The organism is Rhizobium sp. 2MFCol3.1 (assembly GCF_000377565.1).
Classification (GTDB): Bacteria; Pseudomonadota; Alphaproteobacteria; order Rhizobiales; family Rhizobiaceae; genus Rhizobium.
The window spans coordinates 1-108,862 of record NZ_KB898363.1 but is presented as its reverse complement, the minus strand read 5'-3'; the positions used below and the strand labels follow the sequence as shown (position 1 = coordinate 108,862).

The window sequence follows — 108,862 nt, the reverse complement described above, 5'->3', positions numbered from 1 at the left end:
CTTTCGCCCATGCGAGGATATCAGCACGGTTGAGGACGTCACGGCGGACATAGAGCGTGCGTGGAGCGGCGTCGTTCGCTGCCTGCTGCATGCGGGTCACGTTGTTGTTGTTCGCGGCCTGGGTGGCAGCAGCTGCGGCCAGTTCCTCTTCCGAAGGCTCCTGCTCCTCGATCGGGCCGAACTCCTCGACGGCTTCGGCGAGGCCTGGCAGGTTGCCATCCTCAACGATCCTGTTGATGAGAGCCTTGGACACCGCCTCGCGGGTGATGATCTCCTGACCAGAGGCGGTGCCGACAAGCTGACGGGCGCCGTCCGCATAGGCCTTGAAGACCTCCGCGCGCTCCTTTTCGGTCATGGTGTAGAGCGGCGCCCACTCGTAGTAGATCGCGGCGTCTCGCTTGCCGGTGGCTGAGCGGATCACGATCTCATCGAACCGCCACAGGGATGGAGACAGCTTGTTGCGCTGGTCTGCCGATACCTTGTCGTAGTAGTTCTTGAGGGTGATCTCGCCATTCGAACCGAGCCCAGACGGGGCATCCTGAAGGAAGCGGACCAGCGGGATATCAGCAGCACCGGCGGCGACCTGCAGGTATTGGCGCAGTAGCTCGGGATACTGGCTGAGATTGATGGTCTTCTGTTCCCACCGCTCACCCTTGGCATTCTCCCCATCGCCGCCGTTACCTTCCAGGAGAAGCATGTTGAACATGCTCTTCATGGTGTTGGCGTAGGCAAAGCGCTCGGTCAGCTGCTGGGTGGTCTTTGGGTTCTTAAGGTACTCCGACAGGTTCGGAACATACAGAACGTCGGTCTTTGCCTCAGGCAGGAGCGCCGCTGCATGACCCTGCGAGGACGCAGCGTTCTGAACCGCGTCGTAGACGATCTGCAGGACGCTATCGCCCCAGATTTCATCCGGAGACGCGTTCTTGTCGAGAATGGGCGCACCGATGAACCGGACAACCCGCGACGGATGGATCTGAACCCGGCTGCCTGTATTGCTGGTGAACTCCCACATGACCGGCTCGCCGAAATACGGCGAGGTAATGTCTCGGTTGATTTCAGTGTAGCTGACCTGGTCACGCCCAAGGACGTGAACGTATTTCAGCGCGTCCTTGCCGACCCGCTCGAGGACAAGCTCCTCATCTGGTGCGCCGGAATCGACGCCGATGACAAGGAGAGCGCCACCTCGGAGCCGCGCGAGCTGCAAAGCCTCGTTGACCTTGGCCTGAATGTTGATCTGCGGAAGCCGCTCGACTTTCTCGATCGCCTCGACGACCGCCTCGTCGGCCTTCCACTCTCGCCACTCTCGGGTCATGTCGTCGGGGATGATGTCCACGACCTTGCGGCCCATCCAATCCGACCGATGCATGGCGATCAGCTGCTGCGGGTCGATCGGCGTAAAGACGAAGGCGTTGCCGACGGTCTTGTCCTTCGACGTCCCAAGGCCGCTGATCAGGTTCTGAAGTCGGTCAAAGAGAAACATCAAACGACCCCAAGCATTCCATAGTTGAACCCGCGCTTCACCATCGGCCCCAGGGCGTAACGGATCGCGTCCATGTAGTGGTTGTTCGCGTCGACGATGTCTGTGAGGACGTCACCGCTCAATCTGTCGACCTTGTAGGAGTAGAGCCGGCACTCTCTGGCTGTCTTCTCGCAACGAGGGTGAACAACGATCTTCTCGAAGTTGCGCATGAAGGCGATGCCGTCCTCGACACTGCCCTTCCATTTCTCAACCGCCTCAGACTTCGGAAGCCCGTGGCGGCGTATATGACTGATCCCCTCCGGCCTGGCGCTATCCCATCGCGTTGTGTAGCGATGGAAGTCCGGAATTCTCTCGCCAATATAGGTGCCGTAGTCGTCGAGCTCCAAGGCGGTCCTGCCTGCCTCGTACTCGATCCACAGACGGCCATCGCCAATCCAGCACCGAATCGCGGCGGTCGGGTCTTGGCTGAAGCCAAAGTCGCCGCCCTGGTATGGCCCGTCCCAATGCGGTTGCGGCTCGAATTCCTCGATCTCGAACTTGCCGGCGAGGATCTGCGCATCCGTGAGGGTGAGAAATGCCCCTTCCCATACGTGGTCATATGTCTCCGGCCGGAGACGCTTGTCTTGCAGTCGCTGCTCATTGAGGACGCCGGGAAACCAAGGGTTATCCGACCAGTTCACGTCCGTGATGAGGCAATCATCAGCCTTCTGGGTGATGAAGCGCTTGTTCGTGGCGCTGTCCGGACTTTCCGGATTGTAGCTCACCCAATTCTCGACGTACCAGCCTGGGCCTTCATCGCGAAGCGTCGGGATCAGCTTTCGCCAAGCGATCTCGGAAACGTTCTCCGCTTCATCAGTCCAGTTGCCGATGATGCGGGCCTTCGACTTGATGCTGTCGAGATTGTGCCTCAGGCCAGCGAACGCGTAGCTGATGCGCCGGTTCTGCGTCCTGATGTACTTCTCGCCAATGTCGAAATAATCGGCCAACCAAGGCTGCGATCGTATCGACGCCTTGATCTCCTCCATGGAGCTTTCGTCAAGGCTGTTAAGGTGCTCACGGCTGGCGAGGAAGACGCCCTCGACGCCCATCTCCGCCAGTTGGTAGACGCGCAGCGCAGACCTAAGCGCTAGGCCGCGTGTCTTGCCTGATCCTCGTCCGCCCTTGAAGACACGCGTTCTCGCCGGTCGGGCGAAGTTACGTGTGATCTTGGGGATTTCCTCAATCCGTACCTTCATCGACTTCTGGCGAGACGAACTCGATCGTGGTTGGCTTCGGCGTCATACTGCCGTCGCTGGATTGATGATCGACGTTCGAGAGCTTTGGATGGACATATGGCGCTGCGGCTTTGGCCGCCTCGAACCTGTCCTCTGTGGGCTTCGTCTCGTCTCGCAGGATGGAAAGCATGAAGTCTAGCGGAGTAAGCCCGCTCTGGATGATTTTCTTCTGACGCTCAGCCGAAGCCTTGTTCGGAGTACCCTTGATCCGGCCGCCTGTTTTTTTGCCTGCTGCCATCTTGGTCTACTCACTGTCTACTTTAGATGGATGCATCACGTTCTTGCCATTGAAGGCTGTGACGTGCTCCTATGGGAGGTCGAATTCCAGGAGAGATAAGGATGCCGAAGTTTATCGCGTGCTACGACTTGAACGAAAGGAACAATCCGCATTCAGAGTTTTTGAAAGCGGCTTACGATCTCGGATGGTCCGTATGGATTAAGGATTCCGGAGGGGAATGGAACAAGCTCCCGAATACAACCTTAAAAGGAACGTTTACGGACAGCGACGCAGCCGTAAAAGCATTTAAGGATATTAAGCCCGCTGCCGAAAAGAAACTTGGAAAATCCATCACTATCGAGAAATGGGTTGTGGCTAATTATAGCAGCGCAACACTTCACTCCGATGAGGAATCTAAGTCGGAGCCCAAATCTAACTGAGCGCCTATGTCGCGATCTCTGCCCTACAGATTGCTACTGACGGGTACAGATTGAGACACCGAAGGAGGGAGGCCGGTGCGGGCCTCGCCTCCATTGCAGGTCATGCGAAGATGCCGCCATAACTTCGGCTGTAGTGAATGCGCAGGCCGAAGATCGTAATCAGGAAAGCCTTGCCGTATTCTAGTTGTCGGTGGAACAGACGAGGTCGGAGGCCAATGGCGAGCTTTGCCGAGTATCCACCACCAGGCTCGCCGGGCCGTCCTCGTTCCCACATCAGTCGGAAAAGCCGCAAGTGGTTCTGGATTTCGTCAAACCGCAGCACGCTCTTGAAACGGAGCGACGGCGCCGACAGGATGAACAGCACGAGGGCCGCGCAGCCGATCGACAGCGCAATGGGCAACGGCGCGATGATGGGCGGCGCAACAGTTGCGGCGATGGCGAGAGCGGCACAGGCGAAGACCGCCAAGCCGCAGATGATCAGACTTCGAAGCATGCGCATGCTCTTTCCTTTCTGCTTGGTTGAACGAGAAAGCCCGCCTCAGCGAACCGGGCGGGCTGTGTGGTCGGGAGCCCAGTGGGCTGCTCGTTAGATGTCTGGTACCAGCGTCGAGCTGTGGCCACACCACAGCGCCAAAGACATCAGCTCCCGATATCGACGGGAAGGAACGGCCAGGCACGAACCCCGACCCTCGAGCTATTGCCCGCCTTCCCGATTAGAGACCCACCTGATGCGCATCGTGGAGAGGCGTGGTACGTTGGTTGCGGAGACAGGATTTGAACCTGCGACCTCTTGGTTATGAGCCAAGCGAGCTACCTTGCTGCTCTACTCCGACATGAAGGACACGGGCAGGACGGACGTTAACTCGTCAATCGCGGGTTCGGTGGAGCCGCGACATCCCCCAGCGCGACGGTTGCACCGAACACAGGGCCGTCAAAAGTGCTGGCGCATGATGCAAGGACGTTGGTTTCCTGCTTCTGCCCGATTTGAGAATCGAAAAGCCGCCCGGAGGCGGCCTGAATTTTGAATGCATTTTTCCTTTGGGCGGAAGTTGGAAGCTTCCCGCTGGGCCGTCGAGTATTCCCTATGCACTTTGGCATGGTCCGACTGCACACCCAAATCACGCCGCTGAATATAAAGCGGTTGAGCTTGCCCTGCAAGCCTCCATCTCGTTATCCATCGCTTTCAATTCATTGAGGATACGGAGGACATGGTGGCGGCTCGAGGGCGCGAGTTCGTCTATTGCCGCCTCTGCCATCATGCGCAGCGGAAGCTTCTTGCGCCGGCCCTTCGGGAAGATCAGGCCGAGGCGCTTGTTCAGGGCGTTGCGACGGTGAGCTTGGGACAGCGTCAGCCGCTCCTCGCGCTGGCGCTCCCATTCCTGCTGCTTTTGGAAGTCGGCGAACATGAGGCTGCCGATATCGGTATCGCGGAACTTGATCGGGCCGCGATCAAAGGACGGGCGAATGAAGGCCAGGACGCCGTCGATGTTGCGGACGCGCTCGAAGTCGCTCTCGCCGATGTTGACGAAGGCATACCCCACCAACAGCGGGAAGCGCCGCTCGCTCATCTTGTTGGTGCGCTGGTGCTGGGTGATCGTCCAGAAGGACGGCATGTAGACCTCGATGCCCTCGTTTCGGATATTGCGCTCGACGATGCTTTCGCCCTTGCGGCGCTCGCGCTTCAAGCGCTCTGCTTCCGTCTCGTCGTTCGCCGGCTCTAGCACCGTGGCCATGCGCTGGGCGCCAGGAACAGTTCGAACCGCATACCAATTTGTTTCCGCCATTGTGTTTCCCTCTCGTCGAACCGCCGCTCGGTTTATCGAAATTTCGGGTGAGTGATCGCCGCCAGGATCATGTCCATGGCGATTTCCCGGTTGATGCGCTGCGATCTGTCGGTCTCGACATACGCTGCTATCCCGCTTGGGATGTGAGTGACCCTGACGCCGGGATTTGTCCCGACATGCTGGCCGCCGCGATGGTGGATGCCGGGGATCGGCCACACCTCGATCTTGATATCGTCTGGCACGATGGTCATGGCTTGGCCGCCTTCCTTCGAGCCTTGGCAAACTCCTTGCCAACGACTGATACGCTGCCTGCGAAATCCTCTGGGAAAAGACCATGGCCGCAGCTCGGGCAGGCCGGGACAACCTTGCGTCGACGCCAGACCTCGTCGACGTTTTTGGCGGCGATCGATCGGCACTGGAACCGGGCCGCCTCTTCGACTTCCTCGATCTTCTTGTTGATGTGCTTGTATGCCCGGTCGTATTGCTCAACCAAAAGCGTAAAAGCGTCGAAGGCGTCCACGTCCTTTTCGCAGTCCCTACACCACACCCGACGCTCCCGAGGATCGTAGTTCATGCGGGCATGACGGCACGACGATGCGGGTCGCCTTGTCATTCCTCGGGCAACGCGGAGATCGCCGATGTCAACGACGGTGACGCCTCCGACGTACTGCTGCTCTTCAATCCGTTCGTCCGTCATCGTGCCGCTTCCTGAATTGCTTCGGCCGCCGCCGCGGCCTTCTTTGGATGGTGGATGCCGCGCTGTAGCTTTCTGGTCTTGTTGCACCAGTCGCACATCGGCTCGTCTTCGCCTGGATTGTTGCCGGCCGCGCATGCCTTGATGAATTTGGCCTTCCGGGTCTCATACGAACCGCAGACGCAGCGCACGACCCAATTGGTGCCATTGCCAGAGACGATTTCCGCGGCGATGCCGATGACTGTCAGGCGGGCCACCTTCACCCCAGTCAGGTCAACAAACGATGCCTGCTTCAACTCGCCCTCGCACGGACGCCTCACGGGGATCGGGTCGGCCGAGTGCGTGTGGTGTGGGGCCGGAGACCACTCGAAATGCTCTCCCCTCGCCGCTACCCGGCCAGCAACCTTGTCGCTCGGGTGAAGGGGAGCTACGGCGTCAAAATCGATATGAGCGAAGCCTTTCATGCCGCACCCCGCAGTTTCCCGACCTTCCGGATAGCGTGTAGAATCGTCGTATGGTCTTTGCGGAACCAACGGCCGATCATGGGCAGCGAGAGATCGGGTCGCTGAGAATAGACCTCGTACATCGCGACCTGACGTGGCTCGGTGATTGAGCGAGGCCGGCGCCCGCTGCGGACGTCCGCGATTGTCGTGCCGGGGTATCTTGCCAAGACCTCACTGACGATCGCCTCGATGGTGCGACGGCCGGCGGCGTCGAGATCCCCCGACAAACACACCTTGCCCGATGTCGAGAAGGTGCTGACAGCGTTCCACGTCCTGAAGGCGATGACGTGGGCATCGAAGGTCAGCATGCCGCTCTCCCACATCGGGAGCTGCTTGGCGAAGAAGCGGATGACTGGCGCCGGCTTCGGAGCTGCCTCGATCTTCGGCGCCACCTTCACCACCGGATTGAAGCATCGGCTGTGGGTGGCAACCGCCGCCGCCCTCATCTCTGCCGCACTGGTGAACTCTCTTGCTGTGACGATCATCTGAAACTCCTTTCGGATCTTGCCTTCTCGGCGGCTAGGTACTCTTCTCGGGATTGGGGCTTGGTCAGGTGAGACAAGCCGTTCGGGCTCTGAGGGCGCTTGTCAGGCGGCTTGAGCTTCGCCAGGCGAACCCACATGCGTTTACGGAGGTACTTGCCAGCGGATACGACGGCGGTGCGTCCTCCGCCCTTAGCTGCCTCGATGTAGGCCGAGGACTTCGCCATGGCTTCTGAGCGGTCTTCTGGGCTCAGCTCCAGCCAAGCGGCGAATGCAACGTCATCGTCGTCGCTGGCGGCCGAAGGCCAATCATTGAACCAATCCAAAAAATCTTCGCGCTCGCGCATCTCTTTTTCAGTTTGATCCGAACGAAGTGAGGATAGGTCAGAGGTTGTCGGTAACGCGCCCGTATCACTGCAATTGCTTTGCACATGCATCGCATTTGCATCTGAAGCCTGCTTTTTCCCCTTCGAGTACCGGGCCTCTGCCGCCGCTTTCCTCTTCTCGATGATATCGTCGGCCTTCGACAGCTCGGCATCGATGCGTTTGTGCGTCCAGCCAGGGCCAAAGAGCATAGCTAGCATGTCCCGGCTTTCTTCCCACTGCTCAGGCGTCAGCTTGGCGATACGAGCGATGACGCGCTCGTTCTCCGGCAGGTGGCCGTTCTGCCAGTAATGCATGATCAGCAGCATGTAGGCGCCATGCTCTGTCGCCGTCAGGTGACCGGTGTCAGCGAGATAGTCGGCGATGTGCAGAGGCATCCACGCGCGGTTACTCATCGCCGCGCTCCCGCCCTAGACGGTGCTCAAACTCCTGAAGCCATAAGTCTTTGTTTCGGTCGAAGAATTTTCCCCTGCACCAACGTCCGAACATCGGCAGCCACGCATCTGAAAGCCAGATCTCGCGTCCCGTCAGTCGCAGGGTCTTGATGCCAAAGACGTGCTCAATCTTGTCGTCACGGCGTTGATCTGCTGAAGCTTCATGGAAGTTTCTGCCATCGCACTCCACGATGAACGCCTTCCCATCCGGCGTGTCGACGACAAAATCAGCCCTATACGTCAGCAGTTTTACCTGGGGTGTTATCGTCACAAAAGGTTGCTTGCCGCGCGAGGTGGTGACGATTGGATAGGATGGCATTTTACCATCCTCAGCCACATTAAATGCCATCATCTTGGCGAGAGCGATAATCTCGATATGGCTTTCGCAGACCTTATGAACCTGATCGATCGTATCGCGGATCCGGTCGACAACTGTCGGGTGGACGTGCCCGGTCTCTTCCGCGAGGAATCTGTTCAGCCGGCGGAAGTCGTTGAGTTCGCCAACCATGTCGGCTGCGATGTCACTCACCGCGGAAATTGCGGCAGCACCAAGCGGCTTGGCATCATCGTCTTTGCTCATTTCCATATTTCCACTTCGATGTTGTATGCCGCCTTGATGATCTTCCGAACCCGCCGGAAGTCTCGGGTTATGACGCCCTTCACGTCGATGACGCGGAGCCGTCCGTCCTGGTCGTGGTCAATGAAGGCGAAGTCGGCGCGGTAGGTGCCGATGATCTCGCCGTTGACAATCAGCTCAAACTTGCGCTGGCGCTCGAATCCGCTGATGCGTCCAGCCAGCTCAAGGAGCTTCAGGTCTCCATAGACCTCAGCCTCGCGCTTGCTGTCGAAGGTGATGCCGTCGACGATCGTTCGCTTGGCGCCGAACTTGTTGCCGCGCTTCGGCTTGGCGACTGCAGCAAGGTATTCCTCGCGGGTCATGGTCTCGGTCATGCCCGCCCCTCCGCTCTCTGGCGGCGCATGTAGTCGCGACCATAGGCACGGCGGCGCTCAAGAGCGCTTTCCTCTTCACGGAGCTGGTGGATGTCTTTCTCTACCTGGGCTTCTGAGATGCCGAGGAGATTGGATATCTCGATGTAGTCGTGTCCGAGGCGGAACCATTCGAGGGCGTTCATGCTGCACCGCCTTGAGCCTTCTGGGCTTGGGCGCGCGCAAGATTGTCGAAACCCTCGATTGCTTGTTCAAGGCTTTCGATGTGACGGGCATACCGATCCCGCCACTCTTTAGGACGCTTGGCGCCATTCGCCTCGACCGTCAGAACCTTGTCCTGGCGGATCTCGCGCAGATCATCAGCAATGACGTGGGCGGGCTTTCTGGTCATGCAGCCTCTCCCTGGCGCTCGAAGATATCGAACATGGTCGGCGTCGATATCTCCCGCTCCATCGCCTGCAGGTATTTGATGCCATCGAGGAAATAGCCGGGGTTCAGTTCCGAGGCGCGCCCACGGCGACCAAGCTTGAGCGCGCGGTATGGCACCGTGAAGAGACCGCCGAACGGATCGAACACGAGATCACCCGTATTCGAGAACCGCTTGATCAGGCGATCGACGATATCGAACTGCAGCGGGCAGATATGGTTTTCCAAACCCTTTTTGGTCTGATCGCCGTTGAGCGTCCGCATGCGGTTCACGTCATGCCAGGTGAACGCATCGTGCGCGCCGGGGGCGAGGCTCATGAAAGTGGACGGAAGCGCCCCACGGACTTCCAGGGCCTCGCCAATGCGGATGTGGGTCTCGTAGTCGTAGACGTTCTTCATCGTCCACTCGGTGAAGGCCTTGGCGAGCATGTCAGGGCCTAGGGCCGCCAGCTCATCGGGGGTAAGCAGACGATCGCCGGAGGATCGCCAGAAGGCGTGGGCATCGACCTGCCAGCGCGCGCGGGTGTAGTCTTCCTTGTCCTTCGACACGCGCTCGTCGGCATAGGCCTTCGAGGTGTCGGACGGCAGCTTGCGAAACAGCAGGACGTATTCGGGCGAGCCGACGCCCATCTTCGTGCCGTCCTTGCAGTTCTCGGTCCAGCCCAGCCTGTAGGTCTGATTGTTCTCGCGAACGACATCGGTATTAATGGTGATCATGCCCATGTAGGCGAAGCCGTGGGACATGGTGTGGAACAGCGTGCGGGCGTGGAACGGGTTGACCGTCGGCATCCCCATGCCGGTGACATTGCCGAACAGGATGCGATCCTTGGTGTGGCACGCATAGACGCGACCAGGCTTCAGGATCCTGAGCAGCTCCGGCGTCAGGAAATCCATCTGCTTAAAGAAATGCTCATCGCTGTCGGTGTGGCCGAAGTCGTTGTAGCTCGGAGTGTACTCGTAATGGTTCGAGAACGGGATCGAGGTGACGATCAGGTCGACCGAGTTGTCCGCCATGCTGCGGGCTTCCTCGACGCAATCATTGTTGGCGACCTGCCATCCTTCACCGCGCGCCTCGATCCGCTCGATGCCGATCGTCCGTGTCAGAACGTCGGCTGCCGAAAGCTTATCAAGGCCATGCTGGCGAATGATCTCGCTCATGTTCTCAACCATGCGATTATGTGCCTCCCATTTGCCCTGCAGAGTCCGCAGCACTTCGCGCTCGCTCTCGGCGTAGATGATGTGGATTTCGACCTGATCCGTTTGCAGGAAGCGGTAGATGCGGTGCAGCGCCTGGATGAAGTCGTTGAACTTGAAGCCAATGCCGAGGAACACGGCCTTGTGGCAGTGGCGCTGGAAGTTGCAGCCGGAACCGGCAATCACCGGCTTGGCGGCCAGGTGCTGAAACTTGCCATCGCTGAAGTCGACGATCGCCTGCTCACGCTTCTCAAGGTCTTGAGTGCCGTAGATCGACACGACGCCCGGCACCGCCTTCTCGATCGCGCGGCGCTCATCCTCAAGATCGTGCCAGATGATGAAATGATCATCCGGAGCGGCGGCCAGGATTGAACTCATCTTCGCGATGCGAGCGTCCAGCGTGTCGCGCTTCTCCCGGGAGGCGGAAACGACGCCGACGGCCGTGTCTCTGAAAAGAGCCGATTGTCCGTCGCGATCAACGCCGCCGTCGGCAATGTTCGACTGCACCTCGTGATAGATGACATTGAACGGCGGCAGGTCGTACCCTTCAGCTGAGTAGCCGAGGTCAGCCGGCGATTGAAGAAAGATCGCCCAGGAATTCAGCCACAGCCAGAATTCGCGCTCCTTGTGGGGATAGAGCGTCAAGTTGTTCGCCTGGGTGCTATCGCGCTGGAAGAAACGCGTCAGTGCCTGCCCGGTGTCCATAATGCCAAGGAAGCCGGCATAGTGGATCAGTTCCTTGTAGCGGTTCGGGCTTGGCGTGGCAGTGGCGACAAAGCGGTACCGCACGCCGTCGAACAGCGAGAGAAAGGTCTGATACGTCTTCGATCCGTAGGAACGCAGGACCGACGCCTCGTCGAGCGACACGGCGTCGAAGGCGTTCGGGTCGATCTTCCCATCCCGCACCGTCTCATAGTTCGTCATGTAGACGCCGGTCTCGCCAGCCTCTTCGATGCGACGAATGAACTTGATGTCGACGCCAAGCATCTGCCCATCACGTCGAAACTCCTGGCGGACGCCGAGCGGCAAAACGATCAGGGCACGGCCGCCGGCCGCCTTCGTGATGAGCCTGACGATCTCGATCTGTATGACCGACTTACCGAGACCGAATGCGGCGAAGATCGCACGCTTTCCGCCGCGCACTGCCCACACAACCATGTCGCGCTGATGCGGCTTGAGGATCGGGTTTACGTCAGCCGGATCGACTTGCAGGCCAGACACCGGGGCCAGACGGATCTTATTCTTCAGGAAGTCAGCGTATGCGTTCACTTGCTATCCTCCTCTTTGAGCTCTGGGCAAACCCATTCAGCCCAGGTCGCGCCCTTGTCCCGCAGCCACATCGCGATTGAGTGCCGTCGATCGAAACTTAGCCATCTGACGAAGACGCTCGGTTTTGGCTTTGTATTCAGCATGTTCGTCCCTCGCCTTGCGCACTGCTTCCGCTGTCTCGAAAAGCTCAAGCATCTGGAAGTGCTTGACCGTGCGGCTCTCGTTGTTCCACCACCCGCGAAGGCGGCGCTCTGTCCATTGGTTTTCGGGATCGTCGCGATGCGGAAACCGCGAGCGCAATTCCCGGCAGGCGGCGCGGAACATGTCGCCGATGTGGCGCCTCGATCCGATCTCCGCGATCAAGAAATTTGCCGTTGCTACGTCGTCCATCTTGCTACTCAGACCCTGTTTTAGCTTTCCCGAATCTACGGGTGACTTTCCCGACATTTGCCTTTGCTCCTGCTCTAGGTTCGCTCTTGTTCAGGGAGCTACAGATGAGCAGGATCGATATTGAGAACGGTGAGGCCGATACCCTGGCAGGTAATCCTGCCTCACCGTTTGGTCCGCCTTCTGGGCCAACCGTAATTCCGTTTCGCAGAGCCCCGCCGCACCGGTCTGGCTCTGCTGCTGGTGGCGATCCGCCGTCGCCACCAGCCCCATCCATCGGGTCGCTAGCTCAAGCCATTGTGTTGCGCACGGCGAACAAGCGATTCCGGTTGAGAGTTCTCCGGGCCTTCGGGGAGGAGTTCGAAGACCCGGAGAATTGACGGTGCCAGGGGCAGCGCCGTCAGGAGGCGTATCGCGCCACTCGAGCCACGAGAAAGGCGAGCGGAAGCGAAATGAGAATGAGGGCGATGATGGCGATGACGACTGTCATGGCTTGACCTCGCGATAGTCCTTCTCCGCAGCGATCAGGCTGCAGGCAGCGTTGACGCCAAGGGCGCAATCGACGCGGTACCAGCCGCTCTGCTGCCAGAAGAGGAAGAACATGAAAAATATCGCCCAGACTAAAGCGTGGTCGATCTCAACCTTGATGCTCTTCTCTTCAGTCATTGCGTCCTCCCCGGCCTTGTCACCATCGCCCGGTCATGACCGGTGCGATGTTCAATGCTGTTCTGAGCGATGCGGTCTTCGCCTGTTGAAGGTCTGGTCATGCTGCCTCCTCAGATACTGGTGCCTTGGGGCTATGCTTCCTCTTGATGACGATCTCGTACTGCTCGTCTCCGCCACCGAAGCTCCATTCCATGCCCTCGCCAGGTTCTGGAACCTTGCCGTCGAAGCAGTAGGAAACGAGCGCTTTCAAAAACTCGTCCATGGCATCGCGCGTCTCGAGAGCCACTTCTGGATCTTTGCCAAAGCGAGCGAGGACGATGCGGTTGCTCAATGGAGCGTGCCGAATTCCGGTCTTTTCGATGCTCATGCCGCCACCTCGCCCGCCTTCGCGGCCTTCCCGCAGGAATAACAATGGTTGTAACCAAACCCGGCACAGTTCTCAGGTCTCAAGCAGTTCGGTCTGAGTTTGGCCGGCGGGTTACAGACGAGGCCGCCGGCCTGGTTGAGGATGTTGCCCTGCTGTTGCCCGGGCGCGCGCTCTACGCCGCTGTCTACATCACGACCTCCCGTGTTGGCGCCGACGTCTCCGCCGAGGCTTTGGACTTCGTTGCGATCCTCATTCGGATCGATCTCGGAAATGGTTGCCGGGATTCCACCGGCGCCAGCATGGGTCACGCTACCGTCTTCCGTTTCCGGGACTGCCTTACGGGCGTTTTCCGCTGCCAGGGAATGGACGGCTCGGCCGCCACGCATCTCCTCGCGGTCCATCTCGGGATTAGTTGCGGTCTCTCCCGCCGTCACGCTCTTATCGACGACGTTCTCGGCTGCAACTCTTGCGGCCTTGCTGCTGTAGCCGCCGGTTTCCTCCGCACTGGTCGGCGCTGCAGCAACCGGAAAGCCGCCCACCGTCTCGGAAGCCGTTTCCGGCTGAATGCGAAGCGGGGCGGCGGAGCCAACCCCACTGCCGACTGCCGTATTGGTCGCAGCCGGTGTTTCTTCAAACAGATCGTGCTGAGCCAGCATGCCAAGGGCGTGGAGATACGTGTCCAGCACGGCCTCCTCTTCCAGACGCTTCTGCTCATCCTTCTTCCGAAGCGAAATGACACGCTTCATGATGACGGTGTCGAAGCCCATGCCCTTGGCCTCGCCATAGACATCCTTGATGTCGTCGGCGATCGTCTTCTTTTCTTCTTCCAAACGCTCGATGCGCTCAATGAAGGCGCGGAGCTGGTCGCGGGCTACTCCGTGTGCGTCGGTCATGCTGCTGTCTCCGAAATACCGAAAACATCTGGCCGCAACTCATGCCGAGAGATGCCGGTGATGCGCTCAACGTCGAGAACTCGCTCGGCCGGAACCTTCTTCCACTGGGACACAGCCTGGGAGGTCACGCCACCCAATGCTTTTGCAAGGGCGGCTGGGCCACCGGCTTCCTGTTTGGCTTTTTCGCAGACGTTTTCCATACGCCCATTGAAAGCATATCTTTCACAAATTCGCAAGCACTTCTTTCGGCGAAAGGGCGCCTTTCTTCGGGCATATTGGCAGAATGAATCGGAAGCCTAAGATCGACGCCGCGCGAGGAGAGCGTGTTCGCCACGTTCGCGAAGATATATTGAAGCTCGACAGCCAAGAGCGGCTCTCGGAAATGCTTGAGCTCACGAGGGGAGCGGTAGGGAACTGGGAACTCGGCAAGGGAGCCAAGACGGAAAATCTCGCCAAACTTGCCGACTTCGCTGGGGTTCAGTTGAACTGGCTAGCCTTTGGGAAAGGGCCAAAGATTCTTTCAGATGCAACGCAGAACGAAGATAGCAGCCCAATCGAGATCCCTATCCATTCTTCGCCGCAACGCGTATTCTTGGCACCGAATGCAACCGTACAAGGCGAGATACCTCGCAGCCCGGTGAAGATTCCGTTGTACGGCTCTGCCGTTGGCGGGGAGGACGGGCAGTTCGTACTGAACGGCAATGCGCTCGACTACGTGTTTGCGCCCCCCAGCTTGAGTGGCATACAGAAGGCTTATGCCGTCCAGATATCTGGAGATAGCATGTCTCCTAGATACGATGATGGGGACAGCGTCAGCGTCAATCCGGATCGTCGAGTGAGGACGGGCGACTACGTCATCGCCCAAATACATCTTGAGGAACACAGCCCGCCGCTTGCCTATGTAAAAAAGCTGAAAAGGTGGACTGAAAAGGAGTTGATCCTAGAGCAGTTCAACCCGCCAAAGGAGCTCAAATTTGATGGCGCTCAAGTAGCGAGTGTCCACTACGTTCTCAGGCCTGGGGAATAGATCCCTTCGCACCCTCTCCACTCTCTAAAGGCGGTGGGGTTTTGGTCGGGGTAAGCCAAGGCCACTCGATGAAAAGGCCGCGCGCTTCATCTTCGCCATGCACCGTCCAACCACATTTACGGCATGACTTCGTAGGCGCTTTCACTGCGGAATTTGAGCAGTCGAACCAATCGTGATCGCACTGCGGATGCATGGGAGTTGGTATTGGCATCGGTTGCCAATAAACTGGATCCGAGATACCTGCCCGAAGCGCACCGCCACCTTGTTCACGCCATGTCATGCCGTCCCAATCGAGATATCCCTCGAACACATAGGGTGCGTGAGGCTGATGCTTCCACCTGCATTGCAGAATTACGCTCTGGTTTCTTGGGCAGGTGCCTATGTCCTGCCAACCCACAACTTTCACTAATGACATTCCATCAAGGATGCGTTTTGCATCCTCATATGAAATGTCTACGTCGTAGCGTGACGGGTCTACCGGCTCACCGTCAAGGGCATCAGCTGCCATGCTTTCCTCGACGGACTGAATAGCGTCTTTGAGTAAGTCGAAGCCCGTCGAAAGTTCTGCAGGCGATGCCAGCTTGGCGATGATATTTCGGAGGCTGGTGTCTGCCGCTTGCGCTGAGCCTTGTTTGTCGTCGTGTCCGCGCCGTTGCCAGCCCTGCTGGTAAGCAGCATTCCAGAATGCGTCGAGCGCTGTTTCAAGCTCGTCGCTGCCATTCTTCCAGTGGGAAAGGCGATAACCTGGGGTCACAATCGAAATCTCTGCGGTTGCTGACGATGCCTCGTAGGCATTCAGCGCCGCGACGATGTAGTCGCCGTCATCTTCATCGCCGGTCGATACGGCGATCGCCCTGACCACGCCATCCTTGGCGATGCCGACCGACACGGTGGATGAAGATTGCGAATTTTCGACGTACCAAGGATCTTGGCCTGATGTTTTCCAGGTCATGGCTGGCCCTCCGACGTTGCCGCACGCGCTGGATCAACCGCTCTACTGATGTGCGCGATTAGGTCGTTATCTTCGCCCTCAATATCGACCTCATAATTTTGGATGATGTCGAGGAGTTGCTGGCAATAGCCTTGCAGCGTGAGCGGATCGGCCTCCAGGGTTCCACCCACCGAAAACTCAGCTGGCAAAGTGTACACGGCAGATCGGGCTTCAAGAACGGCATCAATCACGCTTGCTATGGTGCCGTTCCAATCTATCAACCCAACTACCGTCCCCGCCGGTACCAAATTAGGAAGAGATGGTGGGGTCTTTTCACTTTTAATCATCAATGCGCTCCTGCTTTGAAAGAACTCCTTACAGCTTCTCACTTTCCGTAATTGAAAGCAATCCTTTCTTTATCGCTTGCACTAATGTGAAAGATATGCTTTCATAAGCTCATCAACGAAACGCCACCGGCGACGAGGATGAGGACGGAAATGACCTGCACCTACCATTTCGAAGAACTGAAAATCCCCGGCCTCGGCGAAGGCATGCTCCTTTACGGCAAGGCCGAACTGGTCGCCAATGACGAGCGCTATCCGGATGAGTTCCGCGTCGAGGATATCAAGGTCGGCGACAAGTGGCTTCCGCACTCGCCCCGTGGCGGCGGCGGAACGTTCGAGCAGATGCTCTACGCTGCGATCGAGAAGGTTCTCTACGACGAGAAGACGGTCCACGGTCGCCAAGCTGCCCTTGAGTGGGGTGACTTCGTCGAGGGCAGCACCCCTGTCGTTCCTATGTTCAAGCGCCGCGCCGGTCTGGCCGCTCTTGTGGGAGCGTACTGATGGGAAAGGTCAACACCCAGCTGCCGTTCCTCTGCGGGAAGTGCAAGAACTTCTTCGCATCGGAGAAGGCGGTTCGAGATCACGCCACTGCGGCTCACAAGGGCCAGCGCATCGTCTTCTACCGGCAGTTCAGCCATGTCGACCTGCGCGAGGATAGCGAGCCGTCTATGGCCGATCGCCAGATCAACGCGATGCTGGCCGTATCGATGGGCGAGCGAACCGATGATGAATGGTTGCTGCCATGAGCCGCGACCTCGAAGCCGCCCAGTCCTTCGTCGATCGCGCCAAGGCCATCAACGCCGAGATGGAGGCCGCCCGCCAGCAGATGATCGGCGGCCTAAGCAAGGCCATCGAGCTGATCCTCATCGCCGCCATCGCGGGCGTCCTCACCATCATCTCAATCGCGCCGACCGAGCAGAAGCTCAAGGCGGCCGCGCTCATCAACCAGGAGCAACTTACATGGCAGAAGTGAACGTTTGGGCTTGGTGGCAGAACGCCCTCGCCGGCAATATCGGCCCGATCCATGACGGCGATCCGCAGCAGGGCTATTATCGCACCCGCTTCAAGGACAAGCCGTGGGAGCCGGTCGCTATCTGGTTCGAGGACGGCAAGTGGCACGCCATGCGCGGCGACCGCCAGGTCGACGCATCCGACATCTGGACTTTCGCATGTCGCTATCCGGTGACGTATGAAGCGTATGTCAAGGCAATCGAAGGCGGCGGCTGGGACGATGACGCTCCGGTGATCAATCTCCCGCCGAAGACACATAATCAGTCTTCCGACCCCTTCGAGGCGTTGACCGAAGAGTTCGCCGGCGAAAAGGAACTGGCGGCCGCCTTCCTCAAAACCAAGATCACGACGCAGGAACAGGCAGACAAGGCCGCCGTGTGGTCGAAACGTATTGCGGCGATCGCCAAAAAGGCCACCGACCTCCACAAAGTTGAGAAGCAGCCGTCGCTCGATGATAGCCGTCGCATCGACGACAAGTGGCGCGATCTCAAAGAGGGGCCGGCAGACCTCAGCAAGAAGCTCAAGCGCCACATGGACGAGTTCCTGCAGGAGCAGCAGCGCATTGAGAACGAGCGCCGTCGCAAGGCCCAGGAAGAAGCGGACCGCAAGCGTCGGGAGGCTGAGGAAGCCGCTCGCGTTGCCTCGCAAGCCGAAGACGCCGACGTGAAGGCTGAGGCCGAGCGCCTCGCCAAGGTGGCGGAAGAGGCAGAGCGCGAGACGCAGGCCAAGAACGCCGCAGCCGGCCGCACTGGCGCCCGTGTCGCCCTTCGCACCTTCGTATCGGCGCGGGTCACCGACTACCAAGCCGCCGCGACCGCTCTCGTCCTCCTGAAGCATCCCGATCTGCTGGCCGTTATCGACCAGCTCGCCAACCGCGCGATCAAGGCCGGCCAGTCTCTGCCTGGCGTCGAGCGCATCGAAGAACAGAGGGCAGCATAATGACCGGCACCGATCTTCTCTACGTCGCCGCCATCAAGTTCAAATGGCAGAAGGACGAAAAGACCTATGACTATTTCATCCCGGCAGATCTGACGGTCAAGATCGGCGACAAGGTCGTTGTCGAGACCACACGCGGCGAAACCACCGTTGAGGTCATGAACATCAAGGCCGGCTCCGACAAGGCCCAGAAGAGCATCCTGCGCGTCGTCGAGCCGGAAGTCGCCAATGGAGAGCAGGCATGAACGCCCCTCTTCCTGCACTCACCGGCGGCGGCAATGTCCTCGCCATCGTGCCTCAGACCTTCGAGGAAACGCTGCGCATCGCAAGAGCGGTTTGCGCGTCCGGCCTCGCTCCGTCGGCGCTTATCGGCAAGCTTGAAGGCGACGATGCCGCCGCAGCGGTCGCCGTCGCCATCATGTCGGGCGCTGAGCTGGGCTTGAAGCCCATGGTCAGCCTTCGGAGCTTCACCGTCATCAACGGCAAACCGGCGCTTTACGGCGACGGCCTGATCAACGTCGTTCGCATGTCCGGCAAGGTCGCGTATCTCCGCACCGGTTGCGAAGACCGCAATGGCAAGATGGTCGGATTTTGCGAGGCCAAGCGTCTCGATACCGGTGAGGACAAGCGGGTCGAGTTCTCGCAAGCCGACGCCGAGCGCGCTGGCCTGTGGCAGACCAAGGCCGTGGTCACTAAGTGGAACAAGTGGGACAAGAAGAACGAAGAAAAGCCGAACGACAGCCCATGGTATCGGTTTCCCCAGCGCATGCTCGCCTGGCGCGCCGCCGGCTATTGCCTTCGTGAACTCTTCGGCGACGTGCTCGGCGGTATCCGCGACGAGTACGAAGCCCGCGAGATCGCCGACGCCGAGGAGATGCGCAACATCACTCCCGAGCCGTCCGGCGAAAGCAAGCCGACCCCGCCTAAGCCTCCGAAGCCACCCGCTCCCCCGTCGGCAGTCAAGACCATTGACGCCGAGCCGGTGAAGGACGTCGACGAGGAAGCGACTGCCGAGTTCGACCTCGGCGCCTATCTCGACGAGATCGAGACGGCACTCGCCAGCGCAAAGGATGAAGCCAGTGTCGAGGAGATCTGGAATGACTTCGACGCTCCGGCCACGCTTGAGAGTGAAGGCCACGCCGACATGATCGATGCGGCCCGCGCGATCCGGACACGCCGCCTCGCGATGCTGTCTTCTCTGAATGCCGGGTGACCTCATGATCAAGAAGGCACCCGAACATCCCCCGTTCTATCTCGTTCGTGATGGCGATCGCCTGATCGGCGAGATGGAAATGGATCGCGAGATGATCCGAGAATTTCCGGCCGGTCAGCGCATCCAAGTTGATCTCCGAACCGGTCGCGTCCCCAGCCGCCTCCGCTTCTACTTCAAGTTTTTGCGTGAGGTAGTGAAGGCTACCGAATGCGCGCCTCATCCGAAGGCGCTGCATCAGATAGTGAAGATCAAGACCGGTTACACCGACAAGGTCAAGATTGGTGACCTCATCGTAGAGGTCCCGTCGTCGATCGCCTTCGAAAGTATGGATGAGCCGACATTCGAGGGATTTCTCAACAACGCAATCCGCTTCATCGCATCTGAATTCGGCGTGACGCCGGAAGAGGTGATGCCGAAGCGCGAGGAACATCGGAGATCGGCATGACGGAAGCCACCGAAACATTCGAAGCCACAGAAAAGGCTCGCATCCGCATCCCGACCATGGCGAAGATCATCGACGACTTCGCTTTCGATCAGGCGGGAGAGTTCATTACTGCCGGCCAGTCCACTCGCGAGGCTACCTCGATCGTAGCCAACATGCTGATCCGCTCCGCCTGGACGATCGCATCGATAGCCGTGATTGAAGCAGGTGGCGTTCCTGACAAGGACAAGTTCCGCGCTGCTGTCGAATCTCAGCTCAATTCCATCAACTTCAAGATTGTAGAGAAAGAGGGAGGCGCGGCATGAGCCTTATATCAAAACAAACCGCCATGGACATAGCCCTCGCCTATCGCGAGGTCGAGAATGCCGAAAACCTGCTTGCGGAGATCACCGACGAGTTCAATCGGCGAGCCACCCCTGACATTCGCGATGCATTCGGTCGCCTGCAGGATGGCCTTCAGCTCGGCGTTCCGAGCGGAAGCAACAGCCACCGCCTGTTCAATGTGCCGTGGTCGATCTGCAAGCCAGTCATCGAGCTCCACATTCAGGAGCAGCGGAGCAAGATCGCCATCCTGACCGAGCGGGCGAAAGACGAGATGGCTAGCCGCCAGAATGAAGGCGGTGAAGCATGACCTGCTCCTGCATCGAAACGGTCAACGAACAATTGAGCAAGCACAACACGCGGCTCACACAGGCCATGATGTTCCACAAGGCGGCTCACCCCGGCCTTATGCTTGAAACCGAACAGGTGGAAACCGGTCGCGGCAAGCCGAAGGCCGTTTCCATGTTCCTCACCTATTGCCCGTTCTGCGGGGAGAAGTATGGGGAGCAGGCGGCATGAGTGAAACTCTCTATGTCTTGATTAAGCGCGACCTCTTCGAATGCCCTAAGCATCTTGGTTATACTGGCATCAAGGAGCTTGCCGGCGCTTGGCCATTGTCCCTCGTCGAATCCCAGACCGTTCCCGTCAAAGACAAATACGAGCCGAAATACAAGGACAGCTACGCCCTGCCATTCGATCTGGCTCCGGCGTTCACCAGAGCTTGCTTTCATGATTTGGCGATAGCTCACCTTCAGAAGAAGGTAGCTGCCTTCGAAGAGGCAGTCACCCCAAGTGGCAACACGAAGTACGCCTATCACGGCGAGTTCAAATTCAATCAGATAGGGGTCGATGAGGACGGCGAGGAGCGCAGCTACCCAGTCTATGTCCCGTGGACAACGGTCAAAGAAATCATGGCTGCGATATCTGTGCGCGCCAAGACCTCCATAGGTGCCGCATGAGAACCGCCTCCGAATATCTACAGAAGCGGCCCCATGCCCGCCCCTCGACGATAGCCCACCGGGAAAAGGTAGCGGCCACCGTTGAGCAGCTTCAACGCGAGATAGCCGCCAAGGGAATGGCCTCCCGCCCGAGGAGCGAGACCACCGTGCGGAAGATGATGCGGGGGATTGCGGCTTTGATGGGGAGGACGCGCGGATGAGCCGAACCGTTGATGAATGGATCGGCCAAACCGACGACACGCGAGCCCCACCGCGCGTAAGAGCCCGCATCTTCGACCGTGACAATAGCTGCCATCTTTGCGGTCAGCCTATCCAGATCGGCCAGAAATGGGATCTGGATCACGTCAAGGCGCTGATCAACGGCGGAGAGAACCGGGAAAGCAACCTTCGCCCGTCGCACCGCAAATGCCATGTGGAAAAGACGGCCAAGGACGTGGCTGAGAAGGCCAAGGTGGCGGCCGTTCGCAAGAAGCACCTCGGCATCACTGCCCCGAAGCAGGCCATCCGCAGCGCCGGCTTCCCCAAGCGGTCTAAGCCCGATCGCCCATCGAAGACAGCTTTGCCACCCGCCCAGCTTTACGCGCCGATACAGGAGACGAGACGATGAGCGAAGCCGTCACCTCTGCGCTGAGGGCCGCACAAAGACCTGTCACAAGCTACCTTTGGACCCCCAGCGACTCGATCACATTCACCCCTGCCGTTCTGAGCCAAATCTTCGGTGACGGACGATCCCTGTTCTCTATCACGACGATCAATGATCGGCCCGCGTATTGGATCATCCGTGGATGCAGTACATGGATGATATCGGGAGATTATCGCGCTCCAGCCGATGCGCCCGACTTTGCCGATTTCACCGATGATATCCTCACGGCGATCGAAGAAGAGTACGGAACCTCAGACTATTATGAACTGAACGCGCAGCATCGCTGGATAGACAGCGAGACGAAAAAGTTCGTCCCCGCCTCATGGGCAGAATTTCCCGTCATAAACACCCACGATGGATGCTCTTGGGGACGTCTCGATTGGCCCTCTCTCGATGGGATCGAGCTTGAGGCTCACCCGTTCGCAAATCGTGGCAATGTTCTCAAAGCCACCTCCCCACCAGAAAGGCAAGTGATATGAGCGAGTCCACCAATACTCTGCGCGAAGTTCTGTCTTCTGTCCGGAATTCCGTGAAAAACGCTCGAGGTGCTATCGAAAGCAACCAGGTCGTAGACAAGGACGTCCATGGAACACTGACGCGGGTCATTACCACTATTGATGCTGCGCTCACCTCTCCACCGCCCCATCATATTTCGGTGGGCGGATACGAACGCCAAGAGGCAGTCTGCACGGACGCAGCAATGTCGCAATGGGGCCGGTCAAAGAGCCGACCTGACCTCGACGAGGAGGCGCGCGTTCGTGGCGCTATCGAGGCCTACAAGCGTCAGGCCTTTGCCTTTGCTCATCTTCTGCCAGCACCCGCTGAGCATGTGGTGGGTATGGACGAAGAGGACCGAACGCCGGCTCCTGAAGGATACGATGCCGCCCAGTGGCGGAAAGCTGATGAAGTGCATCATGCGACGGCTTTGGTCGCCAATGATCCCGAATGCGTCAAAATCATCTACGCCGCGCTCGCGTCGGCGGTGCGGGACGGCGTTGGGGAAGCGCTGCAAATCGCCGGAGATCAGGCTCGACTGATGGCCGATCTGGCCATTGAAGGCTTGCCGGAGAACGCCCGACAGCGTGAGGCGATGGAAGCGGCTCTCACCCGGTTTTCCACGAGCCTTGCACATACGCTCGCCGCCCTCAGTGCTTCGGAGGTGGATGGATGAGCGAGATCGAAGAGTTGGCTGAAATCAACGCTGCTCTCAATGCCATCAACGCTACATGCCTCGAACTTCAATACGATGATCGCGGTCGCTTTGGCGCTGAGACAATTGAGCCACTGCGGAATGTGGCAAGACTGATCAACAAGCTTGTGTCCCAACGGCAGAACTTACTGACGGTTCTGGAAATTGCTCAGGCCTTCGCAAAAAGCGTGGTCCAACATGGAGCGGAAGATGGTGACGAAAGTGCGCTCCAGCTTCAAGCACTTGCCCGCAGTGCAATTTCGAGCGCCACGCAGGCCCCACCGCCCGCAGAGACCGGAGGCGTGGAATGAACAAGCCCGTCCTCGACGCCTGCTGTGGAAGTCGCATGTTCTGGTTCAATCCGGCCGACGAACGCGCCATCTTCGGCGACATCCGCCAAGAAGAGCACATGCTGACCGATGCCAGCAGTTCGGGCGGCTCCCGTCGCCTCATCATCGATCCCGATCAACAGATGGATTTCCGCGCGTTGCCATTCCCGGCCGGCACGTTCCACCTTGTCGTTTTCGATCCGCCGCACCTTGTGCAGAACGGCAAGACAGGATGGCTTGCGAAGAAATACGGCAAGCTTGGCGAGGACTGGCGCAACGATATCCGCGCTGGCTTTGCCGAATGCTTCCGCGTCCTCAAGCCCAACGGAACGCTGATCTTCAAGTGGAACGAGCACGAGGTGAAGGTGGCCGAATTACTGAAATTGACCGATCAGCAGCCACTTTTCGGCAATCGCTGCGGCAAGACAGCAAAGTCTCACTGGATCGTGTTCATGAAGCCAGACACCCCACCGCCCCTACAGAGGTCGGCGGGCGCCGAGCCTGTGGACGATGGCAGTGGAAAGCGGGGATAACATGGGAACAGAGTTTACCCCCATCTCCATCGATGACCTGATTTCGCACGATCAGGTGCTTGAGCAGTACCCTTTCCTCAGCGCCCAGATCTTGAATCGGTGGCTTCGCGAGAGGTCCATTCGGTGCTTTAAGGGAAAAGACGGCAAGACGGTCTATCCGAAGTCGGATCTATCTGGCGCTTTGAACAGGGAAATGGCATGCGAAGAGACAGAGGACCAAAAGGCCTTTGGCAGTACAAGGACCAGTGGATCGGTGTCGAAGCCGGTCGATCCGGGTTCTATCGCTACTGGTACGATGACGGAAGCGGACGCGTTAAGCGAAAAGCTCTGGCTGCAGTCGATCTCGAAGCAGCGAAGGAAGAACTCGTCGACATCCTCGGTGCCCCAGCCCCGTCTAGCCGAGACCCGCGAGAGGTCTATCTCTTCGCCGTCCTGAAGCATTACCAAGACCACTACGCAGAGCCCAAGGGCTACAAACAGATGGCGGCTGTACGACGGGCTTCCGAACTCGTCTACACCGCCTTCCAGTCGTTTATGGGAGCGCCAAGGGTCTCGGACCTCACCAGGCTCAATCAACGCCGCGTCTGGGCTCATATGGCCGCTGAGAATGGACTGTCGGCAAAATCCATCATGACATACATGATCGCCGTCCGCGCTGCCGTGCATTACGCCTCAGTGCCACAGCTCATTACGATTGCCGGCGAGCAGGTAGAGACCCAGCTTCTAGACGCCCCTGTCACCGTCTTCTGCAATCAGGCAGAGATTGCCGAGCACATCGGCGGCGAGATGTCGAAGCCGCGGGAGTACATTCCCTCCTTTGCCGAACTAGGCAAGTGGATTGATGCGATCGAGGAAGAGGCCGACTTCCGGTTCGTGATGATCATGCTGAACACCTGCGCCAGAAATGAAGCCATCTTTGACTTGAGGCTATCGAAGCAGCGAAACGCCGAGTTCGGGACACTCGACCTGAATCCTGTCGGCAGAAGGCAGACGAAGAAGCGCCGGCCGGTCATTCGCGTGACAACGAACCTGGCCGCTTGGTTCGACCACTGGAAGGACGACAAGCCAGTTGGCCAGTACCAGGACACCGTAGAGAAGCGCCTGAACAAGCTCGGCAAGCCGACGCTGGATGATAAGGGGGAAGTGACCGATATCGGTCTCGGCATGCCGGAGATGACATGCTACACGCTGCGGCACTTCATGGCGACCAACATGCGCCGTGCGTCTTTCCCTGTATCAAGGGAGCAGCGTTCGAAGTGGCTAGGCCACAAGGTCAGTGAGGGATCGACCACCACCGACTGGTATGAAAAGTTTGACCCGGATTATCTCGAGGAGCCAATGCGCGCTACCGAGGAAATCATCGCCAAACTGCAGAAGTTCACCAAGCGTAATCTCTTCGCCCCGACCACCCAGGCAGACGGCAAGGTCAGGGTTATTGACGGCGGGAAACTGTGAGAGCACTGTGGGAGAAGTTCTGGATTGTTCTCCGGGTGTTCTCAAATGTTCCACGGGAGAATTCCAGAGTTTCTGGGATGTTTTCCGCCAAGAGTGCGGTTTGGGACCAGAGGGTCGGGAGTTCGAATCTCTCCACTCCGACCATCATCATCACGCTGAAATAGCTGGTAAATTTCCCTGAAAATTTGACCGATCGATGTAGCAAGGCAAATGCCTTGCGAGAGCTGCGACGCGCGTCGCTACCGGCTTTGCGGCAACCCGCCGAAAGAACCGTCGGCCTTGCCCGCGAGATGGACGAACACGTAGTCCCGGTGATGCGGGAGCTCCAGCGCTTGCGCGACATTCATGATCCCCAGCGGAATCCACCGTCCATCCCTTTGAATTGATACTTCGACCAGCGGCTTGCATTCGTTCGTCATCTCTCTTCCCCCTTATCTCTCCCCGCCGAAATCCTCACCCAAGCCGCTGAGCGCCACGGATAGGAACGGCGGTAGCGTGAACTGCCAGTAGAGACGTTCCCAAAGCGACGCATCCGGATCTGCATCGAGCAGAGCCTCCAGCGGCATCGAGGGAAATGCCCGTGTCTGCCCGGATACCGGCTGGCCTGCCGCGCTGTCGCAAAATGCCTGGCTGCTCATCGCGCATCCCTTTCGTTCCATAAGAGGAGCCTAGGACGTCGCCGGCGATCTCGAAATCCTATTGGGGTTTAGCTGCAACCATACCAAGGTATGTGGCATTTCAGCTCCGATGAGCTCTGCCAGCACGAATCAGAAAACCATCCCCGACAGGCAAGGCCAGGGATGGTTGGCGTCGGGTAATCGCTTCAGCTTACGCGCCGCGGCGTGTGCTCTCGAACAAGAACCAGGCGCGGCGCTCGCCCTCGTCGATCCAGTTTTCCAAAAGGCTCGTCGTCGCGACGTCGTTATGCTCGGATGTCAGTTCGTGCAGCTGGCGCATCAGGCTCACGAGCTGCTTGTTGTCGTCGCGCAGCTCGGCAAGCATGTCCTCCGGCGTCACGTAATCCGCATCGTTGTCGAGCAGCCGTTGCAGGCGCCCGATATGGCCGATGGAGCGCAGCGTCGTGCCGCCGATCTTGCGGGCGCGCTCGGCGATGTCGTCTGTCATGGCGAAGATCTGCTCGCCCTGCTCGTCCAGCATCAGGTGATAATCGCGAAAGTGCGGGCCGGACATGTGCCAGTGAAAATTCTTCGTCTTCAGATAAAGCACGAACACGTCGGCAAGCAGCGCCGTCAGCGCCGCCGCGATATCGGTCGTGGCATTCGAGGAGAGATCCGTCGGGGTGGCGAGCGCTGCACGCTGGATCTTGGATGCGGGTTGATATGTCATGGTCGGATTCTCCTGATGATGGTGTGGTGAACGGAGTGGGATCAGCGGATGGTCTGCGCTACCAATAAGACCGGCAGGCGTGTCTCTCCGGGATCGGCGGTGATCGCGATCCGCTTCGGCCGCTCCGCGTCGGGCTGCGCCGACGGGGTGGGTCCGGGTAGTTTGGCTGATAGGGGCTTCTTGAACGACGACATGGGATCGGCTCCAGTCCGGTGAATGTGGCTGGAGCTTAGGCGGCCTTGTTTGGCCGGCCTATTCTATGGTCGTCTAATCTGACCACACCTAAGTATAGTTATGGAGCGGATGGGAAGGGAGTAGCTTCATCTCATGCCTCACGTCCCCTCCGTGAGGCGGTAGCGCCGCACGCTACCTGTCTTCGATGCCGCCCCCGCATCGAAGACGCGGATCGCTCCCCCGGATCCGCCAGAGACCGCCCCCTACCCCCGGGGCGGTCTTTCCTTTTTGGGACGAGTTTAGAAGATCACCCGGTGCGGATGCGTGAAGATCTCGAAATCCTCTCCGCGCGCAACGGCGATCATGGTAATCCCGGCCTCCTCGGCCGTCCGTATCGCATAGGCCGTCGGCGCCGAGATGGCGATGAGAATGGGACTGCCGAGGAACCCGGCTTTCTGGATCATCTCGATCGAAAGCCGGCTGGTCACGACAACCGCGCCGCTGCCGCCGGAAACGCCCGAGGCGACGACCGCGCCGCAGAGCTTGTCCAGCGCGTTGTGCCGGCCGACATCCTCGCGCACCGCCACAAGCCCGCTCCCCGGCACGAAAAACCCGGCGCCATGCACTGCGCGGGTCTTGTGGTTGAGCTGCTGGTGATCGCCAAGGCTCGCCACCGCGCGCGCGATATCATCAGGCGTGATCGTCAGATCGGACGACAACATCGGCCGAACCGTGCGCACGGCCTGCTCCAGCGATTCGATGCCGCAGAGCCCGCAACCGACCGGCCCCATCATGTGCCGCCGTCGCGCGCGCAGCTTCTCCTCGACATCGTCGACAAGCGCGATCTGCAAGTCGATGCCAACCTCGTCCTGAACGATCTCGATCGCCTCGATCTGCGAGACAGTATCGATCAGCCCCTCGGTGAGGCTGAAGCCAACGGCGAAATCGATGAGATCGGCAGGCGTCGCCATCATCACCGCATGCGAGCTGCCGCCATAGGAAAAGGCGATCGCCACTTCCTCGGGAACGCTGCGCGTCGCAGGCGCGGCAACCCCGCCCCGAAAGGCGATCGTGTGCACCGCTTCATGGCTCGCTCGGCTGTCGACGAAACTGATATTCACTCTGCTATTCCCTGAACAACGCGGCATAGCCGGAAAGTCGACCGTTGAAGACGCACTATAGGCCAGGACCGGGCGGCATGTCCTCGTCAAAGAACATGCGCCTCTGATCCACACCACTGCCAATCCAGCCGCACATACCGTCAATCACTTGAAACAGAAGGCAAAATCACCTTTTGCGTAAACGACACCTATGTATAGGTTAGAATGACGGTCGCGATCGCTATCATGCGCGCCAAGGTAGATGGGGATCTTATCATGAGCGCGGAACGAGCCGGTGTGCTGTTCAACCAACGTGGCGGCACGGGCCATCGCGTCACAGTCGCGCTGATATCAGCCTTCCTGATGGCGATCGTCTTTGTGATCGATACCTTCACCGAGATCGAAGGCGCGATTGCCGTTCTCTATGTCATGGCTCTTCTGCTCGGCTCGGAAATCCTCACCCGCACGGGATTGCTGCTGACGTCGATCGTCTGCATCTTCCTGACGGTCCTCTCCTACTTCCTGACCCACGGTCCCGATCCCGACCTGCAGACCTTCATCCGTCTCGCGGTCGCGCTGGCAGCGCTCGCCATCACCATGGCGCTCCTGTTGCGAAACGATGCCTTCCGCGCCGAGCTGATCGAAAGAAACGCCGAAATCCGCGAAAGCGAAGCCCGCTACCGCTCGATTTTCGACGGCGCCCGCGTCGCGCTCTGGGAGCGGGATTATTCGCGGCTGCACGCTTACCTGTTGGAGCTGAAGGCCGCCGGCGTTACCGATCTGGAAGACCACGCACGCCGGCACCCCGAGATCATCGACCACTGCATCGGCCTGCTGCGCACGGTCGCGGCCAACGAAGCGGCCCGAGAGCTCGTCGGCACATCCGCCGACAGCGGTTCGCGAGAATCGATGGCCGATTTCATCGCCTCCGGCGATAAGACCTTCCTGCATCTGATGAATGCGATGTTCACGGGCCAGGCCTATTTCGAAGGAAAAGGCAGGATCACCACCGACAGCGGCGAAATCAGGCAGGTACTTTTGAGCATCAGCTTCCCCGAGGACACCGCCGCCTTCAACCGCGTGGTCGTCGGCATGGTCGACATCACCCAGCGCGAAATGACGGAAGCAGCACTGATCGAGGCCCGCGCCGAATTCGCCAAGGCGTCGAAGGCGGCCACCATCGGCGCCCTCTCCGCCTCGCTCGCGCATGAACTGAACCAGCCGCTCGGCGCCATCGCCGTCAACGCGCAGACGCTGCTTCGATGGCTGGATCGCGACCCGCCAGATCTCTCGGCGATCCGCCGCTCCGCCGAACGCATCATCCGCGACGGCCAGCGCGCCAGCGACATCATCCACAACACCCGCAACCTCCTCACCCAGCAGGAGAGCAAAGCCGAGTGGATCGACCTTTCGACGCTGATCGATGAAACCCGCTCACTGGTCGAGCACGACCTGAAACGCGATGGCATCGCGGTGACCGTTCGCCCGGGCGAAGGCGTGCCGCAGGTGAAAAGCGTGCGGGTGGAGATCCAGCAGGTGATGATCAACCTCATGACCAACGCCATCCAGGCGATCAACGGCGCCAAGTGCCCTGTTCGCGAGATCATCGTCGAAATCGAGCCGGCCGATGGCATGGTCGGCGTGTCGGTCAGGGATAGCGGCCCGGGCATCAGCCCAGAGGGGATGGAGAAGCTCTTCACGCCCTTCTACACCACCAAGGCGCAGGGGCTCGGAATGGGCCTGTCGATCTGCCGCAGCACGCTGGAAAGCCGCGGCGGCAAGCTCGATGGCTTCAATCATCCCGATGGCGGCGCCGTGTTCAAGATGACCTTGCCGATCGAGGATCCTCATCTGTAAACGCCCGCAGCCGGTTGTGCGTCCCGCTCAACGCGCGGCGGACGTGAACAACCTAAACCCTTGTATGATACCGTTTCGCGGTATCGGCGCGCATATTAGAGGAACCAAGCAAGCATCCGAGTCCGAAATATCAACGTACCGGAATACCCATAGGTCCCTCTCTTGCCCCACATTTCAACCATCGCAATCGTCGACGACGACCAAGCCATCCGGGAGGCGCTCGACGATCTTGTCCTGTCCTGCGGCTACCAAAGCCTGCTGTTCGCCAATGCCGAGGAGTTCCTGGCCTACGAGGATCGCGCCTCGATCGACTGCATGCTTCTCGACGTCTCCATGCCCGGCCTGAGCGGCATCGAGCTGCAGGCTGAACTGAACAAGGCGCCACCGAGACCGCCGATCATCTTCATGACCTCCTATCGCGACGACCGGACCCGGTCGGCGGCGCTCGATGGCGGCGCCTTCGCGGTTCTCGGCAAGCCTGTCGATATCAAGCACCTCCTCGCCTGTCTCGAATCGGCGCTTCAACCCGAGACCTGACAGAGGCAGCCACCTTCGCGCGCGGCCTGAAACGCAAAACGCCAGGTCTCTCGACCTGGCGCTGTAAGGGCGTGGCTCTCGTTCAAGCCGCGGAAGACTGCCGCTTCGGCAGCTTCCAGCCTGGACGCACGAAGTGGCATGTATAGCCATTCGGGATTCGTTCCAGATAGTCCTGATGCTCCGGCTCCGCCTCCCAGAAATCGCTGACTGGCGCGAGTTCGGTCACCACCTTGCCCGGCCACAGGCCGGATGCGTCGACATCGGCGATCGTGTCTTCAGCAACGCGCTTCTGCTCATCATTGGCGTAGTAGATGGCCGAACGGTAGCTGGGGCCGAGATCGTTGCCCTGGCGATTGGGCGTTGAGGGATCGTGGATCTGGAAGAAGAATTCCAGAATGTCGCGATAGCTGGTTTTCGCGGGATCGAAGAGGATCTCGATCGCCTCGGCGTGGTTGCCGTGATTGCGATAGGTCGCATTGGCGACCTCGCCGCCGGTGTAACCCACGCGCGTCGTCTCGACACCTGGCATGCGCCTGATCAGATCCTGCATCCCCCAGAAACAACCGCCTGCAAGCACTGCGCGTTCGATAGTCATCGAATATCTCCATTCCCTGAGGTTCGTTACGGAATTCATCGGGCGGCAGTCCCGGATGTCTCCACCCATCCTGCCTGAGCCACCTGCAAAGGCAACTCGCCGCGTGCCCTACAGATAGGGATTCGACGTCATCTTTGCCAGTCCAACATGATCGGCGCGCTCATATCAGCAGCGAGACAATCAGCGACCGCTGATCAAAGACCGTGTCCAACCAATTGATTTTACTTTGACGGCTCCAGCCTCTAGGGAAGCATCATTGGCTGCGTGGCGCACGCTCGATAACCAAACGTGATGTGCATCACGTAACGGGAACCGCAGGCGCGCCACATCCCTCATATCCAACAAGCAATTTTGAAACACGAGATCAAAATGACCGACGAACCAATTGTAAGAGACAGCAACGGCGCCGAGCTTAACGACGGCGATTCCGTCACCCTCATCAAGGACCTGAAGGTCAAGGGCACATCGGAGACCATCAAGCGCGGAACGCTGGTGAAGAACATTCGGCTCAACGGAAACCCCGGTGAAGTGGAATGCAACACCAAGCAGGTCAAGGGCCTCGTACTGAAGACGGAGTTCCTCAAAAAGGCGTAGGCAGCAGAGATATGTGTGCCGGATTGCGACGTTTGATGCAGATCAATGTGGCGACGGCGCGCCGCGCTATTGTCTGTTCATGAGCTTCCTGCACGTCGCTCATAACCGTACAACTTGGCTCGTCCTGGCGATACCGCGGGACGAGCCTTTTTTATGTAAGCAAGAAGGAAACGGTAGCCGCTCTCGGCTACTTGTACTTCGTGATCGTCGGGCTGGTGACGCGGTCGCCCGCCTTGAGGCCGAGCTTGGCTGCAGCACCCGCGTTGAGCTCGATCACGTACTTCACCGGGCTCACCGAATCGATGATGTCGCGGGAATAGGGCACCGCATTCTGCTTGACGCCGCGAACGATGCCCGCCCGATCGACAAACAGCATGTCGAGCGGCAGAACGGTATTCTCCATCCACATCTGCACCCGCTTCGACGTACCGAAATCGAAAATCATGCCCGCGTCGGCGGCCATGTCCTGACGGTACATCAGCCCGCGCTGGCGCTGCTCGTTGGTATCGGCGATCTCGACGGTAAAGTTGTATTTCTGTCCTGCCGTCGTCTCGATGACCAGCGGCTCCTTGTCGAATTTGACGACGGACTGGGCGAATGCCGGCAGCGCCAGCATGAAAAAAAGCGCCAAGAAGGCGCTTCTGATCCGGTGCGAAACCATGTTCATCAGTGCGCCCGGCTCACGGGCGTCGGCGCATCCGGATGGATTTCGGCTGCCATCAGGCCCTTGTCGCCATCGCCGAAGCGAACGAGCACAACCTGGCCGGGACGAAGCTCGGTAAGTCCGAAGCGACGCAGCGTCTCCATATGCACGAAAATATCCTCGGTTCCCTCGCCGCGCGTCAGGAAGCCGAAGCCCTTGGTGCGGTTGAACCACTTGACCAGCGCGCGCTCCAGACCGCTCGTCGCCGTGACCTGCACATGGGTGCGCACCGGCGGCAGCTGCGACGGATGAACCGCCGTGGACTGGTCCATGGAGAGAATCTTGAAGGCCTGATATCCACGGTCACGACGCTGGATGAGAGCGACGATGCGCGTGCCTTCGAGGATGGTCTGGTAACCGTCGCGGCGCAGGCACGTCACGTGCAGAAGCACATCCTGCATGCCATTGTCGGGAACGATGAAACCGAAGCCTTTCGCGACGTCGAACCACTTCACGACACCGGTGATTTCGATGAGGTCAACCGCATCGCCCGCGAGTTGTTCGAGGTCAGTGAATTCCGTCGATGAAATCCTGTCAGCCATTTCGCCAGCCCCTCAATACGCGTCACACTGTTACGGTTAACTGATTCTTGAGATCAAGATTAACATGTTGGTAACGGATTAGCGCAAGCCCTACTTTTCGTTTATTCGCAGCCGCCAATCTTACCCCCTAGTCTTGCCTGAACCTGACGTTCCGCCACATAAGGGGCACGCCAGCATTTAGAGAGGAAACAGAATGCGTTATCTCCACACCATGGTCCGCGTGAAGGATCTGGATGCATCGCTCCATTTCTACGCGACCCTCTTCGGGCTCGAAGAAACCCGCCGCATCGACAACGAGAAGGGCCGCTTCACTCTCGTGTTCCTCGCAGCCCCCGGCGACAAGGCCGACGCCACCGCCAAGGGCGCCCCATGCCTGGAACTGACCTATAACTGGGACCCCGAGGATTACACCGGCGGACGCAACTTCGGCCACCTCGCCTATGAGGTCGACGACATCTACGCGACCTGCCAGAAGCTGATGGACAACGGCATCACCATCAACCGCCCGCCGCGCGACGGACACATGGCTTTCGTGCGCTCGCCTGACGGCATCTCGATCGAGATTCTGCAGAAGGGCGGCAGCCTCGAAGCGGCCGAACCATGGGCATCGATGGGCAACACCGGCGCCTGGTAAGCCGAGGCTTTTGCGAGGCTTGCGGCTTTTTCGATTTCCGGCCACTGCGTCCGGATCGTCCTTGCCGCACAACTTTGCTGCGGGCACTCTCCGGATGACTCGAGGGGAAACGTGCGTTTTGCACACCCCTCGCCTTCATTTTGGAGAATGCTCGCTTGCTCGCTGTTGAAAAGCGCACGCCTATCAAGGCGGCACTTCTGATCGCCGCCTCCGCTTTTGCGTTGCCGGGCTGCGTGTCCGACAAGCCCGCCGTCGATGCGCTCGCATCCGCTGCCGCCGAACCAGCGCCCGCTCAAGGTCAGCAGATGGCCGCAAACGCTGCCCCGACAGCCGCGACCGCCCAACAGGCCGGCTACCGCGATCCGAGAATGACGAATGTCTCCGGGATGACCAATACTCCCGGCGCGCAAGCCGGCAATCTGGCACAAGCGCCCGGCCAGCCGGCATCGGCAGCACCGGAAGCCATGGCTCCCGCCAATATCGGCGGCCTTGCCATGCAATCGACCGGCATCAACGCTCAGGCGATGAGCATCTTCTCGGTCAAGCCGAAGGTCCAGAACAACCCGACCTCGACCACATTGCAGCCCTCGACCGGCGTCGGCGCAACGCGCTCCAGCGTCTATTCGAGCCAGCTCCCGGTCGAGGAAGCGCCGCAGCAGCAGACACTGCAGCCGCAGCAATCGTCGCAGAACACCAGCACCAGGGTCGATCCGGTGCAGACCGCCTCGCTGGCGACAGCATATCTTCCCGGCCAGAGCATGAACGCGCTCTACGCCGCGCCGAAGCAGAACCTCCTCACCAGCCTCTCCGGCCTCATCAAGAAGGCGTCGCTCCCCGGCATGACCCGCGTCGCGCCGAACGGATTGCATCTGCAGAACGACAAGGTCGAGGTCGGCTGTTTTAAGCCGAACCTTCTGAAGGTGATCAAGACGGTCGAGACCCATTTCGGCAAGCCCGTGATCGTCACATCGGGCTACCGCGATCCCGAACATAACCGCATGGTCGGCGGCGCCGAGGAATCGATGCACATGAGCTGCGACGCGGCCGACATCCAGATCGACGGCGTCTCCAAATGGGATATCGCGAGCTATATCAGGTCGCTCCCCGACCGCGGTGGCGTCGGCACCTACTGCCACACCGATTCCATCCATCTCGACACCGGCCGCAACCGCGACTGGAACTGGGGCTGCGGCGGCAGACAGCCATCAGCCACCGTGGCCCGCGCGCTCTGATATCAAGCTCATCCCACTCACCGCCGTCCGCTGTCTCCCCGACAACGGACGGCGTTCGCGTTTAGGCGTTTGATTTCAAGGCAATACGCGCGTTTTTCCACACGCCGGCATTTCTTGTCATTTTTTTGCAAAAAATCACTTCTTGCCGCTTGCGAGAATCCAAGTGCCTGATTATAAGGGCGCCACCACGAAGGAAGCGCCCTTCGTCTATCGGTTAGGACACCAGATTTTCATTCTGGGAAGAGGGGTTCGACTCCCCTAGGGCGTGCCACTTCTCTTTGTTTTCCAAGCATTATCAATACGATATAGTCCGAGAGCGTTTCTTGCTCGTCCGTGTGTAGCTCGTCTCTGTAAGAGTTACGCAGTCGTGCAGGTGTTGGAACGCGAGACACTACGTTATCTCGCAAGCCACTTGGAATATGGTCCGACGCCAAACGTTTGATCGGCCACCTCGTCAAGAACCGCGATAAATTCGATGGAATGACCATCCGGGTCTGCAAAATATTGCGATAGCGCTGGCATCCAGCCAATTACTTCAGCTTCGGAAACAGGATCACCACGAAAGCCTAGCGGTTGCACGCCCCTGGAAGTCAGAAACGCGGCAGAAGCCAGAACCTCCTCTACCTCCATCCGAAAAGCGAGGTGGAGGCGCATTCGCATCGGTCCGGAACCCGTCTCCCACAAACCAATCATCCCCTTCATCTTGTCTCCGACCCAGAAAAACGCAATGCGCCGATCGTCAAATTTCCGGGCTAGCTCCAGCCCTAAGATGTCACGATAGAAGCTGATGGACCGATCCAGATCGGCAACGGTTAGATGGGTTTCGTAAATGCCATCGATTCTGGGAATGTTGTGATTCATGAGCTGCCTCCGTAAACTCACACGCTAGGAAGATGACAAGTCTCGCGGATGACCGCAATTTCGCGCCGATCAGATGGCGGCCACTGCTGCGATGCGGGTATCACGCATGCTTCCTAATCGCGGGAATGTGGTAGATAACGGAAACATACTTCGGATTCACCCGGCTGCCTTCCACCTTCCCGCCATATGCTTCCGCGATGCGCCTACTCGCGATATTTTTCTCCGCCACTGGATATTCGAAATATCTGATGGCGCGGCGACCAGATATGTGTTCCAGAACGGCACCAATCAGCTCCGTGCCAAGCCGTTGGCCATGAACGTCGTACCGCAGCCAAATCCCCAGTTCAGGGGTATCAGTTGCTAGGGCGTGTACGCCGACGATGCCTAAACATCTCCCATCACCACGGTCGCGGGCGACTAGATACAGCTCCGAAGAATCTTCCATTGAAGATATCCAGGAGGTCCAGACTTCAGCAAAGCGTTGGGCGGATGCTGGAGGTTCCCATGCCATATATCGAGTAATCTCGGGAGAGATGCATTCGAAAACATCCGCTGCGTCATTGGCCTCGAATGGCCGCAGAATTGTGCTAGCCGTAGTCAGCTTGATATCGGCCACCGTTTCTAGTCCCGTAGATTCAGCGAAGCTCGATCTTAGGCGGTTTTGGCTTGTTCGCAATCACCACTTGTAAAGAAAGACGCGCTAACGCAAGCGTGGTTCTAACTATCGGATAAAGCTCGCGCATCTGCTTTGGATGCAAACCAGCCCCCCACAATCAAACCCCGCTAATCAACTCAATCTTCGACCCATCGCTGAACCGCGACAGCCGGAATGCCTTGGGATCGACGATCGGCGCCCTGCCCGTCACGATATCGGCCATCAGCCGCCCGGCTGCCGGCGCTATGCCGAAGCCGTGGCCGGAAAAGCCGGTGGCGATATGGAAGCCGGGAATGGCCTCGACGTCGGAGATGACAGGCACCGCATCCGGCGTCACGTCGATATAGCCCGCCCAGCGCTGCGCGATCTCGGCCTTCTCGAACACGGAAAACGCGGCCTTCAGCTCCGCCAGCGCCTTGTCCTGCTTGCGCCTGGATGGGATGGGATCGAGCACCCTGTTATATTCGAAGGGGCTTGCCTCATCGAGCGACCACTGGCGCGGGATCCGGGCTTCGTCGAGGAAGCGCAGGCCGAGCCTGAAGGAGAGCGCCTTCCACTCCGAGCGCAGCGCCGGCAGAAAATCCATGGCATGGCGAAACGACGCCGGCACGATATCGACGATATTGTCGTAACCCGACGCCACCGTATACCCGCCGTCCTGGCGCTTGCGGATGGCGAAGTCGTTGGCCCAGATCGTCTGCTCCGGCCCGCCTTCGAGCGGCTTCGTCCGCAGAACGCTGTTCATCACCTTCAATTGCGGAAGATCAATCCCGAAGCGGCCCGAAAACAGGCTGGACCATGCCCCACCGGCGAGAACCACGGCCTGGCAGGCGATCGGCCCGCGTTCCGTTACCACGCCGCAGACCGCGCCCGCAGCCAGTTCGATCCCGCGCACAGCGCATGCGGTGAGGATGGTGGCGCCCTTGTCGCGCGCGGCCTCGGCAATCGCGGGTGCCGCCTTCTGCGGCTCGGCGCGGCCGTCGGCGGGTGTGTAGAGCGCGCCGGCCATGGGTAGCTTGGAGCCGGGAAAGAGATCGCCGAACTCGCGGGCGCTCAGCATCCTGGTGTCGATCTGATAATCCTGGAGATTGGCGCGCCAGCGGTCGTGATCCGACAGTTCCTTCTCGTTGGCGCAGGTAAAGATGATGCCGGCGCGCTTGAACCCGGTATCGCGGCCCGTGCGGGCGTCGAAATTGTCCCAGATGCGCAGTGCTTCGGCCATGAGCGGCACCTCGCGCGGATCGCGCATCGAGATGCGCACCCAGCCCCAGTTGCGGCTCGACTGCTCCTGCCCGATCCCGCCCTTCTCGCACAAGACGACCTTCAGCCCACGCTCGGCGAGCTCAAGCGCCGTCGAGCACCCGACGATCCCGCCACCGATCACCACGACATCGCAGGCATCGGGAAGCGTTTCATCGCCGTGAACGGGAACGACATAGGGACCGGGCATAGAGGATCTCGCGGATGGTGGTTCGTATCACGAGATGGTCTAGCGCCCGCGACACGCGCTAGAAACAGCAAATCCGCAACAAGTGCGAATTTGCCGCGGATAAGAACAACTTACGACGATCGCGGATCGAGCAGCACCCGCCAAAACTACCAGGTTATTTCAATGGAAACGCAAACACGTCGACCGGTTCGCCAAGCCCGCGGAGCGGAAACGCCCCCAAGCTGTCCATCTCGTCTTCCTGCCCCGCCATCTCCACGAACGCCCGAGACAGGAGCACCGGCCGCTTGATCTCCTTGGTCAGGCTCTCCAGCCGCGAAGCGACATTCACCGCAGGACCGATCACGGTGAAATCGAGCCGCCGGCGCGATCCGATATTGCCGTACATCACCTCTCCGACGTGCACGCCGATCCCATAGCGAAGAACCTCACGGCCCTTGCGCTTGTTCTCGGCGTTCAGCTCGACCATCGACGCCTCGGCGGTCTTGATCGCCTGCAACAGGTTTTCGCAGGCCTGAGGATTGCTGAGCGGGAAGATCGCCAGCATGCCGTCGCCCATGAATTTCAGGATTTCGCCGCCATGCTTCTCGATCGGCTCCGACATCGCGTCGAAATAGCCGTTGAGGAGCTCGATCACGTCGTCGCGCGGCCAGTGGTCGGAAATCGTGGTGAAATCGCGCAGATCGCAGATCAGGATCGCCGCTTCCACCGTGGCGCCGCTGCCGCGCGTCGTGGCGCCGGCCAGGATCTGCTCGCTGGCATGCGGGCCCACATAGGTCTGCAACAGCGTACGCGCCATGATGTTCTTCAGCCGGATCTCGGTCACCAGCGTCAGCGCCGGCAGCAGGTCTTTCAGATAATCGAGATGCTCTTCCAGGAAACCACCGGGACGATCGCTGGCGAAGGTCACGATGTGCCGCTTGCCGAGCGTATGCTCCATCGGCCAGGCGATGTACTCGGTCACACCCTCACGCTTGAGGTCGTCATAGAATTCGGCATGTCCGTCGCCGGGGCGAAGCGCCTCGATATCCTTGCGCACCTCGGCTGCACCGCTGAAGATCTCGTTGACGGGGCTTCGCAGAAACTGTGGTGTGTTTTCGATGCCGTAGTCGAAGGTGGTGATCTTCGCCTCGGTCATCCCGGTCTGCCAGAGAATGCGCGCACCCAGCCATTGCGGATGATGCGTTCTGAAATGCATCGTGGCGCGACTGACGGGAATGCCCTCGTCGCGCAGCCGGTCGCAGAGCTGGACCAGAAGATTGTCGATATAGCGCTCGTTGCGGGTCTCGTTGACCAGCCAGTCGAGGCTGGCCGTCCGCTGCCGCGGCCACTGGCCAACGCTCAGCTCGGAAGGCTGTGGAGCCGGGTTTGATTGGAATTGCATCGCCCTACACTCCGCGAGATCCCGCGGCCTTCTCAACATCAAAACAAAAAATCATTCCTACGCCAGCTAAATGGGGTGGCCGGTCGTGGAATGGAATGCCTTATCGGCAACAGCTAACGGAAAAAGTTTCGGCCGGCCCGGTCAATCAGCCAAGCAGACGCCGTGTCTGCTCGATCGTTTGCGCGCTGGGCTTTGTCGGCCGGTACTCCAGCCCCAGGTAGCCGCGATAGCCCTGAGCCACAAGCCAGTCGGCGCGCGCCTTCAGGTCGATCGAGCCGCTGCCCGGCTCGTTGCGGCCGGGATGATCGGCGATATGAACATGGAAGACCTTGTCGATATCGCCGCCGATCACACTGGCCGTATCCTCGCTCATGACGGCGGAGTGGTAGATATCGTAGATGATCCCGATCTCCGGCCTGCCCGTCTCCTTGACGATATCGAGCCCTTCCCGCGTCGATTCCAGAAAATAACCGACATGGTCGATCAGCGTGTTCAAAGGCTCGACGCCGAGCCGAACGCCGCTGTCAGCAAGCACCTCGCCGGCGCGGCTCAGCGTTTCGGTCAGCGCCGCCCGTTGCTCCTCGCGGGACTTGCCGGCGAGATCGTCGCCTGCCTGCGCGATCAGCGTCTTTGCCCCAAGCCGCCGCGCGACCTCGATCGTCCGCTTCAGCCCCTCGAGAAACGCCGCCTGGTTGGCGCGGTCCGTGAGCGGGATCATCGGCTCGGCGACAAAGCTTGCAAGCTCGATGCCGGTCTCGTTCAAGGCCCATTCGATGCTGCCGACATCCTTGTTGGTCCACCGCCAGAACTCGACGGCTTCCACACCGTGGCGGTGCGCCAGCCTGATACGATCGGCGAAGGTCTCGGCTTCATCGGCGAAAAGCCATTCGATACAGGCAGAAAGCTTCATGACATCTCACTTCGTTTCAGCAAGGCAGACGGTGCGATCCGAGCCATTTGCCCGGACTGTAGGCGCGCCAAACCATCCGCGCCAGCATTAGACTCGCTGCCGCAATATTACAAACCACAGCGATAGTTTTCATGCAAAATACACGCATCATGTTTATTTTTGATTGTGTCGGCGAAATCCCAAACTAGGATATTGCCAGCGCCGATCTGCGCATACCCACCTGGAGACACCAATGCAGCTCGCGCCGCAGCACCGAATCTATGTCTGTTTCTTCCTTTTCGCGGTATCGATGGGCGCCCTGCTCGCCCGTATGCCGGACCTGCAGCTGGCGCTCGGCGTCGATCGCTCGGAGCTGGGCCTGACGCTCATCGGTGCTGCCGTGGGTGCGCTGACTGCGCTCACCTTCGCCTCCCCCATCATCGAGCGCCTAGGCGCCCGCACGACGGCCTTCATCACCGTGCTCGGCACATCGGCGCTGATCGCAACCGTGCCGTGGATGGCAAGCGCGCCTTTGGTGTTCTGCATTCTCATTCTCGAGGGATTGCTGGCCGGCTCGCTGGAAATCAACCTCAATGTCGAGATCGACCGCATCGAGGCGCAACTCGGTCGTGGCGTGATGAACCGGGCGCACGGCTTCTGGAGCCTCGGCTTCTTCCTCACGGCACTTGCCGCGTCCGGCATTCGCCAGGCAGGCGTGCCGATGCATATCCATCTCGGCCTGACTTTCGCTTTCGTGCTCATCGTCGGCACCTGGGTCATCTCGGGCATGCGCAATGCGCCGGCGCGCGTCACGCACCATGAAGAAGCGAAAGCGCCGTTGATCGCGCTGCCGACGGCAGGCCTGCTGCCGCTCTGCGGCATCGGCATCGCCGCCTTCCTGATCGAGGGCGCCGGCATCGACTGGTCCGCGATCTACATGCGCGACGTCTTCAATTCCGAACCCTTCATCGGCGGATTGGGCCTCACCTCGTTCACCTTCTTCATGGCCGCCGCCCGCCTGCTGGTCGACCCGCAGGTCGATCGTTTTGGCGCACGCGCCGTGGCGACCGTTCTACTGGTGCTGGCCGCCGCCGGCGTCATCGCCGTGTGGGTGGCCCCGCATCCCTTCGTGGCATTGCTCGGCTTCGGCCTCATGGGGGCCGGCTGCAGCGCTGTCTATCCCCTCAGCGTCTCGGCGGCCGCGCAGCGCACCGATCGCCCGTCCCACGTCAACGTCGCGGCCGTGGCGCAGATGTCCTTCGTGGTGTTCTTCCTGGCGCCACCTCTGCTCGGCTTCATCGCCGACCACGCCGGCATGCGCATCGCCTATCTCATCTGCCTGCCGCTGATCATCTACGCGCTGCTGTCGATCAAGTCGCTGCCCAGCCGCAGACGCGCCGAGCAGCCGACCGATGCGAGCGCCGGAAGCGCGGCCTAAATAACGGCGGCAAACTCGGAAAATAAACTTTCGCGACCGCCGATGGCGTTCGCGAGGGCACAGCGAATCGTTGGGCCGGCAAATCATGCACTGCGAAAAAATCCCGATTCGAATCGTTCTGGAACATGCTTTTCAGCATGACTGGCACACGCGCGACCGTTGTGATTCGCACGGTTGAATGAAGATCAAAAACCGTCGGATAAAGTGCAGGCCCCGCCTTCCCGGCGGCACTCGCCGAAGCGAGTGTTGCATCTGCAATACTTTGATTTCTTTGAAGAAATGGTGGGTGATGTAGGGCTCGAACCTACGACCCGCTGATTAAGAGTCAGCTGCTCTACCAACTGAGCTAATCACCCGTCCGCGCTGTGTTGCGTGGTGTGAGAGGGCGTATAAACAGGATCGTTCGGCTTGTCTAGCGCCCTTCCGAAAATTCTTTCAACAAACGCGATTTTTTTGTGCGTTGCCGAAATCCAATGAAATCAAAGGTCCAGCGTGCCGGTCGCAAGCCGCACCGCCTGGCCGCCGATCCGGGCGTTCGAAATCGCCCCGCCCTCGATATCCATATGCAGGTGGATAAAGGACGGGCGCCCCATCTCCACGCCCTGCTCGATCATGACGTCGTGATGACCATCCGGAAGCCGGTCGAAATGATGGATCGCACCTGACAGTGCCGCCGCCGCCGATCCCGTCGCCGGGTCCTCTACAATCCCCATCCCACTCGCAAACATCCGCGTATGGAACTTCGCGATGTGGTTCACGCCACCGCGACAATAGATGTAAGCGGAAGCCAGCGCCCCATCGACGAAGGGCACGGTCGCCTCCCAAAGCTGCGGATCGAAATCCAGCCGTTCGGCTACGCCGATATCGCGCACCGGCACTAGGAGGAACGGCACGCCTGCCGTCCACAGCGAGGGGACGTGATTCTCGAAGCCGATCTCGCTCGTCTTCAGCGACAGCGCCTTGCCGATGCCGATCCGATCGAGCGGCATGGTGATCTGCTGCGATTTGCGCGGCAGGTCGAATTCCGCAAAGCTCGCCTCCCCCTCGTCCAGCCGCACCGCGCAGCGCACCGGGCCGACGTTTTCCTCCAGCACAGAGACAAGATCGATCGTCGCACCGCCATGGATGCGTTCCGCGAGCGCGATCGCGGTGCCAACGGTCGGATGCCCGGCAAAGGGCAGTTCCCGGCCCGGCGTGAAAATACGGATCTTGGCGACATGGGCGGGATTGCCGGATGCCTGCACGAAGACCGTTTCGGAAAGATTCAGTTCCTTGGCGATGGATTGCATCGCTTCGTCGCTCAGATCGTCGCCATCGAAGATGACCGCCAGCGGGTTGCCCGTCAGCTTGCGATTGGTGAATACGTCATAGACGCTGTAGCTGCGCGCCACATCGGCCTCCTTGTATCGATCCTCGTGTCGCCAACCTGCCCGACCGCTTGAGCGAGCGCAAGGCGTTAGGTGAGCGAAGACTTATGGAAGTACCAGTCGATGACGGGCAGCATCGCGAAGTTATAGGAATAGGCCTCCGGATCAGCCGAGCGGATGGCAACCGCGCCCGCGATTTCCTTGTCGTCGGCAACCAGCATATGCGCGTGGATCCGCTCGACGATCTCATCGGCCGTCAGGTCGAATCGGAATATCCTGAGCACGGTGACCGTGCGCCGATGATAGGTCGCGAAATATCCGTCCCCTGCCTGCGCATCACGCAGATCGAACCCGGTCTCTTCCAGCACCTCGCGGCGCATGTTGTGTTCCAGGTCGCAGCGCCCGTCGAACGTATCCTCAGGCTCCAGCGAGCCGGCCGCGAAATAGACCTGCCCGGGATTGGCCGTATGCGCCCCCATGCGGATCGCCACCAGCGCCCCATCGCTGCTTTCGATGACAGGATAGGCGAAGAGATGGATGCCGCCCTGCCGCTCCGGCTGCCGCCGCCAATACATGAAGGTCGAGAAGGGAATCATGTGCCCCTCGCCCGCAAGGCCCTCGCTCGTCAGCGCCAGCCGCTTCTGGAAAATCATCCGGCCATCGAAAAGATGCGAATTGGCCGCCGTCTCGCTGACCCAGTTCTCGGCGATCGCCTCGCGGTTGGCGCTGTAGAACGGATGGTCATCAGGTAGAACCCTGAGATCGATGCCCGCGATCGGAAACACCGTGCGCGGCTCCGGCCAGCCGACGAAATCCTCTGAAAAATCCATCTCAAATCCATTCATGTCAAATCGAGTTCCATGACGACGGGGCAATGATCCGACGCCTTCGGCCGGTCCCAGCCGGTGCGGGGATAACGCTCGACCTCCTGGCCCGGCGGAAACACCGTGCGGAAGGGCTGGCCGTTGCGAATGATCTCTGGCAGCCGCCCGGCATTTGTCTTGGCCAGCGCCGGCGACAGCCAGATGTAATCGAGCTGGCAAAGCCACTGCTCCTCCGGCCCGCGCGCGTGATAGAGCGTCCAGCGGTCGAGAGGATCGCGGCGGCGCACGACATTTTCCGCGAAGCCGCCGCGGCTGAGTTCGTTGAGCGCGCTCTCGCTCTCATCCTCATGTTTGAACGAATAACCCGTCCGCCGCCGCCCGATCACGTCGACGCGCTCCTGGTAGTCATTCATGTCGCCGCAGATGACGAAACGCTTTCCGTCGGTGTTACCGGCCCCGAATCGGCCCTCGATAATCCGCCGCACCGCCTTCGCCTCGGCCCGGCGAACCGGCATCGTGTAGCGACGACCGTCCACGCCCTCGCGCGGCCCGCCCATCGACTTGAAGTGCACGACGTAAAGCGTCACCGGCACGCCGCCGATCCTGAGATCGAGCTCCAAGCAGTCACGCTTGAAGATCTTGTCGTCGAGATGCGCGTGCTCCGCGAGCTCGTCGTTGAAGAGATCGAGATCGCGATAGGTCGTCATCGCGTGGCTCTTGATCTCGACAAGCTCGATCTTCTGTCCGTCGCGTGTCTCCTCGCGCATCAAGACGGCGACGTCGATGCCGCGGCTGTCATTGCCCTCGACCAGATATTTCTGCCGGTAGCCGTTGCCGACCATGCGGAAGAGATAACCGTATTCGAAGGCCTGTAGCGCCTCCATGTTGTCGATTTCCTGCAGGCAGAGGATATCGGCATCCGCGTCAGCAATCGCCAACGCCGTCATCTGCCGGGTATCGTCAGTGGACGCGATCACCCGCGCCTGCTCCAGCTGCTGGTAAACGCCCTCGCTGTGGACCTCGAAGAGCTTGATCACCCGGTCCTGGCGCAGCTGGTTTCGAAATCCGGTGAAGTCGAACCGCGTCATGAGGTTTTCGACGTTGAAGGTGGCAATGCGTAAAGACATCAGGCACTTCCGGTTGGCTTTGCGCCAACACTAGCCAGCAAATCCCGCTTCGGAAAGCCCGCTCCGCCAATCATAGACGCCAGGCGCCGCGCACGATGGCCCGGACCTCATCGCCGACGGCAAGCTTCGATCGGCTGAAAGCCCTGAGGATCTGCCCATCCGCAAGCCTCAGCCGCGCCGCGTAGCGCTCGCCCTCGTAGAGCACAGATTCGACCGTCGCCGCGATCCCCTCGCCGCCGAGGATGACATCCTCCTGCCGCACCAGAATATCCGACCGCGAGGCCGAACCACCCTCACGCGCAAACAGCGGCTCGACCGCCGCCCAATCCAGTTGCCTGACGTCACCATAAGGAGACTTCAGCGAAACGATCGCCCCACGGCCGATCAACCCGCCGACGACGCGCCCTTCCGGCCGCGCATAGATTTCATCCGGCGGCGCCACCTGCAGCAGCTGGCCTTCCGACATCACCGCGACATCGGTCGCCAGCGCCATCGCCTCGCTCTGGTCGTGTGTGACATAGACCATCGTCGCGCCGGAGCGCTGATGAAACTCGCGAAACGTCTCCTCCATCTCCTGCTTCAGGTGTCGGTCGAGATTGGCGAGCGGCTCGTCGAGCAGCACCACGTCGGGGGACGTGACGAGGCAGCGCGCCAGAGCCACGCGCTGCCGCTGCCCGCCCGAGAGATCGGCCGGCCGCCGCTCCGCATAGGCTTCGAGCCTCACGGTCGACAGCGCCTCGCCCACCTTCCTGCGATAGGCCTCGCCCGAGATACCGCGCACCTTCAGGGGATAGCCGACATTGTCGGCGACGCTCATATGAGGCCACAGCGCATAGGACTGGAACACCATCGCCATGTTGCGCTTTTCCGGCGGCAGCGATTGCGAGGCGTCGGCGAGCAGCCGTTCGCCGAGATGCAGCGACCCGTCGGTCGGCGTCTCGAAGCCGGCGATCATGCGAAGCACCGTCGTCTTGCCGCAGCCGGACGGCCCGAGCAGCGCCAGGAATCCGCCCTCGCGCACGTCGATCGAAAGGTTGGAGACGGCGGCCCGGCCTGTGCCGAAATCCTTGGCGACGCGATTGAGGATCAGTTTCGCCACGGCACAACTCCCTTCGGCAGCCGCTTTGCCATCAGTTCCAGAAGCAGCATCATGAAAACGACCATGAGAACGACGAGCACCGAGAGCGCCGAAGCGAGATCGGAGCTGCCGCTGTCATCGAGATTGTAGATGGCGACGCCGAGCGTCTGCGTGCCCGCCGACCAGAGCAGCGCCGAGATGGTGAGCTCGTTGCAGGCGATCAAAAAGACGAGGATCACCGAGGCGCCGGCCGCCGGCGCGATCAGCGGCACGATGATATCCTTCAGTCGCCGGAAAAACCCCGCCCCCGACAACCGCGCCGCCTCTTCCAGCGCCGGATCGAGCTGGTGGAAGGCGCTGACCACGGGCTTGAGGCTGACGGCGAAGAAGCTGGAGAGATAGGCGATCAGGATGATCCAGACCGTACCGTAGATCGTCACGTTGATCAGCGGTATCGGTGCCGCGAAGACCAGGATGAACGACACCGCGACGACGATCCCCGGCAGCGAATACGGGATCTCTATGACGCTGGCGACGATGCGCCCAAGCAAATCCCTGCGCCGCGTCAGCGCGTAGGCCGCAAGCACAGTCACCACAAGGAGACATATCGCAGTACCCGCCGCCAGCGACAGCGAATTGACGAAAGCCGTGCGCGTCACCGCCTGCTTGAACAGGATCTCGGAGAAGGCATGGAATGTCATCGTCTTGAAGGTCAAGGGCACGCCATAGGCCGGCACAAGGGCGCCTGCGAGCAGCGCGAAGAAGGGTGCGGCGAGCATGAAAAAGATGACGATCCAGAGAACAGGCGCAAACAGGAGCTTCCAGTATCCAAGCTCGAAGGTGGCGGTGGCGCCCGAAAGACCGAGCACGCGATAATCGCGCCCACGCAGCGCCCGGTCCTGGATGGCGAGACCTGCCACCGAGATGATCGCGATGATCGCCGAGAGCAGCGCCACGTCGCCGAAGGTGCGGCTGGTGAAGGCCGAAAACTTGGTGAAGATCAGCGTCGGCAGCGTGTAGATCGAGGCCGGGATGCCGAGAATGGCGGGAATGCCGAAATTGCCGGTGCAGGAAACGAAGGAGATCGCGGCGCCAGCGATAATCCCCGGCAGCGACAGCGGCAGAATGATGTCGCGAAACACCCGGAAGCTCGGGGCTCCCGACAGACGCGCCGCCTCGACCCCGTCGCGCGGCAGCGACATCAGGCTCGCCCGCAGCGCCAGATAAACCAGCGGCGCATGCTGCACGCCATAAAGCAGCGCAATGCCGCCGATCGAATAGAGCAGCTGCGGCGAGCCCAGCGGCGGCGCGATATGCAGCGCCTTCAGAAGCGGGCTCGACGGCCCCGACATCTGCACCCAGGCAAGTGCCGTCACCTGCGGCGGGATCATCATCGGCAGCACGAAGAGGAAGCTGATCAGCCCCTTGGCCTTGATGTCGGTGAGCGTCAGCAGGAAGGCGAAGGCGCAGCCGATCGCAAGCGAGATGACCGTGCCGAGGACGGCCGTCACCAGCGTGTAATAGGTCGCCGACCACAGCGCCGGATCGGACAGAACCGCAATCGCGCCGCCATTGGCGAGCGCGGCGATACCCGTCATCGCCAGCCGCGCAAGCGGCAGCACGCTGAGGATGAGGACGATCAGACCGATAAAAGGAAACAGCCAGACGGGCTGGCTGTTTCCGGGACGCACATATCCGTACATCGAGATGAGATCAGTTCGAGCCGTAGATGCCCGAGAAGGTCTTCAGGTCGGCATCGGTGTTCTTGAGCGCGGAGGCAGCGTTGATCGGCAGCACCTTGATCGTGTCACGTGCCGGGAAGCCTTCCGGAAGCTTCATGCCGTTGCGAGCAGGGATGTAGCCGAGCTTGACGAAGCCTTCCTGGCCCTTTTCGGAGAGCACGTAATCGACGAACTTCTTGGCGGCGTCGGCGTTCTTGGCGCTGGCGAGGATGCCGACCGGCTCGGTCACCGCGGAAACGCCTTCCGTCGGGAAGACGAACTCGACCGGCGCGCCCTTGGCCTTTTCGCGGATCGGCATGTAGTCGACGATCATGCCATAGGCCTTTTCGCCCGAGGCGACGGCCTTGAGGATGGCGCCGTTACCGCCGGCAGCGGTAGCGCCGTTTGCGGCCAGATCCTTGTAGAAGTCCCAGCCGAGGCCATCGACGCCGGCAAGCGTCTGCGCGTGGATGAGTGCCGCACCCGAGGTCAGCGGGCTCGGCATGGTGACGAGGCCCTTGGCTTCCGGCTTCGTCAGGTCCTTCCAGCTTGTCGGCTTCAGCGAGGCCGACGTGTTGTAGATGATGCCTGTGGTGATCAGCTTGGTCGAATAGTAGTAGCCGTCGGCGTCGAACAGCGAGGCGTCGTAGTTCGCGGCTTCAGGCGACTTGTAGGCCATCAGCTTGCCGGCTTCCTTGAGGCGTTCGAGCGTCACCGTGTCGGCAATCAGGAGAACGTCGGCAACCGGATTGCCGGCCTCGATCTCGGCCTGCAGCTTGGCCATGATCTTCGGCGTGCCGTCGCGTACCCAGTCGACCTTGATATCGGGATTGGCGGCCATGAAGCCATCGACGGTTGCCTGCGCATCCTCGTTCGGCTGGCTGGTGTAGAGCACCAGGTTTTCGGCGGATGCGGGAATGGCAAACAGGCTTGCAGCGAGAAGTGCCGCGGCGGAAACGATGGTCTTCATGGATAATGCCCTCGGTGATGGAAGGCCGTTCATTAGACATCTGGATTAACACGATTGTGACAGCTGCTATTCACCGATCACGGGGCCATCCACCCTTGACCCCATCACCTCCCCCCTATCTTCTAGCCCGCGTTTTGATTTTCGATTTCGGGACAGGAGGAAGTCTTATGGAATATCGTCAATTGGGCCGTTCGGGCCTCAGGGTTTCCACGCTCACCATGGGCACCATGACCTTCGGCGGCCAGGGCTGGGCGAAGACCGTGGGCGACCTCGGCGTCTCGGAAGCCCGCCGGCTGGTCGACATGTGCATCGACGCCGGCGTCAACCTGATCGACACGGCCGACGTCTATTCGGCGGGTGCATCCGAGGAGATCATCGGCGAGATCCTCGGTGGCGTCAGAAAGAACGGCACGCTGATCGCCACCAAGGCCCGCTTCCCGATGGGCGAAGGCCCGAACGACGCCGGCAATTCGCGCTACCACCTGATCAGCGCCTGCGAAGCCAGCCTGAAGCGGATGAAGACCGATGTCATCGACCTCTACCAGGTCCATGAATGGGACGGCCAGACGCCGCTCGAGGAAACACTGGAGGCGCTAGATACGCTCGTGAAGCAGGGCAAGGTCCGCTACGTCGGATGCTCCAACTTCTCCGGCTGGCACATCATGAAGGCGCTGGGGATCAGCGAACGCGAACACCGCGAGCGCTTCGTCAGCCAGCAGATCCACTACACGCTGGAGGCCCGCGACGCCGAATTCGAGCTGCTCCCGATCAGCCTCGACCAGGGGCTGGGCGTGCTGGTCTGGAGCCCGCTCGCCGGCGGTCTTCTGTCTGGCAAGCATCGCCGCAACCAGGCCGCCCCCGAAGGCACCCGCCAGTTCGCCGGCTGGACCGAGCCGCCGATCCGCGACGAGGACCGCCTGTGGAATATCGTGGAAACGCTGGTGTCGGTGGCAGAAAGCCGCAACGTCTCGGCAGCCCAGGTGGCGCTCGCCTGGCTGCTTGGTCGCCAGGCGGTGACGTCGGTCATCATCGGCGGGCGCACGGAAGCGCAGTTCAAGGACAATCTCGCGGCGGCCGACCTGAAACTGTCGGCGGAAGAGCGCAAGCGGCTCGACGATGTCAGCCTGCCGCAGCTGCTCTATCCCTACTGGCACCAGCGCAACACCGCCAGCGACAGGCTTGGCGAGGCCGATCTATCCCTGCTCGGCCCCCACCTCAATCAATAAGACCGAAACGGTCGGCGGCTCAGTGGCCGCCGATCTCGCCCGCGATCAGCTTTCCAAGCCGCGCGATACCTTCCTCGATCTTCTCCTCGTTGCTGGAAGAGAAGCTCATGCGCAAGGTGTTCTCTCCCGAACCATCGGCAAAGAAGGCGCGCCCTGGCACGAAGGCGACCTTGACGGTCTCGATCGATTTCGCGAGCAGCTTCGCCCCATCCATCCCCTTCGGCAGTGTCACCCAGACGAACATGCCGCCCTCCGGCTTCGTCCAGCTCACGCCGGCTGGCATATGCTTTGCGAGCGCAGCCAGCATCGCGTCGCGACGCTTGCTATAGGCTGCCTTGATCTTGGCGACCTGGGCGTCGAAGCCCTTGCGCGCGACCTCGGCAATGGCGATCTGGTTGATCGTCGAGGAATGCAGGTCGGCCGCCTGCTTCATCAGCACCAGCTTGCGGATAACAGGCGCGTTGGCGACGATGAAGCCGACGCGCAGGCCCGGCGCCAGCGTCTTCGAGAACGATCCGCAATAGATCGTCCTCGTCTTGTCGATATCGCCCTTCTCGGCGATCTCCAGCGACAGGATCGGCGCGATCGCCTCGCCGTCATAGCGCAGCGACTGATAGGCCGCGTCCTCGATGATGGCGATGTCCATCTCGTCGGCGAGCTTGATCAGCTTCTGGCGGCCCGCGAGATCGACGGTCTCGCCGGTCGGGTTGGAGAAATCGGCGGAGAGATAGGCGAACTTCACCTTGCCGCCGGCTTCCTTGGCCTGCGCCTGATAGGAGGCAGGCGTACGGTTGCCGTTGGGCGTCAGCTGGTCGTAGGCCGGCTCATAGGCGTTGAACGCCTGCAGCGCACCGAGATAGGTCGGCCACGTCACCAGCGCCGTGTCGTTGGGCGACAGGAACAGCTTGCCGAGATAATCCAGCCCCTGCTGCGAGCCGGAAACGATGAAGACGTTGTCGAGGCCGCAGGCGATCCCGAGCTTGCCCATCTCGCCCACCAGCCATTCGCGCAGCGGCTTGTAGCCTTCGCTGACCGAATATTGCAGCGCCGAGTTGACCGCCGTGCTGTCGAAAATATCCGAATAGGCCTGCTTGAACTCCTTGTCCGGAAACAGCGCCGGATCGGGAATTCCGCCCGCGAACGAAATGATATCAGGTTGGTCGAGAAGCTTCAGAAGCTCGCGGATTTCCGAAGCGCGCATGCGCGACGAGCGGGTTGCAAAGATGTTATCCCAGTTGAGCATGGGGCGCTTCCTCGTAATTTTTTGTCTTTACTGGACAAGATCACGCAATAAATGATAAGTCAACATTACTGACCTATTTGTTTGCTACCGTGACAATTTTCCGCAATTTTAATCCGAAAACAGGCCAAATCGGCCTTTGCAAAGCACACGCTGCGGCAGTAGTGTCGCCGCCGAAATCAAACAGGCTATGAAGGTGCCCGGACAATGACCGCGTCGTCGAATACTCCCGAAATCAAGATCGAATTCCATACCTCGCCGGTCTCCGACGCGGACCGCATCAAGGCCCTGGAAACGCCCGGCTTCGGCAAGGTCTTCACCGATCACATGGTGCTGGCGAAATGGACATCGGACAAGGGCTGGCACGATGCCAAGGTCACGCCGCGCCGCCCGCTGGAACTCGATCCGGCCAGCGCCGTCCTGCACTACGCCCAGGAAATCTTCGAGGGCATGAAGGCCTACAAGGCCGATGACGGCCGCATCCTCCTCTTCCGCCCGGAACAGAACGCCAGCCGCTTCAACCAGTCGGCCGAGCGCATGGCCATGCCGCCGGTGCCCGAGGACCTGTTCCTCAAGGCGGTCGAAGAGCTCGTCCGCATCGACAAGAACTGGATCCCATCGGGCGACGGCAGCCTCTATCTGCGTCCCTTCATGTTCGCCAACGAGGCCTTCCTCGGCGTTCGCCCGGCGCAGGAATATATCTTCTGCGTCATCGCTTCGCCTGTCGGTGCCTACTTCAAGGGCGGCGCCAAGGCGGTATCGCTCTGGGTCGAGACCGAATACACGCGCGCTGCCGCCGGCGGCACGGGTGCCGCCAAATGCGGCGGCAACTATGCGGCAAGCCTCGTCGCCCAGGCTCAGGCCGCCAAGAAGGAATGCGATCAGGTCGTGTTCCTCGATGCGGCCGAGCATCGCTGGGTCGAAGAACTCGGCGGCATGAACGTCTTCTTCGTGATGAACGACGGCACCGTCGTCACCCCGCCGCTCGGCGGCACGATCCTGCCGGGCATCACCCGCGCCTCGGTCATCGTTCTCGCGGAAGAAAAGGGCCTCAAGGTCGAGCAGCGCCCCTACTCGTTTGCGGAGTGGCAGGCTGATGCGGCCAGCGGCAAGCTGGTCGAAGCATTCGCCTGCGGCACCGCCGCCGTACTCGCCGGCATCGGCCTCGTCCGCCACGCTGGCGGCGAGTTCAAGGTCGGCAACGGTGAGACCGGCAAGCTGACGACGGAATTGCGCAACGAGTTGGTCGGCCTGCAGAAGGGCGTCACCAACGACCAGCGCGGCTGGACCCGCCGCATCATGGCGTAAGCCAGCGGATAGATCCGATCACGACGAAAGGCCGGCAAGGTTTCCACCTCCGCCGGCCTTTTCATTGCAGATGATCAGGAGCGCAGAAGTGCCGCGATCTGCGCCTGGCTCGGGATCTGCCCCTGCGGCGTCAGCTTGTCGACGACCCCAGGGAGAACTTTGGAAAGCTGGGCCAAAAGCTCCTGCTCGCTGATCCCGGCCTGGCGCGCCAGATCGCTGATCGTCTGCGAGCCGAGCGCGCTTTCCAGATTACCGGGCGCTATCGGCTGGTTCTGGCCAGGCTTTACCCAGGAATCGGCGACCGACCCCTGCCCGGCCTCAGCGAGCTTGCCCAGCAATCCGCCCAAACCGCCGAGACCACCCAGGCTGCCAGCAAGCCCGCCGAGATTGCCAAGCAGCCCGCCATCGTCGGCGCCGGCGTTGGCTTGCTGGTTCGGCTGCGCCTGTTCCGGCTCGCTCTTGCCACCGGCGCCAAGCAGCTTGCCGACGAGAAGCGCGCCGAGCGCGATCATGATCGGCTTCGAGATGTTCCCACCGGGAACGGCATCATCAAACAATCCCATGTCATTCTCCTTCGGTGTTGTTTTGAAACGAAGAGCAAAAACACAACATGAGGCCCGACCGAGCCTTGAATTCCGCCATGACAACTTTAGCTGATGCTGAAAGATGGTCGGATTGTCCGCCCATTCAAGGAGGGGAAGACAAGATGTCCGTCATCGGGTGGATTATTCTCGGACTGATCGCCGGCTTCATCGGCAGCAAGATCGTCAACAAGACCGGTTCAGGCATGCTGATGGACATCGTGCTGGGGATCGTCGGCGCCATCGTCGGCGGCGTCATCTTCACCTTCTTCGGCGCCTCCGGCGTCACCGGCTTCAACATCTACAGCCTCGTCGTATCAGTCATCGGCGCTGTCGTCGTGCTGTGGCTGTACCATGCGGTGAGTGGCCGCCGCTCGGTGTAACGCAGACGCTTCGAACTAGGACGGAGCGTTCCGCCGTGCGTGGAGCGCCGCAACGTTTTATATATACGTTTTGCAATATGCTTTGCCTCCCATCTGACGAGGCAAGGCATCATGTCCGACGAACCCACCTCATCCTTCTACAGAGACAACGCCGCGACCTACGCGGCGCGTGAAAGAACGCTGCCGATCCGCCGTCTCGATGCTTTTCTCTCGAAATTGGAGCCGGGTGCAGCCATTCTGGAACTTGGCTGTGGCGCCGGCCAGGACAGCGCCTACATGCTCTCCAAGGGCTTCGACGTCACCCCGACGGACGGCTCCGCGGAGCTTGCGAGCGAGGCCGAAACCCTGCTCTGTCGCCCGGTCGAAATCATGCGCTTCGAGGAACTGGACGAGGACGAAGCCTTTGACGGCGTCTGGGCCGAGGCGAGCCTGCTGCATGTGCCGCGCGCCCAACTGCCCGATGTCTTCGCCCGTATCCTGCGCGCACTGAAGCCCGGCGGCCACTTCCACGCCACCTTCAAGGCCGGCGAAGACGAGGGACACGACGGCTTCGGCCGCTATTACAACTACCTGTCCGCCGAACTTCTATCCGATCTGTTGAGCGCAGCCGGCTGGCACAGCGTCGTCATCAGCGAGGGAGACGGCAGCGGCTACGACGGCAAGCCGACACGCTGGCTGTCGATGCGCGCGCAAAAGTAAAAGGCCGGCGCTTTCGCACCGGCCTTTAATTCTCAGCAAACGTGGCTGGCCAAGACTTCGGCCAGCCTGTTGCCATCGATTAGTTGACAGCCTTGTCGGCCAGCTTGTTCTTGCCGATCCCCGCGTCGCCGCAGGCGCGCATCAAGAAAGATGCACTGGATCGGCAACCCAATTAGTTTACAGCCTTGTCGACGAGCTTGTTCTTGCCGATCCAAGGCATCATGCCGCGCAGCTTGGCGCCGACTTCTTCGATCGGATGCTCGTCGTTGACGCGGCGGATACCCTTGAAGCGGGCAGCGCCAGCACGGTATTCCTGCATCCAGTCCGAGGTGAACTTGCCGGTCTGGATGTCCTTGAGGACACGCTTCATCTCGGCCTTGGTTTCTTCGGTGATGATGCGCGGGCCGGTGACGTATTCGCCCCACTCAGCGGTGTTCGAGATCGAGTAGTTCATGTTGGCGATACCGCCTTCATAGATCAGGTCGACGATGAGCTTCACTTCGTGCAGGCACTCGAAGTAGGCCATTTCAGGCGCGTAGCCAGCTTCCGTCAGCGTTTCGAAGCCGGCGCGGATCAGTTCGACGAGACCGCCGCACAGAACGACCTGTTCGCCGAAGAGGTCGGTTTCGCACTCTTCGCGGAAGTTGGTTTCGATGATCCCCGAACGGCCGCCGCCGACGCCGCAAGCGTAGGAGAGAGCGAGTTCAAGAGCGTTGCCCGAAGCGTTCTGATGAACGGCAACGAGGCAAGGAACGCCGCCGCCCTTCTGGTATTCGCCGCGAACCGTGTGGCCCGGGCCCTTCGGTGCGATCATGACGACGTCGAGCGAAGCCTTCGGCTCGATCAGGCCGAAGTGAACGTTGAGGCCGTGTGCGAAAGCGATGGCAGCGCCGTCACGGATGTTGCCGGCGATGTCTGCCTTGTAGATGTCGGCCTGCAGTTCGTCAGGCGTCGCCATCATGATCAGGTCGCCCCACTTGGCGGCGTCGGCAACGGTCATGACCTTGAAGCCGTCGGCTTCGGCCTTCTTGATGGTCGGCGAACCGGCCTTCAGCGCGATGGCGACGTTGGCAGCACCGCTGTCCTTCAGGTTCAGCGCATGGGCGCGACCCTGGGAGCCGTAGCCGACGATGACGACGTTCTTGGACTTGATGAGGTTGAGGTCTGCATCACGATCGTAATAGACGCGCATTTGAATTGTCCTTCCCTTTGCTTGTCTTGTAGACTGTCAGTATTCGGTAAAGCTTGGTCGTCAGACGACGGCCGGCATGTCGGCCAGCGCCTTCTCCGTCCCGTAGAGCCGGAGGAAGGCGGTCACCGCCTTTTCCGCCTGGCGCGCGGTATCCGTAACGCCCGTTGTGTCTCCAAGCAGCATGCGCACATGCAGGTCGGAAACGATCAGGCCGTAGAATGTGTGATAGGCTTCGTCGGCATCGTTGAAGCGCAGCAGCCCTGCACGCTTGCCTGAATCGATCAGCCCCATGGCGCGGCGGTCGATCTGCCGGCGGCCGCGCTCGAGCAAGAGCTTGCCGAGCTTCGAGCCGTCGCGCGGCGACTGGCCGATCGCCAGCCGGTTCAGCGCCAGCGACACGTCACCGGCCAGAACCTCAAGCAGATCGCGCGAGAAAATCACGAGATGGTCGTGCAGGCTGGCCGACGTCAGCCGCTCGCCGTTGCGCTCGAAGGTACGCACCTTGCTCGCCTGATAGGCGATCATCGCCGACAGCAGGCCGTCGCGGTCACCAAACCACTTGTAGAGGCTTTCCTTGGAGCAGTTGGCCGCGCGCGCGACGCCCGATGTCGTCAGCGCCTTTTCGCCGCCATCGACGAGCAACCGCAGCGCCTGCTCCAGAACGGCGTTCTGGCGCGGCGAGAATTCGCTGGGCTCCAAGTTTTCGACAGACACGGCATTCGCTCCCGATAAGTACCGTACGGTACGGTTCGTGAGCGCTTATCGCCCAGAAGCACTCTCTCGTCAAGAGCCCGCAAAAGGCAGAAGCATAAATTTTCGGCGTGCCGCGCTTGTTTATTCGGCAGCGTTCAGCACGGCATCCACATCGCGCGCCGGCGACATCCCGTATAGACGGCTATATTCGCGGCTGAACTGTGACGGGCTCTGGTAACCGACGCGGTGCCCGGCGGTGCCGGCGTCCAGCCGCTCGATCAGCATCAGACGCCGCGCCTCGTGCAGCCGGATCTGCTTCTGATACTGTACCGGCGTCATCGCCGTGATCGACTTGAAGTGATGATGGAACGACGAGACGCTCATGTTGACGTGCTCGGCCAGTTCCTCGATGCGCAGCGTCCGCGCGAAATTCTCGCGCAGCCAGGCGATCGCGCGAGCGATCCGGTTGCCTTGGCTGTCGGCGATCGCGATATCGATCAGCTGGTCGCCGGCAGGTCCCGTAAGAATGCGATAGAGGATTTCCTGCTCGATCAGCGGTGCCATCGCCGCGATATCGGCCGGACTATCAAGCAAGCGCAGCAACCTGACCGCCGCATCGAGAAGCTCCGGCGTCGCCACGTTGACGACGATGCCGCGCTGGCCGGATGGAGGTGCTGCGCTGCGCTGTATCGTCGAGCGGCTGAGCAGATGCAGAAGCTTCTCGCTGTTGATCGCAAGCGTGATGCAAAGATGCGGAACTTCGGCGCTCGCCTCCACCACCCGCCACGTGACCGGCAGATCGACCGAGGTCAGAAGATAGTCGCCCGCTCCGTAGTTGATTGTATCCCCGCCAAGTTGCAGGCTTTTCGCCCCCTGGATGACCATCGCGAAACACGGCCGGTAGCTGCTGTGGCAAGGCGCGCTGGGTGTCGTGCGTCGGCTGATCCCGAGCCCGTCGATCCCCGTCTGCACCTCGCCTTCGGCAAGCGCGAAACGGCCCGCGATCGACGCGATCTCCTGGTAGCGGTTAAACAGCAAGCTCATCAGTCGCACTTTCCGGTGAGAACGGCGTTGTCGCCGTGGTGACGGCTTATGTAGAATGGAATTGCCGCTTCGCAAATAGATCGCCCATCGACTTTTGCGGACCGGACGACTTTTGCAGGCCAAGCGACTTTTGCAGGATCGTGCAAAAACCAGAGAGGATCGCTCTAACGCTTGTTGCTGCGTTGCGGCATAAATGCCCTCGTCCGAACCACCCCTCTAAATATATGGAGTTTTCCCATGGCTATCGCAAAAGGCTATGCTGCCACAGACGCCTCCAAGCCGCTGACGCCGTTCACCTTCGAGCGTCGGGAACCGAATGCGGACGACGTCGTCATCGACATCAAGTTTGCCGGCATCTGCCACTCCGACATTCACACCGTTCGCAACGAATGGAAGAATGCCGTCTACCCGATCGTACCGGGCCACGAGATCGCCGGCGTCGTTTCGGCCGTCGGCGCCAACGTCACCAAGTTCAAGGTCGGCGACCATGTCGGCGTCGGCTGCTTCGTCGACAGCTGCGTCGGCTGCGCCACCCGCGACGTCGACAACGAGCAGTACATGCCGGGCCTCGTCGGCACCTACAACAGCGTCGATCGCGACGGCAAGACCGCAACGCAGGGCGGCTACTCCGACTCGATCGTCGTCAGGGAAGACTATGTCCTGTCGATCCCCGGCAATCTGCCGCTCGACGCCTCCGCGCCGCTTCTGTGCGCCGGCATCACCCTCTACTCGCCGCTGAAGCACTGGAATGCCGGTCCCGGCAAGAAGGTCGCGATCGTTGGCATGGGCGGCCTCGGCCACATGGGCGTCAAGCTCGGCTCCGCGATGGGTGCCGATATCACCGTGCTGTCGCAGTCGCTGTCGAAGAAGGAAGATGGCCTGAAGCTCGGCGCCAAGGAATACTACGCAACGTCTGATGCTTCGACCTTCGAAAAGCTCGCAGGCACCTTCGACCTGATCCTGTGCACCGTTTCCGCCGAGATCGATTGGAACGCCTATTTGAACCTGCTGAAGGTCAACGGCGCGATGGTCCTGCTTGGCATTCCGGAAAACCCCATCCCGGTCCACGCCTTCTCGGTGATCCCCGCCCGCCGTACGCTAGCCGGCTCGATGATCGGCTCGATCAAGGAAACCCAGGAAATGCTGGATTTCTGCGGCAAGCACAACATCGTCTCGGAAATCGAGAAGATCAACATCCAGGACGTCAACGAAGCCTACGAGCGCGTGCTGAAGAGCGACGTTCGCTACCGCTTCGTCATCGACATCGCCTCGCTGGCGGCCTGATCCAACGGATAGCGGCCTCGCCCGCTCCATCAGTCGAAAACCGAAGCCCCCGTCATCCGACGGGGGCTTTTTCGTTACCGCTGCATGAAACAAAAAAAGCCCCCGGTTCGCACCGGAGGCTTTCGAATGGTCGTCGCGACAGGCCGACGAGGCTTACTTCTCGTCCGCGATGGTCTCGCGCTGCGTGATCAGGCGCGCGCTGTGCTGGCCGCTGAGGAAAATCCACAGCCAGCTCCAGGCGACCGAAAAGCGCGAGCGGGTGCCGATCAGGAAGTAGATGTGGGCGATACCCCAGATCCACCATGCAAGACCGCCCTTGAGCTTGATCCTGCCGAAATCGGCGATCGCGGCACTCCGGCCGATCGTCGCCAGGCTTCCCTGGTGCCTGTATTTGAAGGCCGGCGGCGTCTTGCCCTTCATCCGGGCGTGGATGACCTTGGCGACGAAGGCGCCCTGCTGCTTGGCCGCGGGCGCGACGCCCGGCACCGGCGCGCCGCTCTCCTGCATCACCGAAGCGGTATCGCCGATGACGAAGACATCAGGCAGGCCCGGTGCCGTCAGATCCTTCTCGACGATCGCGCGGCCGGCGCGGTCCGCCGGGATGCCCAGCCACTTCGCGGCCGGCGACGCCTGAACGCCGGCGGCCCAGCTGATCGTCCGGCTCGGGATGAACTCGTCGCCGATCTGCACACCCTCGGCCGTGCACTCGGTAACCGGCTTTCCAAGCCGCACCTCGACGCCAAGATCGTTGAGCGCCTTCAAGGCATATTCGGACAGCTCGGGCACGAAGGTCGGCAGAACGCGCGGTCCGGCTTCCACAAGAATGACCTTGGCCTTGCGCGTATCGATATTGCGGAACTCCCGCGGCAGCGTCTTGTGCGCCAGTTCGGCGATGATGCCGGCAAGCTCCACGCCGGTTGGGCCGGCACCGATGATGATGAAGGTCAGGCATGCATCGCGCTCGGCCGGATCGCGTGCGGTCTCCGCCTTTTCGAAGGCGAGAAGCACACGGCGGCGGATCGTCGTCGCATCCTCCAGCGTCTTCAGGCCCTGCGCCACCGGCGCCCAGTCGTCGCGACCGAAATATGCATGGGTCGCGCCCGTGGCGAGCACCAGCGTATCGTATTTCAGGACGTTGCCATCACGCAGCGTGACCGACTTCGTGCTGGTTTCGACGCCCGAGACATCGCCGAGCAGCGTCGTCACTTCGGGGCGGTCGCTATAGAGATGGCGGATCGGCCAGGCGATCTCGGAAGTCGACAAAATCGTTGTGGCGACTTGATATAGCAGGGGCTGGAACAGATGGTGATTGCGCCGGTCGACAAGCGTAATGCGGACACCAGCGCCTTTAAGGTCGTTTACGAGTTGCAGCCCCCCGAAGCCTCCTCCAACAACGACGACGTGATGATCAGCCATAAGTTACCCTTTTGGTAATTTGCATAAGAATTGATCAATGTCATCTAACATACCCCCGTTTCAACCACCGTTTCAGCATAGCTAACCTGCGTTGGCGAGCCTGCGACCAATCAGCGCGCGGCCTAAAGCGGCGACATCCGCGATCCCAAATGCGGCATTTGCCTAGGCAAAAGAATGGGATCGGCTGGCAATTCCGTCCGTTATTTGCATGATGCTCCGCGAAGCGGGAGACCGCCAGAAGAACGCGCGTCGCAAAGACGCGGCAGCAGCAGGAGGAGCATCGAATGCGGACAATCGGCCTGATCGGCGGCATGAGCTTTGAAAGCTCCGCCGTCTACTATCGCCTGATCAACGAGATGGTTCGCGACCGCCTCGGCGGCTTCGCTTCGGCCGAACTGCTGATGCATTCCGTGAATTTCGAAGAGATCGTCGCGATGCAGAAGGCAGGCGATTGGGATGCCGCCGGCAAGCGGCTAGGCGACGTCGCCGCACGCCTGCAATCGGCCGGCGCCGACTGCGTCCTCATCTGCACCAACACCATGCACCTCGTCGCCGGCCCGGTTGCCGAGCGCATCACCGTCCCGCTGATCCATATCATCGATGAAACAGCGGCAGCGCTGAAGGCCGCCGGATGCCGCCGCCCGCTGTTGCTCGCCACGCGTTACACGATGGAGCACGGCTTCTATACCGATCGCGTGAAAAGCCTCGGGCTCGACATCATGGTGCCCGATCAGGACGACCGCACGACGGTCCATGACATCATCTTCAACGAACTCTGCGCCGGCCAGATCCTCGACAGCTCACGCGAAAAGCTCTTTGAGATCATCGAGCGCGAACGCGCCAAGGGCGCCGACAGCATCATCCTCGGCTGCACCGAGATCTGCCTGATCCTCGACCCCGACAATCTGCCCCTGCCCGGCTTCGACACCACCAAGATTCACGCCAAAGCCGCCGTCGACTTCGCCCTTGGCGATCAAGCCACCCGGAAGTCGGTCGCTTAGTCGCAACAATTTAGTTGACTCAGTCAATCAATTGGAGGACACGGTCTCCCAACAGGAGACCTGATCCATGTCCGATTCCGCCCTCATCGATGCCGCCCGCGACTTCAACCGCTTCTACACCAACTTCCTGGGAGTCCTGAACAAGGCCTATCTCGACACCCAGTTCACGCTGACCGACGCGCGCGTCCTCTTCGAAGTGGGCTCGCAGGACCGCGTCAGCGCCGTGGCTTTGGTCCGCGACCTGCACCTCGACCCCGCCTATCTCAGCCGTATCCTGAAGCGCTTCAAGGCCGAAGGCTTAATGGAAACGACACCTGATCCCGACGACCGGCGTAGCCAGCTCATCTCCGTCACCGACCAGGGACATCAGCAATTCCAGGAACTCGTCAACCGCTCCAACGCCCAGATCGCCGGACGCTTCGAGAAGCTGGCATCAGGCGAACCGCAGAACGTTGTCGCGGCGATGAAGACGATCCGCTCCCTGCTCGATCCCGAAGCCACGCTGCCGCCCCTGGTCATCCGCCCTCATCGCGCCGGCGATATCGGCTGGATCGTCGAGAGCCAGGCGACGTTCTACAGCGAGGAATACGGCTGGGACATGCGCTTCGAGGGGCTCGTTGCCGAAGTCGCGGGACGCTTCCTCACCAATTTCGATCCGGCCATGGAATACGCCTGGATCGCAGAGCGCGGCGGCATCAACATCGGCTCTGTCCTGATCACCAACGGCGGCGACGGCGTCGCCAAGCTGCGGCTCCTCTACATCGACAAGTCGGCGCGCGGGCTTGGCCTTGGAAAGACATTGGTCGACGAATGCATCCGCTTCGCGCGGGCCAAGGGCTACCGGCAGATCTCGCTCTGGACCAACGATGTCCTGAGTGCCGCACGCAGCATCTACCTCAAGGCCGGCTTCCAGCTCGTATCAGAGGAAAAGCACCGCATGTTCGGCCCCGAGCTCAACGGGCAGACCTGGGTTCTCGATCTTTAGCTAAATTACCAAACCGCAAGTTTTTGGCTTGATTTGGAAACGATCATTTCCTAATCAGTCGATCCATGACCACACACACACTCATCGACACCGGCCGAGCGCGCGGACGCCCGCGTGAATTCGATATGGACGCAGCGCTTGGCAAGGCGCTCGACGTCTTTTCCGAACGCGGCTATCACGCCGCCTCGATCAGCGAGTTGACCGAGGCGATGCAGCTGACCTCGGGCAGCGTCTACAAGGCATTCAAGGACAAGCGCGGCATTTTCCTCGCCGCCTTCGATCGCTATCGACGTATCCGCCGCGCCCTACTCGACGCCCGCCTGCAAGAAGCCGCCACGGGCCGCGAAAAGGTCCGCGAACTCCTGAGCTCCTACGCATCGTCTTCACATGGCACATCAGGTACGCGGGGATGCCTCGTGGTCGGCAGCGCCAACGAGTTGGCAATCTTCGACGAGGAAGCCGCGCAGCGAGTTTCGGACGCCTTCGACGCCAATGAAGCGCACTTGGTCGAACTCATCCGCCTCGGCCAGAGCGATGGCTCCATTTCAGCCACGCTCGATGTCGCAGCCACCGCGCGCACTCTGCTTTGCATGACCGCAGGCATGCGCATCGTCGGCAAGACCGGCCGCACCGCGCCCGATATGGACGCCGTCGCCCGCGAGGCAATGAAGCTTCTGACCTGATTGTTTTCCCACGAGCGCGCAAAACCGCGCTCGATCACCTCTACTATCCGTTCGCCCCACCGGAGCCCAGCATGAGCCTTTCGTCCACCACACCTGAGACCGTTGCCGCGCCAACGATCTCGCCTTTGATGACATTTCTTTTCGCCGCCGCCTGCGGGCTCGTGGCCGCCAATCTCTATTACGGCCAGCCGCTCGCCGGCCCGATCAGCGCCGCGCTCGGCTTCAGCCCGGCCGCCACCGGCCTGATCGTCACGCTGACGCAGATCGGCTATGGCCTCGGCTTGCTTTTGATCGTGCCGCTCGGCGACCTCATGGAAAACCGCAAGCTGGTGCTGACCCTGGTCGTCGCCTCTGCCCTGTCGCTGATCGGCGCCGCCCTGTCGACGACGCCAACCATGTTCCTCACCGCCTCGCTCTGTATCGGCATGGGCTCGGTCGCCGTTCAGGTCCTCGTGCCCTTCGCCGCCAACATGGCGCCGGATGCCTCGCGCGGCCGCGTCGTCGGCAATGTCATGAGCGGCCTGCTCTGCGGCATCATGCTCGCCCGCCCGGTCGCAAGCTTCCTCGCCGAAGCCACCTCCTGGCATGTCGTCTACTATGCGTCCGCCGTCGTCATGATCCTGCTCGCCGCCATCTTGCGCGTCCAGCTGCCGGTCCGCACCCCGCACACCCGGCTGAGCTACGGCGCGCTGCTGGCCTCCATGGCCCACCTCGCCCTGCATTCCCGCGTTCTGCAGCGCCGCGCGCTCTATCAGGCCGGCATGTTCGGCGCCTTCAGCCTGTTCTGGACGACGACGCCGCTTCTGCTCGCCAGCCCCGCCTTCGGCCTGACGCAGAACGGCATCGCGCTCTTCGCGCTTGCCGGTGCCGCCGGCGCCATCGCCTCGCCGATCGCCGGCCGCCTCGCCGACCGCGGGCTGACCAAGATCGCCTCGACCATCGCCATGCTCTGCGGCATCACCGCCTTCCTGATCAGCCATTTCGCGACCGACGGTTCAGCACTCGCGCTGACCCTGCTCACGGCTGCCGCGATCATTCTCGATTTCGGGGTAACGACCAACCTCGTGGTCGGCCAGAGGGCGATCTACGCGATCAGCCCGGAGCACCGCAGCCGCCTCAACGGCCTGTTCATGGCAACCTTCTTCGCCGGCGGTGCGCTCGGCTCTGCCATCGGCGGCTGGGCATTTGCCACCGGCGGCTGGACGCTGGCCGCCTGGATCGGCCTCTGCTTCCCCAGCCTCGCCTTCCTGCTTTTCCTCACCGAAGGGCTGCGGAAGCGCTAATCAGTATCGGGAACGGCAGGACGCTTCACACCGCGCCACAAGGCACGACAGCGTCACGCACCCGATGCGTCGAACTTGACCCGGGCGGAGCGAACGGCTTCATGGTTGTTCTCCGCCCAGTTCAAAAGCAGTGCCAGCGTCTGGTAGAGCGAGTTCCCGAGATCCGTCATCCGGTACTCGACGCTCGGCGGCTTGGTCGGAAACACCTCTCGCTCGATATAGCCGTCGCGCTGCAGGTCGCGCAGCGTCTGCGTCAGCATGCGTTGCGAAATATCCGGAATCATCCGGCGCAGTTCGCCAAAGCGATAAGGCTGCTGCGACAGGGCTTCCAGCATCAGCGTCGACCACTTGCCGCCGATCTGCTGCATCATGTCCCGCACCGGGCAATTGTTGAAATCGAGCTTGGAGAGATCGACCTCGTTGCGCACGCGCGGTTCGGCCTTGCTCTTCAGGTTGACGACGGTGCCGGCCATTCTGCTGGTTCCCTTTTGGTAACTTACGGCGCAAAAACTGCCTCCTTTACAGCTGTCGGTCAATCCCTATTTTAGCCCTAGTCTCTTTTCGAGACCAGCAATCGAACCTAGAGGTTTACAGACATGAGCGAAACGATCCTCATCACCGGTGCCGCCGGACAGCTCGGCCAGCGCGTCATCCATCACCTGCTCGAGACCTACAAGGTTCCCGCGGCCAACCTGATCGCCGCCAGCCGCGATACCTCCAAGCTGGCTGACCTTGCCGCCAAGGGCGTCCAGACCCGCAAGGCCGATTTCGACGACGCCGCTTCGCTGGAAGCAGCCTTCAAGGGTGTCGACCGCGTGCTTATCATCAGCACCGACGCGCTCGCCGTTCCCGGCCAGCGCCTGAAGCAGCACACGACCGCTGTTGCCGCCGCCGTCAAGGCCGGCGTCAAGCACATCGCGTACACGTCGATGCCATCGCCCGACAAGTCGCTTGTCACCTTCGCGCCCGACCATCTCGGCACCGAAAACGCCGTCAAGGCAAGCGGCCTGCCCTACACGATCATCCGCAACGCCTGGTATCTCGACAACTACATGCACTCCATGCCGCACAACCTCCAGGGCGGCAGCTGGTACACGGCGTCCGGCGACGGCAAGGTGCCGAACATCTCGCGCGACGATTGCGCCCTTGCAGCCGCCGCGGCCCTCGCATCGGGCACCAAGGACAGCGCCACCTACACGCTGACCGGTGCGCAGTCGCTTTCCGCCGATGAGATCGCCGCCGCCATCTCGCAAGCCGCCGGCAAGCCGCTTGCGGCCGTGAAGGTGACCGACGACCAGCTGCGCCAAGGCCTGCTCGGCGCCGGTCTTCCTGATTTTGTCGCTGACATGCTGGTTTCGGCCGACGCCAATGTCCGCGCCGGCAATTTCGATCACGTGACCGAGGACTTCACCAAGCTGACCGGCAAGCAGCCGCAGTCGCTGAAGGACTACTTCGTGGCCAACAAGGCAGCGCTCGTCGCCTGACAGCGCTCTCCCTGACGCCACAACCCGCTCCGCACCACCGGAGCGGGTTTTTGTTTGTCTGGCTAGGCTTAGATTTTCTGGCCGCAGGCCCGGCAGAAGCGGCGCACGGTCTCGGCCATGCCGAACTCCAGCGCATCCGCCGTCAGCCCGTGGCCGATCGAGACTTCCGCAAGCTTGGGGATGCGCTTGACCAGCGGCGGCAGATTGGCGACGGTCAGATCATGTCCGGCATTGACGCCGAGCCCGATCGCCAACGCCGCATCGGCCGTCTTGCCCAGCGCCTCAAGGATCGGCCCCACCCGCTCCGGCGCATCATAACAGCCGCCGTAGGGGCCGGTATAAAGCTCGATCCGATCGGCACCGACCGCCTTGGCGATCGCGACCGCCTCCTCGTCCCCGTCCCCATCGGCAAACAGCGACACGCGCGTGCCCATCTTCTTCAGCCGCGCGATCACATCGGTCAGCAATGCGCGGTCTTTGCGGAAGTCCCAGCCGTGATCAGACGTCGCCTGCGAGGGATGATCCGGCACCAGCGTCACCTGCTCGGGCGCAGCCTTGACGCAGAGCTCAAGGAACTCGTCCGTCGGATAGCCCTCGATGTTGAACTCCGCTTCCGGAAACTCGTCGTCGATCAAGTTGCGGATGACAGGGAGATCGGAAAAGCGGATGTGGCGCTCATCGGGGCGCGGATGCACCGTCAGTCCGCTCGCGCCCGATTTGAGCGCGATGCGCCCCAGCGCCTCGACGCTTGGCCAGGGCAGATCGCGGCGATTGCGCAGCATGGCAATGGCATTGAGATTGACGGAAAGCGTGGTGGGCATGGCGAGTTTCCATTCAATGAAAGAAGCTGCCTCGCTTTTAAGCCAAGGACACCGTCGCGGCCAACGAGATTCGTGCATGATTGCATGTGAATTTCTGATTGATGGCTCGCCGCCGCCACATCGCCGCAAGCAAAGTAACGCCACCGGCAAGACGTATAAGAAAAACGATTAAGCATCCGGGACATAAACGACCCGCACGATTCGTTCAGAAGTTGCGGTGCGGTCGCATGTACATTCGACTATTATTTACAAGTGACTATTTTTAAGGATAACAAATCAGTCGTTTAACGCATAGTCTGATCGCAATGGATCACCAGATCGAGGATCCGTTGCTTTGCATGCCGACCGGGAATGCATCGTCAAAACCGCTCGACCGCGCCCGTATCCGTGTCATGCGCGCACTTGATCATGCGTAGAACAGGAGGGCTCATGTCCGAACGACATAAGCAGGCTGCCAGACCAAACGCTCCGCCCCAGGCGCCTCCGGATTTCAGGTTCCTGCCGCGCGTCGCGCGCCCGGCAAGCCTGCCCGGCGGCAAGGTCGCGATTGCCGACATGGCCAACGCCTTCGGCGTCACCCACCGAACCCTGCATTTCTACGAGGAGAAAGGGCTGATCGCCTCGAGCCGCATCGGGCTGATGCGCGTCTACGAGCACGCCGACATCAGGCGCATGGCCGTCATCAATGTCTGCCGCGAGGCGGGCATGCCGGTGGCCGTCATTCAGGAACTGATGGCCGATCTCTGCAGATCCACCTCGCAGCAGGATGCCGACGCCGTCTTCGCCGCAGCACTTGCCTCGCGAAAGCGCGAACTGACGGCGGAAATGTCGACGCTGCACCGCCAGCTTCAGCAGGTGGCGGAACTGCTGGAGAACACTGCCCCCGGCGACGAGCCGCCGCTCAACGACAACCAACATGAGCGCTCGCTGAGCGAACAGGAATATCGCTGCCTCGTGCTGATGACCGAGGGACTATCGACCCAACGCATCGCCCGCACGCTCGATCTCAAGGAGGACGACGCGAAATCGATCGAGGCCGCGATTATCCGCAAACTCGATACCAACAACCGCTTCCAGGCAATCGCCAAGGCGGTCCTGCTCGGCATCGTGCAGATCTGAAGCATGTCGCGCAAAACTGTGCAGCGGTTTTGCGGCACCGACATGCGACGCGCTTAAAAGCCTCAGCGGACGATCGTCAGCGTTTCCGCCGCGCGCGTGATCGCCGTGTAGAGCCAGCGCTCCCTCGTATCGCGAAACGCCCAGCTTTCATCGAACAGCACGACATTGTTCCACTGTGAACCCTGCGCCTTGTGCACGGTCAGCGCATAGCCGAAGTCGAACTCGTCGTAGCGCTTGCGGGTATTCCAGGGAATCTCGCCCTCGACATCTTCGAAGGCCTGCTTCAGGAGCTTGATCTTCGCCGCCCCGCGATCGATATCGTCATCCTCGGGCCGGATCAGCAGATTGATCCCCGGCTTCGTCGTCTCCTTCGAGGACGTCATCACCTGCCAGAGCGAGCCGTTGAGCAGCCCCTTGGCGGGATCGTTGCGCAGGCAGACCAGCTTGTCGCCCGTCTGCGGATAATCGGCGGTGAAACCCTTCAGCTCGCGCAGCCGCTGATTATAGCGCCGCCGCGTGCGGTTGGTGCCGACGAGCACCTGGTCGGCATCGAGCACGAGCGACTGGTTGACCTCGTTCTTCGAGATCACCTGCGCCGCGCCGTAATCGCCATACATGATCTCCTTGCCCTCGCGCACCTGCATGGCGAGCCCGATGATCGGGTTGTCGCGCGCCTGCCGGTGGATATCGGTCAAGAGATAGTCGGGTTCCTGGTTGGTGAAGAATCCACCGCCGGAAACGGGTGGGAGCTGGCCGGGATCGCCGAGCACTAGGATCGGCGTGCCGAAGCTCATCAGGTCCTTGCCCAGCGCCTCATCCACCATCGAGCATTCGTCGACGATGATCAGCGCCGCCTTGGCGACCGGGCTCTGGCGGTTGATGGTGAACATCGGCGCAATCGAGGTCTTGCCGGTCTCTTCGTCCTCGACAGCCTCTTCGCCGCGCGGCCGATAAATCAGCGAATGCAGCGTGCGCGCATTGCTGGCGCCGCGCGTCCGCAATACCTGCGCCGCCTTGCCGGTGAACGCCGCAAACAGCACCTCTCCATCGACATGCTCGGCGAAATGCCGCGCGAGCGTCGTCTTGCCCGTGCCGGCATAGCCGAACAGGCGAAAAATCGGGGCCTTGCCCTCCTTCAGCCATTTAGCAACGGCTTTCAGGGCTTCGTCTTGTTGCGGAGCAAATTGCATGATCCATCGACTTGGCAGGATTCGTCAGCGATAGGCAACCGCAAAATGCCGCGAGCCGGCCGACCTTCCCGCCCGATCGAAAAAATCTGACGACACAATGGAATAAAATCGCCCCTCGCTTTGTCTCATGTCAGGCAAACGCAAACCGCGTGCGCCCAACCCGAGGAGACACCCGATGAAATCCGCGAAATTCCTGATCGCTCTCACCGTCGCATCCGCAGCCGCCACCGCCGCCTTCGCCGCCCCGCCCGTGAAGACGGTCGATTCGGCCAAGGGCAAGGTTCTCGCCGGCGAAAACGGCATGTCGCTCTACACCTTCAAGAAGGACACGAAGGACGTTTCCAATTGCTACGACGATTGCGCCAAAAACTGGCCGCCGCTGATGGCCGATGGAAATGCCAAGCCGGAAGGGGCATACTCGATCGTGGACCGCAAGGACGGCATGAAGCAGTGGGCGAAGGACGGCATGCCTCTCTACTTCTGGGTCAAGGACAAGAAGATGGGCGATATCACCGGTGACGGCGTCAAGGATGTATGGGATGTCGCAAAGCCATAAACGCTGGACAGGCTTGATCGCATGAAGCCACCCGCACCCGAAACCTTCGAGGGCCAGATCCTGGCCCTCCTCCCGTCGCTCAGGCGCTATTCCCGCAGCCTGACGCGCTCTGACAGCGATGGCGAGGACCTGCTGCAGGACTGTGTCGAGAAGGTGCTTGCCCGCCGCACACAGTGGCGGGGCCTGAACCTGCGCGGCTGGGTGCTGACGATCATGACCAACCTCTACCGCAACCAGCGCCGCACCATCGTGCACGGCAACCTCGTCGATATAGACGGCGCCGTGGACGTGGCAGCCCCCGAGACATCCGCCGACCCGCTCGAACGCTCCCGCCTGCAAGACGCGCTGAACGGCCTGTCGGAAGATCACCGCGCCGTGCTGATGCTTGTCGTCATCGAGGGCTACACCTACCAGGAAGTGGCAACCATGCTCGACATACCCTTGGGCACCGTCATGTCGCGCCTGTCGCGCGCCCGCCAGCAACTGGCCGAACACATGAAATCAGACAACGTCATTACGCTTCGGAGACCCAAATGAACGCCGCCGACCAACCCGTGACCGAAGCGGACCTCCACGCCTACACCGACGGCCTGCTCGCCGATGCCGACCGTTCGCGCATCGAAGCCTGGCTGCGCGACAACCCCGACGATGCCGCACAAATAGCCGAATGGCAGGCGCAAAACGCCGGCATCAAGGCGATGTTCTCAGGCTACGAAAAGAGCAGGCCCGGCGACGCCGACATGATCGGCAAACCACCGGCACTCTCACCCTGGTCGAAGCGCCTCGCCGCTATCGCCGCAACCATCGCCGTCTTTGCCGCCGGCACGCTCGCCGGCCACTACGGCCCCGCTCTCTTTGAGCGTCCTCAACTGCAACTGACGGCGCAGGAGACCTTTCCGAAAGAAGCCCAGAACGCCTTCCTCATCTACGCCAGCGAAGTCCGCCACCCCGTCGAAGTCTTCGCCAACGAGGAAGCCCATCTCGCCACATGGCTCGGCAAACGCCTCGCTATATCGAACCTCAAGGTCCCCGATCTCACGAGCCTCAACTATCACCTTGTCGGCGGCCGTCTGCTGCCAGTCGACGGCAAGCCGGGCGCGATGTTCATGTACGAAAACCAGACCGGCGAACGCCTTACCGTCCTCGTCGGCCGCAACACGGCGAACAAGACGACCAGCTTCCGCTTCGCCTCATCAGACAATATCGAGACTTTCTATTGGATCGACGGCGAACTCGGCTACGCCGTCACCGGTGAGATATCACGCGAGGAACTGAGGAAGGTCGCCGAGGAATGCTACCGCCAGTTTCCGTCGTAATATCACCACGGGAAGACGAACACACCATCAGCGCTGAGGATCATTGGCAAGCTCAATAGGCTTCCCATGCGGCGTCGCCTCCGCGGCCCGCTGCCAACTCTGCTGCAGGCCCATGATCGTCTCGGCGTCAGCCACACCGCGATCGACGAGGATCGACGACAACGCCGCCACCCAGCAATCAAAATAATCGCTGCCATCCTCCGCCCGACCCGGCTTGTGCAACTCCCCGGACAACGCCTCTGCCCACTCGGTCCACGTAAACAGCCCGCGCTCATGCAGATGCACCGTCATCGCAAACGCCTCGGCCGCCCACGGCTCCGGAAACACCGGCTCGCCGTCTTGGGAGCGTGGCAGCTGCGGTGACTGGGCAAGCGGCGAGCGCGTGTCACACTGGCTCAAGATAGCTCTCCCAGGCATCCAGTGGGGAAAAACATGGCGGTGCAGACGGGCTCGTCACTCACTTTGCAAGATGCTCCAGAATGACAGCGTCTTCCTCCAATAGGTAATCCATAAATGCGTTAGGTTCGAGCGGGACGGGCTTAGTCGCAAGCGTGGACCTTACCGCATCATTTCCACGCGCGGATTGTGCCTGAGTACCCATTCTGATGCTTTTCCTGACCATGCTTGCAAATATAACGGCGGTCTAACGCTTGTCAAAAAACCGAAATAGCCGCGCGATGAATGACGTTCACTCGCCCAAGCCCTTGGGCGCCTTAGTAGTTTTTCTCTGTATCACTGCAACCGGTCCTTGCGACCTGATCTCTTGGCGTTGCATCCTGACATCCTCGCGTTTTGCGAATCTGCATGTTTGAGGGGCATTATGAAACTGAAGTTTATTGGGGCGACTCTACTATCGGTAGCGCTGGCAAGCTGTGCCACGACCTCCGAAATGCCGCTAGCACCAAATATGGTGAGACTAGATACACAGGCAAGCGGCTTAATCTTTACCAGCGCCGCCGGGGCAATCACAATGAAGAAGGCAGCTGAAGCAACTATCAAGCGGGGCTACACGCACTTCCGCCTTGAACAAGCGCAGACCGCCTCAGGATCGCGCTTTGTTGGCATGAACACCTACGGAAGTGGCACTGCGCAAGCGAGTGTGTATGGCAACACTGCTTATGGAAGCTATAGCGGCTCAACATTCAGCACTCCAGTTTACGCCCCGACTGCACAGATTGGCGTCACCGTTATTATGTTCCGTGCAAACGAAGCCGGTGCGCGTGGTGCTTTCGATGCTGCCGACGTACTCAAGAAGCAAGGCAAGGTTTAAAACGCAAAGGGGCTAGGGAACCATCCCTTGCCCCTATCCCTTTCGGCACGATGATTCCGCGCCCAACAAGGATAGATCGCGTTCGGGCGGGGTCTATTGCGTCAGTGACCAGCCGGCACCAGATAGCTCTCCCAGGCATCGATCGACACCGTCAGCGACGGGTCAGCCCCCTCGCCCCAGATCTCGCCGCCATCGAACACGACGGTGTAGACCCATTGCGGGTTCTCACCCTTGCCATGCGCGTTATCGTCAGGGAACACGAAGGAGCCTTGAACCGCCTCAACGACGCCGACCTTGGCGCGCGCATAGCGCGGCAACCGCGTATGCGTCGTCGGATTGAAATTCCTCGTCTTCACACGATCGCCGACGGCAAACCGCGCTGGCTGATCGAGCGCGCGATCACAGGGACCGCCCTTGGCGAGAACAGCGGCCACCATGTCGGCCTTCAGCACCCGCTTCGGGGCAGCGCCGTCGAACTGCCTGTGGCCGCTTGCGATCTCCTCGGCGCTGGTAAAGCCGTGGCGTTCCAGAAGAACCTCCAGCGCCCGCGTCCAGATCTCGTAATAGCTGGCCGAGAGATAGCTGGCCGGCGGAATGCTTTCGCGCGCGTGTCGGCTCTCGTCGATGTTCCAGGCACCGAAGGCACCGCAGGAGAGCGTCAGCCCTAGCGCCCGCTTCTCCCACTCCGCGTGGAAATAGGGCTCGTCCTTCTCCGGCGCGACGGCGCCGAAGCCCATCTGCCCGCCGAGATCGTGCGGCCCGTTCATGCCGCTGCTCCGGGTGCTGCGGCAAGGCCGGCGCCGATCATCGCATCGCGGCTGACGAGATCGGCCAGCTGCTCCTCGCTCAAGCCCTCTGTGCCATCGGGCCGCTGCGGAATGACGAGATAGCGCAACTCCGCCGTCGAATCCCAGACGCGGATCTTCTGCTCTTCAGGCAGGGTCACGCCGAATTCGCTGAGCACCCCGCGCGGATCGATCACCGCCCGCGAACGATAGGCCGGCGCCTTGTACCATGTGGGCGGCAGCCCCAACACCGACCATGGATAGCAGGAGCACAGGGTGCAGACGACGAGATTGTGCGTCTCCTCGGTATTGAACACCGCGCGCATGTGCTCGCCTTGCCGTCCTGTGTAGCCGAGGCTGGCGATCGCGGCCGTCGCGTCGCGCCTCAACCAGTCGGCGAAATCGGGATCGCTCCACGCCTTGGCGACCACGCGCGCGCCGTTCCTCGGCCCGACCTTGGTCTGGTAGGTGTCGACGATCGCATCGATCGCCGCGGGATCGATCAGCCCCTTCTCCGTCAGCACCGTCTCCAGCGCCTTCACGCGGGCCTGCATGTCGGAATAGTGGTTGTCGTGGTGGTGATCGTGTCCATGATCGTGATCATGGTGGTCGTCGTGTTCGTGGTCGTCGTGCAAGAGACTATCCTCCGCCAGTGTCCCGATATCCTTAGGCACTCGCGCACCGGACGCCAAGCCCCGACCGATGCGATCGGGCTATTTCAGCATCGGCCATAGGCTCAGCACCAAAAGCACCGCCATGGTGATGTTGAACCACTTCAGCCGCACAGGATCGGACAGCCAGTCGCGCAGCGCCGAACCGAAGCCCGCCCAGGTGGACACGCTCGGCACGTTGACGGCGGCAAAGGCCAGCCCGACGATCATGACGCTGACGAAGTAAATATCCTGGATCGTATAGGTCGCCATCGCCGTCACTGCCATCACCCAGGCCTTCGGATTGACCCACTGGAACGCCGCCGCCGACAGGAAGGACATCGGCTTCACCGCGCCCTTCCCTTCGCTGAGAGACCGCGACGTCGCGATCTTCCAGGCGATCCAAACCAGATAGGCGCCGCCCGCAAACTTCAGCGCCGTATAGACCGCCGGCACCGTATGCAGCACCGCGCCAAGCCCGAACCCGACGCCGATCAGCAGCGAGAAGAACCCGGCTCCGATGCCGATCATGTGCGGGATCGTCCGGCGAAAACCGAAATTCACGCCCGAGGTGAACAGCATCATGTTGTTCGGGCCCGGCGTGATCGATGTGGTGAAGGCAAAGAGAAGCAGTGCCAGAAACGTATCCAGCGGCATTGGGTAACCTCCGTGGCCCGCAATCTGCGCCACGGACCTTGTTAATTTAGGTCAGTATAATTGACCTAAATCGGAGTTTCCATCTGCCTATTGTCACGGTGACAGGATTGTCAGCCGGAAGCACCGGCCACGTCGAGGTCGAGCAGCCTGCCAACGTAGCTTCTGACCAGTGTGACGAAATTTGCGGGCGTCGGCTCGATGAAGCGCAAGAGCCGTGCAGCCTTGTCGATCGACCGAATCTGGTCTGCCAACACCATCCCCCGCGTCTTCAACCCATCTGGCAACGCGATCTTGGTCATCCATGGCTGCATGTTGCTCGTGATCGGACAGACGATCACCCGGCGAGACCGCAAGTTCATCATATCGACAGACAGGATGATGACAGGTCGAATTCCAGCTTGCTCGCTGCCGAGGATAGGATCGAGATTGGCCATGTAGAGAGCGCCGGCAAACGGCGATGCATCACTCATCGTCGTAGAAGCGCTCGGAACCGACATCACGACCCCAATCCACAGTTTCCGGCTCGTTCTCCCAGCCCAGCCTGTCCATCTCGGCCACCATCTCTGCAAGTGGAGGCGCCAACTGCTGCTTCGGCTTTTCCAGCGTCGCCTTGCCGTCGCGAACGTCGAGGTTGACGACATCGCCGGCGCGCAGGTGCAGTTCGTCCGTCACCGCCTTGGGCAGGCGGATCGCGATGCTGTTACCCCACTTGGAAATCGTTACCTTGGTCATATCTAGCCCTTGATATCCAATGTATATCACTTGCCGGAGACACCGACAACATGACGAGGCCGACCATGCAAGACGACCTGATCCCAACGCTGACCATGCGCGACGGCAAAGAGATACCGGTGCTTGGCCAAGGCACTTGGAACATGGGCGAAAAGGCGTCGGAGGCCACGCGCGAGATCGAGAGCCTGCGCGCCGGCCTCGACCTCGGCATGACGCTGATCGACACCGCCGAGATGTATGCCGAGGGCGGCGCCGAGAAGATCGTCGGCGAAGCGATCCGCGGTCGCCGCGACGAGGTCTATCTGGTGAGCAAGGTCTATCCCTGGAATGCCAGCCGCAAGGGCACGATCGAGGCCTGCGAAAACAGCCTGTCGCGCATGGGCACCGACCGCATCGATCTCTACCTCCTGCACTGGCGCGGCAACCACCCGCTGGCCGAAACCGTCGAGGTATTCGAGACCTTGAAGGCTCAAGGCAAGATCGGCCAATGGGGCGTCTCCAATTTCGATACCGAGGATATGGAGGAACTGCTCAGCATTCCCGCAGGCGCCAATGTCGCGGCCAACCAGGCGCTCTACAATCTCGGCCGTCGCGGCATCGAGTTCGATCTCCTGCCCTGGTGCCAGAAGCGCAATATTCCCGTCATGGCTTATTCGCCGATCGAGCAGGGCCGCATCATCCACCACCCCGAGATCATCCGCATCGCCAAGGTCAACCAGGCGACGCCCGCTCAGTTGGCACTGGCCTTCCTTCTGGAGCGCTACGGCGTCATCGCCATCCCCAAGACGTCAAATGCGGCCCGCGTCACTGAGAACCGCGACGCCCTCTCGCTCGACCTCAGCGACGAGGACCTCGCCGCCCTCGACGCCGCCTTCCCGCCACCATTAAGAAAAAAGCCGCTGGAGATGCTCTGACCTCCAACGGCTTCGCAGCCATTCAGATCACCGCTAGCCCTTCGGCCTGAAGCGCCTTCTGAACCGAAGGGCGGGATCGCACGCGTTCGTACCAGGCCTGCAGGTTACGCAATCCATCGAAGTGAATGTCGGCCCGGATGTAGCTGGTGAGCCATGGCGCTTGCCCCCAACCGGTAAGCGCAAACAGGTAGGCGTCGGCAACTGTGAACGTATCGCCCGCGAGATAGTCACGCCCTGCCAACTCTTTATCGATGAAGGCGTAGCGGTCTTCGAGCTTCGGCTTCGCTGTCTCGACATATTTGCCGGCCAGTCGCGCGTAGAGCAGCGGAATGAACCCTTTGTGGATTTCCGACGTCAGGAAGCTCAACCATTGCTGAAGTTTGTAGCGCGCAATAGTGCCGTTCGCGGGTGCCAACCCGAGCTCCGGCTTCAGATCGGCGAGATACTGAACAATGGCAGGCCCTTCCGTGAGGACCGTACCGTTGTCGAGTTCCAGCGCAGGCACATAGCCAAGCGGATTGATCTCCTCGAAATTCCCGCTGATCCCGAAGCTGTGCTTCTTGCTGTCGACCAGCACCAGCTCGGTATCGATGCCGAGTTCGTTGAGCACGATGTGCGGTGCAAGCGAGCAAGCGGCCGGGATGTAATAGAGCTTCATGATTATTCCTTTTAGATGCCTACCGATGCGCAGCGCGTCGGATCTGCGGCAATCTAAAAGGTTGGGCTATTTTTTGAAGAAGGCACTATAATGTAGTGTAGGTACATATTTTATACTGGGGAGCCTCACATGAAGGAAAGCGTCACCAATTGTACAGTGGAGGAAGCAATGCGGCTCCTGGGCGGCAGGTGGCGGCTCCTGATCGCATACTTTCTTCTCGATGGACCAAGGCGCTTTAACGCCCTGAGGCGCAGCCTGCCGGGTATCTCGCAGCGCATGCTGACACTCGATCTGCGAGCCTTGGAGGATGCAGGGCTGATCAGCCGCACGGTCTACCCAACGGTACCGGTCACGGTGGAATATCAGTTGACGGACGACGGAAACCGGCTGATCCCCGTGATCAAGGTAATGCAGGAATTTGGGAGATGGCTGCACGAGCGAGAGCCGTCGGCGCGGCCAGAGCCCGAAACAGGCTCGTAAAAACAGACTGAAGAATTTGACGATCCCGGCAAGTCCAACGTGACTTGCCGGGATCGTCGTGTGTAGCGTCTTACATACCCTGCGGACCACGGTTCATCGCCGCGATCCCGGTACGGCAGACCTCGATCAGGCCGAGCGGCTTCACGATCGCCACGAACTGGTCGATCTTCGAGGACTTGCCAGTCAACTCGAGGATGAAGTGCTCGACAGTCGCATCGACGACCTTGGCATGGAAGGCATCGGCCAGGCGCAGCGTCTCGGCGCGTGTCTCGCCATCGCCGGCCACCTTGATCAGCGCCACTTCACGTTCGATCGGCCGCTCCTGCCCAAGTTCGCGGGCACGCACCGTCAAGTCGACAACGCGATGCACCGGAATGATGCGCTCGAGCTGCGCCTTGATCTGCTCCAGAACCTGCGGCGTCCCACGCGTCACGATGGTGATACGCGACAGATGTGCCTGGTGCTCGGTCTCCGACACCGTCAGGCTTTCGATGTTGTAACCACGGCCGGAAAACAGGCCGATGACGCGGGCAAGAACGCCCGGCTCGTTATCGACGAGAACCGAAAGCGTGTGGTTCTCGATGGCTGCCGTTTCCGGCGAAATGAAGTAGGCGGAGCCCGTCGGCTGTAGGTGTGCGTTCATGTCTTAGGTTCCTCTACCTTATCTCAAACCAGCGCACGCCCCTTGGCGTCGATGGCGTTGGCAACGGCCTCGTCGGTGGCTTCGTCCGGCAAAAGCATCTCGTTATGTGCCTTGCCCGATGGGATCATCGGGAAGCAGTTGGCGAGATTGGCGACGCGGCAATCGAAGATGACAGGCTTCTTGACGTCGATCATCTCCTGGATGGTCGCGTCGAGATCGCCTGGCTTTTCGCAGCGCAGGCCAACGGCGCCATAGGCCTCCGCCAGCTTGACGAAATCGGGCATCGCTTCCGTGTAGGAGTTGGACAGGCGGTTGCCGTGCAGCAGCTGCTGCCACTGGCGAACCATGCCCATGTACTGGTTGTTCATGATGAAGATCTTGATCGGCGCTTCATACTGGATCGCCGCCGACATTTCTTGGATGCACATCTGGATCGATGCGTCGCCGGCAATGTCGATGACGAGGCTTTCCGGATGCGCGATCTGCACGCCGAGGGCTGCCGGCAGGCCGTAGCCCATCGTTCCCAGGCCACCCGAGGTCATCCAGCAGTTCGGCTTCTCGAAACCGTAGAACTGCGCCGCCCACATCTGGTGCTGACCGACTTCGGTCGTGATGAAGGTGTCGCGATCCTTGGTCAGCGCATAGAGACGCTCCAGCGCATATTGCGGCATGATCACGTCGTTGTTCTGCGTGTAGGCAAACGAGTTGCGCGCGCGCCAGCGGGTGATGTCCGACCACCAATCGGCGATCTGGCTCTTCTCCGGCTTCTTCGGCAGGGCACGCCACAGGCGAACCATGTCTTCCAGGATATTGCCGACGTCGCCGCGGATGGGAACATCGACGCGGACGTTCTTGTTGATCGACGACGGATCGATGTCGATGTGGATCTTCTTCGAGTTCGGCGAGAACGCGTTGAGACGGCCGGTGATGCGGTCGTCGAAGCGGGCGCCGATGCAGACCATGACGTCGCAATCATGCATCGCCATGTTCGCCTCGTAGGAGCCGTGCATGCCGAGCATCTTCAGCCAGTTCTTGCCGGATGCCGGATAGGCGCCGAGGCCCATCAGCGTCGAGGTGATCGGGAAATCGGTGAGCTCGACCAGCTCGCGCAGCAGCTTGGAAGCTTCAGGCCCGGAATTGATGACGCCGCCGCCGGAATAGATGATCGGACGACGCGCCTTCGACATCAGCTCGATCGCCGCCTGGATCTGGTTCAGATCGCCCTGAACCTTCGGCTGGTAGCTCTTCTGGATCGCGTGGGCGGCCGGCGGCGTGTAGGTGCCGGTGGCGAACTGGACGTCCTTCGGAATATCGACCAGAACGGGCCCCGGACGGCCCGACTGCGCGATGCGGAAGGCCTCATGAATGATCGCCGCCAGATCGTTGACGTCCTTGACCAGCCAGTTGTGCTTGGTGCAGGGGCGCGTGATGCCGACGGTATCGGCTTCCTGGAAGGCGTCGGAGCCGATCAGCGACGTCGGAACCTGGCCGGAGAGGCAGACGAGCGGGATCGAATCCATCAGCGCGTCCTGCAGCGGCGTCACCGCGTTCGTGGCGCCCGGACCTGACGTGACGAGCATGACGCCGACCTTGCCGGTGGAGCGGGCATAACCTTCGGCCGCGTGGCCGGCGCCCTGCTCGTGGCGAACGAGGATGTGCTTGATGTCGTCCTGCTGGAAGATCTCGTCATAGATCGGAAGCACGGCGCCGCCGGGATAGCCGAACAGGTGTTCGACACCATTGTCCTTGAGCGCTCGGATAACGATTTCCGCGCCTGTCATCCTGTTTTCGTCCGTCTGATTGTCCGTGCCCGTCATGTTTTTGTTCCATTTTGACTGCTGGGATTTGAAGGTCTTGGCGGCGAGCCTGAATTTCAGGCATAAAAAAAGGCCCCTTGGGGAGCCTGTTGTCTAGCGCATGGGTGGCTATCGCCGGATGGTTACACCATCCTGCCCATGCGCTGTCCCACCACAATAAGAATTGCTGCTATCTTCATGGCCGGAAGTGATAGACAGAAAATTTCGCAGCGTCAACGCTTAAAGCAATAAAAAGCCGAGCATGCGCTGTCGGTAATAAACATGGCCGCAGAAGCCCTTGCGGCAAAGGGTTTATTAAACGTTCCCTTTTATCCTGCCCTGCAATCTCAGGGAGTAGCCCTTTGCAGAACAACGACTTGCAGACGTCAGGCAGCGCGGGCGAGCATGACCGCCGCGATGTACTAGCGCCGGGAAACCGTTTCCTCGGCCGCGTTGTCGCGTGCAGCGGGTCCCGCGCCACCATCGCAGCCGTCGCCGAAGCAGGCGGCACCGATCTCACCGAACTCTGGTCCGTCGGCCGCCTGATCTCGATCACGGTCGGCCGCAACCGCGTCGTGGCGCTCGTCTATTCCATGAACACGGGCACGCATGCCTGGGGCGAAGGCGAGGACAACTATTTCAAGATCGAGACCGAGCTGCTCGGCGAAGTCCGTGTCGACGAGGACGGCACGGAGCAATTCTCGACCGGCATCTCGCGCTACCCCTATCTCGGCGCCGTCGCGCACCGCATCCGCTCCGCCGACCTGATGCGCATCTATGACGCCGGAACGGGAACCACCGCCGTCATCGGCAAGTTGACGCAGGACGACAGCATCGACGCGTCGATCCACGTCCCCTCCATGCTGTCGAAACACTTCGCCATCGTCGGCTCCACCGGTGTCGGCAAGTCGACGGCCGTGTCGCTGCTGCTTCACAAGGCGATTGAGGCCGACCCGAAGCTGCGCGTGCTGATCCTCGACCCGCACAACGAATTCGCCGCCGCCTTCCCCAAGCACTCCGTCGTCGTCGATACGGATACGCTCGACCTTCCGTTCTGGCTGATGCGCCTGGAAGAATTCGCTGAAGTGGTGTTCCGCGGCCGCACACCGGTGCCGGAAGAGCTCGACATGCTGCGTGACATCCTGCCGGAAGCCAAGCGCGCCTTCCGCGGCAGCGACAATTCGCTGGTTCGCCGCACCACCGAAAAAAGCTCGATCACCGCCGATACCCCGGTCCCCTACCGCATGGCGGACCTCCTGGCGCTGATCGACGAGCGCATCGGCCGGCTGGAAGGGCGCGGCGAAAAGCCGTTCCTGCGCTCGCTGAAGATGCGCATCATCGCCGCAATCAACGACCCGCGCTACCACTTCATGTTCTCCAACAACACGATCTCCGATACGATCATGGAGACGGTGGCCGAGATCTTCCGCGTGCCCGGCGACAACAAGCCGATCTGCACCTTCCAGCTCTCCGGCATCCCCTCCGAGGTCGTCAATTCCGTGGCCTCGGTGCTGTGCCGTATGGCATTCGAAATCGCGCTGTGGAGCGATGGCGCCATCCACATGCTGGTCGTCTGTGAAGAAGCGCACCGCTACATTCCGTCGGACCCCACGCTCGGCTTCTTCCCGACGCGTCAGGCGATCGCCCGCATCGCCAAGGAAGGACGCAAATACGGCGTCTCGCTCGGCATCATCACGCAGCGCCCGGGCGAACTCGACCAGACCATCCTGTCGCAGTGCTCGACGCTGTTTGCCATGCGCCTTGCCAACGATCGCGACCAGGAAATCATTCGCTCAGCCATCCCGAACTCGTCGATCTCGACGACAAGCTTCATCTCCTCGATCGGCAACGGCGAAGCCATCGCCTTCGGTGAGGCGATCAGCGTGCCGATGCGCATGCGCTTCTCCCGCGTCAGCGAGGACCTGCTGCCGAAGGCCAATGGCGCCACGCCGAAGTTCACCGAGGAAGATCCCGATAACGTCGACCTGCGCAAGATCGTCACCCGCATGCGCGCGGTGAGCGGCCCCGACATCTCCGCCTTCCAGCAAAGCGTCAAGAACGCCGGCCTCGACCTCGGGGAAGAGGAAGACGCGGACTACAACCAGGTCTTCGCGGCCGACGTCTATCCGCCGATCATCCCGGCGCCGATCCCGATCACCCCGCCGCTCGCCCCGATCGAACCCTACCGCCGCGACATGCTGCCATCAGCCCCGGTATCGCGCGAGCCGGCAACACCGCCGAGATCATCGCGCGAATCCTTCGGCGTCGCCGCCGACACCTCGATCGACAGCCGCCTCGAAGCGCTGCGACGCGAAATGCGCGGCGAACAAAACCCCGCCCCACGTCCCGCCGACCCTCAGGCTCAGCCGACAAGCATCCGTCGCGAACCCGGCGTGTCGCTGCGCGAAAGCATCCTGAAAAAGCCGTTGAGCAGCCTCTACGACAAGGATTGAGACCTTAAGCGTTGCTCGACTTGGCTGAAGCGGCAAGCACGCTGAGATGCCGCTCGACCAGCGTCAGAAAGGCAATCGTTCCGCAGACCAGCGATGCCGCCACGATACCGCCGATCGCACCGAACAGCGCGCCGATGACGAACATTCCCGGCCCGCCCTGAGCCGCCGCTGCGGCACCGGCGGAAATTGTCGAGCCGGCAAGAATAATGACCGCGAGAATCGCGTTGATCGACGCAAGCGCCTTGAAGAGAAAGTTGTTCATGAGGTCCCCCAGCTTGATCCTCATGACTGCTTAGATAGCAACCCTGGCGCGAAACTTGCGCCCATCATTCCATCAAGGTGCTAGCCGCTCCCAGCTCTCGTCCATCTGGTTGCGAAACCACGTCATCTGCCGTTTGGCATATTGCCGCGTCGCAGCCGCACCTTTTTCGAGCACATCCTCGCGCGACATGGCGCCATCAAGCATGGCCGCGATCTGCGAAACGCCGATGGCTTTCATCACGGGCATCTCGGGCGCCGGCGACAACGCCAGGAGCGCCCTCACCTCGTCAGCGGCACCCTCAGCCAGCATAAGCTCGAAACGCCGGTTGATGCGGTCGTGCAGCACCGCGCGCTCCGGCAGCACAACGATCTTCCGCGCCCTGTCCGGATCGACCACCATGGGACCGGACCGCCCCTGCAGCTCGGCGATCGACCGTCCCGTCACCTCCAACACCTCCAGCGCCCGAACAATCCGCTGACCATCCTGCGGATTGAGCGCCGCCGCCACATCAGCGTCGCGCGCCGCAAGCTCCGCATGCAGCACCGCGCCCCCTTCCTCGATCAGCCGCGCCCTGAGCCGCGTGCGGATCTCCTCGGGGATCGCGGGCATATTGGAGAGACCACCGGTCAGCGCCTTGAAATACAGCCCCGTTCCGCCGACGAAGACAGGCAGGCGTCCATCCGCCCGCAGTTGCGGCAGAAGTGCGGTGACATCGCGCAGCCAGGCGCCGGTCGAATAGGCGGTTGCGGCAGGCACGTGGCCGTAGAGATAATGCGGCACGCCCTCCATATCCTCGTCCGAGGGACGCGCCGTCAGCACCCGCAACGTGTCGTAGACCTGCATGCTGTCGGCATTGATGACGACGCCATCGTGACGTTTCGCGAGTTCGACGGCCAGCGCGGACTTGCCGCTGGCCGTCGGCCCGGTTATCAGGATCGCGTCCATTGCGTTCAGAAGGTTTTCCATCATGGCTCTCGTTGCCACGCTTGTTGCCAATCCGTCAAATCCTGTTCTGACAGCCGCCATCGCCGAGAAGGCCGCGGACGCTGCCAAGGCATCCGGTCTCTACTGGCTGGCCGACGGAGTAGCCTGCGATATCGCGCTGCGCGACGGCACCGACGCGAAGGCCGCGCACGCCGCGATAACATCCGTCATCGCCGGCGCCCCGATCGATCTCGTCATCCAGGACCAGGACACACGCCGCAAGAAGCTTCTGATCGCCGACATGGATTCGACCATGATCGGCCAGGAATGCATCGACGAACTGGCGGCCGAAGTCGGCCTCAAGGACAAGGTGGCCGCGATCACGGCCCGCGCCATGAACGGCGAGATCGCTTTTGAGCCCGCCCTGCGCGAACGCGTGGCGCTCCTGAGAGGCCTGCCGATCTCGGTTGTCGACGAAGTGATCGCCAAGCGGATCACGCTGACGCCGGGCGGTATGGAACTGATCGCAACGATGAAGGCGAAGGGCTATTATACCGCCCTCGTCTCCGGCGGCTTCACCGTCTTCACCAGCCGCATCGCTGCAACGCTCGGCTTCGACGAAAACCGCGCAAACATCCTGCTCGAAGAAAACGGCCACCTCACCGGCTTCGTCGCCGAACCGATCCTCGGCAAGCAGGCGAAGGTCGATGCGCTGGAAGATATCTCGAAGAAGCTCGGCATCTCCCCTGACGAGGCGATGGCCGTTGGAGACGGCGCCAACGATCTCGGCATGCTGCATCTCGCCGGCGCCGGCGTCGCCCTCCACGCCAAACCCGCCGTCGCCGCTGAAGCGAAAATTCAGATCAACCACGCCGACCTCAGTGCCCTTCTCTACATCCAGGGCTACCGCAAGACGGATTTCGTGACGGTATAAAGCAGAAACCGGACCACTGGGGTCCGGCTTTCAGATATTCATAGCCAGATAGGCTGACCGCCCCATCCTACTCCATCGGCACGGCGACAAACCGGAGGTCGCCGTTTGCCGAGGCGATCATCATCTGCGCGTTGCGGCGGCCTTCCTGCTTCAGCGACTGCACCTTGGCGACGACGGTCTCTGGCGAGCGCATGAATTCCTGCGCCACTTCGACGATCACGTCGCCGGCCTTCAGCCCCTTTTCGGCCGCCAGCGAGCCCGGCTTGACCTCCGAGACGAGAACGCCGTCGACGCTCTCGGCAATCCCGAAGCTCTTGCGATTATCCGCATTGAGCGCCGATAGCGACAGGCCGAGCACATCCTTCGCATCACCGACCTCAGGCGCCGGCTGCGCGGGCTTGCCCTTGCCGTCAGGCATCGGCTGGGCCTGATCGCCGTCCGGCTGATCCATGTCCTGGTTTTCCTGCGGGTCAGGATTTATCACGCCGCCGTTGCTGTCGGAACTGTCCGCCGCCGCCTGATCGCTGTCTTCGAGACGGCCGAGCGTCACCTTGACGGTCTGCTCCTTGCCATCGCGCAGCACAACGACATCGACTGCCTTGCCCACGGGGCTTTCAGCCACCACGCGCGGCAGGTCGCGCATCTCGTTGACGGCCTTGCCGTCGAATTTCAGGATCACGTCGCCGGCCTTGATCGAGCCGTCATCGACAGGGCCGCCCTTGATGACGCCAGCGACCAGAGCGCCCCTGGCGCTGGAGAGGCCAAGGCTGTCGGCCACATCGTCGGTGACAGGCTGGATGCGCACGCCGAGCCAGCCGCGACGCGTCTCGCCGAATTCGCGCAGCTGCTGCACGACGCCGGCTGCAAGTTCCGACGGTACCGAGAAGCCGATGCCGATCGAGCCGCCGCTCGGCGAAATGATCGCCGTATTGATCCCGATCACCTCCCCCTTCATGTTGAAGAGCGGGCCGCCGGAATTGCCCTTGTTGATCGCCGCATCCGTCTGGATGAAGTTGTCGTAAGGCCCGGCATTGATGTTGCGCCCGCGCCCAGAGATGATGCCGACGGTCACAGATCCACCGAAGCCGAACGGGTTGCCGATCGCCATCACCCAGTCGCCGATGCGCATGCCGCTGGAATCGCCGAACTTGACGAACTTGAGCGGCGCCTTCGGCTCGACCTTCAGCACTGAGAGGTCGGTCTTGGTGTCGGTGCCGATCAGCTTCGCCTTGAGCTTGCTGCCGTCGGCGAAGTTCACCTCGATATCGTCGGCGCCTTCGATGACGTGATTGTTGGTGACGATGAAGCCCTGCGGATCGATGACGAAGCCGGAGCCGAGCGAGCTGACATTGTGGTTGCCGCCGGGCTTGCCCTTCTGCTTGTTGAAGAAGTCGTTGAAGAACTCCTGGAACGGCGAACCATCGGGAGCGCGCGGTGCCGGGCCGGCACCCTCGTCGTCCTTGACGTTCTGCGATGTCGAGATGTTCACGACCGCGTCGAGCAGTCCTTCGGCAAGATCGGCAACAGACGCCGGGCCGTTGGTCGGCGGCGTGGTCTGTGCCTGCGAGACCCCGGCAAAGCCGACATTAGCCAGCATTGCTGCCCCGGCCAGAAGCGCGAGCGATCGTCTGAAGGTCGGGCGGATCGTGGGGGCCATCAAGCATCCTCATGTGTGTCAAAAACGCACTCTGATCATGAGCATAAGGCGTAATGATGGAGGGTGAAATCACCTTTTCGCGAAATCCCGTGCAATCTGCGTGGGCCGCCCGCGAAGCCCGGGAGCGATGGCAAAATCCCCATAAAATAAAGGGGCCGGCAAGATGCCGGCCCCGATAGAACTTCAGATGATGGCGATCAGTTCGCCGGTGCTGCCGGAACCGCAGGCAGGCTTGGCGCCGCCGACGGAACCTGGCCGGGCTGGCCGGTCGCGCTGTTGAAGTAGCGGAAGAAATCCGTGTCCGGCGAAAGTACCAGCGTCGTGTCCTGCGAGGACATGGCCGTGGTGTAGGCCGCCATCGAGCGGTAGAACTCGAAGAACGCGGGGTTCTTGTTGAACGCGTCGGCGAACAGCCTGCTGCGTTCCGCTTCGCCTTCACCGCGCAGGATTTCGGAATCACGCTGCGCTTCGGCGGTGATTTCGACAACCTGTCTGTCGGCGATGGCGCGACGGCGCTGGCCTTCTTCGCCACCCTGCGCACGCAGGAGTTCGGCTTCGGCAAGACGCTCGGCGCGCATGCGGTCATAGGTCTTCGGCGCGACTTCGCGCGTCAGATCCGTACGGCGAATGCGCACGTCCTGGATGTTGAGGCCAAGCGCCTCGGCATCCTTGTGCAGGTCGTCGCGCACCTCGAGCATCATCGCCACGCGCTCTTCGGAAAGAGCGGCATCGAAATCACGCAGACCGTAGACGCGGCGCAGCGACGAATCGAGCTGTGTGCGAAGACGCGCTTCGGCGGATTCGCGATCGCCCGATACCGTTTCGCGGAAACGGCGAACGTCCTTGATGTCGTAGATCACGAAGGCATCGACATCGAATGTCGCGCCGCCGCGAACCTGCACGCGGATGTTGTCGAGATCGAAGCGAAGCGCCTGCTTTTCAACGATCTGTACGCGATCGGCATCCATGAAGGTGAACGGCAGCTTGAAGTAGATGCCGGGCTCGGTCTTCACCGACTGGATCTGACCGAAACGAACGACGATCGCCTGCTCGCGCGCGTTGACCACGAAGATCGACGAGTAGAGCACCATGAGAACCACGGCGAAGACGACGAGAAAGATGGGAAGTTTATTCGACGTCATGGATCAACCTCCCTGCTGCGCCGGTTTGCCGATTTCGTTGAGCGGCAGATAGGGCACAACCCCCTGCTTCTCGTCGATAATGACCTTCTTGGAGTTCTTCAGCACCTGTTCCATGGTTTCCAGGAACAAACGCTTGCGGGTCACTTCGGGAGCCTTCGTGTATTCGTCGTTGACGGAACTGAAGCGCTGCGCCTCACCTTCCGCTTCCTTCACGACGCGATCCTTGTACGCGGCAGCCGCTTCACGGATCTGCGCCGCGTCACCGCGGGCCTGACCGAGCTTCTGGTTGGCATACTGGTTCGCTTCCTCGACGAGACGCTGCTTGTCCTGGTCGGCACGCTGCACTTCTTCGAAGGCATCGGCGACTTCACGCGGCGGCGCGACGTCCTGGATGGTGATCGCATTGATCGAAATACCGCTTCTGTAGCGATCCATGGTGCCCTGCACGATGGCGGCCACTTCGGTTTCGATCGGCTGACGATTGTCGCGGAACGCGTCCTGTGCAGGACGACGGCCGACGACTTCGCGCATGGCGCTTTCGGCGACCTGCTGCAGCGTTTCTGCCGGGTTCTCGACGTTGAAGAGATAAGCCTTCGGGTCCGTCACGGTGAAGAACACCGAGAACTGGACGTTGAGGATGTTCTGGTCACCCGACAGCATCAGGCCGTTCGACGACGAAGACGACGTCGCACCGATATTCTGCTGCTGGACCGTGACCTTGACGATTTCGACCGTTTCCATCGGCCACAGGTGGAAATGCAGGCCCGGTGCGGCCACTTCCTGCTTCGGATTACCGAAACGCAGTTCCACGCCACGCTCGTCCGGCTGGACGATGTAAATGCATTGGAAAAGCCAGAAAGCCACGATGACAGCCGCGACGATCAAGAGAACGCCTGTGTTGAACCCGCCGGGCACGACGCCGCGCAGCCGGTCCTGACCACGACGGATCATGTCTTCCAGATCGGGCGGCCCGCCCTTTCCGCCGCCACCACCGCCGCGTGGACGGTTTGGCCCCTGCCCCCATGGTCCCTGATTATTTCCTCCACCGCCGCCGCCGCCCCAAGGGCCGCCGCCGCCATTCTGATTGCTCCAGGGCATCAAAACCTCGTTGTTCGTTACACTCTGCGATCGCTTAACCCACGGGGGCGACGGATATTCGCGTTCGAAACCGTTATAGGTATCGCTGCATCGGCTTTCAACGCAGCATGAGGAACTTGGCAATGTTTATTGGAAAATAGTTTCTTTTCGCCGCTCAGCGCCTGTCATAAACGACGTAGCGGGTCGGATAGGTATCCTTCTCGCCCTCGGGCACGTCAAGGGTCTCGCCGGCACGCCAGATGGCAGGATCGATCGCGGGAAACGACGTATCGCCATCCACATCAGTCTCGACATGCGTCACGCAGAGACGATCAGCGATATCGATCGCCTGGCCGTAGATCTGCCCGCCGCCGACAATGCAGATCTCGTCCACACCGGTTTCCACCGCCAGCCTCTCGGCCAGAGCCACCGCCTCGTCGAGCGAGGTGACGGTGCGGACATCGGGATGATCGATGACCGTCGAGCGCGAGATCACCACGTTCGGCCGTCCCGGCAAAGGTTTCCCGATCGAATCATAGGTCTTGCGCCCCATGATCACGGGTTTGCCTGTTGTCAGCGCCTTGAACCGCTTCAGATCGGTCGAGAGCCGCCATGGCATGTCGCCGTCACGGCCGATGATGCCGTTGCGCGCAGCGGCAACCACGATCGTCTTGCGGATATCGGACATGAAACCCCTTAATCACACCGCGATCGGCGCCTTGATGCTGGCATCGGCCTCATAGCCGACCAGCTCGAAATCCTCGTAGGTGAAACCGAAAATGTCTTTCACCTCGGGATTGATGCGCATGAACGGCATCGGCTTCGGCTTGCGCGTCAGCTGCAGCTTCGCCTGCTCGAAATGGTTATGGTAGATGTGCGTGTCGCCAAGCGTATGCACGAAATCACCAAGCTTCAGACCGGTCACCTGCGCGATCATCATCGTCAGCAGCGCGTAGGAGGCGATGTTGAATGGCACGCCCAAAAACACGTCCGCCGAACGCTGGTAGAGCTGGCACGACAGCTTGCCGTCGGCGACATAGAACTGGAACAGGCAGTGGCATGGCGGCAGCGCCATGTTGTCGACTTCGGCAGGATTCCAGGCCGAGACGATATGGCGGCGCGAATTCGGGTTTTTGATCAGGCCGGACACCAGATTGGCGATCTGGTCGATATGCCCGCCATCGGGCGCCGGCCAGGAGCGCCACTGCGCGCCGTAAACCGGGCCGAGATCGCCGTTCTCGTCGGCCCACTCGTCCCAGATCGAGACACCATGTTCCTTGAGATAGGCGATATTGGTGTCGCCCTTCAGGAACCACAGCAGTTCATGGATGATCGAGCGCAGATGCAGCTTCTTCGTCGTGAGGACGGGAAAGCCCTCCTGCAGATCGAAGCGCATCTGGTAGCCGAACACCGAACGCGTGCCGGTTCCGGTCCGGTCGCCGCGGTCGGTTCCGGTTTCCATCACGTGGTTCAAGAGATCGAGATATTGCTTCATCGCCCGCCGCCGATTCCATTTTTCCCATATTTAAGCCCATCAGCAGGCAAAACCAATCACGCCCCCGTGTTTTTCCCGGTGATTCCTTGAAAGACCACGATGCTTTTGTGACGATGGCTCTTCCCATGCGCTGAGGAAAACACTATATCAGCCTTGCCAGTCCTCGGATTGGCTATGGCGATAAATGAGCGGTGTAATAAGCCTATTGGACCCGGGGGCGGTACCCGGCGCCTCCACCAAAAACCGGCGGCCTTACAAAGAGATGGCCGGCTTTTGATGGGGGCGAAACAGGATCGACAAGGGTGTAAAGATCGTCTTTTTGCTCGGCATTGTACCGCCGTTATCGGGCTAAAATTGTAGTTGCAAACGACAACTATGCGGAAGCTCGTCTCGCTGCTTAATCGCGGTGTGACACTTCAAATTAAGTCCTGAAGGTTCGCACCTTAAGGCGGGGTCCGAAGGCACCTGGCAACAGAAGCCTTCACCTTCTCCCCCAAGCTCAAATCATGTATGATTTGCGAAAGCATGACTCGGCTGCGGGCTTTTCCAAGCCGCTTGAGCATGGCATATAGGCTTGGAACAGACGTACGGACGAAAGAAAGACAGGGAAAGCATGGGGCAGGATCATATCCGGTATGACATTCTGGCACAGGACGCGCTTCGCGGCGTCATCCGCAAGGTATTGTCGGAAGTCGCGGCAACCGGCCGCCTGCCGGGCGAGCATCACTTTTTCATCACCTTTCTGACCGGCGCTCCCGGCGTTCGCATCTCGCAGGCCCTGAAGTCCAAGTATCCCGAGCAGATGACCATCGTCATCCAGCACCAGTTCTGGGAAATGAAGGTCACCGAATCGAGCTTCGAGATCGGCCTCTCCTTCTCCGACGTTCCGGAAAAGCTCTTCATCCCCTTCAACGCCATCCGCGGCTTCTACGATCCGTCGGTCAATTTCGAACTCGAGTTCGACGTGCCGCTCGCCGATAGCGACGAACTGCCGGAAGCCGAGATCACCGCCTACCCGGTTGCCCCCGAAAAGGCGGAGAAGACCGAAGACGCGGCGGCAAAGCCCGCCGACGGCGACGAGAAGAAAGCCGGATCGGTCGTCTCTCTCGACGCCTTCCGCAAGAAGCAGTAACAAACAAAGGGAAGCAATCGCTTCCCTTTTTCATATCGCCTGTTCTTATATTGTAGGTGTCCCGTGAGCGCCGAAATCGTCAATCTCCGCCAGTTCAAGAAGAAGCAGGCCCGCTCCGATAAGGAGAAGCAGGCTGAACAGAACCGGATCTCCTTCGGCCGCACCAAACAGGAAAAGCAGCTCACCAAGGCTTTGAACGACAAGGCCGAGCGCGCGCACGACCAGGGCCGCATCGACAAGAACGACGACGCCGAATGACCGCGCGCGACCGCGAAAACGAGTCCGCGATCAATCCCTTGTGTGCGTTTGCGGAATCATTTTCCGAATACGACGCGCAATGATCCGCAAGCACTCGATCACGCTCCACGGCCACCGCACCAGCCTGTCGCTGGAAGACGAGTTCTGGACCGAGCTCACCGCCATCGCCACCGCCCGCACCATCCCGCTCGCTGGCCTGATCTCGGAAATCGACGACAACAGGGATGCCGACAGCAACCTCTCCTCGGCGCTGCGCCTGTACGTTCTCGCCTGGCTGAAATCGGCGGGCGCCACGCCACCGGAAGGCCGAGACGGCGACAGGGAAGCGGCGAATGCCGGAGCGCGTTGAGATCGTCCCCTATGACACAGAGTGGCCGGCGCACTTCCGCGAAATCGCCGCCGCCCTGATAACCCTGCTGGGCGATCGCGTGCTCGATATCCAGCACATCGGCAGCACCTCGATCCCGGGCATGGCCGCCAAGCCGCTCATCGATATCGATGTGATAATGCCCACTCCGGCCGAGGTCATCGACGCCTGCCCGCTGATGGAGGCGGCCGGCTACGAGCCGCGCGGCAATCGCTACGACGCCGACATCTTCGCCTTCATGAAACGCATCACCACGCCCAAGCAGCGGGTCTATCTATGCCCCGAAGGCCACGACACGCACCACCGGCGCATCCAGTTCCGCGATTATCTGAGAACCCACCGCCAAGCCGCCTCGGACTATCAGGCGCTGAAGCTCAAGCTGGCTGAAGACTTCGAATATGACGGCGACGGCTACACTGCCGCCAAGGCCGCCTTCGTCAACGAGATCGTCGCCCGCGCCCGCAAGCGCTGAGACGTCGCCGACAGCCGACACCGGCCGCGCAAAAACGCTATTGCGGAACCTGCACCCCCGGCAAACCCGGCACCGTGTTGAAGTTCAGCGAGTTCTGCGGCGGCGTGATCAGTTGCTCCTGCGCCCGGCGCGCCGCCTCGGCCGCGGCCTTGGCGTCCGCTTCCGCCTTGGCTTTGGCGGCGGCTTCCGCCTGCGCCTTGGCTTCAGCTGCGGCCTTGGCGGCCGCTGCCGCCTGGTCGCGCTCGGCCTGCTGTGTCGCGAGCAGCCTCAGCCGCTCCTCTTCCGCCTTGCGCTGCGCCTCGATGGCTGCGGCCTTCTCGCGCTCCTGATCGTTGAACTTGGCGAGCGACACCTCGCGGCGCAGGCGCTGCTGTTCGAGAACGTTCGACTGCAGTTTCTCGACCCGCCGGCGCTCGCGCTCGAAGGCGCGCAGAGAGAGGTAACCGGTGATATCGGTGACATCCATAACCCGGCCCGGCGATCCGAGAACGCCGGAGAAATCGAGCCGGATCGACGGGTCGGCGCCGGTCAGCGCCTCGCCCATCGGATTGAGATTGATGTCGAGCGACGCGTTGATCCGCTCCTGCGGCAGATCGACCTGCGCATTGCCTGTGAGTGTCGCCTGGTCGGTGGCGACGGTCACGTTCTGAACCCTCAGCACCCCATCCGTGACATTGAACGGCACCGCCGTCGCCGGCAGCTTCGCCTCGCCGTTGTTGAGCAGCGTCTCGACGATCGGATGCACCTTGCCGGCGTTCAGCTGGTCCTGCATCGGGTCGGTCGCCGACAGAAGCGGCGCCAGCATGCCGAGATTGAGCCCGCGCACGCTGGTATCGCCGAGCTTCATCTCGCCGGAACCGTTGAGAGAGCTTGCGATATCCTTCATCGACTTGCCCGATGCTTCCATCGACAGTGCCAGCCCGAACTTGCCGCTGGCCACAGGCGAACCGCCGTCCCGCTGCCACACGACGCCGCCGAGATCGGCATCGGCAAGCGCAAGCTTGGTCTGCAGGAAGCCTGTTCCATCGGCATTTGTGAACTTCACATTGGCATCGACTGTGCCGCCGTCCCAGTTGCCCTTCATGTCGTTCAGCTGCAGCTCGTCACCCTTGTAGGCGACGTTGGAGGTGAAGTCGGTGATCGGGTTCGACCAGCCGAGCCAGAACTGCTTGGCGGTGAGCTTCAGGTTGACATCCATGTCCTTGAACACCGGAATGCCGAGCGGCGCCGCCAAGAGGTTGCCGTTCGCCGGATCCGTCATCGGCCCATAGACCGCCTCGCCAAGCCAGGTGGCATCGGCCTTCGTCAGGGCGAGATCGCCTGAGGCCGTCGTCCGCTCTGCCTTGCGATCCAGCGTCATGGCGCCGGTGAATTCGTTGTCCGCCGCATGGCCGGCAATGTTGCCGAAAGCGACCTTGTCGCCATCGATCGCCGCCGTCGTCGTCAGCTTGAACGGCAAGCCGGTGCCCATCTGCGGCACGCCGATGCCGTTCATGACGAGATAAGGGTCGAGATCGGCGCTCTCCAGCGACAGCGCCAGCTGCCCGTTCATGAAGCTCTGCGGCCGGATATCGACCTTACCGGCGGCGGTAAACGAGGTGCGGTCCGTGGCAAATGTCAGGTTGGCATCAGCAGGATCGGTCCCCTCCGCCTGCACCTTCAGCGTCATGCGGCCGTTGGCATCCGCATCGACGGGCAACGGATCGAGCCCCGCCTGACCGAACAGCACCGAGGTCACATTGTTCTCGAGCGTCGCCTCGAGGCTCGTCGTGCCCTTGCCGGTCAGCGCCAGAAGGTCGGACATGCGGTAATCGAGGTTCACGCGGCTGCCATTGGCGACGCCGGCAAGCGTCACCGAGAGCCCGTTGTCCTGATCGCTACCGAGCGTGACCGCGCCACGCAGCGCCGTATTCGTGTACCAGGCCGCGTTGCGCACCAGCCGGTCCATGACCGGATGCTGCGGCAGTTTCTCCTTCAGCATGGTGAAGAACGGACCGGGATCGGCCGCCTTGAAGGTGATCTCGCCCGAGCCCTTGTAGTCGAGCAGCGAGCCCTCGGCGCGGCCGGTCGCCGTGAACTCGGCGCCCGCCAGGTTCTTCACCGAAAGCTTGTCCACTCCGAGCGCGCCGTCGGCGATCGTGAAGCTCGTCTCGACATCGCCGGCCTCGACACCAAACGCCGTGAACTTGTCGGCCTTGAGCTGCGCCTTAATCTTGTGGTCGAGCACGTTGTTGCCCGCATCCTGCCCGGTAAACAGGCCGGTCAGTGCTCGGAGCGCGTCGAGATCGAGCGCATCGCCGGCAAGCGCCACATCAAGCGTCGGCGCCTGGTTCGGCACTGCCTGGCGGTCGAGCCTGCCCTTCAGCGTCGCTGGGCCAACCGCGATCTCGAGATCATCGAACGTCTGGCGCTCATGCGTGAGGTTCACATTCGCCGAAAAACCGGCCTGCTGCAGCGACCGTATCGCCGGATCGACATCGCCAGACAGCCACGAGGCAAGGCCGGTCGGCTGTTTAGAGGCAACGGTGATCGCGCCCTTGAAGGACGGCTGGCCCTGCAATGTCAGCTGACCATTGCCCTCGACCAGCGTGCGCCCCGGCAGCGTGCCGAAGGCGTGGTCGATCGTCCAGCCACTGCCGGCCGGCTCCAGATCGAGCTGCACGTCACGAATGGTGGTGTCACCGGCCACGATCGCCGGCAGCCTGACACTCGCCTTGCCGGGCACCTGCGGCACCGGAATCTGCGAAACAATCTGGATCAGCGCATTCAGCCGCTGCTTGGCCGAAAGGCTCGGATCGCGCGAGGTCTTGCCGCCGGAACCCTGATTGCCGATGCGATTGACGTCGATCTGCTGGCCATCGGCGGTGAGCAGGAACTGCGGCTTCACGCCGGTATCGAGCGTCGCCTCGCCTGTCACCACATAGGGGTCTTCCACCGCGCCGATCTCGAGGCGATATTCGGGGATGCGGATGCTCTCGTTGGTGAGCTCGAACTTGCCCTTCAGCCGCGGTGACTGGCTCTTGTCGGTGCCCTTGGCCTGGTTGGTGCCCGCGCGCTCGATCTGCGCCGACATCGTGCCCTGGTAGTTTGGCTTGCGGTCGACGAGCTTCAGCTCGCCATCGAGATCGACCGAAACAGGATGCTTGTCCGGCTGCAGCCGGGTGCGCATCCTGAGCACACCGTTCTCGTCCAGCTGGTTGCTGGAGATGAGGAAATTGCCATGCTCGCCGTCGAGCGCCGCATCACCCTCGATGCGCCACGGCCCGGCCAGCGATTTCGCCGACATCTCGGCGTTGATCCCGGTCACGAGACGCGTGCGGCCCGATTGATCGTCGATGAATTGAACGTCACCGCCGCTGACATGCACGTTTTCGAGAACCACCGTCTTGGCGGGAATTTCCGGCTGGCTGCCGCGCGTCCAGTCCAGGGTGCCATCCTTCAAGAGCCGCAGCTTGACCTTGGGATTGACCACGCGCATGTCGAAGATCAGCGCCTCGCCCGAGAGGAACGGCGCCAGTTCCGCATCCATGGAAAACTGCTCGACCTGCACGATCGGCGAGCCGTCCTGCTCCTGGCCGACGCGCACGTCATGCATCGTCACCGACGGGAACGGCAAAAGGCGCGCATCGACCGCGCCGTGGACCACGACTTTCTTGCCGATGATACGGCTGGCCTGATCCTCGAAATTCTGTCGGAAGCCCGTCCAATCGATGAACATAGGCGCGAACAGCGCCACGAACAGCGCCACGACAACCACACCACCCAGTACGACGAGAAACCGGCCTACCAAGTCAATCATTCTCCATTCGGGCTACACCGCGGACACCAGGCCAAACTCGATCAGGATACCCGATCGAATTTTGACCCTAGATCATCAACCCGAAGCGTGTGAAGCCGCTTTCAGGCAACAAACCGCGCAATTCCTTGTTACGCCCACGCTTTCCCGGCGGCGCTCCGATTCGCTACGCTGTTCTCAATCCCTATCGGCATTCATGCCGCAAGCAAGCCAAGATCAAAACAGAGTGTTGATTTTCAGGCAGAATGGAAAATCTTGCCCGGATTGAAGATGTTATCCGGGTCGAGCGCATGCTTGACCTGACGCATCAGATCGACCGCGCCCCCAAGTTCTTCTTCGAGGAACGCCATCTTGCCCTGGCCGATACCGTGTTCGCCGGTGCAGGTGCCGTCCATTTCAAGCGCCCGCTTGTTGAGGCGCGCCACGAAGCCCTCGGCAACGGCGATCCCCTCCTCCGTCTTGTCATCGAACAGGAGCAGCACGTGAAAGTTCCCGTCGCCAGCATGGCCGACGATCATCGCGAGAAGACCATGCTCCTCGATATCGGCCTGCGTCTCGCCGATGCAATCGGCCAGGCGCGAGATCGGCACGCAGACGTCGGTCGAAAGCGCCGCCATCTCCGGCGCCAGCGCCCGCGAAGCCCAATAGGCGTCATGGCGGGCTTTCCAGAGCTTGTTGCGCTCCTCGGCGTTGACGGTCCAGGCGAACTCACCGCCCCCGCATTCCGCCGCGATCTCGCCGAACTGCGCCGATTGCAGCGCGACGGTTTCGTCTGTGCCGTGGAACTCGACGAACAGCGTCGGCTTCTCGTCGTAGTTCAGTTTCGAATAGGCGTTGCAGGCGCGGATCTGCAGGGCATCCAGAAGCTCGATGCGCGCGACGGGCACGCCCATCTGGATCGTCATGATCACCGCATCGCAGGCAGCACGCACCGTCGGAAACGCGCAGACGCCGCCGCCGATCTTCTGCGGAATGCCCTGCAAGCGAAGCGTCACCGAGGTCAGGATACCAAGCGTACCCTCGGAGCCGACGAAAAGCCGCGTCAGGTCATAGCCGGCCGAGGACTTGCGGGCGCGGCGCGCCGTGCGGATTTCCTCGCCATTGGCGGTAACGGCGGTGACGGAGAGCACGTTGTCCTTCATCGTGCCGTAGCGCACGGCGTTGGTGCCGGATGCCCGCGTCGCCGTCATGCCGCCGATCGAGGCATTGGCGCCCGGATCGATCGGGAAAAACAGGCCGGTGTCGCGCAGATAGGTGTTCAGGTCTTCGCGGGTGACGCCCGGCTCGACGGTGCAGTCGAGGTCTTCCATATTGACCTCGAGCACGCGGTTCATCCGGCTGAAATCGATCGAAATGCCGCCGTTGGGCGCATTGACCTGCCCTTCCAGCGACGAACCCGTACCGAAGCCGATGACCGGAACCTTGTGCTCCGCGCAGACCTTCACGACAGCCTTCACATCATCGGCGCTCTCGGCGAAGAGCACGCCGTCAGGCAGCTGCGAGGGAATGTAGGTGGTCGTGTGCGCATGCTGTTCGCGAAACGACTGGCCGGTCTGGAAGCGCTCGCCGAAGCTCTGTTTCAGGATGCCGAGAACGCTGGCGATACCCGCCTCGTTGCGTGTGCCGGCCTTTGCGTCTTTGAGCGCCATCTCTTTGATCTCCTTACCGTCGTTGCCTGGGAGGCAGGTTGGTATGAGACAAGAGATGGCGGCTGTCTAGTAGCAGAATAGCCGCAGCGGTACGGCCGTCATTGTGCTCAGACGAGCGGCGGGTTCAATCGCGCAAAACCCTCCTGCCGCTGATACGGAAAATAGGGATAGGGCGCGCTGACGGCACTCGCCTTGTCGAGCCGCTCGACCTGCTCTTTCGACAGCGACCAGCCGACAGCCCCGAGGTTCTGCCGCAGCTGCTCCTCGTTGCGCGCGCCGATGATCACGCTCGACACCGTCGGGCGGCCGATCAGCCAGTTGAGCGCGATCTGCGGCACGGTCTTGCCGGTCTCTTCGGCCACGATGTCGAGCGCATCGACGATATCGTAGAGCTTCTCATCGTCGACGGGAGGACCATATTCCGCCGTCTGGTGCAGCCGGCTTCCCTCGGGCAGAGGCTGCCCGCGCCTGATCTTCCCGGTCAGCCGCCCCCAGGCAAGCGGGCTCCAAACGAGCGCTCCCACACCCTGATCGGCGCCAAGCGGCATCAGCTCCCACTCATAGTCGCGGCCGGCCAGCGAGTAATAGACCTGATGCGCCACATAGCGCGGATAGCCATGCTGAGCGGATACGCCAAGCGACTTCATCAGCTGCCATCCGGAGAAGTTGGAAACGCCGATATAGCGGATTTTCCCGGCATCGATCAGCTGATCCAGCGTCGACAGCACCTCCTCGATCGGCGTCGACGCATCGAAGGCGTGCAGCTGCAACAAGTCGATATAATCGGTGCCAAGCCGCTTCAACGCCGCATCCGTCGCTCGCAGCAATCTTGTGCGCGATGTCCCCCAATCACCGGGTCCGTCACCGACAGGAAGCGCGGTCTTCGTCGAGAGCAACACCTGATCGCGCCTGCCCTTGATCGCGTGGCCAAGCACCTCCTCCGACGCGCCCGCCGAATAGACGTCGGCGGTATCGAACAGCGTCACCCCCGCCTCGATCGCGATATCCACCATCCGCGACGCCTCGGCGCCCGTGGTATTGCCCCAGGCGCCGAAGAGCGGCCCCGATCCGCCGAACGTGCCCGCGCCGAAACTCAACACCGGCACGCGAAGGCCGGATGCGCCAAGCTGTCTGTATTCCATCTTCAGTCTCCTGTTTCTTCACAAGAGATAGACACTCCACACGCGATGAAATAGATTGCCTTCAGGAACACAATTCATGAATTGAAGTCATCATGAGCAGACAGGATATCAACCGCTCCGGAGAGATGGAAGTCTTCGTCCGCGCCGTCGAACTAGGCGGCTTCACCGCCGCCGCCCACGCCTGCCGCATGACGCCATCGGCCGTCAGCAAGCTGGTCGCGCGGCTCGAAGCCCGCCTCGGCGCCCGCCTCGTCAACCGCTCCACCCGCAAGCTGCAACTGACGCCCGAGGGCTGCGCCTTCTATGAGCGCAGCGTCACCATTCTCGCCGATATCGCCGAGGCCGAGCGCTCCGCATCATCGGGAGAACTTGCCGCCGGCCCGGTCCGCATCAACACCAGCGCCTCCTTCGGCAACCACATCCTCGCGCCGCTCGTCTCGGGCTTCCTCGCCCTTCATCCCAGGATCACGCTCGACATCTCCTACACCGACAGGGTCGTAGACCTCCTCGACGACCGCGCCGACGTCGCCATCCGCGCCGGACCGCTGAAGAGCTCGACGCTGATCGCCCGCAAGCTTGGGGCGACGGATATGGTCATCGTCGCCTCGCCCGGTTACCTGGAAACACACGGCACACCCACCACCGTGTCCGATCTCGAACACCACCGCCGCATCGGCCTCTCCTATGCCCGCAGCGTCGAGGGCTGGCCGATGCGCGATGCCGGCGACATCATGCGCTTACCTCTCACACCAGGCATCCAGGTCGCCGATGGCGAGGCGATGCGGCACATGGCCTTGGCGGGCGCCGGCCTCGGCCGCCTCGCCCGCTTCACCGTCCGCGCCGATATAAAGGCCGGCCGCCTGGTCCCGCTTCTTGAGGACTTCAACCCTGGAGACACCGAGGAATTTCACGCCGTCTATATCGGCCAGGGCGGCCCTCTGCCGGCGCGGGTGCGTGCGCTGCTCGATTTCCTCGCCGCCAATGTCAGCATGTAGGACCCCAAGAATTCGCAATTGACCCCATGCGCAGACGGCGCCTATACCCACGGCACGCCATCGGCGCCCGCCGATTTTCCAGCAAAGCCTCTGCCGCTCCCCCAGACGTCGCATCGACCCGTCATCAGCATTGGCAAGACATGCATCGGATAAGCCGTTGAAAGACGCCAGCCGCAAACTCCGAACCGCCAGCCTGCCGCGCTGGGCATTCCTGCTCGCGCTATCCACCATTCTTGTTGTCGGCCTGGAAATGCTCGGCCTGCCCGCCTCGCTGCTGATCGGCCCGATGGTCGCCGCGATCGTGCTGGCGGTATCGATCGGCCAGGGATCGCTGCGCGTCCCGCGCGGACCGCTCCTGTTCGGCCAGGCGCTGGTGGGCTTCATGATGGCCCGCGCCATCACCGTCGATATCCTGCAGACGATGGCGACCGATGCCCCGCTCTTTCTTGCGATGATCTTCTCCGTCATCGCCGCCGCCGGCCTGCTCGGCTGGCTCCTGACCCGCTGGCAGGTACTGCCGGGCACGACGGCGGTCTGGGGCTCGTCGCCGGGTGCGGCATCGGCCATGGTCATCATGTCGGAAGCCTATGGCGCCGACGCCCGCCTCGTCGCCTTCATGCAATATCTGCGCGTCGTCTTCGTGGCCGTTGCCGCTTCCGTCGTGGCCCGCCTATGGGTGGCAGCCGATGGCGGCGAGCCGCCGCCGCTGATCATGTTTCCGCCGATCGACTGGCCGGCCCTCGCCGCAACCGTCGCACTGACGATCGTCTCGGCCTTTTGTGCTGTCCGCTTTCGCATCCCCGGCGGTACCATCATCGTGCCGCTCGTCGTCGGCTCGCTGCTGCAGGGCTTTGGCCTGTTGAAGATAGAGCTCCCCATGTGGCTGCTGGCGATCAGCTATGCCTTGATCGGCTGGAGCATCGGGCTGCGCTTCACCCGCGGGATCATCGCCCATGCCGCCCGCGCCCTGCCGCGCGTCGCCGCCTCGATCCTGTTTCTGATGTCGCTATGCGGCTGCATGGCCTATGCGCTTCATGTCTTCGCCGGCGTCGATCCGCTGACCGCCTATCTCGCCACCAGCCCGGGCGGCGCCGATTCCGTCGCCATCATCGCGGCGTCCAGCGACGTCGACGTCCCCTTCGTGATGGCCATGCAGACCGGCCGCTTCCTGATCATCCTGTTCACCGGCCCCATGCTTGCCCGCTTCATCGCCCGGCGCTCCGGCCTTGCGGAAAATCCGGCCTAGAAAAGGTCTCGCCTCAGCCCCGCCCATTGGCCGGGCGTCATGCCATAGGCCTTCTTGAAATGCCGGTTGAAATGGCTCTGGTCGGCAAAGCCGGTGGCAAACGCCGCCTCCGCCAGCGCCTCCCCGGCCCCGATCATCGCGCGCGCCTGCTGCAGCCGCCGCATCAGCAGATAGCGATGCGGGCTGGTCGCGAACGCCGCCCGGAAATGCCGCGCCAGCTGAAACCGATCGAGCCCCGTCACCGCCTCCAGTTCGGCCGAACTGGCACCCATCCACTGCGCACGGCAGAGCCGCGACGACAGGCACCTAGGCCGCAAGTGCAACCTCGGCGTGGTCTCCGTGGCGCGCGATCCGCATGGACAGGTCCAGCTTCACGTCCGACGCCATGGCAACCATGGACGCTGCGGCGAATGCGAGGACGCACAAGCCGGTGATGTCACCGGCCGCGTCGCATGCGCCTCGAGATAATCCCGTGCCATCCGCGCGCGCTGCCAGGCAATGCTGCCAAGCGGCCGACGCGGAGTACCCGCATGCCGCGCCAGACCACCCGCCACGCGTGACACGAAGTCGTCGACGAAGAGTTCATCCAATTCCCGGTCCAGTTCACTCAGCGCCCCCAGAAGCGTCCCGGCAAGCACGGGATCGTCGAAGACTGGCTGATCGACGAACGGCAAGCCGATGCGCGCCGCTTCAAGACAGTCGAAGAGCAGCGCCGGTTCCAGATAGAGCATGCGGTATTGCAGCCCGTGATCGGTCCCCGCCCCGCCATCATGCTCCTCGTCGGGATGCAGCACGATCACCTGCCCCGGCAGGCTGAAGCGCCGCTCGCCACGATAGGAAAATGTCTGCACGCCCTTGAGCGTCACCCCAAGCGCATAAGTATCGTGACGATGCGGCTCGAAGGCGTTTCCGGCGAAGTTCGCTTCGATACGCTCGATGCCTGGAAAGGCCGGCGCGGTGACGATCCCAGGTGCAATCGTACGATGTGCGATCGCACCGGACGCAATGGCGCGCCCGTCCACGCCCGGCTCCGTGCACAAACGTTCAAGACCCTCAAGGGCGTGATGGCTTAGATCCTCATCCAACCGACGTCGAAACCCGCATGAAAAGAGACTGGAATGTTTGATACCAAAATTGCAATCGTGCTGCGAAACAATCTTCCATCCTGGCAGACGCTGAATGTCACCGCCTTCCTGATGAGCGGGATCACCGGCCAGAATCCCGAGATCATCGGAGACGCCTACAAGGACCGGTCGGGCAATCTCTACAACCCGCTCTCGATCCAGCCGATCATCGTTCTGGCAGCGCCCGAGGAGACCATGTCCACCATCCACCGCCGCACGCTGGAGCGCGGCATCACCGCGTCGCTCTTCATCGAGGAGATGTTTGCGACCGGCCACGACGCCGCCAACCGCGCCGTCTTCGCCGAGTACGCGCCTGATGATGCCAAGGTCGTCGGCATCGCCATCCGCGCCGACAAGAAGATCGTCGACAAGATCACCAAGGGCGCGGTCATGCACCCTTGAAGCAATGCCAGGAAAAGTGTGAAGCGGTTTTCCGTCCGGAATTGCGTAATTCAAGCTACTCTAACGCAAAACGGCCGGGCATCTGCCCGGCCGTCTTAACTCTCAAGCGAGCCCGATCAGCTCTGGGTGATCGGCGCGATCTGGATTTCGACGCGGCGGTTCTGCGAGCGTCCGGCTTCCGAAGCATTGGAGGCCACCGGCTGCGACGGGCCGAAGCCGACGGCCGACATGCGGCGCTGGTCGATGCCCTGGCCGCCGAGATAGCCGGCAACCGACTCGGCGCGGCGCTGCGACAGTTCCTGGTTATGCTGCAGGCTGCCGGTCGAATCGGTGTGGCCGTTGACGTCGATCAGCGTGCGGTTGAACTTGCGCAGCACGATCGCCACCGAGTTCAGCGTCGGGTAGAAGCCCGGCTTCACGGCGTCCTGGTCGACGTCGAAGGTGATGTTCGACGGCATGTTCAGGATGATGTTGTCGCCGTTGCGGGTAACGGAGATGCCGGTGCCCTGGAGCTGCGCGCGCAGTTCCGATTCCTGCTGGTCCATGTAGTTGCCGATCGCGCCGCCGGCGAGAGCGCCGACACCGGCACCGATCAGCGCCGCGTTACGTCGACCGACCGGCGAACCACCGACAGCCAGACCTGCCAATGCGCCGACACCAGCACCGAGCAGCGCGCCGCCCGACGTGTTCGACATCTTCTGCTGGCCCGTATACGGATCCGTCGTCGTGCAGGCGCTGAGGTAGGTCGCGGCAACGGCGAGAAGTATGAATTTCTTGATCATGGACAGGCGTATCTCCAATTCGATGGTGATGCGAGCAGTATTAAGGAATGCGGCAAGAAGATGAAGCGCGCGCCCTGAATACTGGAAAATCGATGGATTGCACAGCCTTAGAGCCGGAACTCCCGAAAAAGTCACCGGCGTCGGCGGCGCCGGCGTTGAAATCGCACAGGCTTTGCGGCCTCAGAAGTTCTGGAACAGCTGCCGCACCGTATCGTACGTCGCGTTCGCGATGTTGAGCGATTGCAGGCCCAATTGCTCTTGCGTCTGCAGCGCCGCAAGCCGGCTCGATTGCTCCTCCATGTCGGCATCGATAAGCTTGCTCATCCCGCGCGCGAAGGCATCGCCCAGGGTCTGCGCGAAGTCGCTCTGCAGGCTGATACGCTTTTCCAGCGCGCCGAAGGACGAGCCGATCGTCGTCATCTGCCCGAGCATCTTGTCGACGACGGAAACCATTTCATGGACCTCCGCGGTCGTCGTGCTCGACGATATCCCGATCTCGACCTGCCCTGCCGTATTGCCGGCGCTGGCGAGCATCACATAGTTCTTCGAGGCGCCGAGTTCGGTCGCGAAATACTGCGAGGTCAGCGCGCCATATTCGCCGGATCCGGTGGTCCGATCGTCGATCAGATAGCGCGCGTCCTTGGATGTCGTCGACCCCACCGGCGCTATATCGACCTCGTAGCTCAGCGTTCCGATTTCGACAGTTCCGTCGGCATGACGCGTGAACGAGGCTGGTATCTCTCGTGGTTTCGCCGGATCATCGGCATCGTCGATCGCCACCCAATTGTCGTTGTTGAAGCTGGCGGCTCCGGAAACGGCCCGCAACTGCTCTTTCAGATGGGTGATATCGAGATTGATCTTGTCCTTGTCGACACCATCCTCGGTGGCCGCCACGAGCTTGGCCTTGATCTGGCTGACGAGATCGGTCGATTCGCCGACGGCCGTATAGGCCGTGTCCATCGTCGCGGCCGCCAGCCCCAGCGCGTCGCGCACCGCCGACTGCGCCTTCTGGTCGCTTTTCAATGTCGAGCTGATCGCCCAATAGGCGCCATTGTCCGAGGCGCGTTCGACCCGGAGGCCGGTAGAGACCTGCCTCTGGGTCGTCGTCAGTTTATTCCCGATGTCGCGCAATACATAAAGCGCGGCATCCACCGAAGTGCGCCGATAAATACTCACGGATACTGAACTCCGAACACAACAATACGCAACAGGTACAAATGAACCGGTGCCGCGAACACTCATGTCCGGGGGCGCCAAACGGCGGCGCCGTGCAGCCTCCCGAAACGCTGGGAGACCATCGGTATCGATGCCAATTATTACGGCTTATGCTTAAAAAACATCTAAAAGTCGCAATTAATTTAGCCTGTTATGCAACTATTCGGAAACTATACGAAAACGCCGCCCGCACCCGCCCCGAGGGCACAGGCGCCAGGCGGCGATTGTCATTCAGCAGCTTCGAGCTGATCTCGCGCGGCAACGATCTTCGGCCGCTCGGCATGTTCCATCTCCTGATGCAACCGTGCCTCTTCATGCGCATGCGGCTTGGCGAAGCGGGCGATCAGCAGATAGGCGACGGGGGTGATGAACAGCGTCACCAGCGTCGCGAAACCAAGACCGCCGACGATCACCCATCCGAGTGCCACGCGCGCCTCGGCACCCGCGCCATGCGCGAAGACGAGAGGCACGCCGCCGAGGATGGTGGCGATCATCGTCATCATCACGGGACGCAGACGCAGCGCACAGGCCTTCTCGATCGACGCCCTGACCTCCTCGCCCTGATCGCGCAGCTGGTTGGCGAACTCGACGATCAGGATGCCGTTCTTGGCCATGACGCCGACAAGCAGCACCAGGCCGATCTGGCTGTAGATATTGAGGCTGGAACCGGTGATCACAAGCGCGAAGACCGCGCAGGCAAGCCCCAGCGGCACCGTCGACATGATGATCACGGATGAGAGCATGCTCTCGAATTGCGCCGCCAGCACCAGGAAGATGATGATGATGGCAAAGCCGAAGGTGAGCGCCATGCCGTTGGCGTTCTCTTCCAGCGTCGCCGCTTCCGCAAGCGGCATCAGCCGCGCACCCGAGGGAAGCAGCGGCGCGGCCAGCGTCACGGCCTCTTTCACCGCATCGCCAAGCGACACGCCATCCTTGAGGCCAGCGGTGATCGCCACCGACGCCAGCTGCTGCTCGCGATTGAGCTGCGGCGCCACGGCGCCCTCTTGCAGCGAAGCGATGACCGACATCGGCACGATCTTGCCGTCGCCGGTTTTCAGGAACACGTTCTCCAGATCGGTCGGATCGTCGAGCGGCCGCGTGTTCGAGGTCAAGAGCACCGGATAGGCATCGCCCTTGACGAACACGTCGACCACCGAGCGCCCTTCCAGCAGCGACTGGATGGCGGTGGACAGGCCGGTGATGTTGATGCCGAGGTCGGACGCCCGCTCGCGATCGATCGAGATCGACACCTGCGCCTGTGTCGGCTCGTTGGCGAGACGCGGCGTGTCGTATCGTCCGGTCGCGTCAAGCGCCTGTACCAGCTTCAGCGCCGATTGCGTCAGCGCATCGTAATCACTGCCGATCAGCGCCATCTGCAACCCGTTGCCGGCGCCGCGAATGCGCAGGCTGTTGGACTGGATCGCATTGCCGCGCAGCGCCGGAACCTTCAAAGCCGCGCGATTGATATCCGCGACGATTTCGCCCTGCGTGCGCTCGCGCTCACCCCATGGCGCCAGCGTCAGCACCATGAAGCCGCTATTGGCCTGCCCATTCTGGCCGGAGACGGAAAAGACGTTGCGGATATCGCCGCTATCGACGAGCGGCTGCAAATACTCTTCGACCAGCTGCAGCTTGTCGCGCGTATATTCGAGGCTCGATCCCTGCGGCGTCGTCAGCCGCATCATCACCATCGCCCGGTCTTCGTTGGGCGTCAGCTCGCTCTTCACGCCGGTAAAGGCGAAGACGGCAGCACCGGCGAAGATCACCGAGAACACAATGACGACGAAGGGCGCATTCAGGCAGCGCTGAAGGCACCATTCATAAGCGCTGGAAAACCGGTCGCCGAAGCGGCCAAGCATGCCGTGATCCTCTTTCATCTCCCGGGTCAGCATGCGCGACGCCATCATCGGACAAAGCGTCAGCGCCACCAGCGACGACAGGCCGACGGAGAAGGCGAGCACGAAGCCGAACTCGCGGAACAGGCCGCCGACCTGCCCCGGCAGGAACGACAGCGGAATGAACACGGCGGCAAGCGTCGCCGTCGTCGCAATGACCGCGAAGAACACCTCGCGCGTGCCAAGCACGGCGGCCGCGCGCGGACCCATGCCCTGCGCGCGCCGACGCACGATATTCTCGAGCACCACGATGGCGTCGTCGACCACAAGACCGGTCGCCAGCACGATCGCCAGCAGCGTCAGGATATTGATCGAGAAGCCGACCATGTAGATCGCAGCCAGCGTGCCGATCAACGCCACCGGCATGCTCACCGCTGGAATGATCGTCGCCCGCCAGTCGCGCAGGAAGAGATAGATGACGGCGGTGACGATGACTGCGGCCAGCACCAGCGCCAACACCACTTCGTGGATGGCGCCCTGGATGAACACCGCGTCATCGCTGGTGATGGCGATCCTCGTACCCTCGGGCAGCGTCTTCGACAGCTGCTCGACTGCGGCCTTGATGCCATTGGAAATATTCAGCGTATTGGACTGCGCCTGGCGGATGACGCCGAGACCGATGCCGGGCACCCCGTTCGAGCGCAGCGCCGTCTGCCCGTCGCGCGGCCCAAGCGTCACGGTCGCCACATCACCCAGCCGCACGCGGTCGAGCAACATGACGTTGGCGAAATCCTCGGGCTTCTGCAGGCTGGCGGTGGCGCGCACCACGATATTCTGCGTCGGGCTCTTCAGCGAGCCGGCCGGCACGTCGAGCGCTGCATTCGACAGCGCATTGGTGAGATCGCCGATCGTCAGCCCGCGGCTCGCGAGCTCCGACTGATCGACATCGACCCGAAACACCTTCTCCTGGTCGCCATAGCTCTCGACATCGGCAACGCCGTCGACGGAGGCCAGCCGGTCGATCACCTCATTGTCGACGAGCAGCGTCAGGTCGTCCATGTTGAGCTTGGTGGAGGTAACGGCAAGACGCATGATCGGCTGCGAATCCGAATCCGCCTTGACGATCTGCGGCGCGTCGGCGTCGTCAGGCAGCCGGTCGGTGATCCGCCCGATCGCGTCGCGCACGTCGTTGGCGGCAACCGCGAGATCCACCGTATCCGAAAATTCCAGCGTCACCCGGCTCTGGCCAAACTGCGAGCTCGACGAGATCGATTTCAACCCGCTGACGCGAGCCGATGCGCCCTCGATGACCTTGGTCACCTCCTGGTCGATCGTCTGCGGCGACGCGCCGTCGAAGGTGGTGCGCACGGTCACGACCGGCCGATCGACGTCAGGCAGCTCGCGCACCTCGATACCGACATAGGCCGCCAGACCCGCGACGATCATCAGCGTGTTGAACACCAAGGCCAGGATCGGCCGGCGCACGAAGAGCGCCGTAAACGTCTGCTTGCCCGATGGCGTGTTATTATGGGTGCCGCTGTCGCTCATCAGGTGACGGGCTCCTTGGCGGCCAATTCGCCCCCTTCGGAGCGCACCGGCCCGCCCTCGCGCACGCGCTGCAGGCCCTGTGTGACGATCAGGTCGCCATTATCGAGGTTGCCCTTGACCAGCACATAGTCGGGATTGCGCTGAACGATGCTGACGCGCACCTTGTGCGACTTCTGCTCGGCCACGCGCCAGACAAAGGACCCTTGCGAATCCCACTGCACCGATTGCGGATCGACCGCCGGATACTGGTCGCCATCGAACCGCATGCCGACGCTGAACGACATGCCGGCGCGCAGCTCGTCGGCCGCATTGTTGATCCGCGCCCGCATCCGGAGCGTACGGCTCGCCGGATCGACTCGGTTGTCGATCGCCTCGACGGCGCCCGAAAACACCTGCCCCGGCCGCGCCACCGACGTCGCCTCGACCGCCTGGCCGACCTTGACCGTATTGGCGAAACGCTCCGGCACCCAGTAGTCGACGAGGATTTCCGTGCGATCGTCGAGCGTCACGATCGGCGTCGTCGTCGAGACGTTGTCGCCGATATTGACAGGCATGATGCCGACGATGCCGTCGATCGGCGCCAGGATATTGCGGCGATCGAGACTGAGCTGTGCTGCCTGCAATTGCAGACGCGCGTTCTGCTCGGCGATCTCCTGATCGAACACATCCATGCGCGACACGCTGGACTTGATATTGTTGTAGAGGCTGGACTTCTCGACCGCCGACTTCAGCGCGACTTCGGCTTGCCCCTTGACGATCACCTGCTCCTCGCTGTCGAGCTTGGCGATGATCTGCCCCTGCTTGACCCGGTCTCCGGACTTGACGAGGATTTCGCGAATGAGACCGCTCGCCTGCGGCGTCACCACCACCGAGCGGATCGCATCGCCCGTGCCGATCGCACCCAGCCGGTCGTTGACGACACCGGGCACGACGGCCTGCGTGACGACAAGCACCGCACCGTTGCGGCCACCGCCGCCATTACCACCGCCGGAGCGACGGTTGCCAGCCTGCTCGCTGCCAGCGGCAGGCGCCGCGCGGCCTACATTGTCAGGATCAATCGCCTTGCCGACAAGCGCTTCGGGAACGCCGGCATTGCGCAGCGTATCGCGCGCGCCAGGCACAAAGACAGCCCACCCGGTAACGCCAGCGGCGATAACGACGAGACAGATCGCAAACTGCTTCCAAAATGACATTCACGTCTCCAGAGGGACTCGAGGTTGGTCCAGGGTCGATCGACAGAGGCGCATACGTGGCAAATCGCCGCGCAACGCCGGAATTATTGTCCGATTGCAGGTCAGCGGCAAGCAAATTGGCCGCCCATTACAGCATTGTAATGTCAACTGTTGGTGACCGGCGAATGTCGGTCATCTCACCCTGACGTTGCCGTCTTCGCAAAAGCCTAGACCCACAGGAGAAAATGTCCGCCGGACCGGCAAATAGTGCTTTCGTTTCTGATCATTCCGATGTTCTCTGCCGTCGCGCAATGGGCCGCAAGCGCGCCCGCCGCTCCATTCATTCAAACGCGAACGCAAAGAGGATGACGAGCATGCCGAAGATCACCACCAAGGACGGAACGAAGATTTTCTACAAGGATTGGGGCACCGGTCAGCCGATCCTCTTCTCGCATGGCTGGCCGCTTTCGGGCGACGCCTGGGAAGCGCAGATGCTCTATTTCGGCCAGAACGGCTACCGCGTCATCGCCCATGACCGCCGCAGCCACGGCAAGTCCTCCCAGACCTGGGACGGCAACAACATGGACCAGTATGCCGACGATCTCGCCGAACTGATCGAGCATCTTGACCTGAAGAACCTGATCATGATCGGCCATTCCACCGGCGGCGGCGAAGTCGCCCATTATCTCGGCCGCCACGGCACCAAGCGCGTCGCCAAGGTGGTGCTGGTCGGCGCCGTGCCGCCGCTGATGCTGAAAACCGACGCCAACCCCGAGGGCCTGCCGCTCAACGTCTTCGACGGCATCCGCAAGGGCACCGCGCTCGACCGCTCGCAATTCTTCCGCGACCTCTCCATGCCCTTCTACGGCTTCAACCGCGACGGCGCCAAGGTCAACGACGGCCTGCGCGAGACATTCTGGCTGATGGGCATGGCCGGCGGCATCAAGGGCGAATACGACTGCATCCACGAATTCTCCGAGGTCGACTACACCGACGACCTCCGCAAGATCGACAAGCCGACCCTCTTCATCCACGGCGACGACGACCAGATCGTCCCCATCGTCGCAGCGGCCCTGAAGTCCTCCAAGATCGTCAAGGGCGCCGTGCTCAAGGTCTACGAAGGCTCCAGCCACGGCCTCGCCCAGGTCGAGCCGGAACGCTTCAACGCGGATGTGCTTGCGTTCATCAAGGGGTGAGCGGGTCGCCGCGCCGTTGGGTGTTGGACGCTTGCGGTTCATCCGCGCCGTTGAATTCGCGGAGACGTGCTTAGATCCTCGGCACGAGGCCGAGGATGACGTCGAGCAAGAGGAAAGCGCTTCCACTTCAATAGGTTACAGACGCGACCCCCATTCTCTGCCGTCATCCTCGGGCTCGTCCCGAGGATCTGCCAAGCTCTCGCTTTGCTCGACGGGAGTGGACACTTGGCGCCGCACCGCGCCGTTG

At 61.3% G+C, this 108,862-nt stretch carries 125 protein-coding genes, 3 tRNA genes, 1 other RNA gene and 2 pseudogenes (1 of these 131 cut by a window edge); 55 read left to right on the top strand and 76 right to left on the bottom strand.

The features are described 5' to 3' along the window. The 3 genes in view from D460_RS0120280 to D460_RS33330 are tightly spaced (each overlapping or abutting the next) and all read right to left on the bottom strand, a layout consistent with a single transcriptional unit that may run on beyond the window. On the bottom strand, positions 1 to 1,480 hold the 5' portion of the coding sequence (locus D460_RS0120280; RefSeq protein WP_018900411.1) for a phage portal protein. 362 nt of this gene lie to the left of the window's left edge; only the first 1,480 of its 1,842 coding nucleotides appear in the window; it begins with the start codon at positions 1,478 to 1,480; its stop codon lies off the left edge, out of view. Next, positions 1,480 to 2,715: a phage terminase large subunit gene (locus D460_RS0120275; RefSeq protein WP_018900410.1), complete on the bottom strand. Its 1,236-nt coding sequence runs from the start codon at positions 2,713 to 2,715 to the stop codon at positions 1,480 to 1,482. The genes D460_RS0120280 and D460_RS0120275 overlap by 1 nt, the downstream gene beginning before the upstream one ends. After that, the gene (locus D460_RS33330; RefSeq protein ID WP_018900409.1) at positions 2,699 to 2,992 is read right to left on the bottom strand and encodes a hypothetical protein; all 294 of its coding nucleotides are present in this window, start codon (positions 2,990 to 2,992) and stop codon (positions 2,699 to 2,701) included. The genes D460_RS0120275 and D460_RS33330 overlap by 17 nt, the downstream gene beginning before the upstream one ends. A 101-nt stretch (positions 2,993 to 3,093) precedes the next feature. Between D460_RS33330 and D460_RS0120265 the strand changes: the two genes are divergently transcribed. After that, entirely contained in the window at positions 3,094 to 3,411 is a 318-nt protein-coding gene (locus tag D460_RS0120265) for a hypothetical protein (protein WP_018900408.1), read from the top strand. 100 nt (positions 3,412 to 3,511) lie between these two features. On the opposite strand, the gene D460_RS0120260 is transcribed toward D460_RS0120265, so the two are convergent. The 18 genes and pseudogenes from D460_RS0120260 to D460_RS0120170 all read right to left on the bottom strand — a co-directional run bounded on the left by D460_RS0120260 (position 3,512) and on the right by D460_RS0120170 (position 14,042). Next, positions 3,512 to 3,904 carry a hypothetical protein gene (locus D460_RS0120260; RefSeq protein ID WP_155947794.1) on the bottom strand — a complete coding sequence of 131 codons (393 nt, stop codon included), beginning with the start codon at positions 3,902 to 3,904 and terminating at the stop codon, positions 3,512 to 3,514. Positions 3,905 to 4,167: 263 nt separating this feature from the next. Further along, positions 4,168 to 4,245: transfer RNA gene (locus D460_RS0120255), tRNA-Met, on the bottom strand. Between the two features lie 284 nt (positions 4,246 to 4,529). Then, positions 4,530 to 5,195 (bottom strand): transcription termination/antitermination NusG family protein, encoded by a 666-nt coding sequence (locus tag D460_RS0120250; RefSeq protein ID WP_018900406.1) that lies wholly within the window; start codon positions 5,193 to 5,195, stop codon positions 4,530 to 4,532. A gap of 32 nt (positions 5,196 to 5,227) precedes the next feature. Beyond that, positions 5,228 to 5,446, bottom strand: coding sequence for a peptide chain release factor-like protein (locus D460_RS0120245; protein WP_018900405.1), 219 nt, complete (start codon positions 5,444 to 5,446; stop codon positions 5,228 to 5,230). Further along, complete coding sequence (locus tag D460_RS0120240) at positions 5,443 to 5,892, bottom strand: hypothetical protein (protein WP_018900404.1); 450 nt, start codon at positions 5,890 to 5,892, stop codon at positions 5,443 to 5,445. Before D460_RS0120240 ends, D460_RS0120245 begins: the two co-directional genes overlap by 4 nt. Beyond that, on the bottom strand, positions 5,889 to 6,185 hold the full coding sequence (locus D460_RS36805) for a hypothetical protein (RefSeq protein ID WP_018900403.1): 297 nt from the start codon (positions 6,183 to 6,185) through the stop codon (positions 5,889 to 5,891). The genes D460_RS0120240 and D460_RS36805 overlap by 4 nt, the downstream gene beginning before the upstream one ends. A gap of 164 nt (positions 6,186 to 6,349) precedes the next feature. After that, positions 6,350 to 6,877: a helix-turn-helix domain-containing protein gene (locus tag D460_RS34575; RefSeq protein ID WP_018900402.1), complete on the bottom strand. Its 528-nt coding sequence runs from the start codon at positions 6,875 to 6,877 to the stop codon at positions 6,350 to 6,352. Continuing rightward, complete coding sequence (locus tag D460_RS0120225) at positions 6,874 to 7,653, bottom strand: DUF1376 domain-containing protein (RefSeq protein ID WP_018900401.1); 780 nt, start codon at positions 7,651 to 7,653, stop codon at positions 6,874 to 6,876. Before D460_RS0120225 ends, D460_RS34575 begins: the two co-directional genes overlap by 4 nt. After that, positions 7,646 to 8,272 (bottom strand): hypothetical protein, encoded by a 627-nt coding sequence (locus D460_RS0120220; RefSeq protein ID WP_018900400.1) that lies wholly within the window; start codon positions 8,270 to 8,272, stop codon positions 7,646 to 7,648. The genes D460_RS0120225 and D460_RS0120220 overlap by 8 nt, the downstream gene beginning before the upstream one ends. Then, entirely contained in the window at positions 8,269 to 8,643 is a 375-nt protein-coding gene (locus tag D460_RS0120215; protein WP_018900399.1) for a DUF1064 domain-containing protein, read from the bottom strand. The genes D460_RS0120220 and D460_RS0120215 overlap by 4 nt, the downstream gene beginning before the upstream one ends. Beyond that, positions 8,640 to 8,825: a hypothetical protein gene (locus tag D460_RS33320; RefSeq protein WP_018900398.1), complete on the bottom strand. Its 186-nt coding sequence runs from the start codon at positions 8,823 to 8,825 to the stop codon at positions 8,640 to 8,642. Before D460_RS33320 ends, D460_RS0120215 begins: the two co-directional genes overlap by 4 nt. After that, entirely contained in the window at positions 8,822 to 9,031 is a 210-nt protein-coding gene (locus D460_RS0120205; RefSeq protein WP_018900397.1) for a hypothetical protein, read from the bottom strand. Before D460_RS0120205 ends, D460_RS33320 begins: the two co-directional genes overlap by 4 nt. Next, a complete protein-coding gene (locus D460_RS0120200; RefSeq protein ID WP_018900396.1) occupies positions 9,028 to 11,529 on the bottom strand; it encodes a DNA methyltransferase in 2,502 nt (833 codons plus the stop codon). The genes D460_RS0120205 and D460_RS0120200 overlap by 4 nt, the downstream gene beginning before the upstream one ends. 36 nt (positions 11,530 to 11,565) lie before the next feature. Further along, complete coding sequence (locus tag D460_RS0120195) at positions 11,566 to 11,976, bottom strand: hypothetical protein (RefSeq protein ID WP_026283333.1); 411 nt, start codon at positions 11,974 to 11,976, stop codon at positions 11,566 to 11,568. A 426-nt stretch (positions 11,977 to 12,402) separates the two neighbouring features. Beyond that, a complete protein-coding gene (locus D460_RS0120185) occupies positions 12,403 to 12,582 on the bottom strand; it encodes a hypothetical protein (protein ID WP_018900393.1) in 180 nt (59 codons plus the stop codon). Between the two features lie 97 nt (positions 12,583 to 12,679). Next, positions 12,680 to 12,949 carry a hypothetical protein gene (locus D460_RS33315; RefSeq protein ID WP_018900392.1) on the bottom strand — a complete coding sequence of 90 codons (270 nt, stop codon included), beginning with the start codon at positions 12,947 to 12,949 and terminating at the stop codon, positions 12,680 to 12,682. A gap of 650 nt (positions 12,950 to 13,599) precedes the next feature. Further along, positions 13,600 to 13,842 (bottom strand): annotated as a pseudogene (locus D460_RS34570) (DUF2312 domain-containing protein); the annotation flags it as partial. After that, complete coding sequence (locus D460_RS0120170) at positions 13,839 to 14,042, bottom strand: Cro/CI family transcriptional regulator (protein ID WP_018900390.1); 204 nt, start codon at positions 14,040 to 14,042, stop codon at positions 13,839 to 13,841. The gene D460_RS0120170 and the pseudogene D460_RS34570, both read right to left, overlap by 4 nt. Positions 14,043 to 14,191: 149 nt before the next feature. Here D460_RS0120170 and D460_RS34565 point away from each other — a divergent pair, with 149 nt between their 5' ends. Continuing rightward, positions 14,192 to 14,869: a helix-turn-helix transcriptional regulator gene (locus tag D460_RS34565; protein WP_245267772.1), complete on the top strand. Its 678-nt coding sequence runs from the start codon at positions 14,192 to 14,194 to the stop codon at positions 14,867 to 14,869. Here D460_RS34565 and D460_RS0120160 read toward each other — a convergent pair. Next, a complete protein-coding gene (locus tag D460_RS0120160) occupies positions 14,853 to 15,821 on the bottom strand; it encodes a hypothetical protein (RefSeq protein ID WP_018900388.1) in 969 nt (322 codons plus the stop codon). The two genes, D460_RS34565 and D460_RS0120160, sit on opposite strands and share 17 nt — an antisense overlap. Continuing rightward, positions 15,818 to 16,147 (bottom strand): hypothetical protein, encoded by a 330-nt coding sequence (locus tag D460_RS33305; RefSeq protein WP_018900387.1) that lies wholly within the window; start codon positions 16,145 to 16,147, stop codon positions 15,818 to 15,820. Before D460_RS33305 ends, D460_RS0120160 begins: the two co-directional genes overlap by 4 nt. A 150-nt stretch (positions 16,148 to 16,297) precedes the next feature. Between D460_RS33305 and D460_RS0120150 the strand changes: the two genes are divergently transcribed. The 17 genes from D460_RS0120150 (at position 16,298) to D460_RS33285 (ending at position 25,175) form a co-directional block, all read left to right on the top strand. Further along, complete coding sequence (locus D460_RS0120150; RefSeq protein WP_018900386.1) at positions 16,298 to 16,645, top strand: hypothetical protein; 348 nt, start codon at positions 16,298 to 16,300, stop codon at positions 16,643 to 16,645. After that, entirely contained in the window at positions 16,645 to 16,890 is a 246-nt protein-coding gene (locus D460_RS0120145) for a hypothetical protein (protein ID WP_018900385.1), read from the top strand. The genes D460_RS0120150 and D460_RS0120145 overlap by 1 nt, the downstream gene beginning before the upstream one ends. Continuing rightward, entirely contained in the window at positions 16,887 to 17,117 is a 231-nt protein-coding gene (locus D460_RS0120140) for a hypothetical protein (protein ID WP_018900384.1), read from the top strand. The genes D460_RS0120145 and D460_RS0120140 overlap by 4 nt, the downstream gene beginning before the upstream one ends. Then, the gene (locus D460_RS0120135; protein ID WP_018900383.1) at positions 17,105 to 18,094 is read left to right on the top strand and encodes a hypothetical protein; all 990 of its coding nucleotides are present in this window, start codon (positions 17,105 to 17,107) and stop codon (positions 18,092 to 18,094) included. The genes D460_RS0120140 and D460_RS0120135 overlap by 13 nt, the downstream gene beginning before the upstream one ends. After that, the gene (locus D460_RS0120130) at positions 18,094 to 18,336 is read left to right on the top strand and encodes a hypothetical protein (protein WP_018900382.1); all 243 of its coding nucleotides are present in this window, start codon (positions 18,094 to 18,096) and stop codon (positions 18,334 to 18,336) included. The genes D460_RS0120135 and D460_RS0120130 overlap by 1 nt, the downstream gene beginning before the upstream one ends. Beyond that, positions 18,333 to 19,304 (top strand): recombinase RecT, encoded by a 972-nt coding sequence (locus tag D460_RS0120125; protein ID WP_018900381.1) that lies wholly within the window; start codon positions 18,333 to 18,335, stop codon positions 19,302 to 19,304. Before D460_RS0120130 ends, D460_RS0120125 begins: the two co-directional genes overlap by 4 nt. Before the next feature lie 4 nt (positions 19,305 to 19,308). Beyond that, on the top strand, positions 19,309 to 19,749 hold the full coding sequence (locus D460_RS0120120) for a hypothetical protein (protein ID WP_155947793.1): 441 nt from the start codon (positions 19,309 to 19,311) through the stop codon (positions 19,747 to 19,749). Continuing rightward, complete coding sequence (locus D460_RS0120115; protein ID WP_018900379.1) at positions 19,746 to 20,051, top strand: hypothetical protein; 306 nt, start codon at positions 19,746 to 19,748, stop codon at positions 20,049 to 20,051. Before D460_RS0120120 ends, D460_RS0120115 begins: the two co-directional genes overlap by 4 nt. Further along, positions 20,048 to 20,377, top strand: coding sequence for a hypothetical protein (locus D460_RS0120110; protein ID WP_155947792.1), 330 nt, complete (start codon positions 20,048 to 20,050; stop codon positions 20,375 to 20,377). The genes D460_RS0120115 and D460_RS0120110 overlap by 4 nt, the downstream gene beginning before the upstream one ends. Further along, positions 20,374 to 20,586, top strand: coding sequence for a hypothetical protein (locus tag D460_RS0120105; RefSeq protein ID WP_018900377.1), 213 nt, complete (start codon positions 20,374 to 20,376; stop codon positions 20,584 to 20,586). The genes D460_RS0120110 and D460_RS0120105 overlap by 4 nt, the downstream gene beginning before the upstream one ends. Next, positions 20,583 to 21,026, top strand: coding sequence for a hypothetical protein (locus D460_RS0120100; RefSeq protein ID WP_018900376.1), 444 nt, complete (start codon positions 20,583 to 20,585; stop codon positions 21,024 to 21,026). The genes D460_RS0120105 and D460_RS0120100 overlap by 4 nt, the downstream gene beginning before the upstream one ends. A 196-nt stretch (positions 21,027 to 21,222) precedes the next feature. Then, positions 21,223 to 21,633 (top strand): HNH endonuclease signature motif containing protein, encoded by a 411-nt coding sequence (locus tag D460_RS0120090; protein WP_018900374.1) that lies wholly within the window; start codon positions 21,223 to 21,225, stop codon positions 21,631 to 21,633. Continuing rightward, entirely contained in the window at positions 21,630 to 22,148 is a 519-nt protein-coding gene (locus D460_RS0120085) for a hypothetical protein (protein ID WP_018900373.1), read from the top strand. Before D460_RS0120090 ends, D460_RS0120085 begins: the two co-directional genes overlap by 4 nt. After that, positions 22,145 to 22,840: a hypothetical protein gene (locus D460_RS33295; RefSeq protein WP_018900372.1), complete on the top strand. Its 696-nt coding sequence runs from the start codon at positions 22,145 to 22,147 to the stop codon at positions 22,838 to 22,840. The genes D460_RS0120085 and D460_RS33295 overlap by 4 nt, the downstream gene beginning before the upstream one ends. Continuing rightward, the gene (locus D460_RS0120075; protein ID WP_018900371.1) at positions 22,837 to 23,169 is read left to right on the top strand and encodes a hypothetical protein; all 333 of its coding nucleotides are present in this window, start codon (positions 22,837 to 22,839) and stop codon (positions 23,167 to 23,169) included. Before D460_RS33295 ends, D460_RS0120075 begins: the two co-directional genes overlap by 4 nt. Next, complete coding sequence (locus tag D460_RS0120070) at positions 23,166 to 23,720, top strand: class I SAM-dependent methyltransferase (protein ID WP_018900370.1); 555 nt, start codon at positions 23,166 to 23,168, stop codon at positions 23,718 to 23,720. Before D460_RS0120075 ends, D460_RS0120070 begins: the two co-directional genes overlap by 4 nt. Before the next feature lie 198 nt (positions 23,721 to 23,918). After that, positions 23,919 to 25,175, top strand: coding sequence for a hypothetical protein (locus D460_RS33285; RefSeq protein WP_018900369.1), 1,257 nt, complete (start codon positions 23,919 to 23,921; stop codon positions 25,173 to 25,175). A 239-nt stretch (positions 25,176 to 25,414) separates the two neighbouring features. On the opposite strand, the gene D460_RS33280 is transcribed toward D460_RS33285, so the two are convergent. The 5 genes from D460_RS33280 to fdhD all read right to left on the bottom strand — a co-directional run bounded on the left by D460_RS33280 (position 25,415) and on the right by fdhD (position 27,775). Further along, positions 25,415 to 25,594, bottom strand: a complete 180-nt coding sequence (locus D460_RS33280; RefSeq protein WP_018900368.1) for a hypothetical protein — start codon at positions 25,592 to 25,594, stop codon at positions 25,415 to 25,417. A 12-nt stretch (positions 25,595 to 25,606) separates the two neighbouring features. Beyond that, positions 25,607 to 25,813: a hypothetical protein gene (locus D460_RS0120055; protein ID WP_018900367.1), complete on the bottom strand. Its 207-nt coding sequence runs from the start codon at positions 25,811 to 25,813 to the stop codon at positions 25,607 to 25,609. Positions 25,814 to 26,003: 190 nt separating this feature from the next. Beyond that, entirely contained in the window at positions 26,004 to 26,522 is a 519-nt protein-coding gene (locus D460_RS0120050) for a DNA starvation/stationary phase protection protein (RefSeq protein ID WP_018900366.1), read from the bottom strand. A gap of 41 nt (positions 26,523 to 26,563) precedes the next feature. Next, complete coding sequence (locus tag D460_RS36025; protein WP_018900365.1) at positions 26,564 to 26,716, bottom strand: hypothetical protein; 153 nt, start codon at positions 26,714 to 26,716, stop codon at positions 26,564 to 26,566. 279 nt (positions 26,717 to 26,995) lie between these two features. Beyond that, positions 26,996 to 27,775: a formate dehydrogenase accessory sulfurtransferase FdhD gene (gene fdhD, locus D460_RS0120045; RefSeq protein WP_026283325.1), complete on the bottom strand. Its 780-nt coding sequence runs from the start codon at positions 27,773 to 27,775 to the stop codon at positions 26,996 to 26,998. 297 nt (positions 27,776 to 28,072) lie between these two features. Here fdhD and D460_RS0120040 point away from each other — a divergent pair, with 297 nt between their 5' ends. Further along, positions 28,073 to 29,653 carry an ATP-binding protein gene (locus D460_RS0120040; protein WP_037111717.1) on the top strand — a complete coding sequence of 527 codons (1,581 nt, stop codon included), beginning with the start codon at positions 28,073 to 28,075 and terminating at the stop codon, positions 29,651 to 29,653. 162 nt (positions 29,654 to 29,815) lie between these two features. After that, positions 29,816 to 30,190, top strand: a complete 375-nt coding sequence (locus D460_RS0120035) for a response regulator (protein WP_018900362.1) — start codon at positions 29,816 to 29,818, stop codon at positions 30,188 to 30,190. Between the two features lie 82 nt (positions 30,191 to 30,272). Here D460_RS0120035 and msrA read toward each other — a convergent pair whose 3' ends face one another. Then, positions 30,273 to 30,785: a peptide-methionine (S)-S-oxide reductase MsrA gene (msrA, locus tag D460_RS0120030; protein ID WP_018900361.1), complete on the bottom strand. Its 513-nt coding sequence runs from the start codon at positions 30,783 to 30,785 to the stop codon at positions 30,273 to 30,275. 369 nt (positions 30,786 to 31,154) lie between these two features. Here msrA and D460_RS0120025 point away from each other — a divergent pair, with 369 nt between their 5' ends. After that, entirely contained in the window at positions 31,155 to 31,379 is a 225-nt protein-coding gene (locus tag D460_RS0120025) for an alkylphosphonate utilization protein (protein WP_018900360.1), read from the top strand. 187 nt (positions 31,380 to 31,566) lie between these two features. On the opposite strand, the gene D460_RS0120020 is transcribed toward D460_RS0120025, so the two are convergent. After that, a complete protein-coding gene (locus D460_RS0120020) occupies positions 31,567 to 32,046 on the bottom strand; it encodes a DUF192 domain-containing protein (RefSeq protein ID WP_018900359.1) in 480 nt (159 codons plus the stop codon). Then, a complete protein-coding gene (locus tag D460_RS0120015; protein WP_018900358.1) occupies positions 32,046 to 32,624 on the bottom strand; it encodes a cold-shock protein in 579 nt (192 codons plus the stop codon). Before D460_RS0120015 ends, D460_RS0120020 begins: the two co-directional genes overlap by 1 nt. A gap of 193 nt (positions 32,625 to 32,817) precedes the next feature. Between D460_RS0120015 and D460_RS0120010 the strand changes: the two genes are divergently transcribed. The 3 genes from D460_RS0120010 (at position 32,818) to D460_RS0120000 (ending at position 34,761) form a co-directional block, all read left to right on the top strand. Further along, entirely contained in the window at positions 32,818 to 33,258 is a 441-nt protein-coding gene (locus D460_RS0120010) for a VOC family protein (protein ID WP_018900357.1), read from the top strand. Between the two features lie 155 nt (positions 33,259 to 33,413). After that, positions 33,414 to 34,490: a D-Ala-D-Ala carboxypeptidase family metallohydrolase gene (locus D460_RS0120005; protein ID WP_018900356.1), complete on the top strand. Its 1,077-nt coding sequence runs from the start codon at positions 33,414 to 33,416 to the stop codon at positions 34,488 to 34,490. Between the two features lie 196 nt (positions 34,491 to 34,686). Then, a tRNA-Glu gene (locus tag D460_RS0120000) sits at positions 34,687 to 34,761 on the top strand. A 125-nt stretch (positions 34,762 to 34,886) separates the two neighbouring features. Here D460_RS0120000 and D460_RS0119995 read toward each other — a convergent pair. The 5 genes from D460_RS0119995 to D460_RS0119975 all read right to left on the bottom strand — a co-directional run bounded on the left by D460_RS0119995 (position 34,887) and on the right by D460_RS0119975 (position 39,747). After that, positions 34,887 to 35,351, bottom strand: a complete 465-nt coding sequence (locus tag D460_RS0119995; protein WP_018900355.1) for a VOC family protein — start codon at positions 35,349 to 35,351, stop codon at positions 34,887 to 34,889. A 100-nt stretch (positions 35,352 to 35,451) separates the two neighbouring features. Next, entirely contained in the window at positions 35,452 to 35,967 is a 516-nt protein-coding gene (locus D460_RS0119990) for a GNAT family N-acetyltransferase (RefSeq protein WP_026283323.1), read from the bottom strand. Positions 35,968 to 36,124: 157 nt separating this feature from the next. Further along, complete coding sequence (locus tag D460_RS0119985) at positions 36,125 to 37,456, bottom strand: FAD-binding oxidoreductase (RefSeq protein ID WP_018900353.1); 1,332 nt, start codon at positions 37,454 to 37,456, stop codon at positions 36,125 to 36,127. Positions 37,457 to 37,610: 154 nt separating this feature from the next. Next, entirely contained in the window at positions 37,611 to 38,837 is a 1,227-nt protein-coding gene (locus tag D460_RS0119980; RefSeq protein WP_018900352.1) for an adenylate/guanylate cyclase domain-containing protein, read from the bottom strand. 145 nt (positions 38,838 to 38,982) lie between these two features. After that, the gene (locus D460_RS0119975; RefSeq protein WP_018900351.1) at positions 38,983 to 39,747 is read right to left on the bottom strand and encodes a TIM barrel protein; all 765 of its coding nucleotides are present in this window, start codon (positions 39,745 to 39,747) and stop codon (positions 38,983 to 38,985) included. Between the two features lie 232 nt (positions 39,748 to 39,979). Here D460_RS0119975 and D460_RS0119970 point away from each other — a divergent pair, with 232 nt between their 5' ends. After that, a complete protein-coding gene (locus D460_RS0119970; RefSeq protein WP_018900350.1) occupies positions 39,980 to 41,164 on the top strand; it encodes an MFS transporter in 1,185 nt (394 codons plus the stop codon). A 280-nt stretch (positions 41,165 to 41,444) separates the two neighbouring features. Here D460_RS0119970 and D460_RS0119965 read toward each other — a convergent pair. From D460_RS0119965 to D460_RS0119935, 7 genes are all read right to left on the bottom strand, one after another. Then, positions 41,445 to 41,520: transfer RNA gene (locus D460_RS0119965), tRNA-Lys, on the bottom strand. 123 nt (positions 41,521 to 41,643) lie between these two features. Continuing rightward, complete coding sequence (locus D460_RS0119960) at positions 41,644 to 42,555, bottom strand: PhzF family phenazine biosynthesis protein (protein WP_018900349.1); 912 nt, start codon at positions 42,553 to 42,555, stop codon at positions 41,644 to 41,646. Between the two features lie 65 nt (positions 42,556 to 42,620). Continuing rightward, positions 42,621 to 43,361, bottom strand: coding sequence for an NUDIX hydrolase (locus D460_RS0119955; RefSeq protein WP_245267771.1), 741 nt, complete (start codon positions 43,359 to 43,361; stop codon positions 42,621 to 42,623). An 11-nt stretch (positions 43,362 to 43,372) separates the two neighbouring features. After that, a complete protein-coding gene (locus D460_RS0119950; RefSeq protein ID WP_018900347.1) occupies positions 43,373 to 44,482 on the bottom strand; it encodes an endonuclease/exonuclease/phosphatase family protein in 1,110 nt (369 codons plus the stop codon). A 70-nt stretch (positions 44,483 to 44,552) separates the two neighbouring features. Further along, positions 44,553 to 45,581: an ABC transporter ATP-binding protein gene (locus D460_RS0119945; protein WP_018900346.1), complete on the bottom strand. Its 1,029-nt coding sequence runs from the start codon at positions 45,579 to 45,581 to the stop codon at positions 44,553 to 44,555. Then, the gene (locus D460_RS0119940) at positions 45,569 to 47,263 is read right to left on the bottom strand and encodes an iron ABC transporter permease (RefSeq protein ID WP_018900345.1); all 1,695 of its coding nucleotides are present in this window, start codon (positions 47,261 to 47,263) and stop codon (positions 45,569 to 45,571) included. Before D460_RS0119940 ends, D460_RS0119945 begins: the two co-directional genes overlap by 13 nt. Before the next feature lie 10 nt (positions 47,264 to 47,273). Further along, the gene (locus D460_RS0119935) at positions 47,274 to 48,251 is read right to left on the bottom strand and encodes an ABC transporter substrate-binding protein (RefSeq protein ID WP_018900344.1); all 978 of its coding nucleotides are present in this window, start codon (positions 48,249 to 48,251) and stop codon (positions 47,274 to 47,276) included. 167 nt (positions 48,252 to 48,418) lie between these two features. Here D460_RS0119935 and D460_RS0119930 point away from each other — a divergent pair, with 167 nt between their 5' ends. Next, the gene (locus D460_RS0119930) at positions 48,419 to 49,477 is read left to right on the top strand and encodes an aldo/keto reductase (protein ID WP_018900343.1); all 1,059 of its coding nucleotides are present in this window, start codon (positions 48,419 to 48,421) and stop codon (positions 49,475 to 49,477) included. 19 nt (positions 49,478 to 49,496) lie between these two features. On the opposite strand, the gene D460_RS0119925 is transcribed toward D460_RS0119930, so the two are convergent. Continuing rightward, positions 49,497 to 50,720: a PLP-dependent aminotransferase family protein gene (locus D460_RS0119925; RefSeq protein WP_018900342.1), complete on the bottom strand. Its 1,224-nt coding sequence runs from the start codon at positions 50,718 to 50,720 to the stop codon at positions 49,497 to 49,499. 204 nt (positions 50,721 to 50,924) lie between these two features. On the opposite strand from D460_RS0119925, the gene D460_RS0119920 reads away from it, so the two are divergent. Further along, positions 50,925 to 52,025 (top strand): branched-chain amino acid aminotransferase, encoded by a 1,101-nt coding sequence (locus D460_RS0119920; protein WP_018900341.1) that lies wholly within the window; start codon positions 50,925 to 50,927, stop codon positions 52,023 to 52,025. 74 nt (positions 52,026 to 52,099) lie between these two features. Here D460_RS0119920 and D460_RS0119915 read toward each other — a convergent pair whose 3' ends face one another. Next, positions 52,100 to 52,588 (bottom strand): YidB family protein, encoded by a 489-nt coding sequence (locus D460_RS0119915; protein WP_018900340.1) that lies wholly within the window; start codon positions 52,586 to 52,588, stop codon positions 52,100 to 52,102. Positions 52,589 to 52,731: 143 nt separating this feature from the next. Between D460_RS0119915 and D460_RS0119910 the strand changes: the two genes are divergently transcribed. Both D460_RS0119910 and D460_RS0119905 read left to right on the top strand, forming a co-directional pair. Then, a complete protein-coding gene (locus tag D460_RS0119910; RefSeq protein WP_018900339.1) occupies positions 52,732 to 52,989 on the top strand; it encodes a GlsB/YeaQ/YmgE family stress response membrane protein in 258 nt (85 codons plus the stop codon). Positions 52,990 to 53,100: 111 nt separating this feature from the next. Continuing rightward, on the top strand, positions 53,101 to 53,688 hold the full coding sequence (locus D460_RS0119905) for a class I SAM-dependent methyltransferase (protein ID WP_018900338.1): 588 nt from the start codon (positions 53,101 to 53,103) through the stop codon (positions 53,686 to 53,688). Positions 53,689 to 53,860: 172 nt separating this feature from the next. On the opposite strand, the gene ilvC is transcribed toward D460_RS0119905, so the two are convergent. The 3 genes from ilvC to D460_RS0119890 form a co-directional block, all read right to left on the bottom strand. Next, a complete protein-coding gene (ilvC, locus tag D460_RS0119900; protein WP_018900336.1) occupies positions 53,861 to 54,880 on the bottom strand; it encodes a ketol-acid reductoisomerase in 1,020 nt (339 codons plus the stop codon). 60 nt (positions 54,881 to 54,940) lie between these two features. Next, positions 54,941 to 55,594, bottom strand: coding sequence for a TetR/AcrR family transcriptional regulator C-terminal domain-containing protein (locus D460_RS0119895; RefSeq protein WP_018900335.1), 654 nt, complete (start codon positions 55,592 to 55,594; stop codon positions 54,941 to 54,943). A 120-nt stretch (positions 55,595 to 55,714) separates the two neighbouring features. Continuing rightward, positions 55,715 to 56,617 carry an AraC family transcriptional regulator gene (locus D460_RS0119890; RefSeq protein ID WP_018900334.1) on the bottom strand — a complete coding sequence of 301 codons (903 nt, stop codon included), beginning with the start codon at positions 56,615 to 56,617 and terminating at the stop codon, positions 55,715 to 55,717. A gap of 237 nt (positions 56,618 to 56,854) precedes the next feature. On the opposite strand from D460_RS0119890, the gene D460_RS0119885 reads away from it, so the two are divergent. Next, positions 56,855 to 57,901 carry an NAD(P)-dependent alcohol dehydrogenase gene (locus tag D460_RS0119885; protein WP_018900333.1) on the top strand — a complete coding sequence of 349 codons (1,047 nt, stop codon included), beginning with the start codon at positions 56,855 to 56,857 and terminating at the stop codon, positions 57,899 to 57,901. Positions 57,902 to 58,054: 153 nt separating this feature from the next. Here the strand turns inward: D460_RS0119885 and D460_RS0119880 are convergent, their stop codons facing one another. Then, positions 58,055 to 59,317, bottom strand: coding sequence for an NAD(P)/FAD-dependent oxidoreductase (locus tag D460_RS0119880; RefSeq protein ID WP_026283322.1), 1,263 nt, complete (start codon positions 59,315 to 59,317; stop codon positions 58,055 to 58,057). A 284-nt stretch (positions 59,318 to 59,601) separates the two neighbouring features. On the opposite strand from D460_RS0119880, the gene D460_RS0119875 reads away from it, so the two are divergent. The 4 genes from D460_RS0119875 (at position 59,602) to D460_RS0119860 (ending at position 63,269) form a co-directional block, all read left to right on the top strand. Then, positions 59,602 to 60,318, top strand: coding sequence for an aspartate/glutamate racemase family protein (locus D460_RS0119875; RefSeq protein ID WP_018900330.1), 717 nt, complete (start codon positions 59,602 to 59,604; stop codon positions 60,316 to 60,318). 67 nt (positions 60,319 to 60,385) lie between these two features. Continuing rightward, positions 60,386 to 61,303 (top strand): helix-turn-helix domain-containing GNAT family N-acetyltransferase, encoded by a 918-nt coding sequence (locus D460_RS0119870; protein ID WP_018900329.1) that lies wholly within the window; start codon positions 60,386 to 60,388, stop codon positions 61,301 to 61,303. 65 nt (positions 61,304 to 61,368) lie between these two features. Beyond that, positions 61,369 to 61,986, top strand: coding sequence for a TetR/AcrR family transcriptional regulator (locus tag D460_RS0119865; protein WP_018900328.1), 618 nt, complete (start codon positions 61,369 to 61,371; stop codon positions 61,984 to 61,986). A 71-nt stretch (positions 61,987 to 62,057) separates the two neighbouring features. Next, positions 62,058 to 63,269, top strand: coding sequence for an MFS transporter (locus D460_RS0119860; RefSeq protein WP_018900327.1), 1,212 nt, complete (start codon positions 62,058 to 62,060; stop codon positions 63,267 to 63,269). A gap of 53 nt (positions 63,270 to 63,322) precedes the next feature. Here D460_RS0119860 and D460_RS0119855 read toward each other — a convergent pair whose 3' ends face one another. Then, positions 63,323 to 63,742 carry a helix-turn-helix domain-containing protein gene (locus tag D460_RS0119855; protein ID WP_018900326.1) on the bottom strand — a complete coding sequence of 140 codons (420 nt, stop codon included), beginning with the start codon at positions 63,740 to 63,742 and terminating at the stop codon, positions 63,323 to 63,325. 123 nt (positions 63,743 to 63,865) lie between these two features. On the opposite strand from D460_RS0119855, the gene D460_RS0119850 reads away from it, so the two are divergent. After that, complete coding sequence (locus D460_RS0119850; RefSeq protein WP_018900325.1) at positions 63,866 to 64,753, top strand: SDR family oxidoreductase; 888 nt, start codon at positions 63,866 to 63,868, stop codon at positions 64,751 to 64,753. A 68-nt stretch (positions 64,754 to 64,821) separates the two neighbouring features. Here D460_RS0119850 and D460_RS0119845 read toward each other — a convergent pair whose 3' ends face one another. Continuing rightward, positions 64,822 to 65,574 (bottom strand): pyridoxine 5'-phosphate synthase, encoded by a 753-nt coding sequence (locus D460_RS0119845; RefSeq protein ID WP_018900324.1) that lies wholly within the window; start codon positions 65,572 to 65,574, stop codon positions 64,822 to 64,824. Between D460_RS0119845 and D460_RS36020 the strand changes: the two genes are divergently transcribed. Both D460_RS36020 and D460_RS0119835 read left to right on the top strand, forming a co-directional pair. Continuing rightward, positions 65,573 to 65,746, top strand: a complete 174-nt coding sequence (locus D460_RS36020) for a hypothetical protein (RefSeq protein ID WP_155947791.1) — start codon at positions 65,573 to 65,575, stop codon at positions 65,744 to 65,746. The genes D460_RS0119845 and D460_RS36020 overlap by 2 nt on opposite strands. A 257-nt stretch (positions 65,747 to 66,003) precedes the next feature. Next, positions 66,004 to 66,693 carry a MerR family transcriptional regulator gene (locus D460_RS0119835; protein WP_018900322.1) on the top strand — a complete coding sequence of 230 codons (690 nt, stop codon included), beginning with the start codon at positions 66,004 to 66,006 and terminating at the stop codon, positions 66,691 to 66,693. Between the two features lie 62 nt (positions 66,694 to 66,755). Here the strand turns inward: D460_RS0119835 and D460_RS0119830 are convergent, their stop codons facing one another. Continuing rightward, positions 66,756 to 67,883 carry an ATP-dependent RecD-like DNA helicase gene (locus D460_RS0119830; protein WP_018900321.1) on the bottom strand — a complete coding sequence of 376 codons (1,128 nt, stop codon included), beginning with the start codon at positions 67,881 to 67,883 and terminating at the stop codon, positions 66,756 to 66,758. A 175-nt stretch (positions 67,884 to 68,058) separates the two neighbouring features. Here D460_RS0119830 and D460_RS0119825 point away from each other — a divergent pair, with 175 nt between their 5' ends. Genes D460_RS0119825 through D460_RS0119815 form a run of 3 tightly spaced genes read left to right on the top strand, consistent with a single transcriptional unit; the run spans position 68,059 to position 69,755 of the window. After that, positions 68,059 to 68,439 carry a hypothetical protein gene (locus tag D460_RS0119825; protein WP_018900320.1) on the top strand — a complete coding sequence of 127 codons (381 nt, stop codon included), beginning with the start codon at positions 68,059 to 68,061 and terminating at the stop codon, positions 68,437 to 68,439. 21 nt (positions 68,440 to 68,460) lie between these two features. Next, on the top strand, positions 68,461 to 68,976 hold the full coding sequence (locus tag D460_RS0119820; RefSeq protein WP_018900319.1) for an RNA polymerase sigma factor: 516 nt from the start codon (positions 68,461 to 68,463) through the stop codon (positions 68,974 to 68,976). Continuing rightward, complete coding sequence (locus tag D460_RS0119815) at positions 68,973 to 69,755, top strand: anti-sigma factor (protein ID WP_018900318.1); 783 nt, start codon at positions 68,973 to 68,975, stop codon at positions 69,753 to 69,755. Before D460_RS0119820 ends, D460_RS0119815 begins: the two co-directional genes overlap by 4 nt. Positions 69,756 to 69,782: 27 nt before the next feature. Here D460_RS0119815 and D460_RS0119810 read toward each other — a convergent pair whose 3' ends face one another. Continuing rightward, positions 69,783 to 70,154, bottom strand: a complete 372-nt coding sequence (locus D460_RS0119810; RefSeq protein ID WP_018900317.1) for a nitrile hydratase accessory protein — start codon at positions 70,152 to 70,154, stop codon at positions 69,783 to 69,785. Positions 70,155 to 70,575: 421 nt separating this feature from the next. Here D460_RS0119810 and D460_RS0119800 point away from each other — a divergent pair, with 421 nt between their 5' ends. Further along, entirely contained in the window at positions 70,576 to 71,025 is a 450-nt protein-coding gene (locus tag D460_RS0119800; protein ID WP_018900315.1) for a hypothetical protein, read from the top strand. A 101-nt stretch (positions 71,026 to 71,126) separates the two neighbouring features. Here D460_RS0119800 and nthB read toward each other — a convergent pair whose 3' ends face one another. The 5 genes from nthB to D460_RS0119775 form a co-directional block, all read right to left on the bottom strand. Continuing rightward, positions 71,127 to 71,792, bottom strand: a complete 666-nt coding sequence (nthB, locus tag D460_RS0119795) for a nitrile hydratase subunit beta (RefSeq protein WP_018900314.1) — start codon at positions 71,790 to 71,792, stop codon at positions 71,127 to 71,129. Then, positions 71,789 to 72,445: a nitrile hydratase subunit alpha gene (nthA, locus tag D460_RS0119790; RefSeq protein ID WP_018900313.1), complete on the bottom strand. Its 657-nt coding sequence runs from the start codon at positions 72,443 to 72,445 to the stop codon at positions 71,789 to 71,791. Before nthA ends, nthB begins: the two co-directional genes overlap by 4 nt. Positions 72,446 to 72,523: 78 nt before the next feature. Then, positions 72,524 to 73,117, bottom strand: coding sequence for a LysE family translocator (locus tag D460_RS0119785; RefSeq protein ID WP_018900312.1), 594 nt, complete (start codon positions 73,115 to 73,117; stop codon positions 72,524 to 72,526). Positions 73,118 to 73,227: 110 nt separating this feature from the next. Beyond that, the gene (locus D460_RS0119780) at positions 73,228 to 73,551 is read right to left on the bottom strand and encodes a type II toxin-antitoxin system PemK/MazF family toxin (RefSeq protein ID WP_196809347.1); all 324 of its coding nucleotides are present in this window, start codon (positions 73,549 to 73,551) and stop codon (positions 73,228 to 73,230) included. Positions 73,552 to 73,579: 28 nt separating this feature from the next. Beyond that, a complete protein-coding gene (locus D460_RS0119775) occupies positions 73,580 to 73,849 on the bottom strand; it encodes an AbrB/MazE/SpoVT family DNA-binding domain-containing protein (protein WP_018900310.1) in 270 nt (89 codons plus the stop codon). 65 nt (positions 73,850 to 73,914) lie between these two features. Here D460_RS0119775 and D460_RS0119770 point away from each other — a divergent pair, with 65 nt between their 5' ends. Beyond that, entirely contained in the window at positions 73,915 to 74,763 is an 849-nt protein-coding gene (locus tag D460_RS0119770) for an aldo/keto reductase (protein ID WP_026283321.1), read from the top strand. Between the two features lie 22 nt (positions 74,764 to 74,785). On the opposite strand, the gene gstA is transcribed toward D460_RS0119770, so the two are convergent. Continuing rightward, positions 74,786 to 75,421, bottom strand: coding sequence for a glutathione transferase GstA (gstA, locus tag D460_RS0119765; RefSeq protein WP_018900308.1), 636 nt, complete (start codon positions 75,419 to 75,421; stop codon positions 74,786 to 74,788). A gap of 129 nt (positions 75,422 to 75,550) precedes the next feature. On the opposite strand from gstA, the gene D460_RS0119760 reads away from it, so the two are divergent. After that, entirely contained in the window at positions 75,551 to 75,901 is a 351-nt protein-coding gene (locus D460_RS0119760; protein ID WP_018900307.1) for a helix-turn-helix domain-containing protein, read from the top strand. Between the two features lie 70 nt (positions 75,902 to 75,971). Here the strand turns inward: D460_RS0119760 and ilvN are convergent, their stop codons facing one another. Then, the gene (gene ilvN, locus D460_RS0119755) at positions 75,972 to 76,544 is read right to left on the bottom strand and encodes an acetolactate synthase small subunit (protein WP_018900306.1); all 573 of its coding nucleotides are present in this window, start codon (positions 76,542 to 76,544) and stop codon (positions 75,972 to 75,974) included. Positions 76,545 to 76,567: 23 nt separating this feature from the next. After that, entirely contained in the window at positions 76,568 to 78,361 is a 1,794-nt protein-coding gene (locus tag D460_RS0119750; protein WP_018900305.1) for an acetolactate synthase 3 large subunit, read from the bottom strand. A 341-nt stretch (positions 78,362 to 78,702) separates the two neighbouring features. On the opposite strand from D460_RS0119750, the gene D460_RS0119740 reads away from it, so the two are divergent. Further along, the gene (locus tag D460_RS0119740; RefSeq protein WP_018900304.1) at positions 78,703 to 80,793 is read left to right on the top strand and encodes a DUF87 domain-containing protein; all 2,091 of its coding nucleotides are present in this window, start codon (positions 78,703 to 78,705) and stop codon (positions 80,791 to 80,793) included. Between the two features lie 4 nt (positions 80,794 to 80,797). Here D460_RS0119740 and D460_RS0119735 read toward each other — a convergent pair whose 3' ends face one another. Both D460_RS0119735 and miaA read right to left on the bottom strand, forming a co-directional pair. After that, the gene (locus D460_RS0119735) at positions 80,798 to 81,055 is read right to left on the bottom strand and encodes a hypothetical protein (protein ID WP_018900303.1); all 258 of its coding nucleotides are present in this window, start codon (positions 81,053 to 81,055) and stop codon (positions 80,798 to 80,800) included. A gap of 72 nt (positions 81,056 to 81,127) precedes the next feature. Next, positions 81,128 to 82,024: a tRNA (adenosine(37)-N6)-dimethylallyltransferase MiaA gene (gene miaA, locus D460_RS0119730; RefSeq protein WP_018900302.1), complete on the bottom strand. Its 897-nt coding sequence runs from the start codon at positions 82,022 to 82,024 to the stop codon at positions 81,128 to 81,130. Here miaA and serB point away from each other — a divergent pair. Next, positions 82,023 to 82,913, top strand: coding sequence for a phosphoserine phosphatase SerB (gene serB, locus D460_RS0119725; protein WP_018900301.1), 891 nt, complete (start codon positions 82,023 to 82,025; stop codon positions 82,911 to 82,913). The two genes, miaA and serB, sit on opposite strands and share 2 nt — an antisense overlap. A gap of 67 nt (positions 82,914 to 82,980) precedes the next feature. Here serB and D460_RS0119720 read toward each other — a convergent pair whose 3' ends face one another. From D460_RS0119720 to D460_RS0119700, 5 genes are all read right to left on the bottom strand, one after another. Next, positions 82,981 to 84,570, bottom strand: coding sequence for a DegQ family serine endoprotease (locus D460_RS0119720; RefSeq protein WP_018900300.1), 1,590 nt, complete (start codon positions 84,568 to 84,570; stop codon positions 82,981 to 82,983). Between the two features lie 197 nt (positions 84,571 to 84,767). Then, entirely contained in the window at positions 84,768 to 85,712 is a 945-nt protein-coding gene (locus D460_RS0119715) for a protease modulator HflC (protein ID WP_018900299.1), read from the bottom strand. Between the two features lie 3 nt (positions 85,713 to 85,715). After that, complete coding sequence (hflK, locus tag D460_RS0119710; protein ID WP_026283320.1) at positions 85,716 to 86,810, bottom strand: FtsH protease activity modulator HflK; 1,095 nt, start codon at positions 86,808 to 86,810, stop codon at positions 85,716 to 85,718. Between the two features lie 154 nt (positions 86,811 to 86,964). Beyond that, complete coding sequence (locus D460_RS0119705; RefSeq protein ID WP_018900296.1) at positions 86,965 to 87,477, bottom strand: dihydrofolate reductase; 513 nt, start codon at positions 87,475 to 87,477, stop codon at positions 86,965 to 86,967. A 12-nt stretch (positions 87,478 to 87,489) separates the two neighbouring features. Next, the gene (locus D460_RS0119700; RefSeq protein WP_018900295.1) at positions 87,490 to 88,284 is read right to left on the bottom strand and encodes a thymidylate synthase; all 795 of its coding nucleotides are present in this window, start codon (positions 88,282 to 88,284) and stop codon (positions 87,490 to 87,492) included. A gap of 116 nt (positions 88,285 to 88,400) precedes the next feature. Between D460_RS0119700 and ssrA the strand changes: the two genes are divergently transcribed. The 5 genes from ssrA to D460_RS0119675 all read left to right on the top strand — a co-directional run bounded on the left by ssrA (position 88,401) and on the right by D460_RS0119675 (position 90,513). After that, positions 88,401 to 88,770, top strand: a transfer-messenger RNA (tmRNA) gene (ssrA, locus tag D460_RS35220). A gap of 127 nt (positions 88,771 to 88,897) precedes the next feature. Next, positions 88,898 to 89,416 (top strand): SspB family protein, encoded by a 519-nt coding sequence (locus D460_RS0119695; RefSeq protein ID WP_018900294.1) that lies wholly within the window; start codon positions 88,898 to 88,900, stop codon positions 89,414 to 89,416. Positions 89,417 to 89,479: 63 nt separating this feature from the next. Beyond that, the gene (locus tag D460_RS0119690) at positions 89,480 to 89,674 is read left to right on the top strand and encodes a DUF4169 family protein (RefSeq protein WP_018900293.1); all 195 of its coding nucleotides are present in this window, start codon (positions 89,480 to 89,482) and stop codon (positions 89,672 to 89,674) included. Between the two features lie 79 nt (positions 89,675 to 89,753). After that, a complete protein-coding gene (locus D460_RS33275; RefSeq protein ID WP_018900292.1) occupies positions 89,754 to 90,023 on the top strand; it encodes a ribbon-helix-helix domain-containing protein in 270 nt (89 codons plus the stop codon). After that, a complete protein-coding gene (locus D460_RS0119675) occupies positions 90,007 to 90,513 on the top strand; it encodes a GrpB family protein (RefSeq protein WP_018900291.1) in 507 nt (168 codons plus the stop codon). The genes D460_RS33275 and D460_RS0119675 overlap by 17 nt, the downstream gene beginning before the upstream one ends. 37 nt (positions 90,514 to 90,550) lie before the next feature. Here the strand turns inward: D460_RS0119675 and D460_RS0119670 are convergent, their stop codons facing one another. The 3 genes from D460_RS0119670 to D460_RS0119660 all read right to left on the bottom strand — a co-directional run bounded on the left by D460_RS0119670 (position 90,551) and on the right by D460_RS0119660 (position 97,100). Then, entirely contained in the window at positions 90,551 to 94,303 is a 3,753-nt protein-coding gene (locus D460_RS0119670) for an AsmA-like C-terminal region-containing protein (RefSeq protein ID WP_018900290.1), read from the bottom strand. A gap of 242 nt (positions 94,304 to 94,545) precedes the next feature. Beyond that, positions 94,546 to 95,958: an FAD-linked oxidase C-terminal domain-containing protein gene (locus tag D460_RS0119665; protein WP_018900289.1), complete on the bottom strand. Its 1,413-nt coding sequence runs from the start codon at positions 95,956 to 95,958 to the stop codon at positions 94,546 to 94,548. Between the two features lie 107 nt (positions 95,959 to 96,065). Further along, positions 96,066 to 97,100, bottom strand: coding sequence for an aldo/keto reductase (locus tag D460_RS0119660; RefSeq protein ID WP_018900288.1), 1,035 nt, complete (start codon positions 97,098 to 97,100; stop codon positions 96,066 to 96,068). A gap of 92 nt (positions 97,101 to 97,192) precedes the next feature. Here D460_RS0119660 and D460_RS0119655 point away from each other — a divergent pair, with 92 nt between their 5' ends. Together D460_RS0119655 and D460_RS0119650 are read left to right on the top strand one after the other, a co-directional pair. Then, positions 97,193 to 98,095: a LysR family transcriptional regulator gene (locus tag D460_RS0119655; protein WP_018900287.1), complete on the top strand. Its 903-nt coding sequence runs from the start codon at positions 97,193 to 97,195 to the stop codon at positions 98,093 to 98,095. Positions 98,096 to 98,252: 157 nt separating this feature from the next. Continuing rightward, positions 98,253 to 99,341, top strand: a complete 1,089-nt coding sequence (locus D460_RS0119650) for an AbrB family transcriptional regulator (RefSeq protein WP_018900286.1) — start codon at positions 98,253 to 98,255, stop codon at positions 99,339 to 99,341. On the opposite strand, the pseudogene D460_RS34560 reads toward D460_RS0119650, so the two are convergent. Continuing rightward, positions 99,338 to 100,426, bottom strand: a pseudogene (locus D460_RS34560) (AraC family transcriptional regulator). The gene D460_RS0119650 and the pseudogene D460_RS34560 overlap by 4 nt on opposite strands. 33 nt (positions 100,427 to 100,459) lie before the next feature. On the opposite strand from D460_RS34560, the gene D460_RS0119640 reads away from it, so the two are divergent. After that, entirely contained in the window at positions 100,460 to 100,867 is a 408-nt protein-coding gene (locus D460_RS0119640; RefSeq protein ID WP_018900283.1) for a DUF2000 family protein, read from the top strand. A gap of 116 nt (positions 100,868 to 100,983) precedes the next feature. On the opposite strand, the gene D460_RS0119635 is transcribed toward D460_RS0119640, so the two are convergent. From D460_RS0119635 to D460_RS0119620, 4 genes are all read right to left on the bottom strand, one after another. Continuing rightward, positions 100,984 to 101,649 carry an OmpA family protein gene (locus D460_RS0119635; RefSeq protein ID WP_018900282.1) on the bottom strand — a complete coding sequence of 222 codons (666 nt, stop codon included), beginning with the start codon at positions 101,647 to 101,649 and terminating at the stop codon, positions 100,984 to 100,986. 180 nt (positions 101,650 to 101,829) lie between these two features. Continuing rightward, a complete protein-coding gene (locus tag D460_RS0119630; protein WP_026283319.1) occupies positions 101,830 to 102,825 on the bottom strand; it encodes a flagellin in 996 nt (331 codons plus the stop codon). A gap of 266 nt (positions 102,826 to 103,091) precedes the next feature. Beyond that, positions 103,092 to 106,247, bottom strand: a complete 3,156-nt coding sequence (locus D460_RS0119625; protein WP_018900280.1) for an efflux RND transporter permease subunit — start codon at positions 106,245 to 106,247, stop codon at positions 103,092 to 103,094. After that, entirely contained in the window at positions 106,247 to 107,440 is a 1,194-nt protein-coding gene (locus D460_RS0119620; RefSeq protein WP_018900279.1) for an efflux RND transporter periplasmic adaptor subunit, read from the bottom strand. Before D460_RS0119620 ends, D460_RS0119625 begins: the two co-directional genes overlap by 1 nt. A gap of 353 nt (positions 107,441 to 107,793) precedes the next feature. Here D460_RS0119620 and D460_RS0119615 point away from each other — a divergent pair, with 353 nt between their 5' ends. Further along, the gene (locus D460_RS0119615) at positions 107,794 to 108,615 is read left to right on the top strand and encodes an alpha/beta hydrolase (protein WP_026283318.1); all 822 of its coding nucleotides are present in this window, start codon (positions 107,794 to 107,796) and stop codon (positions 108,613 to 108,615) included. Positions 108,616 to 108,862 lie beyond the last annotated feature (247 nt).

Coding starts and splice junctions, on each gene's coding strand:
- D460_RS0120275 (WP_018900410.1), bottom strand. CDS start 2,715: ATGAAGGTACGGATTGAGGAAATCCCCAAGATCACACGTAACTTCGCC.
- D460_RS33330 (WP_018900409.1), bottom strand. CDS start 2,992: ATGGCAGCAGGCAAAAAAACAGGCGGCCGGATCAAGGGTACTCCGAAC.
- D460_RS0120265 (WP_018900408.1), top strand. CDS start 3,094: ATGCCGAAGTTTATCGCGTGCTACGACTTGAACGAAAGGAACAATCCG.
- D460_RS0120260 (WP_155947794.1), bottom strand. CDS start 3,904: ATGCTTCGAAGTCTGATCATCTGCGGCTTGGCGGTCTTCGCCTGTGCC.
- D460_RS0120250 (WP_018900406.1), bottom strand. CDS start 5,195: ATGGCGGAAACAAATTGGTATGCGGTTCGAACTGTTCCTGGCGCCCAG.
- D460_RS0120245 (WP_018900405.1), bottom strand. CDS start 5,446: ATGACCATCGTGCCAGACGATATCAAGATCGAGGTGTGGCCGATCCCC.
- D460_RS0120240 (WP_018900404.1), bottom strand. CDS start 5,892: ATGACGGACGAACGGATTGAAGAGCAGCAGTACGTCGGAGGCGTCACC.
- D460_RS34575 (WP_018900402.1), bottom strand. CDS start 6,877: ATGATCGTCACAGCAAGAGAGTTCACCAGTGCGGCAGAGATGAGGGCG.
- D460_RS0120225 (WP_018900401.1), bottom strand. CDS start 7,653: ATGAGTAACCGCGCGTGGATGCCTCTGCACATCGCCGACTATCTCGCT.
- D460_RS0120220 (WP_018900400.1), bottom strand. CDS start 8,272: ATGAGCAAAGACGATGATGCCAAGCCGCTTGGTGCTGCCGCAATTTCC.
- D460_RS0120215 (WP_018900399.1), bottom strand. CDS start 8,643: ATGACCGAGACCATGACCCGCGAGGAATACCTTGCTGCAGTCGCCAAG.
- D460_RS33320 (WP_018900398.1), bottom strand. CDS start 8,825: ATGAACGCCCTCGAATGGTTCCGCCTCGGACACGACTACATCGAGATA.
- D460_RS0120205 (WP_018900397.1), bottom strand. CDS start 9,031: ATGACCAGAAAGCCCGCCCACGTCATTGCTGATGATCTGCGCGAGATC.
- D460_RS0120195 (WP_026283333.1), bottom strand. CDS start 11,976: ATGTCGGGAAAGTCACCCGTAGATTCGGGAAAGCTAAAACAGGGTCTG.
- D460_RS0120185 (WP_018900393.1), bottom strand. CDS start 12,582: ATGACTGAAGAGAAGAGCATCAAGGTTGAGATCGACCACGCTTTAGTC.
- D460_RS33315 (WP_018900392.1), bottom strand. CDS start 12,949: ATGAGCATCGAAAAGACCGGAATTCGGCACGCTCCATTGAGCAACCGC.
- D460_RS0120170 (WP_018900390.1), bottom strand. CDS start 14,042: ATGGAAAACGTCTGCGAAAAAGCCAAACAGGAAGCCGGTGGCCCAGCC.
- D460_RS0120160 (WP_018900388.1), bottom strand. CDS start 15,821: ATGACCTGGAAAACATCAGGCCAAGATCCTTGGTACGTCGAAAATTCG.
- D460_RS33305 (WP_018900387.1), bottom strand. CDS start 16,147: ATGATTAAAAGTGAAAAGACCCCACCATCTCTTCCTAATTTGGTACCG.
- D460_RS0120150 (WP_018900386.1), top strand. CDS start 16,298: ATGACCTGCACCTACCATTTCGAAGAACTGAAAATCCCCGGCCTCGGC.
- D460_RS0120145 (WP_018900385.1), top strand. CDS start 16,645: ATGGGAAAGGTCAACACCCAGCTGCCGTTCCTCTGCGGGAAGTGCAAG.
- D460_RS0120140 (WP_018900384.1), top strand. CDS start 16,887: ATGAGCCGCGACCTCGAAGCCGCCCAGTCCTTCGTCGATCGCGCCAAG.
- D460_RS0120135 (WP_018900383.1), top strand. CDS start 17,105: ATGGCAGAAGTGAACGTTTGGGCTTGGTGGCAGAACGCCCTCGCCGGC.
- D460_RS0120130 (WP_018900382.1), top strand. CDS start 18,094: ATGACCGGCACCGATCTTCTCTACGTCGCCGCCATCAAGTTCAAATGG.
- D460_RS0120125 (WP_018900381.1), top strand. CDS start 18,333: ATGAACGCCCCTCTTCCTGCACTCACCGGCGGCGGCAATGTCCTCGCC.
- D460_RS0120120 (WP_155947793.1), top strand. CDS start 19,309: ATGATCAAGAAGGCACCCGAACATCCCCCGTTCTATCTCGTTCGTGAT.
- D460_RS0120115 (WP_018900379.1), top strand. CDS start 19,746: ATGACGGAAGCCACCGAAACATTCGAAGCCACAGAAAAGGCTCGCATC.
- D460_RS0120110 (WP_155947792.1), top strand. CDS start 20,048: ATGAGCCTTATATCAAAACAAACCGCCATGGACATAGCCCTCGCCTAT.
- D460_RS0120105 (WP_018900377.1), top strand. CDS start 20,374: ATGACCTGCTCCTGCATCGAAACGGTCAACGAACAATTGAGCAAGCAC.
- D460_RS0120100 (WP_018900376.1), top strand. CDS start 20,583: ATGAGTGAAACTCTCTATGTCTTGATTAAGCGCGACCTCTTCGAATGC.
- D460_RS0120090 (WP_018900374.1), top strand. CDS start 21,223: ATGAGCCGAACCGTTGATGAATGGATCGGCCAAACCGACGACACGCGA.
- D460_RS0120085 (WP_018900373.1), top strand. CDS start 21,630: ATGAGCGAAGCCGTCACCTCTGCGCTGAGGGCCGCACAAAGACCTGTC.
- D460_RS33295 (WP_018900372.1), top strand. CDS start 22,145: ATGAGCGAGTCCACCAATACTCTGCGCGAAGTTCTGTCTTCTGTCCGG.
- D460_RS0120075 (WP_018900371.1), top strand. CDS start 22,837: ATGAGCGAGATCGAAGAGTTGGCTGAAATCAACGCTGCTCTCAATGCC.
- D460_RS0120070 (WP_018900370.1), top strand. CDS start 23,166: ATGAACAAGCCCGTCCTCGACGCCTGCTGTGGAAGTCGCATGTTCTGG.
- D460_RS33285 (WP_018900369.1), top strand. CDS start 23,919: ATGCGAAGAGACAGAGGACCAAAAGGCCTTTGGCAGTACAAGGACCAG.
- D460_RS33280 (WP_018900368.1), bottom strand. CDS start 25,594: ATGACGAACGAATGCAAGCCGCTGGTCGAAGTATCAATTCAAAGGGAT.
- D460_RS0120055 (WP_018900367.1), bottom strand. CDS start 25,813: ATGAGCAGCCAGGCATTTTGCGACAGCGCGGCAGGCCAGCCGGTATCC.
- D460_RS0120050 (WP_018900366.1), bottom strand. CDS start 26,522: ATGACATATCAACCCGCATCCAAGATCCAGCGTGCAGCGCTCGCCACC.
- D460_RS36025 (WP_018900365.1), bottom strand. CDS start 26,716: ATGTCGTCGTTCAAGAAGCCCCTATCAGCCAAACTACCCGGACCCACC.
- D460_RS0120040 (WP_037111717.1), top strand. CDS start 28,073: ATGAGCGCGGAACGAGCCGGTGTGCTGTTCAACCAACGTGGCGGCACG.
- msrA (WP_018900361.1), bottom strand. CDS start 30,785: ATGACTATCGAACGCGCAGTGCTTGCAGGCGGTTGTTTCTGGGGGATG.
- D460_RS0120025 (WP_018900360.1), top strand. CDS start 31,155: ATGACCGACGAACCAATTGTAAGAGACAGCAACGGCGCCGAGCTTAAC.
- D460_RS0120020 (WP_018900359.1), bottom strand. CDS start 32,046: ATGAACATGGTTTCGCACCGGATCAGAAGCGCCTTCTTGGCGCTTTTT.
- D460_RS0120015 (WP_018900358.1), bottom strand. CDS start 32,624: ATGGCTGACAGGATTTCATCGACGGAATTCACTGACCTCGAACAACTC.
- D460_RS0120010 (WP_018900357.1), top strand. CDS start 32,818: ATGCGTTATCTCCACACCATGGTCCGCGTGAAGGATCTGGATGCATCG.
- D460_RS0119995 (WP_018900355.1), bottom strand. CDS start 35,351: ATGAATCACAACATTCCCAGAATCGATGGCATTTACGAAACCCATCTA.
- D460_RS0119985 (WP_018900353.1), bottom strand. CDS start 37,456: ATGCCCGGTCCCTATGTCGTTCCCGTTCACGGCGATGAAACGCTTCCC.
- D460_RS0119980 (WP_018900352.1), bottom strand. CDS start 38,837: ATGCAATTCCAATCAAACCCGGCTCCACAGCCTTCCGAGCTGAGCGTT.
- D460_RS0119975 (WP_018900351.1), bottom strand. CDS start 39,747: ATGAAGCTTTCTGCCTGTATCGAATGGCTTTTCGCCGATGAAGCCGAG.
- D460_RS0119970 (WP_018900350.1), top strand. CDS start 39,980: ATGCAGCTCGCGCCGCAGCACCGAATCTATGTCTGTTTCTTCCTTTTC.
- D460_RS0119955 (WP_245267771.1), bottom strand. CDS start 43,361: ATGGATTTTTCAGAGGATTTCGTCGGCTGGCCGGAGCCGCGCACGGTG.
- D460_RS0119950 (WP_018900347.1), bottom strand. CDS start 44,482: ATGTCTTTACGCATTGCCACCTTCAACGTCGAAAACCTCATGACGCGG.
- D460_RS0119940 (WP_018900345.1), bottom strand. CDS start 47,263: ATGTACGGATATGTGCGTCCCGGAAACAGCCAGCCCGTCTGGCTGTTT.
- D460_RS0119935 (WP_018900344.1), bottom strand. CDS start 48,251: ATGAAGACCATCGTTTCCGCCGCGGCACTTCTCGCTGCAAGCCTGTTT.
- D460_RS0119930 (WP_018900343.1), top strand. CDS start 48,419: ATGGAATATCGTCAATTGGGCCGTTCGGGCCTCAGGGTTTCCACGCTC.
- D460_RS0119925 (WP_018900342.1), bottom strand. CDS start 50,720: ATGCTCAACTGGGATAACATCTTTGCAACCCGCTCGTCGCGCATGCGC.
- D460_RS0119920 (WP_018900341.1), top strand. CDS start 50,925: ATGACCGCGTCGTCGAATACTCCCGAAATCAAGATCGAATTCCATACC.
- D460_RS0119915 (WP_018900340.1), bottom strand. CDS start 52,588: ATGGGATTGTTTGATGATGCCGTTCCCGGTGGGAACATCTCGAAGCCG.
- D460_RS0119910 (WP_018900339.1), top strand. CDS start 52,732: ATGTCCGTCATCGGGTGGATTATTCTCGGACTGATCGCCGGCTTCATC.
- D460_RS0119905 (WP_018900338.1), top strand. CDS start 53,101: ATGTCCGACGAACCCACCTCATCCTTCTACAGAGACAACGCCGCGACC.
- ilvC (WP_018900336.1), bottom strand. CDS start 54,880: ATGCGCGTCTATTACGATCGTGATGCAGACCTCAACCTCATCAAGTCC.
- D460_RS0119890 (WP_018900334.1), bottom strand. CDS start 56,617: ATGAGCTTGCTGTTTAACCGCTACCAGGAGATCGCGTCGATCGCGGGC.
- D460_RS0119885 (WP_018900333.1), top strand. CDS start 56,855: ATGGCTATCGCAAAAGGCTATGCTGCCACAGACGCCTCCAAGCCGCTG.
- D460_RS0119880 (WP_026283322.1), bottom strand. CDS start 59,317: ATGGCTGATCATCACGTCGTCGTTGTTGGAGGAGGCTTCGGGGGGCTG.
- D460_RS0119875 (WP_018900330.1), top strand. CDS start 59,602: ATGCGGACAATCGGCCTGATCGGCGGCATGAGCTTTGAAAGCTCCGCC.
- D460_RS0119870 (WP_018900329.1), top strand. CDS start 60,386: ATGTCCGATTCCGCCCTCATCGATGCCGCCCGCGACTTCAACCGCTTC.
- D460_RS0119865 (WP_018900328.1), top strand. CDS start 61,369: ATGACCACACACACACTCATCGACACCGGCCGAGCGCGCGGACGCCCG.
- D460_RS0119860 (WP_018900327.1), top strand. CDS start 62,058: ATGAGCCTTTCGTCCACCACACCTGAGACCGTTGCCGCGCCAACGATC.
- D460_RS0119855 (WP_018900326.1), bottom strand. CDS start 63,742: ATGGCCGGCACCGTCGTCAACCTGAAGAGCAAGGCCGAACCGCGCGTG.
- D460_RS0119850 (WP_018900325.1), top strand. CDS start 63,866: ATGAGCGAAACGATCCTCATCACCGGTGCCGCCGGACAGCTCGGCCAG.
- D460_RS36020 (WP_155947791.1), top strand. CDS start 65,573: ATGGCGAGTTTCCATTCAATGAAAGAAGCTGCCTCGCTTTTAAGCCAA.
- D460_RS0119845 (WP_018900324.1), bottom strand. CDS start 65,574: ATGCCCACCACGCTTTCCGTCAATCTCAATGCCATTGCCATGCTGCGC.
- D460_RS0119835 (WP_018900322.1), top strand. CDS start 66,004: ATGTCCGAACGACATAAGCAGGCTGCCAGACCAAACGCTCCGCCCCAG.
- D460_RS0119830 (WP_018900321.1), bottom strand. CDS start 67,883: ATGCAATTTGCTCCGCAACAAGACGAAGCCCTGAAAGCCGTTGCTAAA.
- D460_RS0119825 (WP_018900320.1), top strand. CDS start 68,059: ATGAAATCCGCGAAATTCCTGATCGCTCTCACCGTCGCATCCGCAGCC.
- D460_RS0119820 (WP_018900319.1), top strand. CDS start 68,461: ATGAAGCCACCCGCACCCGAAACCTTCGAGGGCCAGATCCTGGCCCTC.
- D460_RS0119815 (WP_018900318.1), top strand. CDS start 68,973: ATGAACGCCGCCGACCAACCCGTGACCGAAGCGGACCTCCACGCCTAC.
- D460_RS0119800 (WP_018900315.1), top strand. CDS start 70,576: ATGAAACTGAAGTTTATTGGGGCGACTCTACTATCGGTAGCGCTGGCA.
- nthB (WP_018900314.1), bottom strand. CDS start 71,792: ATGAACGGGCCGCACGATCTCGGCGGGCAGATGGGCTTCGGCGCCGTC.
- D460_RS0119785 (WP_018900312.1), bottom strand. CDS start 73,117: ATGCCGCTGGATACGTTTCTGGCACTGCTTCTCTTTGCCTTCACCACA.
- D460_RS0119780 (WP_196809347.1), bottom strand. CDS start 73,551: ATGGCCAATCTCGATCCTATCCTCGGCAGCGAGCAAGCTGGAATTCGA.
- D460_RS0119775 (WP_018900310.1), bottom strand. CDS start 73,849: ATGACCAAGGTAACGATTTCCAAGTGGGGTAACAGCATCGCGATCCGC.
- D460_RS0119770 (WP_026283321.1), top strand. CDS start 73,915: ATGCAAGACGACCTGATCCCAACGCTGACCATGCGCGACGGCAAAGAG.
- gstA (WP_018900308.1), bottom strand. CDS start 75,421: ATGAAGCTCTATTACATCCCGGCCGCTTGCTCGCTTGCACCGCACATC.
- D460_RS0119760 (WP_018900307.1), top strand. CDS start 75,551: ATGAAGGAAAGCGTCACCAATTGTACAGTGGAGGAAGCAATGCGGCTC.
- ilvN (WP_018900306.1), bottom strand. CDS start 76,544: ATGAACGCACACCTACAGCCGACGGGCTCCGCCTACTTCATTTCGCCG.
- D460_RS0119750 (WP_018900305.1), bottom strand. CDS start 78,361: ATGACGGGCACGGACAATCAGACGGACGAAAACAGGATGACAGGCGCG.
- D460_RS0119735 (WP_018900303.1), bottom strand. CDS start 81,055: ATGAACAACTTTCTCTTCAAGGCGCTTGCGTCGATCAACGCGATTCTC.
- serB (WP_018900301.1), top strand. CDS start 82,023: ATGGCTCTCGTTGCCACGCTTGTTGCCAATCCGTCAAATCCTGTTCTG.
- miaA (WP_018900302.1), bottom strand. CDS start 82,024: ATGATGGAAAACCTTCTGAACGCAATGGACGCGATCCTGATAACCGGG.
- D460_RS0119720 (WP_018900300.1), bottom strand. CDS start 84,570: ATGGCCCCCACGATCCGCCCGACCTTCAGACGATCGCTCGCGCTTCTG.
- D460_RS0119715 (WP_018900299.1), bottom strand. CDS start 85,712: ATGACGTCGAATAAACTTCCCATCTTTCTCGTCGTCTTCGCCGTGGTT.
- hflK (WP_026283320.1), bottom strand. CDS start 86,810: ATGCCCTGGAGCAATCAGAATGGCGGCGGCGGCCCTTGGGGCGGCGGC.
- D460_RS0119705 (WP_018900296.1), bottom strand. CDS start 87,477: ATGTCCGATATCCGCAAGACGATCGTGGTTGCCGCTGCGCGCAACGGC.
- D460_RS0119700 (WP_018900295.1), bottom strand. CDS start 88,284: ATGAAGCAATATCTCGATCTCTTGAACCACGTGATGGAAACCGGAACC.
- D460_RS0119695 (WP_018900294.1), top strand. CDS start 88,898: ATGGGGCAGGATCATATCCGGTATGACATTCTGGCACAGGACGCGCTT.
- D460_RS33275 (WP_018900292.1), top strand. CDS start 89,754: ATGATCCGCAAGCACTCGATCACGCTCCACGGCCACCGCACCAGCCTG.
- D460_RS0119675 (WP_018900291.1), top strand. CDS start 90,007: ATGCCGGAGCGCGTTGAGATCGTCCCCTATGACACAGAGTGGCCGGCG.
- D460_RS0119665 (WP_018900289.1), bottom strand. CDS start 95,958: ATGGCGCTCAAAGACGCAAAGGCCGGCACACGCAACGAGGCGGGTATC.
- D460_RS0119660 (WP_018900288.1), bottom strand. CDS start 97,100: ATGGAATACAGACAGCTTGGCGCATCCGGCCTTCGCGTGCCGGTGTTG.
- D460_RS0119655 (WP_018900287.1), top strand. CDS start 97,193: ATGAGCAGACAGGATATCAACCGCTCCGGAGAGATGGAAGTCTTCGTC.
- D460_RS0119640 (WP_018900283.1), top strand. CDS start 100,460: ATGTTTGATACCAAAATTGCAATCGTGCTGCGAAACAATCTTCCATCC.
- D460_RS0119635 (WP_018900282.1), bottom strand. CDS start 101,649: ATGATCAAGAAATTCATACTTCTCGCCGTTGCCGCGACCTACCTCAGC.
- D460_RS0119625 (WP_018900280.1), bottom strand. CDS start 106,247: ATGAGCGACAGCGGCACCCATAATAACACGCCATCGGGCAAGCAGACG.
- D460_RS0119620 (WP_018900279.1), bottom strand. CDS start 107,440: ATGTCATTTTGGAAGCAGTTTGCGATCTGTCTCGTCGTTATCGCCGCT.
- D460_RS0119615 (WP_026283318.1), top strand. CDS start 107,794: ATGCCGAAGATCACCACCAAGGACGGAACGAAGATTTTCTACAAGGAT.